Origin of the sequence: Chryseobacterium sp. NFX27, assembly GCF_049887855.1 — a bacterium.
Taxonomy (GTDB): domain Bacteria; phylum Bacteroidota; class Bacteroidia; order Flavobacteriales; family Weeksellaceae; genus Chryseobacterium.
Genome location: NZ_JAGEKK010000003.1, coordinates 115,343 through 230,685 on the forward strand (window position 1 = coordinate 115,343; position 115,343 = coordinate 230,685).

103 protein-coding genes, 1 tRNA gene and 1 pseudogene (2 of these 105 running past the window's edge) are annotated in these 115,343 nt (G+C 37.6%); 42 read left to right on the forward strand and 63 right to left on the reverse strand.

The genetic code is table 11. The features are described 5' to 3' along the window. From J4Q03_RS04725 to J4Q03_RS04745, 5 genes are all read right to left on the reverse strand, one after another. Window positions 1-1,241, reverse strand: the 5' portion of a protein-coding gene (locus J4Q03_RS04725) for a RagB/SusD family nutrient uptake outer membrane protein (RefSeq protein WP_426047056.1). 709 nt of this gene lie to the left of the window's left edge; only the first 1,241 of its 1,950 coding nucleotides appear in the window; its start codon is at window positions 1,239-1,241; its stop codon lies off the left edge, out of view. A 10-nt stretch (window positions 1,242-1,251) separates the two neighbouring features. Then, on the reverse strand, window positions 1,252-4,110 hold the full coding sequence (locus tag J4Q03_RS04730; RefSeq protein ID WP_426047057.1) for a SusC/RagA family TonB-linked outer membrane protein: 2,859 nt from the start codon (window positions 4,108-4,110) through the stop codon (window positions 1,252-1,254). Between the two features lie 76 nt (window positions 4,111-4,186). After that, entirely contained in the window at window positions 4,187-5,515 is a 1,329-nt protein-coding gene (gene xylA, locus J4Q03_RS04735; RefSeq protein WP_426047058.1) for a xylose isomerase, read from the reverse strand. Between the two features lie 109 nt (window positions 5,516-5,624). Then, entirely contained in the window at window positions 5,625-7,109 is a 1,485-nt protein-coding gene (locus J4Q03_RS04740) for a xylulokinase (RefSeq protein ID WP_426047059.1), read from the reverse strand. A gap of 16 nt (window positions 7,110-7,125) precedes the next feature. Next, window positions 7,126-7,851 (reverse strand): NUDIX hydrolase, encoded by a 726-nt coding sequence (locus tag J4Q03_RS04745; RefSeq protein ID WP_426047060.1) that lies wholly within the window; start codon window positions 7,849-7,851, stop codon window positions 7,126-7,128. A 632-nt stretch (window positions 7,852-8,483) separates the two neighbouring features. Between J4Q03_RS04745 and J4Q03_RS04750 the strand changes: the two genes are divergently transcribed. Further along, window positions 8,484-10,082 carry a sigma-54 interaction domain-containing protein gene (locus J4Q03_RS04750; RefSeq protein WP_426047061.1) on the forward strand — a complete coding sequence of 533 codons (1,599 nt, stop codon included), beginning with the start codon at window positions 8,484-8,486 and terminating at the stop codon, window positions 10,080-10,082. Window positions 10,083-10,089: 7 nt separating this feature from the next. Here the strand turns inward: J4Q03_RS04750 and J4Q03_RS04755 are convergent, their stop codons facing one another. The 13 genes from J4Q03_RS04755 to J4Q03_RS04815 form a co-directional block, all read right to left on the reverse strand. After that, complete coding sequence (locus tag J4Q03_RS04755; RefSeq protein WP_426047062.1) at window positions 10,090-10,713, reverse strand: TMEM175 family protein; 624 nt, start codon at window positions 10,711-10,713, stop codon at window positions 10,090-10,092. Window positions 10,714-10,826: 113 nt separating this feature from the next. Continuing rightward, entirely contained in the window at window positions 10,827-12,179 is a 1,353-nt protein-coding gene (locus J4Q03_RS04760; RefSeq protein ID WP_426047063.1) for a sigma-54-dependent transcriptional regulator, read from the reverse strand. Window positions 12,180-12,201: 22 nt separating this feature from the next. Beyond that, window positions 12,202-14,472 (reverse strand): tetratricopeptide repeat-containing sensor histidine kinase, encoded by a 2,271-nt coding sequence (locus J4Q03_RS04765; RefSeq protein ID WP_426047064.1) that lies wholly within the window; start codon window positions 14,470-14,472, stop codon window positions 12,202-12,204. 46 nt (window positions 14,473-14,518) lie between these two features. After that, entirely contained in the window at window positions 14,519-15,184 is a 666-nt protein-coding gene (locus J4Q03_RS04770) for a YoaK family protein (RefSeq protein WP_426047065.1), read from the reverse strand. A gap of 5 nt (window positions 15,185-15,189) precedes the next feature. Next, window positions 15,190-15,663 carry a Dps family protein gene (locus J4Q03_RS04775; protein ID WP_426047066.1) on the reverse strand — a complete coding sequence of 158 codons (474 nt, stop codon included), beginning with the start codon at window positions 15,661-15,663 and terminating at the stop codon, window positions 15,190-15,192. Window position 15,664: 1 nt separating this feature from the next. Further along, window positions 15,665-16,090, reverse strand: coding sequence for a DoxX family protein (locus tag J4Q03_RS04780; RefSeq protein ID WP_426047067.1), 426 nt, complete (start codon window positions 16,088-16,090; stop codon window positions 15,665-15,667). 12 nt (window positions 16,091-16,102) lie between these two features. Next, entirely contained in the window at window positions 16,103-17,992 is a 1,890-nt protein-coding gene (locus J4Q03_RS04785) for an amidohydrolase (RefSeq protein ID WP_426047068.1), read from the reverse strand. A 4-nt stretch (window positions 17,993-17,996) separates the two neighbouring features. Next, window positions 17,997-18,743, reverse strand: a complete 747-nt coding sequence (locus J4Q03_RS04790; RefSeq protein ID WP_426047069.1) for a M17 family peptidase N-terminal domain-containing protein — start codon at window positions 18,741-18,743, stop codon at window positions 17,997-17,999. A 21-nt stretch (window positions 18,744-18,764) separates the two neighbouring features. Beyond that, window positions 18,765-20,108, reverse strand: a complete 1,344-nt coding sequence (locus J4Q03_RS04795) for an alginate export family protein (protein WP_426047070.1) — start codon at window positions 20,106-20,108, stop codon at window positions 18,765-18,767. 64 nt (window positions 20,109-20,172) lie between these two features. Continuing rightward, a complete protein-coding gene (locus J4Q03_RS04800) occupies window positions 20,173-20,805 on the reverse strand; it encodes a hydrolase (protein ID WP_426047071.1) in 633 nt (210 codons plus the stop codon). 65 nt (window positions 20,806-20,870) lie between these two features. Next, window positions 20,871-21,797, reverse strand: coding sequence for an alpha/beta fold hydrolase (locus tag J4Q03_RS04805; RefSeq protein ID WP_426047072.1), 927 nt, complete (start codon window positions 21,795-21,797; stop codon window positions 20,871-20,873). Between the two features lie 136 nt (window positions 21,798-21,933). Then, window positions 21,934-22,422 (reverse strand): MaoC family dehydratase, encoded by a 489-nt coding sequence (locus tag J4Q03_RS04810; RefSeq protein WP_426047073.1) that lies wholly within the window; start codon window positions 22,420-22,422, stop codon window positions 21,934-21,936. 37 nt (window positions 22,423-22,459) lie between these two features. After that, on the reverse strand, window positions 22,460-23,281 hold the full coding sequence (locus J4Q03_RS04815) for an alpha/beta fold hydrolase (protein WP_426047074.1): 822 nt from the start codon (window positions 23,279-23,281) through the stop codon (window positions 22,460-22,462). A gap of 638 nt (window positions 23,282-23,919) precedes the next feature. Between J4Q03_RS04815 and J4Q03_RS04820 the strand changes: the two genes are divergently transcribed. The 5 genes from J4Q03_RS04820 (at window position 23,920) to J4Q03_RS04840 (ending at window position 27,949) form a co-directional block, all read left to right on the forward strand. Beyond that, on the forward strand, window positions 23,920-24,543 hold the full coding sequence (locus J4Q03_RS04820; RefSeq protein ID WP_426047075.1) for a Crp/Fnr family transcriptional regulator: 624 nt from the start codon (window positions 23,920-23,922) through the stop codon (window positions 24,541-24,543). A gap of 85 nt (window positions 24,544-24,628) precedes the next feature. Next, window positions 24,629-25,423 (forward strand): sulfite exporter TauE/SafE family protein, encoded by a 795-nt coding sequence (locus tag J4Q03_RS04825; RefSeq protein WP_426047076.1) that lies wholly within the window; start codon window positions 24,629-24,631, stop codon window positions 25,421-25,423. Window positions 25,424-25,475: 52 nt separating this feature from the next. Continuing rightward, complete coding sequence (locus J4Q03_RS04830) at window positions 25,476-26,888, forward strand: MBL fold metallo-hydrolase (RefSeq protein ID WP_426047077.1); 1,413 nt, start codon at window positions 25,476-25,478, stop codon at window positions 26,886-26,888. After that, window positions 26,851-27,459: a YeeE/YedE family protein gene (locus tag J4Q03_RS04835; protein ID WP_426047222.1), complete on the forward strand. Its 609-nt coding sequence runs from the start codon at window positions 26,851-26,853 to the stop codon at window positions 27,457-27,459. The genes J4Q03_RS04830 and J4Q03_RS04835 overlap by 38 nt, the downstream gene beginning before the upstream one ends. A gap of 10 nt (window positions 27,460-27,469) precedes the next feature. Further along, window positions 27,470-27,949: a DUF6691 family protein gene (locus J4Q03_RS04840; RefSeq protein ID WP_426047078.1), complete on the forward strand. Its 480-nt coding sequence runs from the start codon at window positions 27,470-27,472 to the stop codon at window positions 27,947-27,949. A gap of 56 nt (window positions 27,950-28,005) precedes the next feature. Here the strand turns inward: J4Q03_RS04840 and J4Q03_RS04845 are convergent, their stop codons facing one another. The 4 genes from J4Q03_RS04845 to J4Q03_RS04860 all read right to left on the reverse strand — a co-directional run bounded on the left by J4Q03_RS04845 (window position 28,006) and on the right by J4Q03_RS04860 (window position 33,181). Further along, window positions 28,006-29,610 carry a hypothetical protein gene (locus tag J4Q03_RS04845; RefSeq protein WP_426047079.1) on the reverse strand — a complete coding sequence of 535 codons (1,605 nt, stop codon included), beginning with the start codon at window positions 29,608-29,610 and terminating at the stop codon, window positions 28,006-28,008. 482 nt (window positions 29,611-30,092) lie between these two features. Then, the gene (locus J4Q03_RS04850) at window positions 30,093-30,830 is read right to left on the reverse strand and encodes an SDR family NAD(P)-dependent oxidoreductase (RefSeq protein ID WP_426047080.1); all 738 of its coding nucleotides are present in this window, start codon (window positions 30,828-30,830) and stop codon (window positions 30,093-30,095) included. 76 nt (window positions 30,831-30,906) lie between these two features. Further along, window positions 30,907-31,476: a Crp/Fnr family transcriptional regulator gene (locus J4Q03_RS04855; protein WP_426047081.1), complete on the reverse strand. Its 570-nt coding sequence runs from the start codon at window positions 31,474-31,476 to the stop codon at window positions 30,907-30,909. Between the two features lie 238 nt (window positions 31,477-31,714). Next, a complete protein-coding gene (locus J4Q03_RS04860; protein ID WP_426047082.1) occupies window positions 31,715-33,181 on the reverse strand; it encodes a hypothetical protein in 1,467 nt (488 codons plus the stop codon). Window positions 33,182-33,584: 403 nt separating this feature from the next. Between J4Q03_RS04860 and J4Q03_RS04865 the strand changes: the two genes are divergently transcribed. Next, entirely contained in the window at window positions 33,585-33,746 is a 162-nt protein-coding gene (locus J4Q03_RS04865; RefSeq protein ID WP_307265008.1) for a hypothetical protein, read from the forward strand. Window positions 33,747-34,198: 452 nt separating this feature from the next. Here the strand turns inward: J4Q03_RS04865 and J4Q03_RS04870 are convergent, their stop codons facing one another. Next, window positions 34,199-34,609, reverse strand: a complete 411-nt coding sequence (locus J4Q03_RS04870) for a hypothetical protein (protein ID WP_426047083.1) — start codon at window positions 34,607-34,609, stop codon at window positions 34,199-34,201. Between the two features lie 272 nt (window positions 34,610-34,881). After that, window positions 34,882-35,130, reverse strand: coding sequence for an FUSC family protein (locus J4Q03_RS04875; RefSeq protein WP_426047084.1), 249 nt, complete (start codon window positions 35,128-35,130; stop codon window positions 34,882-34,884). 642 nt (window positions 35,131-35,772) lie between these two features. On the opposite strand from J4Q03_RS04875, the gene J4Q03_RS04880 reads away from it, so the two are divergent. From J4Q03_RS04880 to J4Q03_RS04895, 4 genes are all read left to right on the forward strand, one after another. Beyond that, window positions 35,773-36,369 (forward strand): Crp/Fnr family transcriptional regulator, encoded by a 597-nt coding sequence (locus J4Q03_RS04880; RefSeq protein ID WP_426047085.1) that lies wholly within the window; start codon window positions 35,773-35,775, stop codon window positions 36,367-36,369. Window positions 36,370-36,448: 79 nt separating this feature from the next. Beyond that, entirely contained in the window at window positions 36,449-37,501 is a 1,053-nt protein-coding gene (locus tag J4Q03_RS04885; RefSeq protein WP_426047086.1) for an NAD-dependent epimerase/dehydratase family protein, read from the forward strand. A 266-nt stretch (window positions 37,502-37,767) separates the two neighbouring features. Continuing rightward, complete coding sequence (locus J4Q03_RS04890; RefSeq protein WP_426047087.1) at window positions 37,768-38,172, forward strand: hypothetical protein; 405 nt, start codon at window positions 37,768-37,770, stop codon at window positions 38,170-38,172. Between the two features lie 32 nt (window positions 38,173-38,204). Beyond that, on the forward strand, window positions 38,205-38,801 hold the full coding sequence (locus tag J4Q03_RS04895) for a Crp/Fnr family transcriptional regulator (RefSeq protein WP_426047088.1): 597 nt from the start codon (window positions 38,205-38,207) through the stop codon (window positions 38,799-38,801). A gap of 107 nt (window positions 38,802-38,908) precedes the next feature. On the opposite strand, the gene J4Q03_RS04900 is transcribed toward J4Q03_RS04895, so the two are convergent. Beyond that, window positions 38,909-39,505: a Crp/Fnr family transcriptional regulator gene (locus J4Q03_RS04900; RefSeq protein ID WP_426047089.1), complete on the reverse strand. Its 597-nt coding sequence runs from the start codon at window positions 39,503-39,505 to the stop codon at window positions 38,909-38,911. Window positions 39,506-40,160: 655 nt separating this feature from the next. On the opposite strand from J4Q03_RS04900, the gene J4Q03_RS04905 reads away from it, so the two are divergent. From J4Q03_RS04905 to J4Q03_RS04925, 5 genes are all read left to right on the forward strand, one after another. Continuing rightward, window positions 40,161-40,754, forward strand: a complete 594-nt coding sequence (locus J4Q03_RS04905) for a Crp/Fnr family transcriptional regulator (protein ID WP_426047090.1) — start codon at window positions 40,161-40,163, stop codon at window positions 40,752-40,754. Between the two features lie 350 nt (window positions 40,755-41,104). Further along, a complete protein-coding gene (locus J4Q03_RS04910; RefSeq protein WP_426047091.1) occupies window positions 41,105-41,305 on the forward strand; it encodes a hypothetical protein in 201 nt (66 codons plus the stop codon). 6 nt (window positions 41,306-41,311) lie between these two features. Then, window positions 41,312-42,142, forward strand: coding sequence for a hypothetical protein (locus J4Q03_RS04915; protein ID WP_426047092.1), 831 nt, complete (start codon window positions 41,312-41,314; stop codon window positions 42,140-42,142). Between the two features lie 23 nt (window positions 42,143-42,165). Further along, a complete protein-coding gene (locus J4Q03_RS04920; RefSeq protein ID WP_426047093.1) occupies window positions 42,166-43,029 on the forward strand; it encodes a cyanophycinase in 864 nt (287 codons plus the stop codon). Between the two features lie 133 nt (window positions 43,030-43,162). After that, entirely contained in the window at window positions 43,163-43,936 is a 774-nt protein-coding gene (locus J4Q03_RS04925) for a succinate dehydrogenase/fumarate reductase iron-sulfur subunit (protein WP_426047094.1), read from the forward strand. Window positions 43,937-44,091: 155 nt separating this feature from the next. Here J4Q03_RS04925 and J4Q03_RS04930 read toward each other — a convergent pair whose 3' ends face one another. Beyond that, a complete protein-coding gene (locus J4Q03_RS04930; protein WP_426047095.1) occupies window positions 44,092-44,832 on the reverse strand; it encodes a hypothetical protein in 741 nt (246 codons plus the stop codon). Between the two features lie 751 nt (window positions 44,833-45,583). On the opposite strand from J4Q03_RS04930, the gene J4Q03_RS04935 reads away from it, so the two are divergent. Continuing rightward, complete coding sequence (locus J4Q03_RS04935; RefSeq protein ID WP_426047096.1) at window positions 45,584-46,948, forward strand: hypothetical protein; 1,365 nt, start codon at window positions 45,584-45,586, stop codon at window positions 46,946-46,948. 316 nt (window positions 46,949-47,264) lie between these two features. Here J4Q03_RS04935 and J4Q03_RS04940 read toward each other — a convergent pair. The 4 genes from J4Q03_RS04940 to holA all read right to left on the reverse strand — a co-directional run bounded on the left by J4Q03_RS04940 (window position 47,265) and on the right by holA (window position 50,237). Further along, window positions 47,265-47,349: transfer RNA gene (locus tag J4Q03_RS04940), tRNA-Ser, on the reverse strand. Between the two features lie 127 nt (window positions 47,350-47,476). Next, window positions 47,477-47,704: a glyceraldehyde-3-phosphate dehydrogenase gene (locus J4Q03_RS04945; protein WP_426047097.1), complete on the reverse strand. Its 228-nt coding sequence runs from the start codon at window positions 47,702-47,704 to the stop codon at window positions 47,477-47,479. Between the two features lie 309 nt (window positions 47,705-48,013). Then, on the reverse strand, window positions 48,014-48,955 hold the full coding sequence (gene trxB, locus J4Q03_RS04950) for a thioredoxin-disulfide reductase (protein ID WP_426047098.1): 942 nt from the start codon (window positions 48,953-48,955) through the stop codon (window positions 48,014-48,016). A 244-nt stretch (window positions 48,956-49,199) separates the two neighbouring features. Continuing rightward, window positions 49,200-50,237: a DNA polymerase III subunit delta gene (gene holA / locus J4Q03_RS04955; protein WP_426047099.1), complete on the reverse strand. Its 1,038-nt coding sequence runs from the start codon at window positions 50,235-50,237 to the stop codon at window positions 49,200-49,202. 7 nt (window positions 50,238-50,244) lie between these two features. Between holA and J4Q03_RS04960 the strand changes: the two genes are divergently transcribed. The 3 genes from J4Q03_RS04960 (at window position 50,245) to J4Q03_RS04970 (ending at window position 52,733) form a co-directional block, all read left to right on the forward strand. Then, window positions 50,245-50,676 carry a type I restriction enzyme HsdR N-terminal domain-containing protein gene (locus J4Q03_RS04960; protein WP_426047100.1) on the forward strand — a complete coding sequence of 144 codons (432 nt, stop codon included), beginning with the start codon at window positions 50,245-50,247 and terminating at the stop codon, window positions 50,674-50,676. 337 nt (window positions 50,677-51,013) lie between these two features. Next, entirely contained in the window at window positions 51,014-51,625 is a 612-nt protein-coding gene (locus tag J4Q03_RS04965) for an HAD family hydrolase (protein ID WP_426047101.1), read from the forward strand. A gap of 364 nt (window positions 51,626-51,989) precedes the next feature. Continuing rightward, window positions 51,990-52,733, forward strand: coding sequence for a dienelactone hydrolase family protein (locus tag J4Q03_RS04970; protein ID WP_426047102.1), 744 nt, complete (start codon window positions 51,990-51,992; stop codon window positions 52,731-52,733). A 90-nt stretch (window positions 52,734-52,823) separates the two neighbouring features. Here J4Q03_RS04970 and J4Q03_RS04975 read toward each other — a convergent pair whose 3' ends face one another. The 3 genes from J4Q03_RS04975 to J4Q03_RS04985 are packed head-to-tail and all read right to left on the reverse strand — an operon-like array spanning window position 52,824 to window position 54,316. Next, window positions 52,824-53,183 carry a cupin domain-containing protein gene (locus J4Q03_RS04975; RefSeq protein ID WP_426047103.1) on the reverse strand — a complete coding sequence of 120 codons (360 nt, stop codon included), beginning with the start codon at window positions 53,181-53,183 and terminating at the stop codon, window positions 52,824-52,826. Further along, window positions 53,180-53,707 carry a GNAT family N-acetyltransferase gene (locus J4Q03_RS04980; protein ID WP_426047104.1) on the reverse strand — a complete coding sequence of 176 codons (528 nt, stop codon included), beginning with the start codon at window positions 53,705-53,707 and terminating at the stop codon, window positions 53,180-53,182. The genes J4Q03_RS04975 and J4Q03_RS04980 overlap by 4 nt, the downstream gene beginning before the upstream one ends. A 3-nt stretch (window positions 53,708-53,710) precedes the next feature. Next, window positions 53,711-54,316, reverse strand: coding sequence for a DUF2911 domain-containing protein (locus J4Q03_RS04985; RefSeq protein ID WP_426047105.1), 606 nt, complete (start codon window positions 54,314-54,316; stop codon window positions 53,711-53,713). 298 nt (window positions 54,317-54,614) lie between these two features. Between J4Q03_RS04985 and J4Q03_RS04990 the strand changes: the two genes are divergently transcribed. Further along, entirely contained in the window at window positions 54,615-55,469 is an 855-nt protein-coding gene (locus J4Q03_RS04990) for a hypothetical protein (RefSeq protein ID WP_426047106.1), read from the forward strand. 9 nt (window positions 55,470-55,478) lie between these two features. On the opposite strand, the gene J4Q03_RS04995 is transcribed toward J4Q03_RS04990, so the two are convergent. The 7 genes from J4Q03_RS04995 to J4Q03_RS05025 form a co-directional block, all read right to left on the reverse strand. After that, window positions 55,479-56,525, reverse strand: a complete 1,047-nt coding sequence (locus J4Q03_RS04995; RefSeq protein ID WP_426047107.1) for a bifunctional transcriptional activator/DNA repair enzyme AdaA — start codon at window positions 56,523-56,525, stop codon at window positions 55,479-55,481. Further along, window positions 56,522-57,298: an isocitrate lyase/PEP mutase family protein gene (locus J4Q03_RS05000; RefSeq protein WP_426047108.1), complete on the reverse strand. Its 777-nt coding sequence runs from the start codon at window positions 57,296-57,298 to the stop codon at window positions 56,522-56,524. The genes J4Q03_RS04995 and J4Q03_RS05000 overlap by 4 nt, the downstream gene beginning before the upstream one ends. Before the next feature lie 124 nt (window positions 57,299-57,422). After that, window positions 57,423-58,592 carry a serine hydrolase domain-containing protein gene (locus tag J4Q03_RS05005; RefSeq protein ID WP_426047109.1) on the reverse strand — a complete coding sequence of 390 codons (1,170 nt, stop codon included), beginning with the start codon at window positions 58,590-58,592 and terminating at the stop codon, window positions 57,423-57,425. 200 nt (window positions 58,593-58,792) lie between these two features. Then, a complete protein-coding gene (gene carB / locus J4Q03_RS05010) occupies window positions 58,793-61,975 on the reverse strand; it encodes a carbamoyl-phosphate synthase large subunit (RefSeq protein WP_426047110.1) in 3,183 nt (1,060 codons plus the stop codon). Window positions 61,976-62,030: 55 nt separating this feature from the next. Then, entirely contained in the window at window positions 62,031-62,381 is a 351-nt protein-coding gene (locus tag J4Q03_RS05015; RefSeq protein WP_426047111.1) for a four helix bundle protein, read from the reverse strand. A gap of 57 nt (window positions 62,382-62,438) precedes the next feature. Further along, window positions 62,439-63,512 carry a carbamoyl phosphate synthase small subunit gene (locus J4Q03_RS05020; RefSeq protein WP_426047112.1) on the reverse strand — a complete coding sequence of 358 codons (1,074 nt, stop codon included), beginning with the start codon at window positions 63,510-63,512 and terminating at the stop codon, window positions 62,439-62,441. 166 nt (window positions 63,513-63,678) lie between these two features. Then, on the reverse strand, window positions 63,679-64,569 hold the full coding sequence (locus J4Q03_RS05025; protein ID WP_426047113.1) for an aspartate carbamoyltransferase catalytic subunit: 891 nt from the start codon (window positions 64,567-64,569) through the stop codon (window positions 63,679-63,681). 239 nt (window positions 64,570-64,808) lie between these two features. Here J4Q03_RS05025 and J4Q03_RS05030 point away from each other — a divergent pair, with 239 nt between their 5' ends. After that, a complete protein-coding gene (locus J4Q03_RS05030; RefSeq protein ID WP_169235940.1) occupies window positions 64,809-65,270 on the forward strand; it encodes an Lrp/AsnC family transcriptional regulator in 462 nt (153 codons plus the stop codon). Between the two features lie 732 nt (window positions 65,271-66,002). On the opposite strand, the gene argH is transcribed toward J4Q03_RS05030, so the two are convergent. From argH to J4Q03_RS05070, 8 genes are all read right to left on the reverse strand, one after another. Beyond that, window positions 66,003-67,307 carry an argininosuccinate lyase gene (gene argH, locus J4Q03_RS05035; RefSeq protein WP_426047114.1) on the reverse strand — a complete coding sequence of 435 codons (1,305 nt, stop codon included), beginning with the start codon at window positions 67,305-67,307 and terminating at the stop codon, window positions 66,003-66,005. Window positions 67,308-67,564: 257 nt separating this feature from the next. Next, window positions 67,565-68,647: a M20 family metallo-hydrolase gene (locus J4Q03_RS05040; protein ID WP_426047115.1), complete on the reverse strand. Its 1,083-nt coding sequence runs from the start codon at window positions 68,645-68,647 to the stop codon at window positions 67,565-67,567. Further along, window positions 68,622-69,416, reverse strand: coding sequence for an acetylglutamate kinase (gene argB / locus J4Q03_RS05045; protein WP_426047116.1), 795 nt, complete (start codon window positions 69,414-69,416; stop codon window positions 68,622-68,624). The genes J4Q03_RS05040 and argB overlap by 26 nt, the downstream gene beginning before the upstream one ends. A gap of 54 nt (window positions 69,417-69,470) precedes the next feature. Beyond that, window positions 69,471-70,430, reverse strand: coding sequence for an acetylornithine carbamoyltransferase (locus J4Q03_RS05050; RefSeq protein ID WP_426047117.1), 960 nt, complete (start codon window positions 70,428-70,430; stop codon window positions 69,471-69,473). Between the two features lie 225 nt (window positions 70,431-70,655). After that, window positions 70,656-71,795, reverse strand: a complete 1,140-nt coding sequence (locus J4Q03_RS05055; RefSeq protein ID WP_426047118.1) for an aspartate aminotransferase family protein — start codon at window positions 71,793-71,795, stop codon at window positions 70,656-70,658. A 318-nt stretch (window positions 71,796-72,113) separates the two neighbouring features. Continuing rightward, window positions 72,114-73,076, reverse strand: coding sequence for an N-acetyl-gamma-glutamyl-phosphate reductase (gene argC, locus J4Q03_RS05060; protein WP_426047119.1), 963 nt, complete (start codon window positions 73,074-73,076; stop codon window positions 72,114-72,116). 25 nt (window positions 73,077-73,101) lie between these two features. Next, the gene (locus tag J4Q03_RS05065) at window positions 73,102-74,295 is read right to left on the reverse strand and encodes an argininosuccinate synthase (RefSeq protein WP_426047120.1); all 1,194 of its coding nucleotides are present in this window, start codon (window positions 74,293-74,295) and stop codon (window positions 73,102-73,104) included. After that, a complete protein-coding gene (locus J4Q03_RS05070) occupies window positions 74,264-74,869 on the reverse strand; it encodes a GNAT family N-acetyltransferase (protein WP_426047121.1) in 606 nt (201 codons plus the stop codon). Before J4Q03_RS05070 ends, J4Q03_RS05065 begins: the two co-directional genes overlap by 32 nt. 160 nt (window positions 74,870-75,029) lie before the next feature. Between J4Q03_RS05070 and J4Q03_RS05075 the strand changes: the two genes are divergently transcribed. The 13 genes and pseudogenes from J4Q03_RS05075 to nhaA all read left to right on the forward strand — a co-directional run bounded on the left by J4Q03_RS05075 (window position 75,030) and on the right by nhaA (window position 91,173). Then, complete coding sequence (locus J4Q03_RS05075) at window positions 75,030-75,446, forward strand: transposase (RefSeq protein WP_426047122.1); 417 nt, start codon at window positions 75,030-75,032, stop codon at window positions 75,444-75,446. 320 nt (window positions 75,447-75,766) lie between these two features. After that, the gene (locus J4Q03_RS05080; RefSeq protein WP_426047123.1) at window positions 75,767-77,146 is read left to right on the forward strand and encodes a porin; all 1,380 of its coding nucleotides are present in this window, start codon (window positions 75,767-75,769) and stop codon (window positions 77,144-77,146) included. A gap of 50 nt (window positions 77,147-77,196) precedes the next feature. Then, the gene (locus J4Q03_RS05085) at window positions 77,197-78,777 is read left to right on the forward strand and encodes an MFS transporter (RefSeq protein ID WP_426047124.1); all 1,581 of its coding nucleotides are present in this window, start codon (window positions 77,197-77,199) and stop codon (window positions 78,775-78,777) included. A 44-nt stretch (window positions 78,778-78,821) separates the two neighbouring features. Next, window positions 78,822-79,049 (forward strand): DUF6814 family protein, encoded by a 228-nt coding sequence (locus J4Q03_RS05090; RefSeq protein ID WP_426047125.1) that lies wholly within the window; start codon window positions 78,822-78,824, stop codon window positions 79,047-79,049. Between the two features lie 141 nt (window positions 79,050-79,190). Further along, window positions 79,191-79,655 carry a GNAT family N-acetyltransferase gene (locus J4Q03_RS05095; protein WP_426047126.1) on the forward strand — a complete coding sequence of 155 codons (465 nt, stop codon included), beginning with the start codon at window positions 79,191-79,193 and terminating at the stop codon, window positions 79,653-79,655. Continuing rightward, the gene (locus J4Q03_RS05100; RefSeq protein WP_426047127.1) at window positions 79,652-79,846 is read left to right on the forward strand and encodes a hypothetical protein; all 195 of its coding nucleotides are present in this window, start codon (window positions 79,652-79,654) and stop codon (window positions 79,844-79,846) included. The genes J4Q03_RS05095 and J4Q03_RS05100 overlap by 4 nt, the downstream gene beginning before the upstream one ends. Further along, complete coding sequence (locus tag J4Q03_RS05105) at window positions 79,839-82,535, forward strand: ATP-binding protein (RefSeq protein ID WP_426047223.1); 2,697 nt, start codon at window positions 79,839-79,841, stop codon at window positions 82,533-82,535. The genes J4Q03_RS05100 and J4Q03_RS05105 overlap by 8 nt, the downstream gene beginning before the upstream one ends. A 6-nt stretch (window positions 82,536-82,541) precedes the next feature. Further along, window positions 82,542-82,904: a response regulator transcription factor gene (locus J4Q03_RS05110; protein WP_426047128.1), complete on the forward strand. Its 363-nt coding sequence runs from the start codon at window positions 82,542-82,544 to the stop codon at window positions 82,902-82,904. Between the two features lie 267 nt (window positions 82,905-83,171). Further along, a complete protein-coding gene (locus J4Q03_RS05115) occupies window positions 83,172-85,058 on the forward strand; it encodes an AMP-binding protein (RefSeq protein WP_426047129.1) in 1,887 nt (628 codons plus the stop codon). A gap of 57 nt (window positions 85,059-85,115) precedes the next feature. Then, window positions 85,116-87,026: pseudogene (gene acs, locus J4Q03_RS05120) on the forward strand (acetate--CoA ligase); the annotation flags it as partial. A 277-nt stretch (window positions 87,027-87,303) separates the two neighbouring features. After that, window positions 87,304-87,669: a hypothetical protein gene (locus J4Q03_RS05125; RefSeq protein WP_426047130.1), complete on the forward strand. Its 366-nt coding sequence runs from the start codon at window positions 87,304-87,306 to the stop codon at window positions 87,667-87,669. Between the two features lie 112 nt (window positions 87,670-87,781). Further along, window positions 87,782-89,992 (forward strand): RelA/SpoT family protein, encoded by a 2,211-nt coding sequence (locus J4Q03_RS05130; RefSeq protein WP_426047131.1) that lies wholly within the window; start codon window positions 87,782-87,784, stop codon window positions 89,990-89,992. Between the two features lie 2 nt (window positions 89,993-89,994). Continuing rightward, window positions 89,995-91,173 (forward strand): Na+/H+ antiporter NhaA, encoded by a 1,179-nt coding sequence (nhaA, locus tag J4Q03_RS05135; protein WP_426047132.1) that lies wholly within the window; start codon window positions 89,995-89,997, stop codon window positions 91,171-91,173. Here the strand turns inward: nhaA and J4Q03_RS05140 are convergent. Both J4Q03_RS05140 and J4Q03_RS05145 read right to left on the reverse strand, forming a co-directional pair. Next, on the reverse strand, window positions 91,170-92,180 hold the full coding sequence (locus tag J4Q03_RS05140; protein WP_426047133.1) for a YihY/virulence factor BrkB family protein: 1,011 nt from the start codon (window positions 92,178-92,180) through the stop codon (window positions 91,170-91,172). The genes nhaA and J4Q03_RS05140 overlap by 4 nt on opposite strands. 250 nt (window positions 92,181-92,430) lie before the next feature. Beyond that, the gene (locus J4Q03_RS05145) at window positions 92,431-92,880 is read right to left on the reverse strand and encodes a DUF1569 domain-containing protein (protein WP_426047134.1); all 450 of its coding nucleotides are present in this window, start codon (window positions 92,878-92,880) and stop codon (window positions 92,431-92,433) included. Between the two features lie 120 nt (window positions 92,881-93,000). Between J4Q03_RS05145 and J4Q03_RS05150 the strand changes: the two genes are divergently transcribed. Further along, window positions 93,001-93,990, forward strand: a complete 990-nt coding sequence (locus tag J4Q03_RS05150) for a GlxA family transcriptional regulator (protein WP_426047135.1) — start codon at window positions 93,001-93,003, stop codon at window positions 93,988-93,990. 101 nt (window positions 93,991-94,091) lie between these two features. Then, window positions 94,092-94,565: a 23S rRNA (pseudouridine(1915)-N(3))-methyltransferase RlmH gene (locus J4Q03_RS05155; protein WP_426047136.1), complete on the forward strand. Its 474-nt coding sequence runs from the start codon at window positions 94,092-94,094 to the stop codon at window positions 94,563-94,565. Between the two features lie 30 nt (window positions 94,566-94,595). On the opposite strand, the gene J4Q03_RS05160 is transcribed toward J4Q03_RS05155, so the two are convergent. The 6 genes from J4Q03_RS05160 to secD form a co-directional block, all read right to left on the reverse strand. Next, complete coding sequence (locus J4Q03_RS05160) at window positions 94,596-95,054, reverse strand: tRNA (cytidine(34)-2'-O)-methyltransferase (protein WP_426047137.1); 459 nt, start codon at window positions 95,052-95,054, stop codon at window positions 94,596-94,598. Window positions 95,055-95,147: 93 nt separating this feature from the next. Next, window positions 95,148-95,960 carry a tetratricopeptide repeat protein gene (locus J4Q03_RS05165; protein ID WP_426047138.1) on the reverse strand — a complete coding sequence of 271 codons (813 nt, stop codon included), beginning with the start codon at window positions 95,958-95,960 and terminating at the stop codon, window positions 95,148-95,150. Continuing rightward, complete coding sequence (locus J4Q03_RS05170) at window positions 95,957-96,523, reverse strand: phosphatase PAP2 family protein (protein ID WP_426047139.1); 567 nt, start codon at window positions 96,521-96,523, stop codon at window positions 95,957-95,959. Before J4Q03_RS05170 ends, J4Q03_RS05165 begins: the two co-directional genes overlap by 4 nt. Before the next feature lie 3 nt (window positions 96,524-96,526). Next, window positions 96,527-96,862, reverse strand: coding sequence for a Sec-independent protein translocase subunit TatA/TatB (locus J4Q03_RS05175; protein ID WP_426047140.1), 336 nt, complete (start codon window positions 96,860-96,862; stop codon window positions 96,527-96,529). A 328-nt stretch (window positions 96,863-97,190) separates the two neighbouring features. Next, on the reverse strand, window positions 97,191-98,426 hold the full coding sequence (locus tag J4Q03_RS05180; RefSeq protein WP_426047141.1) for a TCR/Tet family MFS transporter: 1,236 nt from the start codon (window positions 98,424-98,426) through the stop codon (window positions 97,191-97,193). Between the two features lie 263 nt (window positions 98,427-98,689). Beyond that, window positions 98,690-101,602 (reverse strand): protein translocase subunit SecD, encoded by a 2,913-nt coding sequence (gene secD, locus J4Q03_RS05185; RefSeq protein WP_426047142.1) that lies wholly within the window; start codon window positions 101,600-101,602, stop codon window positions 98,690-98,692. A gap of 218 nt (window positions 101,603-101,820) precedes the next feature. Between secD and J4Q03_RS05190 the strand changes: the two genes are divergently transcribed. Continuing rightward, entirely contained in the window at window positions 101,821-103,191 is a 1,371-nt protein-coding gene (locus J4Q03_RS05190) for a PQQ-dependent sugar dehydrogenase (protein WP_426047143.1), read from the forward strand. Window positions 103,192-103,347: 156 nt separating this feature from the next. Here the strand turns inward: J4Q03_RS05190 and J4Q03_RS05195 are convergent, their stop codons facing one another. The 7 genes from J4Q03_RS05195 to J4Q03_RS05225 form a co-directional block, all read right to left on the reverse strand. Beyond that, complete coding sequence (locus tag J4Q03_RS05195; RefSeq protein WP_426047144.1) at window positions 103,348-104,250, reverse strand: thiopeptide-type bacteriocin biosynthesis protein; 903 nt, start codon at window positions 104,248-104,250, stop codon at window positions 103,348-103,350. Continuing rightward, a complete protein-coding gene (locus tag J4Q03_RS05200) occupies window positions 104,247-106,436 on the reverse strand; it encodes a lantibiotic dehydratase family protein (protein ID WP_426047145.1) in 2,190 nt (729 codons plus the stop codon). Before J4Q03_RS05200 ends, J4Q03_RS05195 begins: the two co-directional genes overlap by 4 nt. Then, window positions 106,412-107,557, reverse strand: coding sequence for a lanthionine synthetase LanC family protein (locus J4Q03_RS05205; protein ID WP_426047146.1), 1,146 nt, complete (start codon window positions 107,555-107,557; stop codon window positions 106,412-106,414). Before J4Q03_RS05205 ends, J4Q03_RS05200 begins: the two co-directional genes overlap by 25 nt. Before the next feature lie 80 nt (window positions 107,558-107,637). Then, complete coding sequence (locus J4Q03_RS05210) at window positions 107,638-107,871, reverse strand: hypothetical protein (protein WP_426047147.1); 234 nt, start codon at window positions 107,869-107,871, stop codon at window positions 107,638-107,640. 133 nt (window positions 107,872-108,004) lie between these two features. Beyond that, the gene (gene hemN / locus J4Q03_RS05215; RefSeq protein ID WP_426047148.1) at window positions 108,005-109,363 is read right to left on the reverse strand and encodes an oxygen-independent coproporphyrinogen III oxidase; all 1,359 of its coding nucleotides are present in this window, start codon (window positions 109,361-109,363) and stop codon (window positions 108,005-108,007) included. Between the two features lie 175 nt (window positions 109,364-109,538). Further along, window positions 109,539-110,552, reverse strand: a complete 1,014-nt coding sequence (locus tag J4Q03_RS05220) for a WD40/YVTN/BNR-like repeat-containing protein (RefSeq protein WP_426047149.1) — start codon at window positions 110,550-110,552, stop codon at window positions 109,539-109,541. Between the two features lie 55 nt (window positions 110,553-110,607). Further along, window positions 110,608-112,149, reverse strand: coding sequence for an APC family permease (locus tag J4Q03_RS05225; RefSeq protein WP_426047150.1), 1,542 nt, complete (start codon window positions 112,147-112,149; stop codon window positions 110,608-110,610). A 166-nt stretch (window positions 112,150-112,315) separates the two neighbouring features. Between J4Q03_RS05225 and pnuC the strand changes: the two genes are divergently transcribed. The 4 genes from pnuC to mltG form a co-directional block, all read left to right on the forward strand. Then, complete coding sequence (pnuC, locus tag J4Q03_RS05230; RefSeq protein WP_426047151.1) at window positions 112,316-112,993, forward strand: nicotinamide riboside transporter PnuC; 678 nt, start codon at window positions 112,316-112,318, stop codon at window positions 112,991-112,993. Next, window positions 112,990-113,694, forward strand: a complete 705-nt coding sequence (locus J4Q03_RS05235; protein ID WP_426047152.1) for a hypothetical protein — start codon at window positions 112,990-112,992, stop codon at window positions 113,692-113,694. Before pnuC ends, J4Q03_RS05235 begins: the two co-directional genes overlap by 4 nt. A 90-nt stretch (window positions 113,695-113,784) precedes the next feature. Further along, window positions 113,785-114,552 carry a diaminopimelate epimerase gene (gene dapF / locus J4Q03_RS05240; RefSeq protein ID WP_426047153.1) on the forward strand — a complete coding sequence of 256 codons (768 nt, stop codon included), beginning with the start codon at window positions 113,785-113,787 and terminating at the stop codon, window positions 114,550-114,552. 29 nt (window positions 114,553-114,581) lie between these two features. Continuing rightward, window positions 114,582-115,343, forward strand: the 5' portion of a protein-coding gene (gene mltG, locus J4Q03_RS05245) for an endolytic transglycosylase MltG (RefSeq protein ID WP_426047154.1). 264 nt of this gene lie beyond the right edge of the window; the window shows 762 of its 1,026 coding nt (coding positions 1-762); its start codon is at window positions 114,582-114,584; its stop codon lies beyond the right edge, outside the window.

The following is a 115,343-nucleotide window of genomic DNA, read 5'->3' on the forward strand; positions in this document are numbered from 1 at the left end:
AGATTATTGGCGTTGTACAGGGTAGGCTGGGTCATTCCAGCTTTATCCCAGTTTCCACGGTAAGTAGTAACGAATGTCCCGTCATATCTGGAGTCATTTGTTTTGTCTGCAAATGTATTTTTAATCACTTCAATGGTGGGAGCCATACGGGTCCACGGGCGTCCCAGATCCTGAACTGCTGCTCTTTGTACAGAGCTTACAGGAGACCAGGATGTACTGGAAGTACTGCTTCTGATATTAGGATAATTCCAGGTCATCATCCAGGCGGCAAAATTATTTGGAGACCAGCCATCGCCGTAGCTTGCCTGAATGACACCTTCATTATAATAAGCACTGGTTTCTGTATGGTCAGCATAAAGCATACACTCCTTATTACGGTCATTGGACCCTACATTCAGATTATAATAGGTGGGCTGTAAAGCATAAGGCCCTGGGTTATTGATCCCGTCTAATGCAATATCGTAAGCTTTTTGGAAATACCACTGTGCGTTGTGACCATCAGGATCTGTTCTTGCGGTTTCGGGATAAGTCGGAATACTGTTTGGGTTTTGAAGCCACCAGGCATACGTTAAATATGCTTTTGAAAGATATAATCTCGCAACATTTTTGGTAACACCGCCGGTCACTCTTGGACTTGCAGGCAGGTTATCAATAGCTTTAATTAAATCGGGGAAAATAGCTTTTGTATAAACTTCTGAAACGGTATTTCTTACTGAAGTTGTTTTCGGGGAAATATTGAATGCCAGCTCTCCTGAACCCAAATCAAGCGGGGCCCCACCGTAGGTTTGAACCAGTAAAAAATAATAGAAGGACCTGAAGAATCGTGCTTCTGAAATCAGTGATTCGGGCACATTAATTAAAGGACCGTTTTGTATAACTCCATTTGCAGAATTGATGGCGGGAAAAACAGATCCCCACACCATACTTGTCGGAAAGGTTGAGCTGTCAATATTCCCATTATTCGACATATCCATTGCTTTAAAATTACCATCTGCATCTTTACCCCAGGTTGCTTCATCAGTACCTGTCATCGTGGAGTTCAAGAAGTATCCGTTCCCATAAAGCATTCTCATCTGTCTGTACAGTGCTGTAACCCCCTGTGTAATTCCTCTTTCTGTTGTAAAATCTTCCGGCGTATATATGCCTCTTGGCTGTTCATCCAATATCTCACTACATCCTGTACTGAATGTTAATGATGCTAAAAATAGAGCAGCGATAAATTTTTTATTTAAATTGATCATGATTTTTCTTTTAAAAGGTTAGGTTCAGCCCCATCATATAGTTTCTTGTAGAAGGATTATTTGTCCCGATTATGAGCTGATTGCTTTTGTATGAATTGACAGCCTGATTTTCATTTCCCCTTGAATTAGGTTCCGGATCCATGCCTGATTCTCTATAATAGGGAGAGCCGAAAACGAAAGGATTCTGCACTGTAACATACAGTCTCAGACTGTTTACTCCTAAATTTTCCAACGTATTTTTATTGAAATTATAACCCAATGTAATAGTTCTGATCTTTACATAAGAACCGTCAAATAAGCCTAAAGTTGAGCCATATTTCGGGTTATCTCCGCTCATCATTCCACCTGGTTTCGGATAGCGTACGTTTGGATTTTCTTCAGTCCAGTAATCAACATCCACATTATTTCCTCTTCCTGACAGTCTGTTAAGATATCCTGATGAACCATACAGGGTGCTGATTAATACTCCCCCTTTCTGAAATGCTCCAACCACACTAAGATCAATGTTTTTATATGCCAATCTTGTATTGAAACCTCCCATAAAATCCGGATTGGTATCGATAATCTGTCTGTCTGCCGGTCCGATAGCTCTAACGGGAGTTCCGTCTGCATTATATCCGCCAGTGTATAAAACTTTGATCATTCCCACATTTCCTCCAGGCTCCAATACACTCAGATAAGGGTCTCCATGCTGCCATAGGCCAACATACTGGTAATCATATAATGCATTGATATTATGACCCACAAACCATAAATTTCCTTCATTACGGTCTGTCCCGGAAGCTAATGCTGTGATTTTATTCTTATTGGTATATAAATTACCTCCGACTTCCCAGCTAAACCCGTCTGGATTATCGAAAATGACCCCATTAAGTGATATTTCGAGACCTTTATTCTCTGATGCTCCTACGTTTTCGGTCACGGACCCTAAACCGCTGGATGCAGGCAGTCCTTTGCTTAACAATAGTTGCTCTGTCTTCGTGATATAATATTCTACGGTACCGTTAATTCTTCTGTTAAGTAAAGTAAAATCCAGCCCATAATTCCAGGTTTTTGAAAACTCCCAACCCAACCTTGCATTTGACGCTGTGTTTACATAATTCCCGATAACAAATTCATCACCGAAATTATAAGGAACGGTACTTAAGCTTCCAAAAGTGGTATATGGTCCTACAGACTGATTGGAAGTCTGCCCGAAACCAGCTCTCAGTTTAAGCAGGTTGATATATTTTGAATCTTTAAGGAAATTTTCATTGGCAATATTCCAACCCACAGAAACTGCGGGATAAGTATGCCACTGATGTCCTTTAGCCAGAACTGAAGCTCCGTCTGAACGTACAGTAGCTGTCAGCATATAACGGTTGTCATATTGGTATAAGGCTCTTCCCATGAAAGACATAAGACCTCTTTTATAATATCCCTGATTATTTGGGTCTATTGTGACCTCACCCTGTGCGTGGCCTAAATTAAAGTATTGAAAAGCATCAATCGGAACATCCCTTGCTGATATGTATGAGCTGTTGTACTTGGTCTGTTCTGCAGAATACAATGCCGTTGCACTAATTTTATGCTTACCGAATGTTCTGTCATAAGACAGGATATTTTCCAACACCCACTGTGTCGTCAGCGAGTTTCCTATTCCTGCCGAAGATTCTGTGTCAGGATTTATATTGAGGATTCCTGTTCCCGTGTAGCTTCCGCTGTTTGAATTTCTGTAGGTAAGACCAACATTAAGCCTGTATTTAAGACCTTCAACACCGGGTATTTTTAATTCTCCATAGAGATTATTGTAGGAACTGAAAGCATTGGTCCGGTCAGCATAGGCATCACCTAAATTTTCGAGAATACCTCTGGTCTGGAGAGCAGTCTGATCAATGGCACTGTACATGACGGTCTTAGGACTTCCATCGGCATTATAGGGACTGACTAACGGTGAATATCCTAACATGGGGGCGCCGCTGACACCGTTAAAGTCATTGATAGAAAAGTTGGAGTTTGTGGAGAAACCTACTTTTATAAACTTACTGACTTCCTGATCCAAGGAACCTCTGATAGAAAGTCGTTTATAGCTTTGCAAAGGGACTACTCCATTCTGCTGAAAATAGGCTACCCCGAAGTTGTAATTTCCTTTTTCGCTTCCTCCTGTCACTCCCACATCATGGTTCATCATCAATCCTACACCGTAATATTTATCCTGCCAGTCTGTATTTATATCATTAAATTCATCCTGTGCATTGGTAAACATTTTGGCATCCGCACGTAATCTGGCAAACTTAGGCCCGTCCATTACCGGATATTTAGAGAAGATCGTCTGAAATCCGGTATATCCGTTATAAGTAAATCTTGCTTTCTGTCCTTTTGATCCTCTGTTTGTTGTTATTAAGATGACTCCATTTGCACCCCGTGATCCATAAATCGCCGTGGCAGAAGCATCTTTAAGAATATCTAAACTTTTAATATCTGATGGGCTGATATCTCCCAAAGAGCCTACAAAAGGAATTCCATCCAATACAATCAGGGGATCATTAGAGCCCGTTAATGAGCGTTCTCCTCTGATACGAATCTGTTGTACAGCGCCCGGTTTTGTAGAGGTTCTGCCAATATCAACTCCTGGAAGACGGCCTTGTATTGCATCTGTTATATTTGCTGAAGGAACTTCTTTAAGGGCGGTTCCGCCAAGGGATGATACGGATCCGGTAACGGCTTCTTTTTTCTGTGTCCCGTATCCGATTACAATAACTTCCTCTATCTTATTTTCTTTGGCAACAGTATCTTTTTTACTCTGAGAATAAGCTAAGCTTGACGGTAACAGAGCCATGGCAAAAAATATCGCCGCCCTGTTGGTTTTAGCAAAATGAAATCTGTTCATAATTATTATTTTTATATTACATTAATAGAAAGGCTATTGATAAATCCTTAGTGTTACGAAAGCCTTCTATAATTATTTAGATATACATGTTCACGATCGCTTCAAACAATTCCTGTTTTCCGCTTTTAGCCTGAGGTTCACCTACCTCATGAGCAATTCTCTGAAGGTCTTCCAGTGTAAGATTCCCCTCTTCAAAAGCTTTTCCGTTACCGCTGTCGAAAGAAGCGTAGCGCTCTGTACGTAATTTTTTATAATCGGAGTTTTCCAGTATATCTGCAGCAACTAATAATCCTTTGGCAAAAACATCCATTCCGGAAATGTGGGAGATAAATAAATCTTCAGGATCGGTGGAATTTCTTCTGATTTTCGCATCAAAATTAACACCGCCATTTCCTAATCCTCCTGCCGGAAGAAGTACCAGCCAGGCCTGCGCGAGGTCACGGTAATCAACAGGGAACTGATCTGTATCCCATCCGTTTTGGTAATCTCCTCTGTTGGCATCAATACTTCCTAATAATCCTGCATCAACTGCTGCCTGAAGCTCATGCTCGAATGTATGACCTGCCAGGGTAGCATGATTCACTTCGATATTAAGTTTAAAATCTTTGTCTAAGCCGTAATGTCTCAGGAAGCCAATCACTGTTTCAGAATCATAGTCGTACTGATGTTTGGTTGGTTCCATCGGCTTCGGTTCAATAAGGAAAGTTCCCTTGAATCCCTGATTGCGGGCATAATCACGGGACATAGAAAGGAAGCGGGCCAGGTGGTCTTTTTCTCTTTTCATTTCGGTATTCAGCAGGCTCATATACCCTTCTCTGCCACCCCAGAACACATAGTTTTCGCCACCAAGAGCGATGGTTGCATCAATGGAATTTTTCACCTGCGTTCCTGCACAGGCTACTACATCAAAATTTGGATTGGTAGAAGCCCCGTTCATATATCTTTCATGGGTAAAAACATTGGCTGTTCCCCACAAAAGCTTGATCCCTGATTCTTTCTGTTTTTCTTTGGCATATTCTACAACAGCCTGAAGATTTTTTTCATAGTCTTTCCAGTTATCCGCCGGAGCCACCAGGTCTACATCATGAAAACAGTAATATTGGAATCCTATTTTGGACATAAATTCAAAACCGGCATCCATTTTATGCTTGGCTCTGGAAACTGCATCATTGCCAATATCCCAAGGATGGTGAATTGTTGCTCCACCGAAGGGATCGCTTCCGTCTGCACACAGGGTATGCCACCATGCCATTGCAAAACGCATCCATTCTTTCATTGGTTTTCCCATCACAATCCTGCCGGCATCATAATAACGGAATGCCATAGGGTTTTTACTTTCTTTACCTTCGAATCTGATGTTTTCAATACCTGGAAAAAATGCTTTTGTTTCTGTTAAAATGTTCATATTATTTGATTTTATTTTTAGTTTGTTCTTTACAATTTGATATAAGAATCCCCTGCCTGCTGATGTAATAAGGTCCGCAGGTACAATGAATAGCTTCGTTGCAGGATGATTAAATGATTTCGTTAAGATGCTGTTTCCACCTTGAGTATGCTTCTAAATAAGGTTCTCTTTTTTCTGTTTCAGGTTCTATAACTGCTATTTTTTCGAGGGAAGAAAATGCCTCTTTAGAATCGGCATAAAAACCTATTCCCATTCCGGCGGCTCTGGCAGCCCCTACTGCTCCGTCTGTATCGTAAAGCTCAATTACCGCATTGCTGACACTGGCAAGCGACTGCCGGAAAATTGAACTTAAAAACATATTGGCATTTCCTGCCCGGATTACCTGGATGTTCATCCCCATATTCCTCATGATATCCATTCCATATTCATATGAAAAGACAATTCCTTCCTGTGCCGCTCGCAGAATATCTCCTTTTGTATGGATGTTGAAATTAATCCCGTGCATAGAACAGCTGGTATCTTTGTTTTCCAGGACTCTTTCTGCTCCGTTTCCAAAAGGGATAATACTCAGTCCTTTTGATCCTATCGGGGAAAGCGATGCCAGGTCATTCATATCACCATAGGAAGACAGTGAGGTTGCAAAATTGTGCTTTAACCAGGAATTTAAAATTCCTGTTCCGTTAATACATAATAAAACTCCCAATCTGGTTTGCTCAGGGCTGTAATTGACATGAGCAAATGTATTTACACGCGACCGGGTATCATATTCCAGTTTATCCAGCACTCCATATACAACTCCTGATGTACCGGCTGTTGAGGCGATTTCTCCGGGGTTGAAAACATTCAGAGAGAGTGCATTATTGGGCTGGTCTCCTGCCCTGTATGAAATAGGGGTTCCTTCTTTTAATCCTAATTCCTGAGCAGCTGAGGCCGAAACTGTTGACTGGATACCGAAAGTTGGAATAATTTCAGGAAAAAAACTCTTGGGAATTCCATAATAATTAATGACATCTTCAGAAATACAGTTGTTCTTAAAATCCCAAAATATTCCTTCAGAAAGTCCTTCAACTGTTATTCCTATTTCTCCGGAAAGCCTCATGGCAATATAATCCCCCGGCAGCATTATTTTATCAATCTTTTCAAAAATTTCAGGTTCGTTCTCCTTTACCCAGGCTAATTTTGATGCTGTAAAATTTCCGGGTGAATTAAGAAGATGGGATAAACATCTCTCAGTTCCGATTTCCTGAAAAGCCTTTTCGCCATAGGGTACAGCACGGCTGTCGCACCAGATAATGGAAGGACGCAGCAGATTCTGATCTTTATCCACCAGGATCAGTCCATGCATCTGCCAGGTAATGCCAATCCCTTTAATGTCTTCGGGGTTTATTCCGGATTCGTGCATCACAGATTCATGCGCCAGTTTTAGGTTCAGCCACCATTCTGCAGGGTTTTGCTCTGCCCAGCCCGGGTTGATTGCGGTGATTTTCATTTCCTTTTTCGGAGAAAAGTCTGATGCAATAATTTTTCCACTGGATGCCTCAATGAGACAAACTTTAACAGAAGAACTGCCTATGTCATATCCTAGCAAATACATAATTTGAAAAGGGGATTTATTTAATTAGTTTAGTGTTATTTTTCTTATAGATCTTGGCATCGAACCGATAGTATCTTGCTGCACGATGCGATACGTTTTGCTCTATCTCTTCTAAAGGAATGATATAATTAAATGATGAAATTTTTTTATGAAAATTCTTGATATCGATCTGTTTTTCACTTAATGCACTGTAAAGCTGATACAGCTGTCTTATGGTAAATTTTTTCGGCAGCAATTCGAAAATAATAGAAAAATCTGTCTCAATCCATCTTCTTATTTCTGTTAAAGATTCATTGATGATCTTGTTATGATCAAAGGGCAATGCAGGGACCTGATCTATGGGATACCAGTCGACTGTTTCATATTTAGTGCTGTTAATCTTATGATCAATTTTACATAAAGAAAGGTAGGCCACCGTAATAATCCTGTCGATATTATGCATATACTCCATTCCCATCCACTTGATATCAGTCTGATTGCTTGCGCGAAATGGGTCAGCAAAACATTTGAACTGCTTGAGAACCATTTTTTTTATTCCTGTCAGTTCATGAAGAACTCTATGAGCTGCATCATCTACATCTTCATTACTGAAAATTAAGCTGCCCGGCAATTTTCTTTGCCTATCTACAGGCACATCGTCTACATGACGTTGCACAAGTAAGATATTGAGTCTGTTGTCGTGGTCAAATCCAAACACCACACAATCAACAGAAACATAGGTATGAATAAAATCCTGGTTCATCTTTTATTAACATTAGCGTAACATCACAAATATAAAAATTCAATTGAGAAAAAAAAATAAAATCTACATTACAGACTATATATCAATAGTTTATATATCGCTTTTATATGATAAGAATGATGTAAAAAATATGATAAGGTTATCATTAATTTCATGATTATTATTTCAGAATACCTTAATATATAGCTCTTTAAATGTTAAATTGACACTTAAAAAATTAATATTTATTTTTATTTAATTTATGATAAGAAAATTTTAAAGTTTATTGATATTTTTTTAAGAAGTTATAAGAAAAACGTTCATTTTCTGCTTAAACCTATATATTTAAGACGTGTGATTTTTACAATTATTTAACCTAAAAGGTAAAAAGTTAGCATATCATATGATTTTTCTGTACACAGTTAGAAATTTTCAAACTTTCCAGCAGGTTTCAAAAAAGGTTTTCATTAAAGAATCAATAAAAGGTAAGAACTGACATGACTTATTTACTTTAAAAAAATTTAAAGCATATAACCTTTTCATATAAAAACAGTTCTGTACCTCCAGTAATTTAAAAATTGTTATTAATTATTTATACTCTTCCGGAATAATCCTGTTTTCCCTACCTTTATCCTTTCAATCAATAGATCTCTATGAATAAACAATCTGATCAAAACATTGATTTAATGAGGGCCCGGCTTCAGGAAATGCAGAAAGATTATATGATAATTTCATCTATAACTTCTGCTTTTGCCGAAATCACAGACAAAAAACATTTCAGTATTGTTTTAAATCAATCCTTTAAAAATGAATTTCAATTTAATGAGGTGCTGATCCTTACGGCAAGGGATAATAAGCAGGAGATTTTCTACAGCTCTTTAATCACTGATAAGCCTGATAATAACCATTACAATTCACCGGATATTTATTTCGAACAGTGTCTGCAATCTTCAGAGCCTGTTATTTTTTATCTTAAGGATTTCTCTGAAAAGAAAACATCAGTTCCGCCTTATTTTATCGATGCAAAAAAAACGGGAATGCATATGGCAATAGGATTTTGCTTACCACCTGTCGGAGACCATAAAAATGTGATTTTCCTTTTTTATAAAAGCATCACCGAATTTAATGACCGGTTGGAAAGGATATTGAGGGGCATATCTACCCAGTTATCAATCACAATCAGAAACACTTTTTTCTCTGAAAAGCTTGATGATTTTAAGATTCCGGCAGCCTCTTCTCACGAAGACAGTGAAAAAAGCCCAAAAAGCAAGCAGGTAGATAAAAAAGGCTTTCATGGAATCATTGGGGACAGCGAAGCCATGCAGCGGATTTATCAGCAGATTTCCCAGGTAGCTTCTTCCCCGTCCAGTGTAATCATTTATGGCGAAACCGGAACCGGAAAAGAACTGATAGCCCAGGCCATCCATGAACTCTCTTCTTCATCTCATCACTCAATGGTCAGAATTAACTGTGCATCCATTCCTGCCCATCTTATAGAAAGTGAGCTTTTCGGACACGAGAAAGGAAGTTTTACAGGAGCAACAGAACAGCGTAAAGGAAAATTTGAACAGGCTTATGACAGTACTATTTTTCTGGATGAGATTGGTGAACTTCCATTAGCTCTTCAAGGAAAATTACTGAGGGTTTTGCAGGAGAAAGAAATTGAAAGAATCGGAGGGAATAAAATCATTAAAGTTAATGCACGGATTATTGCAGCGACCAACCGGAGATTAGAGGAAGAAGTCACCAAGGGAAATTTCAGGAGTGATCTGTTCTATCGTCTCAATGTTTTTCCTATTTACTTACCCGCCTTGCGCGACAGGCGAGAAGACATCCCGTTACTGGCCCATTACTTTCTGGAAAAACTTAATCTTAAAACAGGGAAGAAAATCAAAGGTTTCGCTCAAAAAGCAATGCATGCAATGGTTGAAAACACCTGGCCAGGAAACATCCGTGAGCTCGAGAATATGATCGAAAGAAGTATTCTTACAGCAAAAGACGGCATGATCAGAAAAATGGATTTACCAAAACTTTTTGAACAGATAACGGCTGATCAGGATTTTCAGATTAAAACATTATGTGAGGTGGAGAGGGAACATATTCTAAAAACTGTTGAAAAATGTAACGGACGGATTTTCGGACCACAGGGAGCTGCTTTATTATTAGGATTGCCTCCTACCACTCTTATTTCCAAAATGCAAAAACTCGGAATACAGAAGGAACATTATTTCAATAAGGGTGATAATAGATAAATTTATATCATTCCTTATTAATACTCATTTCAATTTTCCCTGAAGACAGAGCCCAGAAAATCCATAAACCTAAGAGTATCATTAAAGAAACCGCAGGAATCCAAAAGGAGAAGATCAGCGCAATGAGATACACCGGAAAGCCATACAGGTAATTGTTACGGATTTTTTTTATGGCAGCATCCATAATTCCCGGACGCAAAAGTTTCTTATTGCGACTGGCTAAAAACCAAAGCAGATTATAGGCAAAATTGATAAGAACAAAAATTCCTGTATATATCGCTACAACTACAGAAGACGCTTCTCCATTGAAATATCTGGCCAGTAAAGCAGTAGGATAAGAAACGGCAGAAACTAAAAAGAGAATCAGCCCGTTGGCAAACATAATGGCCGAATTACGGCTGTAGATCTGTTTGAAAATTTTGTGGTGATTTACCCACATTATAAAAATGCTGAAAAAAGAAAGGATAAATGCTAAAAATACAGGCCATTGATTCTTCATAAAAATGACAAGATCATTTCCGTTTTTTATCAAATTCTCTTCCGGCAAATGAAGATCTAAAACTAAAAGTGTTACCGCAATCGCAAAAACAGCATCACTAAATCCCTCTATTCTGACTGTTTCTTTTTCCATCTTATTGGTTATTTTTTTTACAAATATTGGTTGAAAAATTGCATAAAAAATGCTTCACTTATAGATAAGTGACTTCCAAAAACATTAAAGTTTAAATTATTTTTTACTCAGGTTTATTTATACCCTTTATCAATTCCTAATTTTTTCATCTTGGAATAAAGGGTTTGTGGCTGTATTTTCAATAATTCTGCAGCTCCTCCTATTCCTGAAACTTTTCCGTTCGAGTTTTGCAGGGCATACAAAATATGGTCTCTTTCCATCTCCTCCATCGATTTTAACTGTCCCTGGGGTTTATCAGAAGATTCCTCTGGGATATTTGGAAGGTCAAAGTTTTCAATTTCTGTTGTCTTTGCCAGGAGAACACTTCTTTCTATAAGATGTTCCAATTCTCTTATATTTCCCGGCCAGCTGTAGTTTTGCAGCTGCTCTAAGGCTGCTGAACCTATCGAAGTAATATTCCGTCTTGAAGCAGATGCATATCTGGTCAGGAAAAAATCAGCCAGAAGTGCAATATCCTCTTTTCTTTGTCTTAACGGAGGCAGTTCAATTGGGAAAACATTTAACCGGTAATACAAATCCAGCCTGAATCTTCCTTCAGCTACTTCTTTTTCTAAAGAGCGGTTGGTTGCTGCAACAATTCTAACATTGACCTTAATTGTTTTATTCCCGCCCAGCCTTTCAATTTCCTTTTCCTGCAGGACCCGTAAGAGTTTCACTTGTGAGTCTAGTGGCAATTCACCAATCTCATCCAGAAAAACGGTTCCTCCGTCTGCCTGTTCAAATTTCCCTATTCTCATGGTATTGGCTCCTGTAAAACTTCCTTTCTCGTGCCCGAAAAGTTCAGATTCAATGAGGGAATGGGGCAATGCAGCACAGTTCACGACAACAATAGGCTGGGTTTTCCGTTCAGAAAGTCCATGTACAGAATGAGCCACTTTTTCTTTTCCGGTCCCGCTTTCACCAACGATAAGCACGGAAGTATCGGTAGGGGCAACCACTCTTATTTTTTCGACAACATCCTGAAGGGCACTGCTGTTTCCAATGATTCCTTCGATAGTGTTATAACCGCTCTTTTTCACCAAATCATTTCCTTTCTCAATGCCGAAACGGTATTTGGCAATATCAAGCATTACGATCAGATCGCGTTCACGGAAAGGTTTAACCATAAATCCATAAGGCTGGGTTTCTTTTACCGCTTCTAAGGTTGACTGGTTGGTGTTGGCTGAAATATAAAGAAAAGGCAGGCTGGTTTCACGCAGCTCCCAGGCAAGATCTATTCCTGTAAGATCGCCTTTGAGTATAATATCAAGAAGAACCCAATCGGGTTTATTTTCTGCAATTAATTTTCTGGCCTGAACTACTGAAGAGGCAATTCCAGTGATCTGGTAACCTGCTTTTATCAGCATGATCTTAAGATCATTGGCTACAATGAATTCGTCTTCTACAATTAAGATTTTTTCTTTCATTTTGATTTAAAATTTCAACCTCTTATTTCGAACTATCAATTTCCGTTTTTTTTCTAAATGTAATCATGATCTTGAGGCCATTTTTATTTTCCAGAAGAAAAGTTCCGTCGAGCTGATCTGTTAATCCTCTCATCAGATTCATTCCGAGAGATTCTGTTTCATCAATATTAAAGTTTTCAGGGAGTCCTACTCCATTATCAAAAACCACCAGCTCAAAATGATCTTTTCCGATATTTTTAAAAGAAACGACAACCTCACCTTTTCTGTTTTCGGGAAATGCATATTTCACGGTATTGTTGATAGCCTCGTTAACAATAAGCCCCATGGGTACAGCCTGAGAAACATCCAGAAAGATTTTGTCAATATCCATTGTAAATCTGACATTTTTTTCTGCTGAATAACACTCCCTGATATACCCGATCAGTTCATAAATATACCATGACATATCTATCGTTGAGAGATTATCCGACTGGTACAATTTCTGATGAATCAGGGACATGGCGTGCATTCTGTGCTGACTGTTCTGAATGGCCATTAAAGCATCTTCATTATCCAGATAAGCAGACTGGGTATTCAGAAGGCTGATCACGATCTGCAGATTGTTCTTTACCCTGTGATGAATTTCTTTTAGCAGCCATTCTTTTTCGGAAAGCAGTTTTTTCAGTTGTTCATTCTGTTCATCGATCTGCTTACGTTTTAGTTCAAGGTTTTTATTGGCATTCGTTTTCAATCTTGAACGGTTGTAAAGCAAAGCGGCAAAAATAATCAATACCAGAATGCTTCCTATAAAAATATACTTTATAAAGGCATCATTGGTGATTTGAACTTCCTGAACTTTCCCTTTCTGGGTAAGCAATTGTATGTTTTTATCTTTTTGTTCGGTATCAAACTGGATTTTCAGGCTGTTGATCTGTTTGCTTTTTTCTCCGTTAAAAACAGAATCCGAAAGTTTTTTATACATCTGATAATGCTCAATCGCATCGAGATATTTTCCCCTGGCAGAATCTGCTTTAAACCAGATCAAATGATTTTCAGAACGAAGCATATCATTTCCATTGCTCCTGGCTATTGAATCGAAAAGCCGTGCTTCGCGATACATGGCATTGTAATTTTTGGTCTGGTAATGATAAAAAACAAAGCTCCTCAGCAATGAAATCTGTTTGTTATTCTTTTCTGCATTTTCGCCGTAATAATCTACCAGTTTCTTATAATAGATTTCGGCATTGCTGAATTTTTTAAGGATGGTATATGTACTGAAAAGAATATAATTCTCAGTCATTTCAAATTCCTGGTCTGTAATGGGATAGCGGGCTTTATATTCTTTAATCATAGCAATAGCTTCCTCAAACTTTCTCTGTCTGATCAACATGGTGGATATATTATTGGCCACTGTGCGTACATATGAATTATCACTGCTTTTTTTTGCCACAGCTAATGCTTTTTTCCAATATTTCATGGCATCGTCGTTTTGACGCAGATAGTAATAAACCAATCCTATATGATTGTAGATGGAACTTATCTGCAAAGAATTATCATGAAGGCTTTCGGCTGTTTTTTCAGCTAAAAGTCCGTAGCGTAAAGCCTCCTCATAATCCGCCTTCTGAACCTCAGCCTCAGAAAGGAAATTATAAACACCCTGCAATTCTTTAAATTTAACCGACTGATAGACCGACAGGGCTTTTTTCAGCAATGGTATGGACTTATCCGGACTTTCCAGCATATTATAAAGTTCACCTAAATCTTTTAAAACTGAACCTTGTTTCAATTTCATCCCTGATCTTTTATAAAGCGCAAGAGCTTTCTCCTTAAGCTTTATTTTAGTATCCAGATTTTTGGGATCATTATCATATATAAAGGAAAGTTCTTCATATCCTTCACCAGCCTGTCCGGTCATTTTATTACGCTCGAAATAATGGACGGCTTGTTTCATTTTTGAAAAAGCCGCCGCTTTATTTCCTCTCTCTTTACTAATTTTGGCATCCAAAAACAATGACCTGCCTTTATTCAAATGATCTCCGGCCTTCGTACTCAATAAATAGGCTTCTCTGTTAAGGATGGCTGCACTGTCGAGATCATTTTTCACTTCTCCCTGCTTGGTTATATAATAATCACTCAATCTCAGCAATAAGATTGTTTTCTGTGTACGGTCTTTTGAGGAAGCAATCTGCTTTCTCAGCAGTACAGAATTTTCCTTGATCTGAGCTTTTAATGCACTATTTAAGAACAGCAAAATCCATGAAAAACAAAATATCTTTAGTCGGTTATTTTTGGTAAAATAAAGAGTAAAATTCATTTTTTAAAGATAATTCATTATCCAATTATTTCCCAGCTTTTAAAGACTAGATTTTACGATGGTACAGATAACACATAATCATCGCCAGGCCTGGCAGAACCAGTGTTACAAGACCAAACTGCTTTCCTGCAAAAGCCCCTAAAAAGCATCCGCTCAGAAAGCCTAGAATGGTAATGAGCTGCTTTTTTAAACTGGCCAGTGCTTCGGCATCATTAAAGCCGCTTTTCAACAGATTTCCAACGTCCAGAGATGCCTGGGTAACATTTCCGGTCATCATTGTAGTGGGTCCGTGTGTTTCTTTAGCATACAGCTTCCCGAAAGCATTCTGAAGTCCCATGGCGAAAACAGCAACCATCGCAACGGCATACATCATCCATTCTGTAAAAGTGCCGGTATGACTCAATAAGGCTACGGTAATTCCACTTAATAACAGCAGGACTCCTTCACAAAATAAGATGGTATAATGGTTTGTTACCTTATAAGCAATTCGTCCTCCTGTAATTACTGCCAGAATAAAAACAGGAAATGTAAGCAGCTTGACCCATGCATGGACATCGGAACCATTCACAAACTGATAGGCAAATACAATAAAGTTTCCCGTAACATGCGCTGAAAATACAGCATCTGCCGATACAAAAGTTACCGTATCACAATATCCTGCAATCATGGTTAAAAGTAATGTGACAAAGCCTATATTATTCCTTAGCTCCATAGTTTCTATTTTAAATGTGAACGCAGCATCCAAGCCATTTTTTCGTGAGTTTCCAATAATCCCGTGATATAATCGCTGGTTCCTGCATCATGAAATTCAACCGCAAAGTTTTCAATATTTTCACGGAGGTGGATGAGAATACTTTCGTGGTCAGAAAGAAGCGCTTTCATATAGGTGAGACTGTCATTTGATTCTAAGTGAGTCTCGGACAGATGAGTCAGGGCAAGATATTCTCTTAATGTAGCCGGAGCATAATGGCCCAGCATTCTGATTCTTTCTGCAAGGGTATCAATGATGTCATCCAACTGCTCATATTGAGCTTCAAAAAACAGATGTTTGTTGTAAAAATCAGCACCTTCCACATTCCAGTGGGCTTTTTTTGTTTTGGTGTAGAGAACGAATTCATCTGCTAATGTCTGAACCAATACCCCAGCGACTTTCGCCAAGTTTTCATTTTTTATTCCTATTGAAGTTTTCATTTTAAAGTATATTTAATAAATAATAATCGAGTGAATATTTTCCTGCCCCAAAAGCAAGAATTAACAGTAAAGACAAGGTGTACATATAGGGGACATCCCGTACTTCGGGAGAATCTTTTCTGTGAACGATGAAATAGCCGATCGCCGTCACCCCTATTGCAGGCAGTACCGCGAGTCTTGTTCCCAAACCTAAGATGATAAAAAAAGGAACCACCAAATCGGCCAACGAAGCCACCAAAGCATTGATATTTTCCGGAAGGCCGAGAGGATTCGGAATAATTTCTTTCTGCCCGTTTTCCAGTCTGAACTTTTTCAGTCCGTGAACTCTGAATAGCTGCAAGGCAAAGAGTACGCGAAAAATCAGAAAAGCAATATCGTTAAAAGACGAGCCTAAATCTGAATCAAAAATCTGTTTTAAAATTTCCATAATTTTTAATGTTTAAAAAGCAAAACAGGAACATCCCAGTGCGCCCCAGAATGACTGATAGTTATTAACGGGAACAGAACTCATTCTCGCTGCATCGTGGCTGTGATGGTGTATATCGCAACTTCCGGCACAACTGTGCACTTGTGCTGTGAGGGGTGCTTTTAAGTCTGCTTTTACATTTTTTTCAATTTCTTTCTGCAAATGTCCGCCGGCAGGATAATAGCCATTGTACAGATTAGTGGGCGACCAGTCCGGAAGAACAGGAATGGAAGGTGGTGCAAATGAAGAAAACGCTCCTTTTGCATAGACAATCTTACCGTTAACTATCGTCATTTCAGATTCTATATTCTTGATTTCTTCTTCCTCAACTGTGAAATAATCTTTATCAAGAACCGCCAGGTCGGCCAACATACCTACCTGAATATCGCCTTTTTTTTGCTGTTCCTGAGAAAACCAAGCACTTCCTCTGGTATAGAGTTCCAGGGCGGTTTCTCTGTCCAGCCTCGATTCGTGATACAACTGAAGTCCGCCAACCGTTTTCCCGACGGTAAGCCAGTACAAAGAAACCCAGGGATTATAACTGCTGACTCTTGTAGCATCTGAGCCACCACCAACAGGAACTTCCATTTCGAGCATCTTTTTTATTGGAGGTGTATTTTCAGCTGCTGCAGAACCATAACGGTCTGTAAAATACTCACCCTGGTAAGCCATTCTGCTTTGGATGGCAATTCCACCACCCAGCATTTTTACTCTTTCTATATTTCTTTCATCAATGGTTTCAGCGTGATCAAAAATCCATGGAAGGCCGTTGAAAGGAATATCCCGGTTTACCTTTTCAAATACATTTAAGAATCTTGTGATGCTTTCATTATACGTTGCGTGAAGCCTAAAAGGCCATCTGTTTTCCACTAATAAGCGGACTACTTTTTCAAGGTCAGCCTCCATATTTTCGGGAAGATCCGGTCTTGGCTGCAAGAAATCCTCAAAATCTGCCGCTGAGAAAACCAACATTTCTCCGGCACCGTTATGACGGTACATATCATCACCCTGATAAAGCTTCACGGTATCAATCCATTCGCTGAAATCTTCAAACTCGTTCTTTGGCTTTTGGGTAAATAAATTATAGGCAATCCGTACTGTCAACTGGTTATTTTCATTCAGTTCATTCACGACCTTATAATCATCGGGGAAATTTTGAAAGCCGCCACCCGCATCAATGACACTTGTAATTCCAAACCGGTTCAGCTCTTTCATAAAATGTCTGGTAGAGTTTACCTGATGTTCGTAGGACAGTTTTGGCCCTTTTGCTAAAGTTGAATATAAAATCATTGCATTCGGTGTTGCAATGATAAGTCCTGTCGGTTCACCGTTTGCGTCTCTTTCAATCTGCCCGCCGGGAGGCGCCGGAGTATTTTTGGTATACCCCACTGCTTTCAATGCAGCTCTGTTCATCAGCGCTCTGTCATATAAATGCAGGATAAAAACAGGCGTTTCCGGAGCAATAGCATTGATTTCTGCCAAAGTAGGCATTCTTCTCTCTGCAAACTGAAATTCCGACCATCCGCCAACAACGCGTACCCATTGGGGAGAAGGTGTCCGGTCAACCTGTTCTTTAAGCATTCGAAGGGCGTCGGCCAGTGAAGGGACGCCATCCCATCTTAACTCGAGATTATAATTTAATCCGCCCCGGATCAAGTGAATATGAGAATCATTAATTCCGGGAACTACTCTTCTTTTTTTAAGATCGATAATCTGTGTCGCCGCATCTGCAAACTGGTCTACCAATCCGTCATTTCCTGCAGCGATAATCTTACCATCACTTATTGCAACAGCCGAAATATCTGAAATTTCTTTACTGAAACTGTGGATTTTTCCGTTATATAAAATAAGATCTGCTTTCATTGAATTATTGGGTGTTAAGTGTTGAAACAGCTTCTTTAATTCCTCCGCCCGCAACACTGAAAAATGACGGACCTGCAAGCAATATCAGTTTCTGAAGCCTGGATTTCTGAGATAAATCCCTGGCATTCAGATACGATTGGGTACGGTAAGCATCAAATGCTCCTAAAACCACATTTTCCGCAACCAGTGCTGTAGGAGAATCTATTCCTGCATCTTTAATATCGCTGGCAAAAGAAACCGTCTTTACCTGCAGTTTTAAAGCTTCCCTCATCGCAACGCTTCCTACTTTTTTCATTAACCCGGCATCGAAGGAATTCCTGTCACCCAATCCTATCAGCAACAGTTTTTTAGAGGCTAAAGCACCCTTCGGCGGTGTTATCAGTAATGTTTCCAAAGCATATCCTTTAAACTGTCCTTTTTTTCTGACTTCTGTGATGATCCCTTTTAATGCTTCATCCAGGTGAACCATTCCGTTCAGTTCGTCTGGAAGCGCGGGCGGATTAAAGATATCTCCTTCCGTATATTCAAAAACACAGGCAATCTGAAGATCTGCTGCTGCGGCCGAAGGGCCCTGTACAAGACCTACCACAGAAATCCCATCTACTTTTCCCCACGTTGTGGCCGTCCCTACTGCTGCTTTTGCTTCAGCTACTGTTTGTGCTGACGCGAAAGAGGTTAATGAACCTGTCAGAATCAAAGCGACAAGAATCGCTTTAGACCAATTAAAATATTTTGAAACTGAATTTTGCATAATAAATGATTTTTGTAATAATTAAAATTTGAATCCCAACCGGATATTATAGAAGACTCCGCTTTTGGCATTGGGAATAATATCTTCAATAAAAACTCCTTTTCTGAAGTACTGAATTCCGCTCACCAACGAAATAAACCGATTGAAACTATACGTAAAATTGGTGAGATAAGCAGTTCCGATATACCTTTTGCCAGAGCTGCTTCCGGAGCGGTTCAATACTCCGCTGGGCCGGTAAACACCATCATTCAGTGAATATCTCCAGTTGAAAACAACGTCCATCTGCATTTTGAGCTTAGGAGTTACATCCAATGTTGCGTAAGGATGAACATCAATAAGATTGACAGGTCCTATCTGCGGACTGAAGCCGAAATAGCCGCCTTTCGGATAGAGAGGATTAAATGTCTGAAGCTTTCCATCTTCTTTGGAGCGATCACCGGAAATGTAGTCGTTTCTAAGGTTGATACTTGGTCTGAATTTTACATTTTCAAACATATAGCCTATATCAACAGAACCTGTCCAGGCACTGATATTCTGATCTCCAAAACATCCAAACTGATAAGCTGCCTCCAGATTATAGATAAATCCACCTCCGTATTTCCAGAATCTCCCTCCGATTGTGTGGCGCTTTTCTTTTGCCGTCCCAGCTTCAAAAACAGATTCGTCTCTGCGTATTCCTATGTAATACAGATCGAGGTTTCCTGCTTTCGGAAAGATTACTTTGGAATAGGCTCCCCAGAGATTGAGCTGCTTTGAAATCTTATTATCAAAAATTCCTACATTGATGCTATCTGCCATCATGGCAAACGCATCTATAGAAACGTTTTTATTGGAGTACATCATTTTAGCTCCGGTAAAAGAAAGTCTGGCATTAGGCCCTTCCCTTACAGAAATTAATCTTCCTGAACCGTAATCGAGTTCCTGTCTTCCAAGCCTGAAACTAAGTTTCTGATCTGTTTTATTAATCAGACTAGCATCAAGAAAAAGATTCTGAACACTCAGCTGATCCTCATCAATACCTCTGGAACCGTTTTTTCTTCCGTTCTGGAAAGCACTTCTGAGCTGTGAAAATACCCGGATATTTTCTCCTAAATGCAGATCTGCATGGAGATCATAGCGCTGCAGAAAAAAATTGTTGTGTCCGATATTCATCCGCCCCCAATCTTCATTGTTGAAATCTACATACTCGTACCGCGCCTCACCTCCAAAAGACAGATAGATCTCTTTTTTTTCATTAAGGGGGAGAAATTTAATTCTGTTATAAAAAGTGTCTGAAGAATCTTTTAAATATTTATAATTCTCATCATAACGCAGGAGCCTAAAACTCTGGGCAGATAAATTTTCAGAAATTAAAACGAGCAGCAAGACAGCAATTTTAACAGACGATATATAATGTGTAGATCTCAACATTGAAATTCTTATATAAATATTAATGGTTCAGCATATGGTGGGCATAGTGAATTCCCAGGCCGTAAGAACTGCCGTATTTTTTCATCAGATCGGTCACCGCTACATAGGTTTCCTGACGTGCCCAGTCTCTCTGAAGTTCCAAAATGTACTGAATAGAAGTCATAGGTTTTACTCCCGCATGTATCATTCGCTGAACTGCTCTTTCGTGTGCCTCATCGCTTACATCACCGCAGGCATCGGTAATTACATAGACATCATAATTTTCTTCAAGAGCTGATAATGCAGGGCCTACAATGCAGACACCGGTCCATAATCCCGCGAAAACCAACTTCTGCTTCTGGGTGGCCACAATGGCTTTGTACGCCGCTTCATCTTCCCAGGTATTCATTGTTGTTCTGTCGATGTAGCCAGAAGTTGCAACAGGATATGCTGCTTCAATTTCAGGGAAAACCGGTCCTGAAAAACTTTCTTCGGCAACCGTTGTTACTATTGTAGGCACATTGAATATTTTGGAAGCCCCACAGATTACGCCGACATTATTACGGAGTTCGTTCATTGAGATACTTTTGGTTGCAAATGCCATTTGACCTTCAAAATCGATCAGTACAAGTGCATGATTATCTGGAGAAAGTAATTTTGTTGATGGTTTCATAAAATTTATTTTATTGTTATTATGTACGTATTTTAACCTCAACGCTTATGATAGAGCATTGATCGTTATTGTTTTAAAAACTTGATAAACTCTGCATTGAACTTATCTTTTTCTTCCAGGAATGAAGCGTGCCCGCTCTTGTCAAAAGGAATCAGTTGAGATCCTGAAATAGCTTTATGCATTTGTTCCGCTAATGCAAAAGACACGATTTGGTCTTCCTTCGCGTGCAGAATTAAGGTTGGAATTTTAATTTTTGGAAGATCCGCTCGTAAGTCTTCATCTCTTAAAGCAATTAATGCCTGCTCCATTGCGTAAGGTGACGACTGCATCTCAATACTGCCAAGCCAGGCTCCAATTGCCGGGGAAACAGAAGTTGGAGAATACACGAATTTTTCACCTATGGCAGCTAACAGCGCCGGTCTGTCGTTATTATTCAATTCCACCCACTTCGAGATGTCTTCTTTGGTGAAAAAAGGATAAGGATAATCATCTTTTTTAGTATGACAAGGCGCCGCAGCTGAAAACAGGGCCAGTTTACTTAGGTGTGCACCGTTATATTTAGCAGCGTAATGCAGGGCAATGGCGCCCCCCATAGAATGTCCACCCAATGTAGCGTCTTTAATATTCAACTGGTCTAAAACAGCTTTGATATCGGAAGCAAATTGATCGTAATTGTATTTCCCATAAGGTTTATCAGACTGTCCGAAACCTCTTAAAGTAATTCCGATAACACGATAGCCTTCTTTTACTAAAGCATGATACTGATATTCCCATGACGCATCACTTAAAGGATATCCGTGGATCAGAATAACAGGTTTTCCTTCACCGAGGTCCGTTACATGCAGCCTGACATTGGGTTCAACTTCAATATATTCCGCTCTTGCCTTTGCCGGTTTTCCGGTGGTCTTTTCTTCCGGTTTATTGTCCCCGGTACAGGAAACAAATAGTGCTGTTAATACGATTACAGCACTGATCACTGATTTAATTCTCATGGTAAAATGTATTTAGAAATTTATTTTATAAATGTTGGATGCAGCTGAAACTGAGTATTGCTGACTTTTCTGAATCAATTGCCCCATAGTTATGATTTGCCGGCTGAATATGAGGCAGAGGATTCAAAAAATGAATTTATCTTTTCAATAAGTATTTATGCTGACCTTCCAGTACCAGCTCGGATTTTTGGTTATATACCGTTACTTTTGTAGTCACAATACCTTTATCTCCCTGAGGAGTAAGATCCGTAATCGTGAGTGAAGAATACAGCGTATCTCCTGAATGAACTTCTCCCAGAAAATGGCATGAAAGCTCTAAAAAGCTGATAAAAACCTTTCCAAAATAATGGGGCAGCAGAGTTGCTCCCGGTGCGGTAAATGCCAAAACCTGCAATCCATGGACAACGGGTGCCTCATGGCCGTATCTTTTGGCATATTCTGCATCATAATGTATAGGATGATTATCGCATGATACAGTTTGAAAAGCTGAAGCATGAGCCTCTGTCAATGTTCTGCTTGGAGCTCTGAATACCTCTCCAACCGTCAGTTCATTGAAACTGCGGGCCGGTACGACAGAAAAATCTTCAGGATTAAATGCGGATTCTTTTGTATTTGAATTTTCCATACTTTCTGGATTAGAATATAGTAGCTGTAAAAGGCTTCTACTGCGTTATAAAGGCCAATATATCGTTGTTTATGGTTTCCGCTTCCGTTGTTGGCATTCCGTGTGGAAATCCAGGATAAGTGATTAGCTTACCGTTTTTAAGCAGTTTATCAGATTTTACTCCTGCATTTTGGTAGGGCACTATCTGATCGTCTTCTCCATGTAATACTAAGACCGGAATATCTACAGCTTTTAGATCTTCTGTAAAATCGGTTTCTGAAAATGCTTTTATACATTCATAGTGGGCTAAAATACTTCCCATCATTCCCTGTCTCCACCAGTTTCTCTGAACTCCTTCTTTTACAGCAGCTCCTTCTCTGTTGTACCCGTAAAAAGGAAATGTTAAATCAATATAAAACTGCTGTCTGTTGGTAAGGGTTTGTTTTCTGATATCATCAAAAACTTCCATAGGAACACCATCAGGATTATTTTCACTTTTTACCATTACCGGCGGAACAGCACTAATCAAAACTGCTTTAGACACTCTGTCTTTACCATATTTATTCACGTAACGGATTACCTCTCCTCCACCGGTTGAGTGTCCAACATGGATGGCATCTTTTAAATCCAGAAAGGTTGTGAGCTCTGCTACGTCTGCAGCATACGTCTCCATCTCGTGCCCTGTCGTTGTCTGACCTGAACGGCCATGCCCTCTTCTGTCAAAAGCAATTACGCGGTATCCCTTCTGCAGGAAGAACATCATCTGTGCATCCCAGTCATCTGAAGATAAAGGCCATCCATGGTGAAACATGACAGGTTGTCCCGTTCCAAAATCTTTGTAGAAAATTTCTGTACCGTCTTTTAGTTTTAATGTACTCATTGTTTTAAACTTTTTGATTGATAATTAAATTCAAAGTATTAATTTCAATAAGCACGCTACAAACACAATACACTACAAATCAATACATTAAATATTTGAATAGATATAAAAAGCTACGATATATCGTAATTTTATGAACGCATTATTTAAATATCAGAAAAGACGGATTCACAAAACCTGAATTTGATTCTGTTAAAGATGGGTCAGCCGACAGATTTCCTGCAACAAGCCTGTTATTAAAGTAAAAAAATTGTTATTGGAAAATAAAAACAGTCCTGAAAAGCGTTTTCATTCAGAACCGGAGCCGGCTATCAGGCAAGTGAAGATCTGTTTTTAATATAAAAAGTTAATGACAAAGAAAAATCTTTCAAACTAAATTCAGGCCCTACATCAAAAGTTGGACGTTGTATGCGAAAGCATCAAAAGAAAGTTAAGTATCCGTTTTAAAGAATTATAATGAAGTTTTAAAAGCCGAAATCCAGAAACTAAGATCCATAGATATAATATTTCTGAATAAAAGGCAATTTTGTATTGCTGAAAATAGCATTAAAGAAATATCAGTTCATACAAACCGGAATTTATACATTTTTTCTTTTCCAATATAGCTGTACATTAGCTTTAAATTTTATTGTTACAGTATGGAAAATTCGGTCTTATCTTCGGAATTTATCACTTCGCCGGAATTGGTGGAAAAAATTTATAGCAGCGGAGTTTCCAAAAAATATAAAACAGGAGATATCATTTTGGATGAAAATTCCTCTATCCGTGCCATCCCTATCGTGATGAAAGGAATGATTAAAGTAATACGGACTGAAGAAGACGGTAAAGAAATACTGCTGTATTATATAAAATCCGGAGAAAGCTGTATAATGTCCTTTCTGGGCGGAATGCACAATGAAAAGAGTATCGTAAAGGCAGAAGTAGAAGAAGATGCCGAAATACTATTTTTACCTGTGGATAAAGTTTCTATTTTTATCAAGCAATATCCTGAATGGCTTGACTATATTTTCAGGCTCTATCACAAACGTTTTGAAGAATTATTAGATATTGTCAACGCAATTGCTTTTAAAAAAGTCGACGAAAGGCTATTGCTTTTACTGCATAAAAAAGCAGAGCTTTTAAATTCCAAAACAATAACTGTTACGCATGAACAGCTTGCCAACGAGCTTGGTACAGCAAGAGTGGTTGTTTCCCGGCTCCTAAAACAATTGGAAGATGCGGGAACCGTAAAGCTTGGCCGTAACAAAATATTACTTGAATAAGCTATAAAATTACCTTATGTAACAAAAGTAGCTGTAGAATATCCGGAATATCTCCATTTTTGCTATCAGAAATTGGAAAATAAAGATGGAAATTTTTGGCTATATAGCATCGGTTTTAATTGGCATATCGCTTGGGCTGATAGGTGGCGGAGGCAGTATACTTACTGTTCCTGTACTGGTATATCTTTTCGGCTTAGAGGCCATAACGGCAACAGAATATTCACTTTTTATTGTTGGGATCAGTAGTACTGCAGGGGCTTTATCCTATCTCAAAAGAGACCTGATCAATTTTAAGGTTGTTTTGATCTTTGGTATCCCTTCTGTTATTTCAATTTTTCTGACAAGAAGCTACATAATCCCGCTTATTCCTGAAGTATTATTTAATACCGGCCATTTCTCTTTTAGCAGAAATCTATTCTTAATGTTGATTTTCGCCGCACTAATGATTTTTGCTTCCTACAGCATGATCCGAAAAAATACCGATACCGAGCCCATAAAGTACCCATCAAAGAACAACAATATTCTTTTAATGGCTGGTCAGGGTTCCATAGTGGGAATTTTAACAGGCCTGGTAGGGGCCGGAGGTGGTTTTATGATTATTCCTGCATTGACAGGCCTCTTCAGAACATCTATGAAAGTGGCAATCGGGACCTCTTTGGTTATTATATCCCTGAATTCTCTGATTGGTTTCTTATCATCTATGAACCACACGAAAACTGACTGGACCTTACTGCTCACAATATCCCTTATAGCGGTTGCCGGAATTATAATAGGTTCACAGATATCCAAAAAGATAGATGGTAAAAAACTTAAACCAGCGTTCGGATGGTTTATTCTTGTCATGGGCATTTATATCATTGTAAAAGAAATTACCCTCTGATGTAATTGCCGGTTTGGAACTGCATACAACAAAAAATTTAAAAATTATACATATGAAAATAGAACAGATTTATACCGGATGCCTTGCTCAGGGAGCCTATTATATCGTTTCAAATGGTGAAGCAGCAATTATAGATCCGCTAAGAGAGGTAAAACCATACCTGGACCGCCTGGAAAAAGACAATGTCAAATTAAAATTTATTTTTGAGACCCATTTTCACGCCGACTTTGTGAGTGGTCATGTTGATTTAAGCAAAAAAACCGATGCGGCTATCGTTTACGGTCCTACTGCAGCACCTGAGTTTAGCGCTGTAATTGCAGAAGACCGTCAGGTTTTTGAAATTGGGGATATAAAAATAAAAGTTCTTCACACACCGGGGCATACGCTTGAAAGCTCCTGTTTTCTACTGATTGATGAAACCGGTGGGGAAAAGGCTCTTTTCAGCGGTGACACTTTATTTTTAGGAGATGTTGGCCGTCCGGATCTTGCTCAGAAAGGAACAATGAGCCAGGAGGAACTCGCCGGGCTTCTTTATGAAAGCTTATATAAAAAGATTCTTCCATTACCGGATGACATTGTTATCTATCCGGCTCATGGCGCAGGTTCCGCCTGTGGAAAAAATATGCAAAAAGAGACCGTTGACAGTCTTGGGAATCAAAGAAAGACAAATTATGCTTTAAATCAGGAAGATAAAGATGGCTTTATTAAGGCTGTTACAGACGGGTTACTGCCACCTCCGGGCTATTTCGGGATGAATGTTGCCTTAAACAGAAAGGGATCTCAAAGTTTTGATGATGTTATAGCCAAAGGCATGCAAGCACTTTCCTCTGAAGAATTTGAAGAGGCGGCAGAAATTTCAAATGCGCTGCTTATTGATGTGCGGCCACACCAGGAATTTGCCGCAGGATTTATTCCAAAATCTATCAACATAGGTCTTGCAGGTGATTTCGCGCCATGGGTAGGAACCCTGGTTGCTGATGTGGAACAGCCTATTCTCCTGATAACCAACGAAAATGAGCAGGAAGAAACACTGACAAGACTGAGCCGTGTCGGCTTCGACCATGTGTTGGGCTATCTCAAAGGCGGTTTTACTGCATGGAAAGACAGCAATAAAGAAATTGATACAGTGAACCGTATTTCTGCAGAACAGTTTGAAAGCCGGATCAAGAACAATCCTGCTCCTATTTTTGATGTCAGAAAAGAAAGTGAATATCATACGGAGCATGTTCACGAAGCATTTAACAAGCCCCTGGCTTACATTAACGAATGGGCTGGCAGCCTTACGGGAACAGAACATTTCTATCTTCACTGTGCGGGAGGTTACAGAAGCATGATGACGGCAAGTATTCTTCAAGCCAGAGGTTTCAGGAATTTTACCGAAATTGACGGGGGTTACACTGCTATTGCTAAAACAGGCGTTCCAACGACTGACTTTATATGCCAAAGCAAAATTTTCAATAAATAAAATGAGTATGATAGAAATAATAAAACAGCCATGGCCCTGGTATATTGCCGGTCCGCTTATTGGTCTTACAGTTCCTGCGCTGCTTATTGCAGGAAACAAATCTTTTGGGATAAGCTCATCTCTGAGGCATATCTGTGCTGCCTGTATTCCGGCTAATATCAGTTTTTTCAACTACAACTGGAAAAATGAAATTTGGAATCTAATGTTTGTACTGGGTATATTCCTTGGTGGCATTATTGCTGCCCATTTGATGATGGATACTAAAGAAATAATGATGAACCCCACTCTTAAAACGGAGTTAACAGGTTATGGAATAACTGATTACTCCAATCTTGTCCCCAAAGAACTCATGAGCTTTGAAAGCCTTCTTACCTTAAGAGGCTTTATTATAATGGTTGGAGGCGGTATCCTGGTAGGTTTTGGAACAAGATATGCAGGAGGCTGTACGAGTGGACATGCCATAATGGGACTTTCAAACCTTCAGTGGCCTTCGCTGATAGCAACAGTTTCATTTATGATCGGCGGCTTACTGATGGCCAATATTGTACTGCCATTTATTCTTTCACTATAAAATTATAAACATGAAAAAAGAAAAAAATACCACTGCTCAAAACGGCTGCTCAAATGAAAACACTCTTCCGCATAAATGGCAGTATAATTTAAAATATCTTATTATTGGCGTGCTATTCGGTATAGTTTTCGTGAAAGCCGAAGTAATAAGCTGGTTCAGGATTCAGGAAATGTTCCGGTTTCAGTCATTTCATATGTATGGAATCATCGGAAGTGCCGTTGCCGTCGGAATAATTTCTGTCTGGCTTATTAAAAAATTAAAAATCAGAACCATTGAAGGACACCCTATTTCCATTCCTGACAAGAAATTCAATAAAGGGCAAATATATGGCGGGCTGATATTCGGTTTTGGATGGGCTATTACAGGCGCCTGTCCGGGTCCCCTGTTCGCCCAGATAGGAAGCGGTGCTTTAGCTGTTACAGTTACTCTTTTAAGTGCAGTTCTGGGTACCTGGCTGTATGGTTATTTCAGAGAAAAATTACCACATTAATTATTCAGCCAATCTGCAGACGCCGTACTCAATCCGAATTTTAATATATTACCTCATCAGTTTCCAAAATTTACAAAATGCGGAATTTCTGTCGCAAGGTCGCTCATCGGCAAAATATTGTTCCGGTTGCTGTTAAAATCAAAAACGGAATGATTGTCGAAAGGTACACGGGGATAATAAGTAAAAGAAATCTGAATTCTGTTGAAAACCAGATATGGATTATTGATCAAAACACCAATTCCTATTTTGGTGTTACTTTTTGTTTTCAGTAATTTATCGTCAGGCATACCTAGCCAGCCGACTGCCGCAGTCAGATAAGGACTGAAATGAAAATTCTTCCAGGTTTTATTAATGAAAAGCTGAAGCTGATATCTCAGAACCAGTTTTTTAGTTCCTATATAATCTGAATTGTAAACAGGAAATTCATCTGCAGAAGAAAGATTAATCCTGTCTTTATAAGAATAATTATGCTGCGGATTTCCTAATGCTAATGTCGGAGAAAAGAAATGCCTTGCTCTGGCAAATTTCCAATCCGTAAGATTAGTAAAATAAGTTCCATCCAAACGGAAAGATTCGCGGTTTTGGCTGTCTTCATTAAAAAATCTTCCAAACTGAGCTTTCAGATTGAAATACCCTATCTTTATAAAATTACCATACGATGCGGAAACTCCCACATAGGGCTTCACATCATTACTTCTTGATAATACTCCAGCAGTAAAATTGACTGAATTACCATAAGCAATATCCTCCGGTAAATCATATTGAAAAATATTTTTCTGAACTGAGAAATTTCTGTGAATAAACCCGGCAGACATCAGAAAACTGCTGTAAGAACTAAAATATTGATACTGATTGATGCCCGGACTGTCTTTATATTGATAATTCTGAAATCTTCCTATCAATGCAATATTACTGTTCACTTTTTCATTTGAATCAGATGAAACTGGAATTTGATACCCACCCCATAAATCCTGACTGTACACCTTGATTTGAACTTCCGGAAAGGTGGTGCCCGTTTCTACCGGAAGTGAGACATTCCGCATAAAATATTCGAAAGTAAAACCACCTGCCCATTTCGTGAGGGGTGAGAAAAAATCTCTTCTGACATTGAAATTGATTCTTTCATTTTTTAAAAAATCCCGTTCTCCCAAAACCTGAGCGTTGATATATGAACCCAAAAGGTTGTATGCAGTGTAGCTTCCTAAAAGATAATCCTGCTTTTCTTTGGAATCATTTCTATACAGTAAATTCAATTCGTGTCCTAATCCCAATACATTTTCTTCGGTAACCCCCAGGCCAATTCTGCTTCCTGAATAACTTACTCTCGGCTTCAGACTCCAGGAATCGAGAACTTTTACTACCACGTCAATAGAATCTTTGCCGGAAGTACTGTCGGAAACACTGATATTCACTCTGTTTATAAAAGGCATTGTTCTTAGTAAACGTTCAGATTCATAGAGCTTCTGGGCATTATATTCTTCCCCTTCCTGAAAAAGTAAATAATTATGAACAGTAGAAGTTCTTGTATTGGCATGAAGATGATTGGTGAACCAATCATACCATCTGGATTTTTCTTTTTTCTCCTTCGAACCATATCCAAACGGGTCAATTGTTTCTATCCGGATATTTCTGATGTATTTTCCATTATGAGTCTCTTGCAAAAGTTTCTCAGTTCGTGTTTTAACAGATGTTGAATCTGCTTCCCTACGGAATATGAAACGATGAATGAATTTGGTCACTTTTCTTTTATCCGAAAAATTTTCTATTTTATAATAAAGTGAGTCCTTTCTTTCCTGTGCATTTAAAAAGAAAAAACAATTTAAAGTGAAAATGAAAATTACGATCGATTTGTTCATCAGAAATTAAAAATTGGATAAAATTTAATATCAATTAATAAGCCAATATAGGAGTAATACAGGCTTTTAATTACATTTGTGTTCCCGGGAATTATCAATACAATCAGGATATTTCTCTTTCCTATATATTATGAAAATAATTCATGAGCTGTTGCCCGGAAGAATTTACAGGATGCATTGTGAAACTTCTCATCAGATAAGATTACATAATAGTCTGTTTCATAATAAAATAAAAAAAGAGAAACCTCTGGTTTCTCTTAATTATACCTAATTCTTTACATGCTATACTACCATGGGCTTATTTCTGTACCATCTTCTATATCTTTACTGAAAAATTGTCCCGTCGGTGCATTTTCACCTGTCAGTGTGTGCTTAATGATAAAGGCTGCTGCACTTTCTACAGATCCGGAGCCGCTGTGGTGGTTAAAATCTGTTGCGGTATAACCGGGATCAATGGCATTCACTTTAAAAGGTGAATCTTTCAATTCATAAGCCAATACAATGGTGTATGCATTTAAAGCTGACTTTGAAGGACCATAAGCTGCGCCTTTTACTCCATAATACTTCCATGTAGAATCACTGTGCAATGTTAATGATCCAAGTCCGGAAGTTATGTTACTGATTCTGGGACTATCCGATTTTTTGAGCAATTCTAAAAATGTCTGTGTAACACTGATTACCCCAAAGAAATTGGTGTCAAACACCTCCTGAATATGGTCAATGGAAGTATCTGATGCCGTTTGAGGATTAACGCCAAGGATTCCTGCGTTATTAATAAGAACATCAAGCTTTCCCTGTTCTTTTGCGATGATATCCCTTGCTGCCGAAACTGAATGGGGCTGGGTAACATCTATTTCAATCGCTTTAATATTATTAAATCCTTTCTCTGATAATTCTTTTACGGTCTCTTCACCTTTTGCAAGATCACGGCTTCCCAAATAAACGAAAAATCCTTTTTCTGAAAGTTGTTTTGCTGTTTCCAAACCAATACTTCTGTTGGCTCCTGTAATTAATGCTGAATTCATTTTCTTTGTTTTAATTTATAGTGTAAAATTCCAGCAATTAAAAATAAGATCGTTTGCCATTTGGCAAAAAGCAACTTTAGCGGATATTTTTTCTAATTCTGCTCAGTGAGGATTGGGTAACACCCAGGTAAGAAGCAATATACGAGAGCGGAATACGGTTAACCACACTGGGATAGATCTCCAAAAATTTAAGATAACGGGTTGTGGCATCTTCTGAAACCAGGGGACTTCTTCTTTCGACTTTCTGTATTAAGGCTCTTGAAATAATTTTATGGACAATTGCATCCCATCCAACAATGGTCTGTAAAAGTTCCTGCCAGTCTTTTCTCGAGAAAACGATCATTTTGGCATCGGTTATCGCCTGAACATAAGTACTTGAACAGATCTGATTATCAAAACTTTCCAGATCTACCACCAGATTATTTTCTTCTATAAAGTATTTGGTAATTTCCTGGCCTTCATTATTATAATAGCAAACTCTTAAGATTCCATCGACGATAAATCCTACCTGACGGGCAATTTTACCTGCCTCTGAAAAATATTCATCTTTTGGAAGATCAATCTCCAGAGCCTTACTTGCAATAAAATCGATCTGTTGCTGATTAAGATTTCCAAACCTTAAAATAAAGTCAAATAGTTCTTTCATACCTGCAAGTTAGCTAAAGTAACCTGTATGGTATTTGTCATTTGGTAAAAATCATCTTAATATCTCTTGTAAAGAATCTTACTGCAAAACCATGTTTTGATCGTTGACTTTAAAGCCATAATGGATGAATTGAAACTGTTATGCAAGATATTAATAGAACCCATAGAAAAGTCCGTTTTCACTAGCTGTGAAACGGACTCAAATCTTTCATTACATGTATTTTTAAGAATAGATATTGTTATAAAGGTTTTTTAAACATCTGGACGGTCATAGTTCCTTGTCCCCAGTTGAAATTAGGTTGGCCGCCTCCGTTCCACATATTATAAACAACCATACATGTTCCAGCTCCGCCACCTTCTACATACCCTGATAATTTATAGGTGATAGTCATATTGGATGAGGTATTGTTGGTGATGTCCTCAGAAAAATTACCATTGATGGTCGACATTCTTGATCCTGCGTCTAAACCCCTGACTGTCACTTTCCTGGAGCCTTCCTGCTGTTCTACACCATTTTTGTAAAAAGTAATTCCCAGGTAAGATACTCTATCCGGATTCGCACAGCCACTCGTATGAGTACCTGCGGGAATAGAATAGTTCAATATTATTCTTCCAATAGTAAAAGGAGGAATGGTAACAGCTCTCGTAAAAGTACCCAGATCAATAGCAGAATTAGCTGTAATAGGATAATCAAAATTATAATGTATGGGACCACCTGCCTTATTAACCAATACGTCATCTAAACTAAACTTGTCAGCAGGATACATCGCTTCTACCGGAACCTTTTTTGCTGTTCCATCACTTTTCAATACTACTATTCTTTCCGTAGAATCCACACTGGCTGCATCCGGCACACCTCTAAATCTCACATTCCCATCTACATCCAGTTTTTCTGAAGGAGACATTGCATAAGTAGCATTCGAACGTCCTATTCCCATATTTCCATACTCATTAATTACCATAGCCGGGCTATCACTCGTAGAAAATGTAAGAGCAGAAGAATTAGTTGATCCAGTTCCCCAGTAATTTGCTTTTATTCCTGCTAACGGAAAATCAGCACCAGAAATCCTTCCGTTAAAAGATATTTTTCCCAGCTCTGTGCCTGCAGACAAATTGTTAACACCCGATCTTTCCAAAGCTAGAAGTGGAGAACTGTTTACAGATTCTACTTTTAGCTGATTACTTCCTGTTGTAGAGCTTTCTTTTAAATGTAATCCGCTGTCAGGGGATGAAATGCCGATTCCCACCTTACCATCATCTTTAATAACAAAATCAGTATTGACCGTTCTTGCAGCACCGGTAGAACTCTTGCCCAGCTTTACCATTGTATCGATGGGGTCATCAATAAAGGCATCCGGAGTTGGATCTGCAATGGCCGCATTTCCCGTATTTAGCTTTTGCCATTTGTTTAAGCTCCCGTCAAAATAAAAATAACCGGAACTTGTGATCTCAGCAGTCTGCCCTGCCGGAGCTGTGTCAGCGGCTGTTACATAAACCATTGCACCCGTCTGACTGGTAGTATAGGTTTTCGCTCTAAGCTGTGCTCCTGTGATTCTCGGAGCAATTATACCATCCAATACATTGGTTACAGAAGCTTTTCCTTCTATGTCTAATGTGGCTTTAGGACTTGAAGTGTTAATCCCCACTTGGGAAATTGCTTGTAAGGAAGCCAGAATGGCTCCAATTAATAGAACTTTTTTTTTCATCTTTAGTATATTGAATTTGCAAAAGTATCGTTCCAGCAGAAAAAAAATAAACATATATATACATCATATATACATTAAGCATACATCATATATACATCAAATGTATATTCCATCCATGTTTCTTTCATTTGGAACATGAATTTGATTAATATTTATTCATTCAAATTTTATATCCCCCACTCCCGTGGAGATAAAAATAAGAGGCTGTCTCAAAAATCCCCCCTTTCTCGGAATCCTGTTTCATAACTTTTGTTGTTTAGAAGATTCTCAGAGCATCAGTCTAGCTTTTGAAACAGCCTCTTTGCTATACTGGGGTATTCTGTTGGGAGGGATTATAATTCTGATAAGAATACATGCAATGTTAAATATTTGCTTTTGTCAATAAATTTCACTATATTGACATATGAAAAAAAGTGAAAATCAAGGCATAACACATGCAAGTAAAGTTAACGAACGAACAAGAGCTATGGAAGTTCTTGAAAAAGCAAAGCAAACACAAGGGAAAATTACATTCCTAAGACAAGGGGCTGGTAGAAACTTTAAGCCAAAAAATGAAGAGTCCTAAATTGATTTAGCTTATATCAGAAGAATAATATCTTTGCCCATGGCAGAAGAGCTAGAAAAAACTGGTACTCGAAATAATAAAAGCTAAACACATCCGCACCGGAGGTCACAACGGTAATCTATTCAGCGATTTTAATGAAGTTTTTCCCTGGTTGATGGCAAAAAAAGTTTGAATTTTAAAAAAAATGGCAGATGAAAATAATCCTGTCCAGTATTTCTGAATTGTTCATCATAAAAAGGTAATTGCTATTTACTGCTATAAAAGAATTAAATGACCGTGGGGCTAGTCTTCTGATGTACTGTTGCACCAGTCTAGGCCGTACTGAGCACACCGATACAATGGTAGCACGGGGTCTGTTTTTTAAAATGGTCTTTCTGAATTCAGAAAGACCATAGAATAAAAAAGCTTTCTGCTGTAAAGCTAATGTTCCATTGTTTGCGTACTTACGCTCACTATTTTATTTTGTCATAAATAAGTTTCGTCACCACTGCGCCAAAAAGATAATAGGCAACAGTCATGATCTTCTTCTGGTTGGTTTCGGCAACAGGCGAATCATCGAGTCCCATTTTCTGGGGCAGCATCACTGCTCCTAAACCGGCAGCAACGCCTGAAACAATATTAAAGCCTGTGGTGGCTGTAGTAGCATAATACAAACCGTTACTGATAACATCTCCCGCCAGCGTAGCGGCATAAAGCTGGTCTTTATCAGTTATTTTCATATCTGCCTTACCCAGAGCTTTATTTAGCGCCTCCTCGCCTACTTTATTTACCTGCGGAACATTATCAAAGTTCTTTCTAATGGTTTCATGTAAAAGGTTTAGAGCAATAGCACCTCCTAAACCTGCAAGAATTTTCTTATACATATCGTGTGAATTTGGTGTAATAAATTTACTACACAAATTGCGCCATTCTGTCAATGTCTGTATACCCTGTTGTCTTTAGAAATTCAACTTCATAATTGACAGTAACCATTTATAATAATATTGAGTAATCCCTATACTTTGCTTAAACTTATAAAATCCTGCTTAAAGATTCTATAATTTATATGGCATGAAACAGGTGGATTAGCCGGCTGAAATACAATACCTTAAACTGCTTTCTGTAAGCAGCTTAATACGATGTACTCTGGCATTTTTTACTTTAGATTTCTGGAATTCAATTCTTCTTCCAATGCTTTTTTGCTTTTATTCCATTTGTTGACTGCATACAATACAAAAAGTACCGGGAGGAATGTAAAAAGTCCAGGACCATATTTTATGGTGCTATAAATTGCAATACCAATCAGTACTCCCAGGATTACAGCATTTATTATGTCGTTAGACTTATTCTTTTTTCTTTTCTCTAATAATTCCTGATCGGTTAATTCAGTTAATTCTTTTTCCATATTATTTGGTTGTTGGTTTTAGTTTTTTGCAAATTTATTAACTCATAAACTCATGCAAATTATCCGTTTACTATTCGCTTATCATTTATTTTGCTGACAGCTAAAGTACAAAAAAGCCAATATAAATAGCATTGATTTTATTATTATGCCTCTTATACTTCCGGAACTTACTTTTAATAATTAAAACATCAAAATTTTTCAATTATGGCTATATAATTAATTACAGAGCTGTGTGCATAAATAACCTCTACGGATAAGGGGAAACACCATTGATTTATTATAACTCATTTTCACAAACCATTTAATCTATTGATATCTTGACAAATACAAATATGATCTATGTCATATTTTAATAATTAGTGATATATCTATATTTGATGTACACCCTAAATTAAAATTATGAATATGTTAAATCCAATTGTATACAGCCACAAAATTTAGAGATATGATATTTGGTAACAGCATTTACCAACTCATCAATAGATCAGGTTTGTACAAATAATTCTCCAAAGTAAAAAGGTGAACTTTTTCTGTACTATACAACACATGTAAACCCGCTACCGCCTCTGACAGAGGATAATTTGCTAAACTCCAGGATATTTGGCGTTTAGCAGGAAATAGACCAATCATAAAAATTACATTATGTCTATTAAAAAAAGACTTCTGCACTCCTTAGGAGCTGTAGAAGAACATTATTATGCCGGAGACTATATTTTCCGTGAAGACGGCACCCCACAATTCTACTACCAGATTGTTGACGGAGAGGTAAAGCTCAATAATTACAGTAAGGAAGGTAAAGAATTTATTCAGAATATCTTATCAAAACATGCCTGCTTTGGAGAGGCAATGCTTTTTTTGGAAAAACCCTACCCTGTAAATGCAGTTGCTCTTACCAATTGTACAGTCCTTAAAATCTGCAGAGCTAAATTTATGGACCTTATAGATATGTATCCACAAATTACACTCGATATCTGTGCTGCATTATCTGAAAAAACATACAACAAATTTGTCCTGATGCGTAAGATCGCCCATAAAAATGCCATAGAACGTCTTACCGAAATAATGGATATACTGAAAGAACCGCAGGAAAACAGGGATAAATTTTCCTATGAGATTCCGCACACCAGACAGCAGCTGGCTTCCCTTACTGGACTTTGTGTAGAGACAGCGATCCGGGCTATTAAAAAGATGGAAGAAAATAAAGTAGTTATAATAAAAAACAGAAAAATTTTCTACTAGCATCTCTCCACAGTATTTAATATTGTTTTGGTAGATAAGAAGATACAACAGAAATATAATTAAGCTTAAAAACATTCCGATGGTTTTAGTTACAGGAGCAACAGGAATTTTAGGAAGGGTAATTACCTTAGAGCTCATAAAAAAAGGAAGGCTGGTGAGAGCCTGTAAAAGACCCGGCAGTGATTTGTCTGATGTCAGGAATTCGTATCGGTTTTATACATCAGAATCTAACTTTTTCTTTGATAAAATTGAGTGGATAAACCTGGATTTTAACAATTATCAATCTCTTTGCGTCTTATTAAAGGATGTGGAAGAAGTTTATCATTGTGCCGCAAAAGTGAGCTTTGATCCCAGGGACCGTGAAGAAGTGCTCGAAACCGGCATTGTAAGCACAAGAAATCTTTTGCGGGCATGCAGGGAGATGTGTGTGAAAAAATTCCTGTTTGTAAGTTCTGCTGCGGTTCTCAGCATCAATAAAAAAAATATGGAATTACAGATTAATAACAATTATAATATTGATAAAACATATTCTCCGTATATAATATCCAAATATATTTCGGAAAAAATGGTTTGGCATGCCTGTCAGAAAGGCTTGAATACGGTTATCATTAATCCCGGTATGATCATCGGCAGCGGAAACTGGAAAAAAGGAAACAGCCAGATGATCGATGTATTTGTAAGAAGCAGATTTACGTTCTCAGGTGGAACTTCTTGTGTTGACGTTCGGGATGTGGCACGTATCGCGGTAAGCCTGATGGAAAAAAATATTTTTGGAGAACGGTTTTGTATTGCATCAGAAAATGTTCTCTACAAAGATCTTTCTGCCAAAATCAGAAGAATGATCGGCTTAAAAAAACCTATCGTATGCCCCAAAACATTACTCAAAACTTTGAAACCTCTGCGTATGATCCTGGGAATGATAGATCACAAGGCAAAATTTCTTACGGATGAAAATATTGAATTTGTTTCCGAGAGACAATTTTATGACAGCAAAAAACTTAAAAACAGAATACCTTGTAGCTTTTATTCCGTGGCAGAAAGTATCCGGTTTCATTATGGAAATTACCTGACGTACAAAGCAAACGAAACAAAGAATGAAGACTCTAGGGAAGTTTTGTATGAGGCAGATTAAAACAGAAAGTCTTCATTCTTTACTGCCCATATAAAACAATTATTTTTTTAGCATTTGTGTTTTAGCCTTCTCATTGAGAAGGCTTTTAATATCTGATAAGTTCAGAAAGCCTGGAAACTTCAATATTCACTCATCAATAATCAGATAAAACGGAATTCTTGTTAAATAATTTTCTTTTTTCGTTATATAATAGCCTTTCTCATAGCCATAATGACTAAAGTCATAATATATAAAAGCCATTTTCAATATCTTTAATAAACATTAAGATGACAACACCAAATCAGAATGTTATGGAAATCGCAGAATTAAAAATACAGAATCTTGTAAGGTACAAAAACCGGGTATATTCACTCACAGAAGTGTTTCAGCATGAAAATGAAGAGTACTATGTGAAAATAAAGAATTCCAAAAATGCCTTATGTGTTCCTGCAAAATTAATCAAGCCTGTAAAAATAGATGAATCCTGGCTTTTAAAATTCGGCTTCACTAAAACTTATGATTCCCAGCATATTATCAGATTTGAAAAGCAAGAATTTTTAAAATATGACATTGATCTCCGTGATTCACATTCTATGACCGGTCTGAAGCTGTATGGAAATAATATAAACTGCATGTATGTACATCAGTTCCAAAACCTTTTTTGCTTCTTATTCGGGAAAGAGCCTGTGTGAATGTAATTATAAAACAACTAAAATATCAAATAATGCTTGTTGATATTGATTTATTAACCTCGTACGGCGGATTTATTGAATCTCACAGTCCGTCTGACATCATTTTTGAAGAAGGTGATGAGCCACAGTTTTATTATCAGGTAATTACCGGATCTGTAAAGCTTAACCATATAAACGAAGACGGTAAAGAGCTTATCCAAAGTATTTTAAGTGACGGACAAAGTGTCTGTGAACTATTATCGTTTATTAAAGAAACATTTCCGGTGAATGCCGTAGCCATTTCGGAATGTACCATCATAAAAGTACCTATAAAGAAGTTCCTGAAGCTTCTCGACGACCATCGGCAGGCCGCAAGAGATGTCCAGCAGTTTGTTGCAGAACGGCTGTATCATAAATTTATCATGATGCAGAATAATGCATCCAAATATTCTCATGTACGGATAGAAGGTATTCTTAAGTATTTCAAGAGTTTTAGCGATGAACAAAGCCAATATTCTTACGAACTTCCCCTTACAAGAAAGCAGTTAGCGGCCATCACCGGACTGCGTATCGAAACAGTCATAAGAACCGTAAAAAAAATGGAAACCGAGAAAGTGCTGAAAATTAAAAACCGAAAGATCTATTTTTAATCAGCTCCCTATAAAATTATCCTGGAGAAAAAACATTTAAGAGTATTTGATAACATACCTTGTAATAAGGTTTTACATTCAGAAGGTATACAAACGGAACAAATTATTTAATAGAATATTTTTCCGTTCTTTATAATCAGAATTTCGTTTTTCTCCATTCTTTTTATTACCCTGATGGTTGTTTCAAGAGACAGGCCTGTAAGTGAAGCCAGCTGCTGTCTGGTATGTGGAACTTCAAATGAAAATCTGTCTTTATTTTCTTTTGCCTCTTTCATTTGGTTCATCAGTTCTATAAGCCGTTCCTCCGCATTTTTGCTCGAAATTTTCTCCATTAATACAATTTTTTCAGAAGTCTTTTCCGACATAGTTTTATACATATCCATAAAAATCCCGGGATTTTCCTGCAGTAACTGAAAGAACTGGTCCCTGCCTACTTTAAGAATGACACATTTCGTAAGAGCAACCGCATTTACAGGATATGGTTTTCCAAGAATAAGCATAGATTCTCCAAAACATGAACGCTCCGAAAGAATATTTTGGATAAATTCTTTACCATCTTCCTTATAACTGTTAAGTTTTACTTCGCCTGTAACTATTTGATAATAAAACTGCGGAGTGGCTTCTTCACGAAATATATAATCACCAGCATTGTACTGCTCTTCAATTGCTTCTACCGAATGCAAAAGGCTTTCCTGGATAGACATGATGTAATTTTTAAGGTTTGCTTTATTCTATGCTACTGAGAGAGAAAATTAAAAGCATTTCCGAATGTTCTGAATTATTTTGTCAAATGAAATTTAACTGACAGCGTACCATCGTATTTTATGCACAATACTCAATTACGGTTCAAAACAGAAATTCTTGCTATTATTTTCCACTGTAAGTGGTTAAGGATATATTGAAATGTTTGTTTTATAAGGAAATATCATATTCAAAAATGCTGATTTCACGACTTGACCTTGTATTGTATTCATATTCTTTCTTAAATGGTATATTTTCAAAGGTAGCCTATCAGCAAGGCATTAAATATGACATAGGTCATATTTCAAAATCTTTTAAAAAGAAAGAATGTCAAGTGTTTAAATGCAGGTTTTTTATTTGATTTTCAATAGTTTAAAGTTAGTCATAAAAAAACTATTACCATTAATTACTTTACTCCTAAAGAAATTATCTGCAATTATTGCGCTGATGATATTCTGTAATCCTGTTTCCGTATTCCGGAATATGCAAAAAAACTTGATAAAATGAAGGACAATAGAAGTCACTTTTGATTTAAATCACATTCAAAGAATTATTAAATTAATATATTTGTAGTATGTATATTCACAGTCAGGTTATGTGAATTGTTAATTAGGAGTTATGGTCATACAGGAAGACTTGCTCATTACTTTTGGGGCAGACATTATTCAACTACAAAAATCCGAAATGCTCTTTGCAGAGAATAATGCACCTGCTTATTATTTTCAAATCAGGACGGGTAAAATAAAACTCACCAATTTTCAGGTTGAAAACAGAGAGTTTATTCAGAGTATTCATGAAAACGGCGATTCCGTTGGCGAAATATTTTTATTTTCCAAATACAAATATCCTGTCAATGCTGTTTTGATGGAGGACTGTACTGTTCTGAGATTAGAACGCTCCAGACTTTTGAAATTACTGGAGTCTGATTTTGAAATCCAAATGAAATTTCTTCATTATATAGCAGAAAGGTCGTACCATAGCTGCATTTTTTTAAACAGCCTGACTTCAGAAGATGCAACCCATCAGCTGCTTACTTTACTCAATCATCTGAAAGACGGACAGACTACAGAGCGCTATTCCTATAAAATCCCCTACACAAGAAAAGAACTTGCTTTTTTAACAGGCTTAAGGATTGAAACCGTCATAAGGACCTTTAAGAAAATGGAAAGTGAAAACCTGATTAAAATAATTAAAGGAAGAGTTTACTACTAGTAGATTCTCGGAATATATTCACACACTTGTTACGGACAGTTCGTTCTGCAGCTGCTCTTCCCTACCGTCAAAACCGTAGTATTTTCTATATAATCAACTGATATTCAATTGAATAATTAAAATTCCTTAACCATTAAAATAGTTTTCACTTTTTTTGGCAGGTTTATGACGTGCGTCATAAATGCATACTGCACATCCTTTCTATCTTTGAAAAACATCCTATTCAATTTTTGCACTTATTCTCAGTAGACTCCTCTTTCTTGAGGAGTTTTTTTATATAAAAATTGTGATTCCCATCATAAATTTTTCATTTTCTGATGAGTAAGTTTGAATAACCAAATTCAATTATCATGAAATATTTAACACTATGTGTACTTTTATTACACACTCTATCGGCCTGCACAAAATCCGAGACTCAATACATTAACAGGGAAAATAAAAGAGAAACTGTAAATGACAAAGCCTCGGATACCATACCAACGCTGAATGAAATATCCGATACCATAAAGCAGAAAGAAGACAGCACTCATGTGAAAACTGACAACGAATAATTATTTATGAATCCAAAAGGCAGATTAATTATCATTCGTGGCCATGATACAGATCCTACTGGCGATACAGAATATGAATTAACATCATATCAGCTGTTAACCAAAGCTTTCAGGCTGCTCTCCGAACGAAAAAGTATCCGTATAGAAATCATCACTACATCCAACCTGATAGCCAGCAGTAAAGAGCAATATGCTGCCGTGCTGGAAAAGGAAGGTTACAGTAATACCGGTTTTATCCATCTTCGGAAAAAGCAGGATCTGGATCATTATTATTCGAGGATACTGGAAGCTCAGTTTGTTGTTCTTGCTGATCATACAGCGCAGATCTGTGAAGTCTTAAAAGGATCGGCAATGCTGGAACTTTTAAACAGAAAATATCTTCACGAAGAAGATTTTACCATTGCAGGAATCAATGCAGGCGCCATGGGTCTTCCGGGACTGGTACTAAACGATACAGAAGCGACCGATTCAGGTCTTGGCTTTATCAGCAATTGCATCATTGATACAAAATTTATGCATGGTGAAAGATGTAAAATTTTGATAAAGGCAGTTATCTGCCATCAGGAATGTTTAGGCTTAGGATTAAACAGCGGAATGGCATTAATCATTGAAAAAGGCTATAAGGCATCATGCCTGGGGAATAGCTCTGTAATGGTGGTGAATGCCAGAGATGTTAAAAACAAACGTTTAGGAAGAGGAGCATCGGTGTATAAAAAAAATCTGAAAGGACATATTCTTACCGAAGGATCTGTTCTCAATGTATGCACTGGAGATCTGATAAAAAATCATTTGCTTCCGTATAACTTAAACTTTGTCAACAGAAATATGATTCAATAGTTCTAACTAATAAAATATTATATATGATACCCAAAGGACAATTATTAATTATAGGCGGTAAAGAAGACAGGGATGGTAACAATCCTGAAATGAAGGATAAGAATAATGATTTTTCGCCCAATGAAATTCTTAAACTTTTAGCAAGATCCAAAGATGACCGTATTGAGGTAATTACTGCTGCAACTTCTGAGCCAGAAAGTATGCATGCAACCTACACAAAAACATTTGAAGAAATAGGATATACCAATTTCGGTTTTCTGGATATCTGTGATGATCAGATTCATACAGATTATCATCTCAAAAGAGTCAAGGCCGCCAACACTGTGTTTTTTACAGGCGGTGACCAGGACCGGATCTGTAAAATTTTTCAGCAATCCGTCCTGACAGATCTTCTAAAGGAAAAATATTATAACGAGGAGAATTTTATGATTGCAGGAACCAGTGCAGGAGCCATGTGTATGCCTGATATTGTCATACTGGAAGCCATCAACGGGGAAGCCATTCTGGAACATGATATTGAGCTGGACTGCGGGCTGGGCTTAATCGGGAACTGTATTATCGACACTCATTTTGTACACCGCGCAAGATTTGGAAGACTTGCGCACGCTGTGATCCTGCATCAGAATTCCTGGGGAATCGGCCTAGGAGAAGACACTGCTCTTCTTATAGAACAGGGCTCTAAATCAACCTGCCACGGCTCGGGAATGGTGTGGATTCTTAATGCAAAAGAAATCGGCCAAACGAATATAGAAACAGTAAAAAAAGGATCTCCGGTTTATGCAGAAAATCTTAAAGTTCATATTTTAACAGAAGGCTGTAAAATTGATTTTAATAATAATGTTTTTGCAGGAACATCATCCGAGAAGAGTAAAAATAACAAAGAGTAAAATTATAAAAGGGAGCCAAATTCGGTTCCTTTTGTGTTATAAATAAATGTTCATTTAGAGACCTGATATGAGATGGCTCATAAAATAATGGTCTCATATACCTGTATTTTTATTAATCAAAACAAAATAGGTTATGAGGAAAAGTTTAAATCTCACTTTGAAAATCTGGCGGCAAAAAAACAGAACAGCAAAAGGAAAATTTGAAATTTATAAAATTTCCGATATTTCTACTGATTCATCTTTTCTGGAAATGCTGGATATCCTTAACGAGCAATTAATTAATGAAAATAAAGAACCCGTTGCCTTCGACCATGACTGCCGTGAAGGAATATGTGGAATGTGTTCTTTATACATCAACGGAAGAGCACACGGCCCGGATACTGGAATCACAACCTGCCAGCTGCATATGAGAATGTTCCGTGATGGCGACACCATTGTTATTGAGCCATGGAGAAGCGTTGCATTTCCCGTTATCAAAGATTTAATTACAGACAGAAGTGCTTTTGACAGGATCATGGCAGCAGGCGGATTCATTTCTGTGAATACTTCAGGAAATACATTAGATGCCAATGCTATTGCTGTTCCCAAAGCTGATGCCGATAAAGCGATGGACGCTGCTGCATGCATCAGCTGCGGAGCCTGTGTAGCCTGTTGTCCCAATGGTGCTGCCATGCTTTTTGTAGGGGCCAAAGTTTCCCATTTTGCACTGCTTCCGCAAGGGAGGGTTGAAAGCAAAAGAAGGGTTTTGAATATGGTAAAAGCAATGGACGAAGAGGGATTTGGAAACTGTTCGGTAATCGGAGCCTGCGAAGTAGAATGCCCTAAAAATATTTCTTTGGATAATATTGCAAGAATGAACAGAGAATATATAAAGGCATATAGTTCTTTTTCAAAAGACGAGCAGTAATCATTACTGAACAGTAGCTTTTTAACAAATTTCTTGCAGTAAGCAAATCAATAAAAACAGAAAATGAGCTACCTGGAATAGCTCATTTATTTGTGTTTCTCTTTCAAAAATTAAGAGCAGATTTAAAATTAAATTATAATTTGTGTTTTAGTTTTTTATTTTAATCGTCTTACAGAAACTTGCGTGATCGGACCCGAACCCGTTGAGCCTGAGCTTGAATATTTTAGTGTATACTCTTGCGTATTTATAGCTCTAAACGAATAGGTATTTGCTGCCTGCATCGGAATCGAAGTAATTAAAGTATAGGTTTGTAATCCGCCAGTCGGTGCCGCATAGGTATCATTTACTCTCGCTACCCACAATCCCGTATTATTATTCCATATACCAATAACCGGTGAAGTTCCGTTGGCAGTGGAAATCTGTACATTCATATTCACCTGATAAACCCCGTCAGCAGAAACTTTAAAGGAATTGGTTGCAGCCGTTCCTGTATAAAGATTTTCGTTATCAATAATTTCATTATTGAGATTGCCAATAGGATTAGCTACCGTAGCACCCGGAGAGCCAGCAGCAGTCATATCAGCAGTCATTTGAACCGTAATTTCCTGTGCAACTAAAAACTGTCCATTAACAGCTATTACTGTCCCTGTTGATGTAGGAACACCTGCCAAAGTCTGCCATGAAGGGGCAGCACCTGGTCCGTTTGATTTCAGTACCTGGCCAATCAGACCTGCTGAACCAGCAGTAGTACTATTACCTCCGACATTAAGTTCATTTGTCACTTGTAACGAGCCATTTACATGAAGAGTTTTCTGAGGAGTTGATGTTCCTATACCCACTTGAGCATAAGTTGCCGCATATATTGAGAGGGTCAATAAGAAAAGTGTTTTTTTCATTTTAGTGTAATTTAAGTTAAAAGCAGCCTCCTTTTCTTGCAATCCAGGGAGAATGGAGAAGAGGCTGAGTATAGTGTTCATTTATGTTTTTAGAATCCGAAAAATCCTTTGGGCTACATTATAGTATTCTATTTTGGTATCAACAATCCTGAAACGGCTTACCATCTTTGTTGGCATTGACATTTGATGACCATCCTTAGTTTTATTTAGCAGCAAATAATTTTTAAATAATTATTTAGGTACAAATTACCGACATTTGGATATAAATTATTGAGAATTAGCATCGAAATATATCGATATACCTATAGATATTTATCACTGGGAATCTATTAAAAAGAGGGTTGAAATTCTGTAATTATTGAATCACAGGATTTAATTTTTGTGCTTTGTAAAGAATTTCTTGTTTGCATCTCGTGGAGAGAGGAATTCTCACCACTTTTTCATATACGATAGACATTGGCTTTTTATTTTAAGAATGAAAATTGCCGCGATATTGCCACATCCTTTGTGTTTATTTTTTTAATCAATTTCAGTTTTTTACTCAGCATCGGCTGTAGAAAAAATAACTATGGAAACCAAAATCGAGTTGTTCCATTCTCTGGTATCTATCAGAACCCTATCATTTATTTTAAGAATATGAATTTGCTAGGTGCATTGTATAAAAAATGCACATATGATGTATTTATGATGTAACTGATATTTCTTTGTTTTCCATCTGTATCTCTACATTTGTGCGTAAATAAATCAAACGATGATGAATAAAAAACTTTTATTTTTAGCTGGAATATTATGTTACCTGTCAGCTCACTCCCAAACAGGAATTAATACTCCAAATCCCCAAGCCACCTTGGATGTAGTAGGTAAACCCGATTTAATCAATATCATGGATGGAATTATCGCTCCGAGAATTACAGGGGCACAGCTTAGAGCGAAAACCTATACTACCAGCCAGACGGGTGCTATGGTTTATGTAACAGCTGCTGACACAGCTCCCGCAGGACAAACTGCTGAGGTTACAAGTTCCGGTTATTTTTATTTTGACGGTAGCTTAAACAAATGGCAAAAGCTAAATACAGGGAATACAACCGCTGGAGATCCAACTCCGGATGCCTTTATTGATGATCCTGCCAATACAATGGTAAAGCTGGGCAAGAGTTCTACAGGTGCTGCAAGAATTACCAATACCGATTTTGTTATTAAAGATGATGGCAAGGTAGGAATCGGGATTTCATCCCCTGACAGCGGATTACATTTAAAAGAAGGCTCTGCAGCAGGAAGTAATCAGCTAAAAGTGGAATCTGTAAACACTTCCCCATTATTAGCTTTGGAAAGATCGGGGGCTAACAATCTGTCTGCAGGCACAGAGCTGGGAAAAATATCTTTTAACGGCAGAATTGCAGGAGCAGATCATCCGTTGGCAGGAATAAAAGCAAATTACTGGGGAAGCGGAACAACCAATTCTTCTGCCCTTACATTTTCTACGAGTGATAGCCCGGCTATGGTAATTAATGAATATGGAAATGTGGGAATAGGACATTCGAATACAGATTATGCGATGTCTCCTTCGGAAAAACTGGATGTAGATGGGAATGTGAGATTCAGAAAGGTACCTTCATCACCTCTCAATGCCACTGATATGTTGGTCGCATTAGATAAAAATGGAGTGGCTAAAAAAGTAGCTGTAAAAATACCTACAAGTGTTTTGATTGCTACAAGAACAGGATCATCATTAAAAACAGCTGACGGTTCAAGCAGTGTACTGTGGTTTGAAAATACAAACCAGATTGACAATGATTATGTAACCAGAATTAACAATGGAGTTTTTCAAGTAAAAAAAAGCGGATTATATACAATAACAATTAACGCTGGATTCGAGGGTGTTCCGGAAGGAACACCTCTAGAAAGCCATTATAGAGGTGTTACTCTGGGAATTAGGGCCGGAAGTAAAAACACTCAGCAGTATGGTTCTAATTATATGGGACACGGCTTTACTAATTTAACAGTTGCTTTTATCCTGAATGCCGGAGAACAGTTTTATTCCTTTACCCAATGCAATAAAGGGGGAACCTACAAACAAGCGGGAGCAACCATGTCAATTGTTTATACACCACTTTAGAGGAATATTTACTCGCAAGGCTATCCTTATCCTTAGAGACCCTAATGAACTCCATATTAAATAAAAACACTGAAATATCATTTTATTGACACAAAACTTATTCAAATACAATATGAACATCTATTTTCTAAATAATATATTTTAGATATGATATCAGTGATGTATAATGTATCTCTATGTATCTCCTGTTCTTTTAAACCCAAATATGCCGCAAGTGTGAAAGTTCATCAATTCATATAAACAAAAAATCCTGCAATTCAATGAATTGCAGGATTTAATTTTTGTGCTTTGTAAAGAATTTCTTCTTTTCACTTTGCGGAGAGAGAGGGATTCGAACCCCCGGACCTGTTACAGTCAATAGTTTTCAAGACTATCGCAATCGACCACTCTGCCATCTCTCCTGAATAACGGCTATACCGTTGTTTTCAGTGGTGCAAATATAAAACGATTTTACAGTTCTGCAAAACTTTTCCGTGAGAAATTTCAACGAAACTTAATAATAGACTTAAAATCAGGCGAATTATTTTTCTAGGACACCCTAACCTCTTCCCTGTCTACTATGGCAATGAAACTGTTTTTTATAAGATCCGATGGATACACAAACTGATCTCCATTTTCTCCTTTTACTACAATAGCCGCCTGTTCATCATTCAGGCATTTATCCAGCTGGCTTTGCATTTCATTCAGTCTTCCATCCTGGATTTCAATGGTGTAGGTTCCTGTTACGTGTTTTATTTTTATGATTTTACTGTGCATATTATTTTTTTGATTTGGGATTTAAATTTAGGAATTTTTCGGTTAGTACAATTATATTTTTCACAAGGTGCGACCCACAACCTATCTTTGGCTAAAGCCAACGGAATCTCCACTATGTAAACGGGCCAAAGCCCGTTCCTGTTGAATATAATATATATCATCTTTCAATAAAATCTTGATTTCTATAAAACTTAAGTGTACTTAATCTGCACTATATCCAACTTAAAAATAAGTAGAGCATTTAATAAGCTTTTGTGGTAATAAAAAGCGCACCCGCCGGGTACGCTTTGTATGATAATAAACTGAATATTAATGTAATTCAGCCAGGTATTTTTCTGCATCCATCGCAGCCATACATCCGCTTCCTGCAGCGGTGATCGCCTGTCTGTAGATATGATCCTGAACATCACCAGCAGCAAAGACTCCCGGAAGATTTGTTCTTGTAGATCCTTTTTCAGTAAGGATATATCCGTTTTCGTCAAGGTCTATCTGTCCTACGAAGATATCCGTATTCGGTTTGTGTCCGATAGCGATAAAGATCCCTTCTACGTCAACCGTAGAGGTTTCCTGCGTTTGATTGTTGATGATCAGGGCTCTTTCTACAAGGCTGTTTTCACCTTCAATACCAATCAGTTCATGATTGAATTTCACTTCAATATTCGGAGTATTTTCCACTCTGTGGATCATTGCTTTAGAAGCTCTGAAAACGTCTTTTCTTACCAGCATGGTTACCTTTCTGGTCAGTTTCGCAAGATAGGTAGCTTCTTCGGCTGCCGTATCTCCCGCTCCCACTACCACCACATCTTTTCCTCTGTAGAAGAAACCGTCGCATGTAGCACATGCCGAAACACCGCCTCCTGCATATTTCTTCTCATCGTCAAGACCAAGATATTTTGCTGTAGCTCCTGTAGAGATAATCACTGTTTTAGCCAGGATCTCTTTGTTTCCTGCATATAATTTGTGAACACCGCCGTTTTCTTTAGAGAATTCGGCTTTGGTGATCATTTCATAATGAACTTTAGTGTCGAATCTTTCCGCCTGCTTCTGCAGGTCCATCATCATTTCAGGCCCTGTAATTCCTGCCGGATACCCTGGAAAGTTATCAACCTCCGTAGTTGTTGTTAATTGTCCACCCGGCTCCAAACCTGTATAAAGTTCAGGTTTTAAGTCTGCTCTTGCTGCATATATTGCCGCTGTGAAACCAGAAGGTCCAGATCCAACGATCACACAATCTAAAATGTTTTGCTCCATAAATTTACTTTGTTCAAAAAGATTTTAATTCAGTCCGCTAATTTCGTAATTTTTAATGTTTTATTAAAGTATTTTTAATGATACTTGTCAATATCAACTATGTGAACTGTCGATAAATGATTGACGTATCGGAATGGGATTCTGGATTCCGGGCCCGGGTTATCACCTACAGGTTATAAAGTCTAATTATAGGCCATTTACATTCTCAGTCCAAAACTCTCAAACTCTCAAACCCATCAACTCATTACACCTTCATCTTAATCTTATCCACATTGATAATCTTATACACCAGTTCCTTGATCAGTTCTGCCTCTCCCATATTCACCGCACCAAGGCCCTTCCCTTTCATATCAAACTCCCTTAAAATAGAAATGACTCTTGTCGCATGTTTTAAAGGATATAATCTTGCACTTTCTGCATAATCTTTGATAAAATAAGGGTTAACACCCATCTGTGAAGCAATAACCTGTGGCGGCTGCCCGGCCATTGTCTGGTAAATGATCACATTGGAAAAGTAGCTGTAAAGGTTTGCCAGCATCATGACAAAAGGATTGTTCTTTGGATTTTTACCCATAAAATGAGCAATCTTAAAGGCTGCATCAGCATTTTTGGTTCCTAAAGCCTTCTGAAGCTCAAAAACATTATATTCCTTACTGATCCCAATATGGCTTTCCACGATCGTCCCGTCCAGTATTTCACCTTCTTTAAGGATGATCTTCAATTTATTCAGCTCGTTGGCAATTCTTGAAAGGTCGTTTCCCAGGTATTCTGCAAGCAGATGAGAAATATTCGGAGCGGTTTTAATTGTAAGGCGCGTGCATTCGTCAGCGATCCATTTCGGAAGATTGGTGTCTCTCACCGATTCGCTTAAGAAAAGAGCTTTTGCTTTGTCCAAAGCTTTTGTCGCTTTTTTCCTGCTGTCCAGTTTCTTATGCTTATGGGCAAAAACCAGCACCGTAGACGGTACAGGATTTTCAACATAGGCTTCCAAAACCCTGTTTTCTTCTTCATTAAATTTGAGATCCTGAGCTTCCTTTACAATAATTAACTGTTTATCCCCCATCATCGGGAACTGTCTTGCCAGGGAAAGGATCTCCTGATAGGAAGTATCTTTTCCGTATACAACGGTCTGGTTAAAAGCTTTTTCATCTTCCTCCAGAAAGTCGTGTTCCAGCACTTTTACGGCGGCATCAATAAAGTAAGGTTCTTCTCCGTGGAAAAAATAAATAGGTAAAACTTCTTTATTTTTAATATTTTTGAGGATTAAATCTAATTCTTTCATCTTATTAATGGAACTTCCAAAACTGAATTTTCAGGAAACTTTTGATTTTAAATTCAAGAAAGACAAAGATAAGTTTTTTATTTATGACTTGGTCCGCAAAACTTATCTTCTCCTCACCCCTGAGGAATGGGTAAGGCAGCACTGGGTACACTATTATCTTACTGTAAAGGCCTATTCCCGGTCGGCAATTATCACCGAAAAAAAGATCCTTCTGAACGGCCTTACCAAAAGAATCGACCTTCTGGTTACCGAGAAAACAGAACCTATTATCCTGATTGAATGCAAGGCACCACAAATTAAGCTGACCGAGAAAACATTTGAACAGACAGCCCGGTACAATTCCATTATAGGCGCAAAAGAAATTATCCTGACCAATGGCCTGCATCACATCAATGCATACTATGAGAACGGACAGTATCAATTCTATAAACCGGAGTAAACTTTCTAACCACAAATTTTTAATTACCGGGGATCACATTCCCCTTCACTGGAGGGGTGGCGAAAATTCAAAGAATTTTTGACGGGGTGGTTTAAAAAAATACATATCAACCTCAAAAGTCACAAAAGCTTTTGAAACACTTAAGTGTATTTAAGTTGAATACATTGCGCAAAGAAGTACACTTAAGTTTTCATGAAAATCTCTGATTCTCCTTGTGTGATCTTATTATTTTCAGCCTGGTAAAACTTTTAAAACTAAAGTACTCTAAAGTGTTTAAAATTAAAAACTTTTGCGACTTTTGTGGTTAAATAATAATTTAAAAAAGTTTAAAACATATATGGAAATTAAGAATATCATATTTGATTTTGGAGGTGTACTAATGGATTGGAATCCAAGATATTTTTTCAAAGACTATTTTAATGATGATGAAAAAATGGAATACTTTCTTGAAAACATTGCCCAGTCGGAATGGAATGAAGAACAGGACCGCGGAAGAAGCCTGGCGGAAGGTACCGATATCCAGGTGAAAAAATTCCCTGAATGGGAAAAAGAGCTCAGAGCTTATTATGACAACTGGACCGTGATGCTGAAAAGTGATATTCCACAGAATGTAGAAATTTTACGTCGTTTAGGAAATACTAATTATCAATTGTTCGGGTTAACCAACTGGTCTGAGGAAACTTTTCCTTATGCACTGGAAAATTATGATTTTTTCCAACTTTTTAACGGAAAGATCGTGGTTTCAGGAACGGAAAAACTGATCAAGCCGGATCCGAAAATCTGGCATATTCTTCTGGAAAGATATGATCTTAAGGCCAGTGAATCTGTTTTCATTGATGATAATCCTAAAAATATCGACATGGCCGATTCACTAGGATTTATGACCATTAAAATAGATCCGGATACTGATCTGGAAAAAGAGCTGGCAGATCTGGGAATCCAGCTCTGATCATCTTTGGTTTTACCATATTTTCATCCTCAATATAAGTTATTTTCTGTAATTTAGTTGAGGATTTTTTTATAAATGCCGGAATTTAGGATAAGTAAATGCCGGAAAACATGTTTTGTATGCCTTTTCGATAAGAATACAATTGTTTTCAGGCATGTATAGTGAGTCAAACAAGGACATTTCATTCAGCAGGTAATACAATACTTTTTTGTATTGCTTATCAATAAGTGAAACGGCTTTGTTTATCTTAAAATCAACTGAATACTTTGTAAAAGCCTTTTTTATCATTGTGTTTAAATCTTATCCCGAAGCTCAGTTAAGTTATAATTAAAGTCTTTTTAACACTTACTAAATTATACAGAATATGATACGCAACCTCTTATTAACAGCATGCATGATCAGTGCAGGAACCGTTTTTAGTCAAAAATTAAAAACCGTTTCCTATCAGGATGGTTCTCAGAAACTCAACGGGCTGGTCACTTCCAATGCCGGAAAAAAACTTCCGGGTGTCCTGATCCTGCCAGCCTGGAAAGGGATCGACGACGAAGCTAAAACTGCTGCAGCCGATCTTGAAAAACAAGGTTATATTGCTTTAATTGCTGATATTTACGGTGAAGGAAATATTCCCGCAGATAATGCTTCTGCCAGCAAAACGTCCGGATATTACAAACAGAATTATGATGCTTACCAAAAACGGATTTCCCTGGCTTTAGAACAGTTGAAAAAAAATGGGGCAATTGCTGATAAAATTGCTGTGATCGGATACTGTTTCGGCGGCACGGGAGCTTTGGAATCAGCAAGAGGAAGCCTTCCTGTTGTGGGAGTTGTTTCCATCCACGGAAGTATAGGAAAAGATCAGTCCAGAAAAAACGGCCCGATTTCCGCAAAAATATTAGTCGAAAATCCTGCAGATGATCAGGGAGTTACCCCGGAAGATTATAATAATTTAATCAAAGAAATGAACGAAGGCAATGCAGACTGGCAGATCATCACTTATGCCCATTCGAAACATACATTTACCGATCCGAAATCGCCAGATTATAATGAAGTAATGGCCAAAAGAGCCTGGAACCATACGTTGCTGTTTCTGAAGGAAATACTGAAATAAATGAATTTATTTTTAATGTAACAGTGTAACAATACTTTTACCGACGAATCGAATTGGTATCTTGTTACACTGTTACATTGGTAATTTTTTTTATTCTTCCCTGTTGACCAAATCCATCGAAAATGCAGGAAGACAGATGGCTATATATTCACAGGATTCTGAGAACGGATTGCTGTAACGTACTCTTGCGCCTTTTTCTATCAAAATACTCTGTCCTTTTTCAAGAATGATAATTTCTCCGTCTATCTCAAACTGCTTCTTTCCTGAAATAATAAGGGTAAACTCGTCGAAATCCGGAGTCTGATGCGGCTCGCTCCAGTCTGGTGGCGCTACCATGTGGGCAATGGAAATATCTGAGTTTCCTGTAGAATTTCCCCAGTGCTCTTCAATCAGTTTTCCATCTGTAGTAGGCACTACAAATGGTGATTTTTGAATCCTATATTTTTTCATGACAGATTTTCTTTCTTTATTTCATACACAAAATTGGTTCTTGTAGGCTCTGCAAAATAAGCCACTTCCTCTTCTGCGATTTTCTTACCACCGATTCTTTCCAGTGCGGTCTGGGACCGGAAATTTTCTTTCCCGATATGAAAATGTACTTTGTCTACATACTGAAAGATATAATCAAGCATCATTTTTTTCACTTTGGGATTGATCCCTTTTCCCCACGACTTTGTTCCATAGAAGGTATAACCAATGAAAATACGATTTTCATTTTCATCAAAATCATAAAAACGGGTACTGCCTAAAACATCACCGGAAGATTTTTCTACAATTTTAAAAGCACCTCCGCTTTCCATAGCACCTTTGAAGAAGCTTTCAAAAACCTCTCTCTTATATCGTTCTTTATTGGGATGCTGCTCCCAGACTCTGGGATCGGAAGCTACTTCATATAAAGACTCAAAATCCCCTTGTTCTAAGGGGATTAATTTATATTCCTGATTTTCTAAAACAGGCTGAATTGAAAATTTCATTGCTTAGCTTTTTGTTTTTGCAGCGTCAGATTCTATTTTCTTAATTTCTTTCAGCTTATCTGCAATCTTGATAACAGCATCCGGTTTTGCAGGTTTTAAAGCAACTTCTGCCTGAGCCATGTCCCATTTAATCACAAGATTTCCTGAGTTTTCATCAGTTGGGTTCAACGTGATTTCAAACCACTCCTGTTTATCAGCCAGTTTGTTTACCGGTACGGTTACATCTACCACATCCTGTTTTGGATCATAGGTATAAGCGCCCCACTGCTGGAAATCTTTATTTAATATTACTTTCCATTCTTTTTCTGTAGGAACGATAAAAAGCCCGTACGTTCCTGCAGGAACTGTTTTTCCACCGAAGTTAACAGACTGTCCGAATGTGATTTTTGTAGATGAGTTCGCGCCTGCTCTCCAAACCTGTCCGTAAGGAACCAGTTCTCCGAAGATCTTACGTCCTTTCACTCCCGGTCTACCATAATCAATGCTGATTTTGGACATAGAAAACTGCTGTTCTACCTTCTGACGCGGGCTTGCTGCCGGTACTGAGTAATCCTGAGCAAAACTTAAAGCCGAAGCTGATATGCAAAGTGCAAATAGTAACTTTTTCACGTGTAAATTTTTGCCTAAATTTACAAAAATCAAAATAAAATAGCCTTCTCTAATTCCAATAATTTTTGCTTTCTCCAGATTCCGCCTGTCTAGCCCGCCAGTTCTCCATCTGATTCCCTTAGACTGTGAAAGGATATCAGAATGGCAATTTCTTAGCTGTTTGCTGTTCCCATTGCAGGTGATATTTTTTCAATGAAGCCCGCTATTAAGCAGTTTTTCAATCATTTAATTTTAGTTTTGTTCTTTCAAAGATAATGGGTAATTTTAAAATCCCGAATTTAACCATAATCACATCAGAATGTTCAGAAAACCAAGCATTATCTTACTGCTTTCTGCAGGCCTTTTCAGCATCAGTGCTCAGCAGACGATCCCGTTCAGAATTACAGAACATAATAATATCATCATCAAAACACTGGTGAATAAAAAGGATTCTCTGGACCTGATGTTCCAGATCGCTATGGAAGATGCGTCGATTTCTCCGGAAAGACATCATAAAGCGGATCATATTAGTTTTGATAAAGATGATGTCAGCCATGATAATACGGTACAGATCGGGAAAATGAATTTACATAATGTCCGTTTTTTCAATAATGAACTGACGGGCCATGAAGCGGATGGAAAGATCGGAACAGGAATGTTCTCCGGAAAATCCTTTAAAATAGATTATGATAACAACCGGATTGAAATTTATGACAAACAACCGGATTTAAATGGCTATCAAGGCGTTATGTTATTCCATGAGAATGGCCAGTTTTTTATTAATGCAGATAATGTCATTGACGGTAAGCAACAACAGGAAGCCTATTTTCTGCTGCAGTCCGGATATTCCGGAGCTATTCTTTACAGCAATGCTTTTGCGGAAGAAAAAAAGCTTGATGAGCTTTTAAAGGTGACTTCGGAAAAAACTATGAAGAATTCTTCCGGAGAAAATATCGTAACCAAACAGGGAATCCTTCCATTTTTCAAGCTGAATAATTCTGTTCTGAAAGATGTACCTGCAGGCTTTTTTGCAGGTAAACATACAACACAAACAGTAAGTTATTTGGGTGCAGATATGCTTAAAAGGTTCAACTGGATCTTTGATGCTGATAGAAAAACAGTGTACATTAAGCCGAGCAAATATTTTTCGGACACTTATTATAAAATGAACTAACGGCACTATTTAAAATAAGATAGCCCCTTCCAGTTCCAGAAGTTTTTGCTTTCTCCAGATTCCTCCGGCATACCCTACCAGTTCACCATCTGAACCTATTACCCGGTGGCAGGGAATTATGATCGCTATTTTATTAATCCCATTGGCCGTTCCTACAGCGCGTACGGCTTTAGGATTGCCCAAAAATTCGGATTGCTGCTTATACGTCCGGGTTTCTCCTAGGGGTATTTCTGTCAGAAGCTGCCAGACTCTTTTCTGGAAATCTGTTCCTGTGGTAAAAAGCGGCACATTAAATTTCTTCCTTTTTCCCTCGAAATATTCGTTGAGCTCATCCTCCAGCTGCTTAAAGTGTTTATTCTCCCCCTGGACGATTTCTGCATTCATCGTTTTAGACAGCTGGCTGAACTGACGGTCAATATTTTTACGGTCCGTAAATTCAAGCAGACAGATTCCTTCTTCGCACGAACAGGCAAACATGGGACCTAATGGGGTTTCCAGTCTTTTCAGATCAATAATTTTCCGGCGGACTGTATTTTTGGGTGTCGTACCAATCACATCTTTAAAGCGTTCATTAAAGCCGCTTAAACTTTCGTAACCTGATTCCAGTGCTGCTTCCATAATGCTTCCGCCATTTTTTATTTTCTTAAATGCTTTATTCATTCTGAATTCTCTCTGAAAGGCCTGAAAAGTCATTCCGTGGTTTTTCAGAAACCAGCGTCTTATGGTTACCGGTTCAATATTTCTTTTCAGAAGGTCTGTGTCTTTGATTTTTAATGATTCGTTCTGCTGAAGTTCGTCCATCAGATCCTGAATATACCGGGGCGTTTCATTCAGCTTTTCAAGCGGCCTGCAAATTTTACACGGTCTGTAGCCGTTTTGTATTGCTTTTTCTGTATTAATAAAGAATTCTACATTTTCTCTTTTTGGCTTTCTGGCTGTACAGGTTGGACGGCAGAATATACCCGTAGTTTTTACAGCCATCCAGTAGATGCCTTCAAATGAGGAATCTTTCTCTAAAGATGCCTGATACATTCTTTCTTCTGTAAGCTTTATCATATCTGAAAAATTGGGGAAAAGCTCCCGGTCTCACCAATGTTTTTTAATGCCGTTTCCAATTGATCATAAATATAACCATTTAAAAAATTTCCGGATGAAATTCTTTTAACGCCCAGCCTTTTAAGGGTATTAAAATCCGGAAGTCCAGGCATAGCCATAACACTGAACGGAAGTTTCGCGGCATCAGTAAGGCGTTCAATATCCTGTACTTCGGTGATACAGGGAACAAAAATCCCGTCCGCTCCCACTTGTTCTATAATTTTCATCCGCTGTAAACTTTCTTCTGCTGCATTGTCTACGCCAAGCAGAAACGGATCTATCCTGACATTGACGAAAATCTCTATATGCTGTTCTTTCAGCTTCTGAATAACTTCATTTAATTTATTAAAAAAATCGTCTGTACTTAATAATTTTCTGCTGCCGTCAATGATGGCACTATCCTCAATATTGATCCCGACAACACCTGCCTTCGCCAGTCGGGAGATGTTTAAAACAATCTCGTCAGTGGTTTTTCCGTAACCTCCTTCCATATCTACAGATAACGGAATTGATATGGATTTTAAAATTCTTTCAATGATATAAAAGTATTCATCAAAGCTTATGTTTTCGCCGTCTTCATATCCCAGGCTAAATGCTACGGCCGAGCTTGAAGTCGCTACTGCTTTATAGCCCAATTTTTCATAAGCCTTAGCGCTCTGAACATTCCAAACGTTTCCTATCAATAAGGGATCATGCTGCTGATGGAGTTCTCTGAATCTCTGAATTGCTGTCATTTTAATTTTTTATCAAAAGTAGTATGGATCCTGCTTTTATGCAACCGAAAAACGGACAAGTATTTTTATAGGGTAAAACTCTGTAAGAAAATTACAGGACTTAAGTTTACTTATATCAAATCATTTATTTTCCGAGTTCTTTTAAAACTGATTCTGCCCAAGCAGCATACATTGGATTTCTCATATCATCTTTCCAGTTAGAGCCATTGCAGAGGATAACCAAACCGCTTTTGGTAGGCATGTGCAAAAACATAGAAGCACACCAACCGTCGTTTTCACCTGTATGACCAACAGTCTGAAGATTTTCAAAGTTAAAGAACCGGTAGCCGAGACCGCTTTCTCCTTCACTGGAACCTGGCTGGACACGCTGTTCCATCAATCGTATCGTTTCGGATTTCAAAACTTTATTTAGTTCTTTTGGATCGGCTGTGATGGATAATTCAGCAAAACGGGCAAAATCTACAATTGTTGTCTGCAATCCTGCAGCAGCCTGTTCGGTAAATATTCTGTTTTTTATAGGTTTTCCCAATGTATCATAAGCTGTGGCAGAATTTGCTTTCATTTCTTCTGTCCATTCATAATTAGTGTGATGTAATCCCAAAGGCTTAAAAACATTTTTTCTCATGTATTCAGCAAAGTTTTCTTTGGTTCTTTCTTCAAGTAAAAGCTGTGCAAGAGTGTAACCTCCTCCGGAATATTTCCACTTTGTTCCCGGTTCCATAATAAGGCTTACACTTTCCCTGTTTCTTTTTGTTTTTCCTGATAGGGATTCTTCTAATGATAAGAGTTTAGCTCCCTGTTCAGAACCTCCATATCCATGTACGGAAAGCCCAGCCGTATGGCTTAGAATCCGTCTAAGGGTAACTTTTGAAACATCAAATGAGGATTGTGGTAGTTTCCAACGGGTTAAATACTGATTAACAGGGTCATCCAAATCAACCAGCTTTTTTTCTGTCAATCGCATAAATCCCCACGCAGCAACTACCTTTGAAATTGAACCAACGTTAAAAATTGTCTGGTTTGTAACCGGCCTTTTACTAGCCACATCAGCATATCCAATGCACTGTATCCATGCTACTTTTCCATTTTCAATCACTGCAACAGCCACTCCGGGAACATTACTTTTTTGGGTATACTCTAAACCAAGCCTCTGGATTTTTTTATAGAGCGAGTCTGTTTTTTCGGGCATACCACCAGTATTGGGCTCTGCCGCAATACGTTTTGCAGCAGTACAGGAAAAAAGAATTCCAATACATGAAACGGTACAGAAGAAATTGGATTTGATGTTTATCATTTGACAATGTATTTTATTAATATCAATTTTCAATATCATTAAATCTTCGCTGTTATTCAGATATACGCAATGTACACATTTCACCTATAACCTTCTTTCTAATTCATACAAATTTCTATAATCAGCTGATATTTAATTTTTTCAAACAAAAACCCCGCAAGAAAACTCGCAGGGTTTGAATATATTCTTTGGTTCCGAAATTACATCGTCTCCATTTTGAAACTCATGCTTTCAATGACTTTCAGGATGGCTTCTACCGTGTCCATGGATGTTAAACAAGGTACGCCGTTTTCCACACTCATTCTTCTGATCTGGAATCCGTCCCTTTCTACCTGTTTACCTTTGGTCATGGTATTTACTACATACTGAACTTTTCCTTTCTGGATCAGGTCGATAAGGTTTACATCATCTTCTCCTATTTTGTATCCTATTTTACAAGGAATCCCTTTTTCTTCAAAGAATTTAGCGGTTCCTTCCGTTGCCCAGATTCTGAAACCTACTTCATGGAATCTTGACGCCAGATCTGCAGCTTCCTGCTTGTGTTTATCTGCAACAGTGAACAAAATGGAACCGTGCATCGGAACTTTTCTTCCTGCTGCGATCAATCCTTTGTAAAGGGCTTTTTCCAGAGTAGTATCTTTACCCATTACCTCTCCTGTAGACTTCATTTCAGGTCCCAGAGAGATATCTACCTTGGTCAGCTTTGAGAAAGAGAATACAGGAACTTTTACATACACGCCTTCTTTTGCAGGAACAAGACCATTTTTGTATCCTAAATCTTTCAGTTTCTGCCCTAATATTGCTTTTGTGGCAAGATTAGCCATCGGAACTTCTGTAATTTTAGAAAGGAATGGAACTGTTCTTGAAGAACGTGGATTCACTTCGATCACATATACATTTCCTTCGAAAAGAACGTACTGGATATTCATTAAACCAATCACATTCAAACCTTTAGCCAGTCGCTGGGTGTAATCTACCAGAGTATCAATCTCTGACTGTGAAACATTCTGTGTAGGATATACTGCAATTGAGTCTCCTGAGTGCACTCCGGCTCTTTCGATGTGCTCCATGATTCCCGGAATCACTACGGTTTCGCCGTCACAGATGGCATCGATCTCTATTTCTTTTCCTACCATGTATTTGTCGACCAAAACAGGGTGCTTAGGACTTGCATCTACCGCATGCTCCATATAGTATGCCAGCTCAGCTTCTGCATAAACGATTTCCATAGCACGTCCTCCCAATACGTAGCTTGGACGTACCAAAACCGGATAACCGATCTCGTTGGCAATTTTTATTGCTTCTTCTTTTGAAGTAGACGTTTTTCCTAAAGGCTGGGGAATTCCCATTTCCTGAAGTGCTTTTTCAAATTTATCTCTGTTTTCAGCTCTGTCAAGGTCTTCCAGTGAAGTTCCCAGAATCTGTACTCCGTGTGAAGCCAGTTTATCTGCAAGGTTGATTGCCGTCTGCCCTCCGAACTGAACGACAACTCCTTTTGGTTTTTCAAGCTCGATGATGTTCATTACATCTTCTTCCGTCAACGGCTCGAAGTATAATTTATCTGAGATGGAGAAGTCTGTAGAAACGGTTTCAGGATTGTTGTTGATAATGATGGCTTCGTAGCCCATTTCTTTGATTGCCCAAACCGAGTGAACCGTCGCATAGTCGAATTCTACTCCCTGTCCTATTCTGATTGGTCCGGAACCTAAAACGATGATTTTTTCCTTATCTGAAACTACACTTTCATTTTCTTCTTCGTAAGTTCCGTAGAAATATGGGGTTTCGCTTTCAAATTCAGCGGCGCAGGTATCTACCATTTTGTAAACCGGCATTACTCCGTTTTCTTTTCTGAAATTGAAAACTTCACGCTGCTTCACTTCCCAAAGATGGGCAATGTTCATATCTGCAAACCCTAATTTCTTCGCCTGAATTAAAGTTTCTTTATCAAATTTATTGGCAGTGATCACTTTTTCGAAATCAACCAGCTTTTTTAATTTCCAGATGAAGAATTTATCGATTTTGCTCCATTCTACAATCTGTTCCCAGTCGTATCCTTTTCTTAAAGCATCTCCGATGATGAACAATCTTTCATCGTCGCAGACTCTGATTCTTCTTTCGATTTCTTCAGCCGTTAATGCTTCAGCCTGCTTTGTTTTTAACCCTAAGTGTCTGATTCCGGTTTCAAGAGAACGGATGGCTTTCTGTAAAGATTCTTCGAAGTTTCTTCCGATGGCCATTACTTCTCCGGTGGCTTTCATCTGTGTAGACAATCTTCTGTCTGCTGTTTCGAATTTATCGAACGGAAATCTTGGGAATTTTGTCACCACATAGTCAAGGGCTGGCTCAAAACATGCGTATGTTTTTCCTGTTACCGGGTTCATGATCTCGTCAAGCGTTAAGCCTACCGCAATTTTTGCTGCAATTTTCGCAATCGGATACCCTGTCGCTTTACTTGCCAATGCTGATGAACGGGAAACCCTAGGATTCACCTCGATGATATAGTAGTCGAATGAATTCGGGTCTAAAGCCAGCTGTACATTACACCCTCCTTCAATTCCTAAGGCTCTGATGATCTTTAAGGAAGCGTTTCTCAATAACTGATACTCTCTGTCAGAAAGCGTCTGAGAAGGCGCTACGACAATAGAATCTCCGGTGTGAACACCTACCGGATCTATATTTTCCATGTTACAAACCACAATCGCATTGTCGTTGGCATCACGCATTACTTCGTATTCAATTTCTTTGAAACCGGCGATTGATTTTTCGATAAGACATTGGGTAACAGGACTATATTTCAGTCCCAGTTCTGCAATTTCTTTCAACTCAGCCTCTGTGGAAGCAATACCGCCTCCGGTTCCTCCCATCGTAAAGGCGGGACGAACAATCACAGGATAACCGATCTCATCAGCAAAACGGATCGCTCCTTCTACTGTAGTCACAATGTCTGATTCCGGAACCGGCTCATTCAGCTCTCTCATCAGTTCACGGAAAAGATCTCTGTCTTCCGCTCTGTTGATCGCAGAAAGTGTAGTTCCTAAAACTTCCACTTTACATTCTTCAAGAATTCCTGATTTTTCAAGTTCTACCGCCATGTTCAGACCTGTCTGACCTCCCAGTGTCGGTAACAAAGCGTCCGGACGTTCTTTTCTGATGATGTGGCTTACAAACTGAAGTGAAATCGGCTCGATATATACTTTATCTGCGATTTCTACATCCGTCATAATGGTTGCAGGGTTTGAATTGATCAAAATCACCTTGTAGCCTTCTTCTCTCAAAGACAGGCAAGCCTGTGTTCCTGCGTAATCAAATTCAGCTGCCTGACCGATGATGATGGGTCCTGAACCGATTACTAAAATTGTTTTTATATCTGTACGTTTTGCCATTTTCTTTTTATTGTAGAGTCAAGATTCTAGAGCCAAGAGCCAAGATCCCAGACTTTTATTTTAAATTATTTTTAAACGAATAAATCATTCTCTGAATTTCAGAAACTTCACTTAGTAAAGCATTTATTTTTTCTTCCGGTAAAAGATTTAATTCTCTAACCAAAATCAGCTGTGTCTGCAGTTCAAAAGCTGAACCTAGAGCAATTGCCAAAAAATGATTGAATTCTTTACTTCCATTTCTACCAGAACCTTCCGCAATATTCGAAGGAATAGAAACTGCAGATCTTTTAATTTGAGAAATCAAACCGTACTTTTCATCGTTACTGATCTCCTGACAAATAATATAAACATTTTTTGCCAGTACAATAGATTTTTGCCAGAAAAGTAGTTTCTCAAAGTTGTACATCTGTAGTTTATTAATCTTGTTGTTGCGTCTTGATTCTTGTATCTTGATTCTTGGTTCTTATTTTTTGAAGCCCTCCATTAAATCAATGAACTCATCAAACAAATAATTTGCATCTTCCGGACCAGGGCTTGCTTCCGGGTGGTACTGAACGGAGAAGCATGGGTGGATCTTGTGTTTCAGACCTTCATTGGTTCTGTCATTCAAAGCAATATGGGTTTCCACCAAGTCCGTTCCTTTAAGACTTTCCTGATCTACAGCATATCCATGGTTTTGAGAGGTGATGGAAACTTTGTTTTTCTGCAGATCCAGTACAGGGTGGTTTCCTCCTCTGTGTCCGAACTTCAGTTTGAAAGTTTTTGCTCCACAAGCTAAACCGATCAATTGATGTCCTAAACAGATTCCGAAGATGGGAACTTTTCCTAATAATCCACGGATCATTTCTAATGCCTGCGGGTTGTCTTCAGGGTCACCGGGACCATTTGAAAGCATAATTCCATCCGGATCCATTAACATAATCTCTTCTGCCGAGGTGTCGTGAGAAACTACAGTGATGTCACAGTTTCTTTGAGAAAGCTCTCTGATAATCCCTAACTTGGAACCGAAATCCACCAATACTACCTTAAATCCTCTTCCCGGATTAGCGTAAGCTGTTTTTGTAGAAACAGTTTCCACCTGATTGGTTGGGAAAGTTGTAGATTTTAATTCTGCAACAACTTCGTTTTCATCAGCTTCAACGTTTACAATTTTACCTTTCACAACGCCTGAATTACGAAGAATTCTGGTGAGTCTTCTGGTGTCAATTCCAGAAATTCCCGAAAGGTTTTTCTTTTTAAATAATTCATCTAAAGTGATCTGAGTACGGAAATTGGAAGGAAGATCGCAAAGTTCTTTTACGATAAGTCCTTTAATAGCCGGCTCGATACTTTCATAATCATCACGGTTAATACCATAATTTCCGATAAGCGGATAGGTCATGCAAACAATCTGACCGCAGTATGACGGATCGGAGATCAGCTCCTGATAACCTGTCATTCCGGTATTGAAAACTACTTCTCCGGCAGTTTCCAATTCTGCTCCGAAACCTTCTCCATGAAACACTTCACCGGACTCCAGTATTAATTTTTTCTTCATTTTAAAATTAGATATTAGATTTTAGAAGTTAGAAGTTAGACTTCCTCGTTCTGTTTTATTTTTTTCTTTTAACCACCCCGTCAAAAAACATTCTATTTTTTGACACTCCTCCAAGGGAGGGGAATTTTTGTATGTTCAAGATCCGGAACCCGAATCTCAAAACTCGTTATTTAAAGGTATACCCTTCTTTTTCCAGGGTTTCTTTCAAAATTGCCATTCTTGCGAAAACGCCGTTCTGCATCTGTTTAAAAATTCTTGAACGTTCACATTCTACAAGGTCTGTATCAATCTCTACGCCTCTGTTGATGGGTGCAGGATGCATGATAATTGCGCCTTCTTTCATTGCTTTTTCTCTTTCTTTCGTAAGACCATATTTCCTATGGTATTCGGAAGCAGAGTAGCTCATTTTTGCATCGTGTCTTTCATGCTGGATTCTTAGCAGCATCAGGACATCCACTTCAGAAATTAGCTGATCCACCGGTAAATAAGTTCCATTAATTAAAGCCCCTTCATCAAACCAGTGTTCAGGTCCGGAGAAGTATACTTTAGCACCCAATCTTCTTAAGGCTTCTGCATTGGAATTGGCAACACGGCTGTGTTTTACATCTCCAACAATTCCTATTTTCAGTCCTTCGAATTTTCCGAATTCCTGAAAGATCGTCATCAGATCCAGCATGCACTGGGACGGATGATTTCCGGTTCCGTCTCCTCCGTTGATTACCGGAATATTAATGTTGTTTAATTCTTCAAAATATCTGTCTTTTTTATCTCTGATCACCACCAGATTTATGCCTAAGCTTTCAATGGTTTTTACGGTATCATAAAGACTCTCCCCTTTATTTACGGAACTGTGTGAAGCATCAAAAGGTACTACCTGCAGGCCCAGTTTCCTTTCTGCGATATCAAAGCTTGTCTTTGTTCTTGTACTGTCTTCAAAGAAAAGATTTGAGCAGAAAATTTCTCCTTCAATTTTTGCAGTTTTTCCGTTGGCAAAAGCCAGTGCTTCGGTCAGTATACTGTTGATTCTCTCGGTGCTTAGTTCTGTAATCGTAAACATAATTCTTTAATTTTTGAGCATAAAAAAAGCGAAGACAACATCTTCGCTAATAATAAATATCGTAAAGGGCGCTTTCGCCCGGTAAATCTAATGATATAAACACTCTTTTATTCATTAGGTGCAAAGATATAGAAATTTCACGAATCTACAAAACCAAATTTTAAAATAAATTAAAACCTCTTAATCATTCCTTATTTTCATTTATAATTGATATTTTTGTTAAAATTCAAACCTATTCTATGGATTTAAAAGACAAAATGATTCTCAGTATTATTCAGGAAGACTCTACTCTATCTGTGAAAGAAATTTCAGAAAGGATAGGTCTTACATTTACTCCAACTTACGAACGTATCAAACAATTGGAGAAACATGGCATTATTGAGAAATACGTTGGTCTTTTGAACCGTGAAAAACTGGGCCTGAATATTGTTGTTTACTGTAATGTCCGTCTTAAAGAGCAATCCCAGAAAGTACTGGAAACCTTTGAGAAAAACATTATGAAACATGATGAGGTCCAGGAAATCATCAGTCTGTCCGGTGAGTACGACTATATGCTTAAGATCATCGCTAAGGATATTAATTCTTATAATGATTTTGCCGTTAATGTGATCTCAAATATTCCTAATATTGGCCAATATCACAGTTCTATTGTGCTTCACGAGGTGAAAAAATCCACTAAGTTTAAAATTGATTTAGATTAATTTTTTTTTCAATTTATCGCAAGGTTAAACAAAGAATAAGTAAAATGCTTTATTTTTTTAAGATAAACAAAGACGCTTCGCTTAATTTTGAAATACAATATTGATTACGTTTTTGGTTTCTCTTAAAATCACAGCTATTAAACTGATATTCTATTTTTTCCAGACAAAGAAATCCACTACATTTAAAATTGATTAATTTTTTTGCAATTTATCGCAAGGCTAAACAAAGAATAAATAAAATGCTTTATCTTTTTTAAGATAAACAAAGACGCTTCGCTTAATTTTGAAATACAATATTGATTACGTTTTTGTTTCTCTTAAAATCACAGCTATTAAACTGATATTCTATTTTTTCCAGACAAAGAAATCCACTACATTTAAAATTGATTAATTTTTTTGCAATTTATCGCAAGGCTAAACAAAGAATAAGTAAATGCTTTATTTTTTTAAGATAAACAAAGACGCTTCGCTTAATTTTGAAATACAATATTGATTACGTTTTTGTTTTTCTCTTAAAATCAATCCAATAATTTATTCTTCGGCTATTAAACTGATATTCTATTTTTTCCAGACAAAGATTTCCACTACATTTAAAATTGATTAATTTTTTCTCAGTTATCGCAAGGCTAAACAAAGAATAAATAAAATGCTTTATCTTTTTTAAGATAAACGAAGACGCTTCGCTTAATTTTGAAATACAATATTGATTACGTTTTTGTTTTTCTCTTAAAATCAACCCAATAATTTATTTTTCAGCTTATTAAACTGATATTCTATTTTATCCAGACAAAGATTTCCTATGCTTCCCTGATGACTATGGCTGAGATTTCCAACTTCAAACTCAAATTCATTATTTTCAATTTCCTGCCCTACTTTTACATAGGCATCACGGAATGAACTTCCTTTTTTTACCTCTTCATTAATCTTTTCTACACTGAACAGATATTTATACTTTTCATCTTCCAGAATTCCATCTTTTACCTGAATATTCGGAAGGGTGTAACTTAATATCTCCAGACATTCTTTCAATGAATCGATGGCCGGGAAAAGAATTTCCTTTGTCAGCTGCACATCTCTGTGATACCCTGACGGCAGATTGTTTGTTAATAAGATCAATTCATTCGGCAAAGACTGAATTCTGTTGCACCGTGCGCGAACCAGTTCGAAAATATCCGGATTCTTTTTATGCGGCATAATGCTGCTTCCTGTGGTGAACTCTTTTGGAAAACTGATAAAATTGAAGTTCTGGCTTAAATATAAACAGACGTCGTAGGCAAATTTCCCAAGCGTTCCGGCCAAAGTGGCCATGGCCATCGACAGCATTTTTTCTGATTTTCCGCGGGTCATCTGTGCATATACAGAATTGTAGTTCATTGACTGAAAACCTAGGTTATAAGTCGTACTTTCTCTGTCAATGGGGAAAGAGGAGCCGTATCCTGCTGCTGAACCCAGTGGATTTTTATTGATGATATTTTTTACCGAAAACAACAGTTCAACATCATCCAGTAATGCTTCCGCATAGGCACCAAACCACAATCCAAATGAAGACGGCATCGCAATCTGAAGATGGGTATAGCCCGGAAGCAGTATATTTTTATGCTGATCAGCCAGCTTAATTAAAATCTGGAAAAATTCATCGGTCAACGCTGTGATTTCACGTATTTCATCCAGTAAATAAAGTTTGATATCCAATAAAACCTGATCATTCCGTGATCTTGCCGTGTGGATCTTCTTTCCGGTATCGCCTAATTTTTCAATTAAAATCGCTTCAACCTGAGAATGAATATCTTCTGCTTCTTTATCGATCTCAAAGCTTCCGTTTTCGATATCTTTTAAAATATCTGCTAAAACAGAAAGCATCTGTTCTGATTCTTCGCCGGAGATAATTCCGGTTTCTGCCAACATCTGGCAATGGGCCATGGAACCTTTAACATCATATTTCGCTAAACGTTCGTCAAAGTCAAGATCTTTCCCGACTGTAAATTTGTTGACTAATATATTGGTGGCCAGGTCATCCTTCTGCCATATTTTTTTCATATTCTATTTTTTACAATATTCAATTTGTTTCAACCTGCCCAGCAGAGCATTCTTATTATTAAACTATAAAAAAACATCTCCACATTCAAAAGCTTCGTCTTTAATTTTCTTTTTTGCATAAATCTTATTAAAAACTAGGCTTTATTGCCTGCTGAGCCTGGTCAAAACATTTATTTTTTAGATATTAGATGTTAGTACTAAGGTGTATGTATAATTTTCCGGCATCTAACTTCTAATTTCTAACATCTAACTTCTCTTTATAAAACTTTTTCTAAGATCCTGATATAGATCTCGATTCCTTCTTCAATCTCTTTTATATAGATGTATTCATCTGCTGTATGAGAGCGCCTGCTGTCACCGGGACCTATTTTTACGGATGTGCACGGAATAATCGCCTGGTCGGACGATGTTGGTGAACCGTAAGTTGTCCTTCCGATTTCAAGACCTGCCTGTACAAAAGGATGATCCATTTCTATTTTTGAGGAGTTTAATCTGAGAGACCTGGCCGACAATGAAGATTTCATCTGTGACTGAATGATCTCAAACGCTTCCTTATTGGAATATTCATCGGTAACCCTTACATCCAAAGTGAAAGTACAGGCTTCCGGAACCACGTTGTGCTGAACACCTGCGTGAATTCCTGAAAGGGTAACTTTAACTTCGCCTAAATAATCGGAAACCTTCGGAAATTTGAAGTTCAGGATATTCTGAAGATCTTCTATACATTTCACTATGGAGTTATCATCATTCGGATGAGCGGCGTGAGAAGGAGTTCCTTTCATTTCCCCGTCTATCACCAAAAGTCCTTTTTCCGCGATCGCCAGATTCATCTGCGTAGGCTCTCCTACAATGGCGAGTTCGATGTCCGGAAGCTGTGGAAATAAGGCTTCAATTCCATCAAATCCTGAAATCTCCTCCTCAGCCGTCAAAGCAATAACTAAATTATATCTTAAATCTTCTTTCTCATAAAAATGTAAAAAAACCTGAGCCATGGAAACCAGAGAAGCACCTGCATCATTGCTTCCCAAACCGTACAGTTTTCCATCCTGCTCAACGGGAAGGAACGGATCCAATGTGTAAGCTTTATTAGGTTTTACCGTATCATGGTGGGTATTCAGCAAGACAGACGGCTTAGATGCATCAAAGTTTTTATTGACTGCCCAGATATTATTTTTAAAACGTTTTGCAGGAATATGATGTTTTTTAAAAAAGTTCTCAATCTCTACGGACGTATTGTATTCATCTTTGCTGAATGACGGAATTGCAATCAGTTTTTTAAGCAATTCAACCGCCTGAGTCAGCAGCTCCTCTTTACTATAAACAGATTTCAGTTCCTCCATGATTATCTTCTATATGATTTTTTAATTGGGTTTCTTTGATTAAGAATACCTTGTTTACCTTATTTTTTACAGCCCCGAGCGCATTTTCAAGCTTAGGCAGAATTCCTTTATGGAGCTTTCCCGCTTCTTTCAACACAAAGAATTCTTCTTCAGAAATATTTCCAATAACAGATTCAGGATCTTCAACATCTTCCAAAACACCTTCTTTATCAAAACAATAGAGTAATTCCACATTATATTTTGAAGATAAAGCCTGGGCAATGACCGAAGCAATTGTGTCTGCGTTGGTATTGAAGAGATTGCCTTTTTTGTCATGGGTAATCGCCGAAAACACAGGAACAAGCTTAAGTTTAATCAATTTTGAGATCAATTTCCTGTTCACGCTTTTCTTCTCAATATCTCCTACAAATCCGAAATCTATTTCTGCATGTTCTCTTTTTTTGGCTTTAATCAAATTTGCATCAGCACCGGAAAAACCTATCGCCTTGCATTTTTTCTGCTGAAGTTTTGCCACTATATTTTTATTGATACCTCCTGCATACACCATCGCCACAATATCCAGCGTATCTTTATCCGTGATTCTCCGCCCGTTGATCATTTTTTGTTCAACACCTAATTTATCCGCCAAAGTAGTTGCTAATTTTCCGCCTCCGTGAACCAGAATTTTCTTTTCTTTAATTTCAGAAAACTGCTCTAAAAATTCGTTCAATAATCCCTCATCATCAATTAAATTACCGCCGATTTTTATAATATATAGCTTTTCTTTCATTATAACCTTTTTTTGAAATTCTTCCTACTAATCCTTGGCAAGGATTAAATTCCGTTATTTAGAATTCAATTCATCCAAAATTTCTGAAAACACTGCCTGGGCAGAGAAAATTCTGTTTTTTGCCTGCTCATAGATGATGGAGTTTTCGCCATCCATTACTTGATCACTCAACTCCACATTACGACGGACCGGAAGACAGTGCATTACTTTTGCATGGTTGGTGTTCTCCAGTTTTTCTCCGGTCAGCATCCAGTTTTCTTTTACTTCCGGCATGGCTGCATATTCATCAAAAGAAGACCAGTTTTTCACATAGATAAAATCTGCATCTTTTAAGGCTTCATCCTGATTATGAATTACTTTGATATTTTTTGTAAAATTTTTATCCAGATCATACCCTTCGGGATTCGCGATCACAAAATCAACGTCCATTTCCTGCATCCATTCCGCAAAAGAATTTCCAACGGCCTGAGCAATGGGTTTGATGTGTGGTGCCCAGGTAAGAACCACTTTCGGTTTGTGCTCTTCTTTCCAGTTTTCTGTAATGGTAATACAGTCTGCCAGACTTTGCAGCGGGTGCCGTGTTGCAGATTCCAGAGAAACTACAGGCACTTTGGCGTGCTGTTCGAACTGGCTCAGAATACTTTCATTAACATCATCTTCTTTGGACTTCATTCCTGCAAAACAACGTACTGCAATAATATCACAGTATTGATTCAGAACTTCAATGGCATCTTTGATATGTTCAACAGTATCGCCATTCATTACGGCGCCGTCAGCAAATTCCAGATTCCAGGCTTCCTGGGCAGCATTTAAAGTCAGGACATTTAATCCTAAATTCTGAGCTGCAATCTGGCTGCTTAAACGGGTTCTTAAACTTGAATTTAAAAACACAAGGCCTATTGTTTTTCCTTTTCCTTTTTCCGGTTCGGAATTGGGATTTTCTTTAATCTGTAAAGCTTTTTTTATAATTTCCTGTAAGTTTTTTATGTCGCTTACAGAGGTGAATTTTTTCATTTGATGAATTTTTTAATTAATGGTGGTAATCTTAACCACAAAGGCACAAAGTTTTTTTATTTAACACTTTAGAACACTTCAATTTTAAAGGTTTATTATTTTGAAAACAGTAAGTTCACACAAGATGAAAATCAAAGATTTTCAAAAAACTAAAGTGTTCTTCCTAAACGTTTAGTAGTTTCTTAAAACTACTAAAGTGCTCAAACCTTTTGTGACTTTTGTGGTTTAAACCTTATCTAAAACTACTTTTAAAGCACCGACAAAAAGATCTGTCTCTTCTTTGCCGATATTGAGAGCGGGAAGGATCCTCAAAACACTTTTTTCATTGGAGTTACCGGTAAAAATGTGATGATCGTACAATAGACTTTTCCTCACTTCGGAACAGTCCTGATCCAGCTCGACTCCAATCATTAATCCTTTCCTTCGGATGGATTTGATATGTGGAAAATCTTTAATTTCGTTTTCAATATAATCACCCATTTTCTGTGCATTTGCCATAAGATCTTCTTCTTTCATAACATCCAGAACAGCAATGGCCGCTGCACAAGCCAGGTGATTTCCTCCAAATGTTGTTCCCAGCAACCCATGGCTTGCCTGAAATTTTGGATGAATCAAAACCCCTCCAATTGGAAAACCATTTCCCATTCCTTTTGCCGTAGTGATCATATCCGGTTCAATTCCGAATTCCTGATGAGCAAAGAAATATCCGCTTCTTCCATATCCTGACTGAACTTCATCAAGAATCAATGCTGCATCATATTTTTCGCATAGTTCTTTAATTTTGGATAAAAATTCTGATGTCGGAATCATAATTCCCCCCACACCCTGAATGCCTTCAATAATGACGGATGAAATTTCACTTCCCTGTGTTTCAAAGATCTCTTCAAGCTGTTTGATATCATTCCAACCGGATTTAATAAACCTTTCAGAGAAATTAACCGGAGCAACAATCTTTGGATTATCTGTTACAGAAACCGCCGCAGAAGTTCTGCCATGAAATGCCCCTGAAAAATAGGCCACTTTACTTTTCCCGTTATGGAAAGAAGCCAGCTTCAATGCATTTTCATTAGCCTCAGCTCCTGAATTACAAAGGAAAAGGCTGTAATCTTCATAGCCTGAAAGTTTTCCCAATTTCTCAGCCAGCTCAGACTGTAATTCATTCTGAACTGAATTTGAATAGAAAGAAATTTTCTCCAGCTGTTCTTTTAATTGAGCTTGATAATGCGGATGATTGTGTCCGATGGAAATCACTGCGTGACCGCCATAAAAGTCAAGATACTTTTCACCTTTGTCATCCCAAAGGAAAGAGCCCTGAGCTTTTACCGGATTTATGTTGAATAATGGATATACGTTGAATAAATTCATGTCTATTTATAAATGATAATTGATGTTTGATGAATGATTTACAGTGTCATCTTTTTTCTTATAATTTTTCTTTTGTCCTGAAACAAAAGAAACAAAAGTTCAAGACCTGGAAACTTCCGCTAAAAATTATTTCTATTCTCTAAAAATTCTAAAACTTGCGCGAATTCAGCATTTGTTTTTCGGTTCAACATTTTTGTCGCGCTTCAAACAGTAGAATTTTCTTGACGTTCATAGAATTAATTTTCTTAACGCTCCATTTTCCTAAGTCGAATATTTCGGTTTTTCAACTCACAATTGACTTACTGCCCATTCACTTTTTCAAAATGCTACCGGTTTTAAGTTCAGTCCCAGATTTTCTTCCCAGCCCATCGCTATATTCATGTTTTGTACAGCCTGCCCGGAGGCCCCTTTTAACAAATTGTCAATCGCTGAATGAATAACTGCTACATTTCCACTCTTTTCTATATGAATCACACAGCGATTGGTATTGACAACCTGCTTTAAATCAATTGCATTTTCACTTACCTTTACAAAAGGTTCCTTTTCATAAAAATCCTGATACAACTGAACGATATCTGAAAGTACTAAATCCGTTTTCACCGTAGAACTTGTAAAAATTCCTCTTGCAAAATCTCCTCTCCATGGAACAAAATTCAGACTGATATCGCTATGATTACACGAAACTAACTGCTGTAAAATCTCATCCACATGCTGATGTGTCAGCGTTTTGTATGCTGAAATATTATCATTCCTCCAGGTAAAATGTGTTGTCGCCTGTAAGGACTGTCCTGCACCTGTTGAGCCGGTAATTCCGGTGGTGTACACTTCATTCAACAATTCTTTTTCTGCTAACGGAAGAAGTGCCAGCTGAATGGCCGTTGCAAAACATCCGGGATTGGCAATACTTTTTGCTCCTGCCAGATTTTTTTTATTAATTTCAGGAAGCCCGTAGATAAAATTTCTGTTTCCAAAACTTCCATCCAGACGGAAATCATTCCCTAAATCAATGACTAAAGTTTCGTCTTTTACAGGGTTTGCAGTAAGCCAGTTCTGACTTTCCTTATGAGGAAGACACAGAAATAAAATGTCTGCCTCTTCGGGCTTATCCGTTAAAAACTGCTCACAAACTGCCGTTAAATCCGGGTACAAATCTGAAATTTTTGTTCCCGAATTGGAACGGCTATATAAAAAACTCAATGTCACATTGGGATGAAAAGCCAGCACACGGACCAATTCGCTTCCTGTGTAGCCGTTGGCGCCTACAATTCCTACTTTTTTCATTTTAACTTTATTGGCTGATAGAATTCTATTTTGAATTGATCTGGTGGTATATGTTTAGAGAATTGCTTACAATTTTTGTATATCCCTTTACATCTTCTCCCGTCCAGGCCCTGTTGGCTTCACCATAACTTCCGAATTTATCGGACATCAGATCATGTTTGGATTCAATTCCGTTTAAAATAAACCTGTACGGATGCAGGGTTATAAATACTTTCCCACTGACCGTTTCCTGAGAATCTGTTAAGAAAGATTCAATATTTCTCATCACAGGATCCAGGAATAATGCTTCATGAAGCCAGTTTCCATACCAGTCGGAAAGCTGAGACTTCATCATCTGCTGATATTTTGAAAGCGTATGTTTTTCCAGTAAATGATGCGCCTTGATAATCACTGATGCTGCCGCTGCTTCAAATCCCACTCTTCCTTTAATTCCAACAATAGTATCTCCAACATGGATGTCACGGCCAATTCCGTAAGCAGAAGCCAGTTCTTCAATCTTTTGAATAGCATACACGGAATGTTCAAAATTTTCTCCGTTCACAGCTATAACCTCACCATTTTTAAATTCAATTTCTAATTCTGAAGACTGAGTTTCTTTAATTTGTGATGGAAAAGCTTCTTCCGGAAGGTAATTCCGTGATGTCAGAGTTTCCTTTCCTCCAACAGATGTTCCCCACAAACCTTTGTTCACAGAATACTGTGCTTTGTGAAATTCCATTTCATAGCCGTGACTTTTCAGGAATTCAATTTCTTCTTCACGGGACAGGCTCATATCGCGGATTGGCGTAATGATCTCTACTTCGGGGCACATGACCTGGAAAATCAAATCGAAACGAACCTGATCATTTCCGGCTCCAGTGCTTCCGTGAGCAATAGCACCGGCACCGGTTTCAATCGCATATTTTGCAATTTCCTGCGCCTGAACTGTACGTTCAGCACTCACAGATAAGGGATAGGTATTGTTTTTCAGTACATTTCCGAAGATCAGATACTTTACACAAGAATTATAATAGTCTTCCTGAGCATCAACGCACCTGTATTCTTTCACCCCAAGATCGAAGGCTTTTTTCTCCAGTTCTTTTTCTTCTTCTTTAGAAAAACCACCGGTATTTACAGTGACTGCATACACTTCATACCCTAGTGTCTCACTAAGATATTTAGCACAGTAAGAGGTATCCAAACCTCCGCTAAACGCTAAGACGACTTTCTTTTTCTCCATTGTACTCATCAATTTCGGACTGCTGAATTTCAGTCCCGTTTACTTTATTATTATTTTCAGGAACGAAAAGCATCGCTGTACACAGACAGTTTTTACGCTCCTTTTTCATTAAAATTTCATAATTCACACAGTTCTTGCACCCGTTCCAAAATTCTTCATCCTGAGTCAGCTCAGAATAGATGACCGGTTTATAACCCAGATCACTGTTAATTTTCATGACGGCAAGTCCTGTGGTTAACCCAAATACTTTTGCATTGGGATATTTTTCTCTAGATAACTGGAAAACTTTATTCTTGATCAAAGTGGCTACTCCTCTATTCCTGTAATTCGGAGATACAATAAGCCCGGAGTTGGCTACAAACTGACCGTGCGACCAGGTCTCAATGTAACAAAACCCCACCCATCGACCATTTTCAGTAGCAACCACAGCATTACCATCTGAAATCTTTTTCGTTAAATATTCGATGGAACGCTTTGCGATCCCCGTTCCTCTGCGCTGTGCTGAATCATACATTTCCTGCTGTATTTCATTCACATATATGAGATGTTCGCATGAGGAAATTTCTATTTCCATTTATTTATCTGATTTTTTTGGCAAATTTAAAGCATAATACCTTTAAAAACCAAATAAAAAAGATATTTTTTTTGTTTAAATGAAATAAACAGGTAATTTTATCTTTGATGATAATTACTAATTTGCTAAATTATTATACATTTGCTAAAAATCTATAGCTATGGAAAATAAGTGTCCGAAATGCAGCGGCAGTAAGATTGTTAAAAGCGGAATTATTAACGAAAAACAGCGTTTTCTCTGCAAAGACTGCAAGTACTATTTTACCGTTAAGAAAATGGGAAAACAGATTGATGACTATTATGTTACCAAAGCTCTCCAGCTTTATCTTGAAGGCTTAAGTTTCCGTGAAATAGAGCGAATTATAGGCGTTTCTCATGTAACTATAAGTTCCTGGATCAAGAAATACAATATCACTAGACCTCCTCATTCGGAGTTCCATCCTGTCTATAAAATTCTAAAACAGAATGAACTGATTGAATATATTGCCCAAGAAGACAATATCAAAAACTCCGGTCTTATCATTACTCAGTTTGCAGATAAATACATGCTGATTAAATGGGAACGGTTTAAGAAGTAGTGAAAGAATCAAGAATCAAGAACCAAGATGCAAGACATCAGATTTCAACATTAGCGAAGTGGCTTCGAGGACCTCAGCCACCAGACACTCCTTTTATCAGTTATAATTCATCTAAAAATCATTTCAGACTGATCGACTCTCAAGCCCTAAGACTCTCTAACCCCCATACCTACCCACCACGAAGCTTGAAATTTACATCTAAAAATCAATCGGTTACAATAAAACTATACTATTACCAATAATATATATTAAATTTTTGTAAATAAATTATTAATTACAATTTGGCTTTCACAAAAAACAACGCCAAAAATTGATAATTTATGAAGAAATTACTTTCATTTATTGGATTAGCCCTAATAAGCAGTTCTTTATATTCACAGGGTTCTCCTGATTACGGAGGCGGATTAAAATTAAACCTCAATCCGGAAGGAGATAAGTACATCAGATTCATATTGTGGGACCAGTTCTGGCTGAGAAGCACCCAAATGAACCCGGGAAGCATGGTAGCCAATGAAGCTACTGACAATTCCTGGAGTCTCGGAAACAGAAGATTGCGTGCTTTAGTATATGCACAGATCTCTAAAAGATATATGATCCTGGCTCATTTCGGAATCAATAACCAGACTTTCATCAATGGCGGAGCTACAGGCACCACAGGGACAGGAGGTTACGGAAACGGAAAGAAACCTCAGTTATTTTTTCATGATGCATGGAATGAGTACGCAGTTATTTTACCTGGAGAAGCGGGAAAATTCAGTTTATCTTTAGGGGCCGGACTTCATTACTACATGGGACTTTCCCGTATGACGATGGCTTCAACACTGAATTTCCTTACTGTAGACTCTCCTATCTTTTCATGGCCGTTAATTGACAATTCAGATCAATTTGCACGACAGCTGGGGATGTTTGCTAAAGGAAAATATGGTAAACTGGAATACCGTTTCAGCTTAAACAAGCCTTTTGCGACAGACCTGGTTCCGGTAAACGTTACAGACCCTTCAAGAGCTGCAGCCGTAGACAACAATGGAAATCCAAGCTTTTCAAAAGCAGGATATGTGGAATACCAGTTTCTGGATGAGGAATCCAACACACTCCCTTTTAAAGTGGGCTCGTATCTAGGTACAAAAAAAGTATTCAATGTAGGGGCAGGTTTTTACCATCAGGCAGACGGGACAAGAACTTCGGTAAATTCCAATATTGAAAAACACGATATTACACTTCTGGCAGTGGATGCTTTTGCAGATATTCCTTTGGGAAATTCAAAACACAAAATGGCCGTCTCTGCGTATGCCGGATATTATAACTACAATTTCGGGCCTAACTATATAAGAAACCTGGGAACAATGAATATTGCGGCCAACGACCCCAATTTCGCAGGAAACAGAGCCATTGCAGGGCCTGGAAATCTACAACCGATGATAGGAACAGGAAATGTGGTTTATGCCCAGGCAGGCTTGCTTCTTCCTAACCAGGCAGAAAAACCAAAAATCAGAATACAGCCTTTCGCGGCATACACTCATAAAAACTTTGAAGCATTCGATAAGTCGTCTTCACAGTTCGACGTGGGTGCCAACTGGTTTATAGATGGACACCACGCAAAAATCACCACACAATACTCTACAAGACCGGTTTACACAAACCCTACGGAAAGCCCATCTTCAAAAGGCGAATTCATTGTACAGTTTCAAATTTATCTTTAAACACCGGATGAACTTAATATCTTAATCCATTAACATCAAAATCAATCAACATGAGCGAAAATCACCACGAAAACTACGAGAATATGACTGACCGGCAGAAAAACCGCACCATCTGGAGCGTGATCACAGCCTCATCACTCGGTACTCTGATAGAATGGTATGACTTTTATATTTTTGGGAGTTTAGCAATCGTTTTAGCGACTAAATTTTTCCCTGCAGACAATCCTACCGCAGCATTTTTATCTACACTGGCTACTTTTGCAGCAGGGTTTGTAGTACGTCCTTTCGGAGCTTTGTTCTTTGGAAGATTAGGCGATATTATCGGAAGAAAATACACTTTTCTTGTTACACTTCTTATCATGGGATTCTCCACTTTCCTGATCGGGTGTATTCCCGGATATGAAACCATCGGATTTATGGCGCCGGTTTTAGTTTTAATTTTAAGGCTTTTACAAGGTTTGGCATTGGGAGGAGAATACGGAGGTGCCGCAACGTATGTTGCAGAATATGCACAGCCACACAGAAGAGGTTACTGGACTTCGTGGATTCAGACCACAGCAACCGCCGGACTTTTCATCTCATTAATTGTCATCTTAATTACCAAAAACTCGCTATCTGCAGCAGAATTCGATTCCTGGGGGTGGAGAGTTCCTTTCTGGATTTCAATTTTAATGGTGGGAGTATCTTATTTTATCAGAAAAAACATGAAAGAATCTCCGCTTTTTGCAAAGGCTAAAAGTGAAGGGAAAACATCTAAAAATCCATTAAAAGAGAGTTTTGGAAATAAATTCAATTTCAAATTTGTTTTACTGGCATTGTTTGGTGCAGCCATGGGACAGGGAGTTATCTGGTACACCGGGCAGTTCTACGCGATGAGTTTCCTGCAGAAAGTAATGAATATAGATTCTATGCAGGTGGATTATTTAATGGCTACCGCCCTGTTAATGGGAACACCGTTCTTTGTGTTTTTCGGCTGGCTCTCCGATAAAATCGGAAGAAAAGCAATCATGATGACAGGTATGCTGGTTGCTATTTTAGCCTACAGACCTATTTACGACAGTATGTATAAAAGTGTAAATATAGAAGCTAAAACCATTGCCGCCGGGGGAATTAAAGAAGCAAGAAGCGCTGCAATACACAAAGATATTGCATCGGACAGCTTAATTACATTTCACAAAGAGACTTCGTTTACAGACGGAACTTTCATGAAAAAGGACAGCATTGTACACTGGTCTGCAGCCGGTCCTGTCATGAAAGACGGAAAAGCGGAAGAGCCAAAGGTCACCAAATCGATTACATTAAACAATGATACAAGATGGTACCTGGTATTTCTGGTTTTCATTCAGGTGATTTTTGTCACTATGGTTTACGGTCCTATTGCAGCATTCCTGGTTGAAATGTTCCCGGTAAGAATCCGATACACCTCGATGTCTTTACCGTATCACATTGGTAACGGGGTATTTGGAGGTTTACTTCCGGCTGTGGCAACTTATCTGGTAACTCAGGGAAAAGATGCCGGACACCCAACGTGGTATCTGGAAGGACTTTGGTATCCTATTGGAGTCGCTGGAGTCTGTTTAGTCATCGGATTGATTTATCTTAAAAATAAGAACAACAATATCCATGATTAATAGAGATAATCACTCAGAAATTTATTAATTTTAAATCTACTAAAATGAACGGAATAAAAAAAATATTAGGCATTGTATGGATTCTGGTGGCACTGGTTGTTGCGTACTTCGGAATTACCGTCATGGGAATCCCTAAAATAACCTCAGGAAAACAGGAAGACCTGGTTTTCGGTATCATTATACTTTTTATACTGGTGCCGATTGTGTCCGGTGGAATGGCTATTTTCGGGTACTATTCGCTGATAGGAGAATATTCAGACGATAAAATCTGAAGCTAGATCAAATGATAATTGATGAGTGCCCTGTAAAGCATTCATCAATTATTTTTCTAATTTAAGATTGAATCCAAATTTTACAATATAGGTTTTCTCATAGATGTGCACTGTTTTTAATACTACCTTAATAAAACAAAAATGAATATCACAATTGAAAGAGTAACACATCCCAATGAAGATAAACGGGTAATTAATCTGATCAGCAAATTAAATGATTCTCTGGTTAGTATTTCCGGCAGTAGTGGAACTAAAAGGGCTAATCTTGATGATTTCACTCAAGAAAACGCCTTATTCATTATTGCTTTAAGAGGTAAAGATGCCGTTGCTTGCGGTGGCTTTCGCCCTCTCCTGCCACAGATATGTGAAGTTAAACGTATGTATTCCCTGGAAAAAGGTAAGGGATTTGGACGGAAAATCCTGTCAGCACTGGAAACTGCTGCAAAAGAATTTAATTACCAGTACATCTACCTTGAAACCCGCAGAAACAACGATAATGCTGTAACATTTTACTTAAAAAACGGATATAGAATAATTGAAAACTATGGGATATATAGAGAGCGCAAAGAAGCTGTCTGCTTTAGTAAAGAATTATCATACCTATGAAAAAAAGACACGAACAAAAACTGATTATCCTGAGCATCGGACTGATGATGGCCTTCAGCATTCCTATTTCACTGCTTTTCAACAGTGAAAAAAATGTTTTTGGCTACCCGATGATTCTGATCTACCTGTTCGTTGTCTGGATGATCTCCATCATTATTTCTTTTATAATCGTAAAAAGGTATGATGAGTAGTTTTGCGTTATTTGCTGTTGTTTTAGTCTACCTCGCCCTTTTGTTCTTCGTTGCCCATCTGGCAGAGAAGAGGAAGAGCAAACGGTGGATCAACAATCCCTACATTTACGCACTGTCTCTGGCAGTGTACTGTACAGCATGGACCTACTACGGAAGCATAGGCGTTGCAGCTACAAGCGGACTGAATTATCTGCCGATCTACATAGGACCGATCATGATTATTCCCGCATGGATTTACATTAATACCAGAATTGTAAGAATTTCCAGAGTCAACAAAATCAGCAGCCTTGCCGATTTTATTTCTTTACGATACGGGAACAGCAGAAGTTTCAGTGCCATCATCACCATTGTCTGCCTGTTGGCCATCGTTCCTTATATAGGACTTCAGATCAAGGCGATCTCCGAAACCTTCCATTTGGTTACCGAAACTTCGATGTCAAATAATATACTAACCGACAATGCGACGTTTGTGGTTGTTTTAATTGCTTTATTTTCATCCTATTACGGAACGAGATATGTAGATGCATCAGAAAAACGTCTGGGAATTATTTCGGCCATTGCCCTGGAAAGTTTTTTAAAGCTTTTCTTTATCATTATCCTGGGTATCTTTGTCATTTATTTCGTCTTCGATGGCTTTTCAGACATTTATGAGAAAGCCAGCAAGTTTAAAGATTTTAAAGAAAAAAATACATTCAACGGGATTGAAGGTGCTATGAACTGGATGGTTTTATGTATGATTTCTGCCACAGCCATCTGTATTCTCCCGAGGCAGTTTCACACGGCAATTATCGAGAACCGGCAGGAAAAGCACATCAGAACAGCGATCTGGTTTTTCCCTTTATACTTATTGATTTTCACCATATTCATCTTCCCGATTTCCTGGGGAGGAAGGCTTATTTTTGATGGACAAAAAGTAAATCCTGAGTTTTACTCTATTCTGATTCCCCAGCATTTTGAAAATACTCTAATTACGGTTTTTGTATTTCTTGGAGGATTGAGTTCATGCATTTCCATGATCATCATTTCAGCTATTACTTTATCCATCATGCTTTCAAATAACCTCATCATTCCTTATGGTTTGCTGGGGAAATTCAAGTCCGACAACGAGGTTCAGAATACAAGAAATATTACGAATATCAGGAAATTCAGCATCTTCGCTCTTATTATTATGGCCTTTGTTTTCTATAAATATTTTATTCTGAAAACATCGCTGGATTCTGTAGGGCTTATCTCATTTGTTGTCATTGCACAGCTTGCCCCTTCATTTTTTGGAGCCATATTCTGGAGAAGAGGAAGCTATAAAGGGGCTGTATCAGGACTACTTGCAGGGCTGGCAATCTGTTATTTCGGACTGATTATTCCGCAGTATTACTTCTCCTACAACCAGGAATTTAAAGGCGTCATCCGGGAAATGTATGATGCATTTACGTTTTTTAATATTCCTTTTCTAAGCAGAATCCCACAGATTTTCTTCTGGTCTATTTTCACCAACACAGCTTTGTTCACCATTATTTCTGTAAGCGTTAAAGGGAATTACCGGGAAAGAAATTTCGCAGAATTATACGTAGACATCGATAAGTATATCCAAAACCATGAGAATGCTTTTATCTGGCGCGGAACTGCTTATATTTCAGATATTAAAAATATTCTGGAAAGATTTTTAGGCAAGAATAAAACAGAACAGGCTTTAAGGATTTTTAATTTAAAATATAACATCGATTCCAGCACTGAAACAGCAGATTCAAGATTCATCAAGTTCTCAGAAAACCTTCTGGCAGGAAGAATTGGTACGGCATCGGCAAAAATTTTAATTGAAGGGGTAACCAAAGAAGATAAAATATCTTTAAAGGAAGTTTTAAACATTTTAGAAGAATCAAAGGAAAATATTATCCTTAATAAAAGACTCACTGAACAGTCAGAAGAATTACAGAAGCTCTCCAATGACCTGAGAATGGCTAACGAAAGCCTGATCATTAAAGACCGTCAGAAAGATGATTTCCTGGATTCTGTAGCCCATGAACTAAGAACTCCGATTACCGCTATCCGTTCTGCAGGAGAAATTTTAGCAGACGATGATGATATTCCGACAGATATCAAGCAGGAGTTTTTAAGCAATATCATCACGGAATCTGACAGATTAAGCGAAATCATCAACGATATTCTCTATCTCGACAAACTGGAACACGACGAAATAGCCTTGAACATTAAAGAAAACAATATCCTTGAAACCTACAAAAAAGCGTTAAACCCTCTACTCCATCTGATACAGCAGAAAAACATTCATTTAAGTGAAGTCAATCTCCTGAATCAAACCGTATTTGAATATGATGAATCAAGAATGATCCAGCTTTTTCAGAATATTCTCGGAAACGCCTTAAAATTCACCGATGACCAGGGAACTATTCAGACCAAACTGGCTGAAAAAGCAGATCAACTGATCATTACCATTTTCAATACAGGACAGCATATTCCTGAAGAGGATCTTGAAATGATCTTCGATAAATTTTATCAGTCAAAGAACCAGAATATTTTAAAACCTACAGGAAGCGGACTCGGACTGGCTATTTCAAAAAAAATTGTCCAGGCACACAGCGGTGTCATAAAAGCAGAAAACAGCGGTCTGGGCGTAACTTTTACGATCAGCATTCCTTACAGCATAACAAAAAATGAAGTTGAACAAAACCAATAACCATCTATGAGAAAGATCATTATTGCCGATGACGAACACAAAATATTAATGTCGCTGGAATACAGCTTTAAGAAAAACGGCTACGACGTTTACATTGCAAGAGACGGAACGGAAGTCCTGGATTTCCTGAAAACAATGGTTCCTGACGTTATTCTTCTGGATATCATGATGCCCAACCTGGACGGATACAGCACTTTGGAAGCCATCAAAGAAGATGAAAGAATGAAAGATACAAAAGTCATTTTTCTGAGTGCAAAAAACAATCCTAAAGATATTGAAAAAGGCTTAAAAATGGGCGCTGATGCTTACGTAACGAAACCTTATTCCATTAAGAAACTGATGCAGCAGATTGAGGAGATGTTTGGGTAGACAGATTCAAGATTCAAGATTCAAGATTCAAGATATCAGACACGAGACTTGAGACTTGAGACCAAAGTAAACAAATAATAATACACAGTCATTGCGAGCAAAGCGAAGCAATCTCTTAATTCTTAAATGATCCTTAATGGTTCAAAACTATAAACCATTAAGATTTTTGTTAAGTTTTTAAGAACATTAAGTTTTAACATTCCTTTTAGGGATTGCTTCGTCGCTTCGCTCCTCGCCATGGCAAAAACACAAAACACAAAAATTAATATGAACACAGATCAGCTGCTTAAACAAAGCATAGAAGACAAAGAAAACTTCTGGAAAGAACAGGCTAAAGAAATTCAGTGGTTTGAATTTCCGGAACAGATTCTTTCCCGAGATAAAAATGAGTATCCACAATGGTATGCTGACGGAAAACTCAATATATGCTACCTGTGCATTGATAAACACATTGAAGACGGTTTTGGAAATCAGACCGCCATTATTTATGATTCTCCTGTTACAGATCAGAAAATCACTTACACTTTCGATCAGGCTAAAGAAGAAATATCAAAATTCGCAGGGGGTCTCATTTCATTAGGTTTAAAAAAAGGCGATACAGCCGTTATTTACATGCCGATGATCCCACAGACTCTCTTTGCGATGCTCGCCTGCGCAAGGATTGGGGTCATCCATAATGTAGTTTTCGGAGGTTTTGCCCCGCATGAGCTGGTGGTAAGAATAGATGACTGTAAACCCAAAGCCTTAATAACCGCTACTGCAGGTATAGAAATAGCAAGAAGAATTCCTTATTTACCGCTCGTGGAAAAAGCCATTGAACTGGCACAGGATAAAGTAGACAACATCATTGTGTACAACAGAAAACTGGTGGACAACCAGCATGAAATGTTCGAAGGACTTATTGATTACGAAGAATTGGTTCAAAAATCAGAGTCCGTAGATTGTATTTCAGTGGAATCTACCCATCCCCTCTACTTGCTTTACACATCAGGCACTACGGGAAAACCAAAAGGAATTGTAAGAGATACCGGAGGCTATGCAACAGCGTTGAAATTTTCCATGACGTACGTGTATGGTGTTGAGCCCGGAGAAACCTTTTGGGCAGCCTCTGATTTCGGGTGGGCAGTTGGGCACAGCTTTAGTGTGTACGGTCCCCTTATCAACCGGAATACAACGATTATCTTTGAAGGGAAACCCATTATGACTCCTGACGCAGGCACCTTCTGGAGAATTATTTCAGAATATAAGGTTTCTGCAATGTTTACAGCTCCTACAGCTATCAGAGCTATCAAAAAAGAAGATCCCCACGGAGAACTCGTCAAAAAATACGATCTGTCTCATTTTAAAAAACAGTTTCTGGCCGGCGAAAGATGTGATGTAGCTACCTTGGACTGGTTTGCAGAACACATCGGAGTTCCCGCTATTGATCACTGGTGGCAGACAGAATCCGGATGGCCGATGCTGGGCTTAATGACCGTTGATGATCAGTATAAAATCAAAAGAGCTGCAGCCGGAAAGCCTATTCCCGGATATGACATTAAGATATTTGATGAGAATGGATATGAACTCGACGCTCACCAGGAAGGTTACTTAATCATCAAGCTTCCTCTTCCACCGGGTGCTTTACTGGGAATATGGAATGACAATGAGCGCTTTCAAAACAGCTATTTATCTCAGTATAACGGCTATTATTTCTCCGGAGACGGTACTATTCAGGACGAGGACGGTTATATTTTCATTACCGGAAGAGTGGATGACGTCATTAATGTGGCCGGGCACAGACTTTCCACCTCAGAAATGGAAGAAATTGTTTCTTCACACCCCGATGTTGCCGAATGTGCTGTAGTAGGAATCGATGATGAGCTGAAAGGACAGGTTCCGTTCGCTACTGTTGTTTTGAAAAACGGTTCAGAAATTACAGAAGAAGAAATTGAAAAAGACATTATCCGAATGGTTCGTGAGAAAATCGGGGCTGTAGCTTTTTTAAAGAATGCAATGGTTGTTAAACGTTTACCAAAAACCCGCTCCGGGAAGATTTTAAGGAAACTGATACGGACCTTACTGGATGGAAAAGATTTTCAGGTTCCATCCACGATAGATGATGAGAAAATCATTGAGGAAATCCAGGAAAAAATCAATGAATATAGGGCTTAAGCCATAAATTAAACATATATTTAATATTAATAAAATTCAAATTTCAAAAAACGAAGGGATATGAGAAATTACTTAATTGAAGATCTGCCACATTATTTTGAAGAGTATAAAAAATCTATTAAAAATCCAAAGAAATTCTGGGATAAGATAGCCGACCAAAATTTTGTGTGGTACCAGAGATGGAGCAAGGTGGTTAAGTATGATATGAATGAAGCCAAAATTACATGGTTCAAGAATGCCAAATTAAATATCACTAAAAACTGTATTGACAGGCATCTTGCCGTAAGAGGTGATAAAACCGCTATTATCTGGGAGCCCAACGACCCGAAAGAGGAAGCACAGCATATTTCCTATACTGAACTGTATAACCGTGTTAATAAAACAGCCAATGTTCTACGTGAAATGGGCATTGAAAAAGGAGACCGGGTATGCATCTACCTTCCGATGATTCCCGAACTCGCTGTTACCATGCTTGCCTGTGCCAAATTAGGCGCCGTACATTCCGTTATTTTTGCAGGATTTTCCGCTTCTGCCGTAGCTTCAAGAGTTAATGACTGTAACGCCAAAATGATCATTACTTCAGATGGCAGCTACAGGGGAAACAAAGTTCTGGATCTGAAAAGCATTGTAGACGAGGCATTGGAAAAAACACCAAGTGTAGAGTCTGTTCTGGTCGTGAAAAGAACAAACAACGAAATCAAAATGAAAGAAGGCAGAGATCACTGGATGGCCGATCTGTACGAAAAAGCTTCCGCTGATTTCGTGACCGTCATCATGGATGCCGAAGATCCTCTTTTCATCCTGTATACCTCAGGTTCTACCGGAAAACCGAAAGGAATGCTTCATACTTCCGCCGGGTATATGGTGTATACCGCCTATACGTTTAAAAATGTATTTAATTATAAAGAGAATGATATCTATTGGTGTACAGCAGATATCGGGTGGATTACTGGGCATTCCTATATTTTATACGGACCGCTTCTTAACGGAGCAACCACAGTAATTTTTGAGGGTGTACCTACTTACCCTCAGCCGGACCGTTTCTGGGAAGTCATTGAAAAGCATAAGGTGACCCAATTCTACACTGCTCCTACCGCCATCCGCTCATTAGCCAAAGAAAGTTCAGAATGGGTTGATAAGCATGATTTGAGCACTCTGAAAGTCATCGGTTCCGTAGGTGAACCTATCAATGAAGAAGCATGGCACTGGTTCAATGATCATGTCGGGAAGAAAAAATGTCCGGTTGTTGACACCTGGTGGCAGACGGAAACAGGAGGAATCATGATTTCCCCACTCCCATTCGTCACTCCAACGAAGCCTACCTATGCTACTCTTCCACTTCCGGGAATCCAGCCTGTCCTGATGGATGATAAGCGTAATGAAATCACAGGAAACCAGGTGACAGGAAACCTCTGTATCCGCTTTCCGTGGCCGGGAATCGCAAGAACGATCTGGGGCGATCACCAACGATACAAGGAAACCTATTTCAGCGCTTTTCCCGGAAAATATTTTACGGGGGACGGTGCTTTAAGAGATGAAGTCGGATATTACAGAATTACAGGCCGTGTAGACGATGTGATCATTGTTTCCGGGCACAATTTAGGAACCGCTCCTATTGAAGACAGCATCAATGAACACCCTGCCGTTGCAGAATCTGCAATTGTTGGTTATCCTCATGATATCAAAGGAAATGCTTTATATGGCTTTGTAATCTTAAAAGAAACCGGAGAAGGCCGTGATAAGGAAAACCTTAAAAAGGAGATCAATCAGCTGATTTCGGACCAGATAGGACCTATTGCCAAACTTGATAAAATACAGTTTGTTTCAGGACTGCCTAAAACACGTTCCGGAAAAATTATGCGCAGAATCCTGAGAAAAATAGCGGAAGGAGACTTCAGTAATTTCGGAGATATTTCTACCCTGTTGAATCCTGAAATTGTAGAGGAAATTAAAAATGAAAGGATATAAAACCTTAAAATGATACTTAATGAAACGGACTTCGGTCCGTTTTTTTTACGATCACAGAGATTTAATAACCCTGAAAGAACATTCAAAATTCCAGCCTTCTTCCATCCAAACTTCAGTTTATGTTATTATTAAAATCAAACAGCTGTTCAATAGATGTTTTCAAACATTTTAACATTACATTATAGATAAAACAATAAATAGTAAACTTTAATAAATTAATATTAACAATATTGAAAAATATTTATTATCTTTAAGTACAATTTAAAAACTATTGCTTATGTCAAATATATTAGCTGGATTATTTGCACATCACAGCGATTACAAAAAGCTTGAAGCCGATCTGGAAAATTCAGGATTTGAAAATTCAGATTACATAGTATATCTCCATACCGGCTCTGATACCTCTCAGTATCTGGCGAGTGTTGCGGTAAAAGATAATAACCAAACTGATGGCGCACGAAATATTTTCAGCCAAAATTCAGTACTGAAGACCTATTTATTCGAGAATATGGGTATTGGAGAGGCACATTATGATCACCTTAAACGATTTATTGATGCCAGAAACAGAGCCGAGATCCATAACAGCCCCGATGTGAGAATAAAGGCATCAAGCAGCGGCATGGATTCAGAAGTTAAATTCTGACAGAAAACACAAAACCTAATAACCGGAAATCCGCAGAGCGTTCTGCGGATTTTTTATGGTGGAAAAGTTTAAAAAATTTCGTATTTTCGTTTAATTATAGGCGTTAGCACAAATGAGTTACGATTTAGAACAGGAAAACAAAGAGATCCTTGCCCGGTATAAGGATCTGATTTCGAATACATACAGGACTCTGGATGAGGAAAATAACAAGCTCATCCGGAAGGCATTTGATATTGCATTGGATGCCCATAAAGATCAAAGGAGGAAATCCGGCGAACCCTACATTTATCATCCCATTGCTGTGGCTAAAATTGTAGCCACAGAGATTGGTTTGGGGGCCACTTCTATTGCCTGCGCCCTGCTGCATGACGTGATAGAGGATTCAGACTATACCTATGAAGATCTTAAAAAGATTTTTGGAGAGAAAATCGCCAATATTGTGAACGGGCTCACAAAGATCTCTATAATGAATCACCAGAATATTTCTGTACAGTCTGAAAATTACAGAAAACTGTTATTGACGCTGTCTGAAGATTTCAGGGTTATTCTCATCAAGATTGCTGACCGCCTTCACAATATGCGGACACTGGAAAGCATGGCTCCGGATAAGCAGAAAAAAATCGCTTCGGAAACCGTTTATATCTATGCCCCTATGGCACACCGTCTGGGTCTGTATAATATCAAATCGGAGCTGGAAGATCTTTCCTTGAAATACAACAATCCTGAAGTCTATAACGAGATCACAGAAAAACTTGAACTGGCGAAAGAAAGCCGTGAAAGATATATTGAGGAATTTAAAAAAGAAGCTTCAGAAAGATTAAAAGAAGAAGGTTTGAATTTCACGATCAAAGGCCGTGCGAAAGCTATCTCTTCTATTTACAGGAAAATGCTTAAACAGGGAGTTTCCTTTGAAGAAGTATTCGATAACTATGCAATCAGGATCATTTATAAGTCGGATGCAAAGAACGAAAAGTTTCTGGCCTGGAAGATCTACTCTATTGTAACGGATGTTTACCACAGCAACCCTTCAAGAATGAGGGACTGGATCACACAGCCGCGTTCTACAGGGTACGAAAGTCTCCATTTAACAGTTCTGGGACCGGACAGAAAGTGGATAGAAGTACAGATCCGTTCGGAAAGAATGGACGAGATTGCCGAAAAAGGCGTTGCCGCTCATTACAAATATAAAGAAGGCTACAAACAGAGCTCAGATGACAGGAATTTTGAAAGATGGGTTACTGAAATCCGTGATATTCTTGAGCAGCAGCAAAACCTGTCCACATCCGAACTTTTAGATAATATTAAACTGAATTTATATTCTAAGGAAGTATTTGTTTTTACTCCCAAAGGGGAAATCAAGATCCTTCCAACGAATGCTACAGCTCTGGATTTTGCTTTTGCCGTTCACTCCGACCTCGGAATGAAATGTCTTGGAGCAAAGATCAACGGGAAACTGGTTCCTATTTCTTATGTTCTTCAGAATGGTGACCAGATAGATATTTTATCTTCGCAGAACCAGAAGCCTAAGTCGGACTGGCTGGAGTTTGTCGTGACATCCAAAGCCAAGTCCAAGATCAAAAGCTACCTGAATTCCCAGAAAAACCAGCTGGTGGAAGATGGAAAAGAGATTCTTCAAAGAAAACTCCGCCACGCTAAGATCAACTTTAATGATGAGGAAGTGAACAAACTTCAGAAGTTTTTCAATTTAAAGTCTTCTCAGGAACTGTTCCTTAAATTCCAAAGCAATGAACTGGATGTCAGCAGCCTGAGAAAATATATTGAAAGTAAAAACGTATTTAATAATTTACTTTCAAGATTCAGAAAATCTCCGGCCAAGAATACCCATTTTGAAGAGCCGAAAGAACAGAATCTTGATATGATCGTTTTCGGGAAAGATGAAGAAAAACTGAATTATACCTATGCAAAATGCTGTACCGTAATTCCCGGTGATAAAATTTTTGGATTTATAACCATTTCTGACGGTATCAAGGTTCACAGCGACAACTGCCCGAATGCCATCAACCTGAGGGCACAGTACGATTACCGTGTTATCCCGGCCAAATGGGTGAATGCGGAAAGCTTTAAAAACAGGGTTAAGATCGAAATCGAAGGTCTTGACAGAATGGGAATGATCAACGATATTACAACCGTGATCAGCGGAAGTATGGGAATGGATATGAAGAGTATGTCCATAGAATCCAATAACGGCGTTTTTACAGGCAGCATTAACCTTGAAGTTAAAAACAAAAGTCAGCTTGAAGAAACATTTAAAAAACTTAAAAACATTGACGGAGTTTCAAGAGTGAGACGATTACAATCATAGACATGAATTTATCTTTATATTTTAAAAAATTTTTTAGCAGCAATCAGTCATCCGGAATTATCCTTATTTTCTGTGTGCTGGCCTCGTTATTAATCGCTAATTCGTCTGCAGGTGAAGGTTTTCAGAACTTTCTGGATAAAGAAGTAGGCACTCACCTTTTCCACCTTACCTATCCGGTGAGCATATGGATTAATGACGGACTGATGGCCGTTTTCTTTTTGCTCGTAGGACTCGAGATCAAACGGGAAATGGTGGAAGGCGAACTTTCTTCCTTTAAAAATGCCTCATTGCCTATTTTTGCGGCAGTAGGTGGAATGCTGGTTCCTGCAGCGATCTATACCTTTTTCAATTCCGGAACAGAGTATGGCAGCGGCTGGGGAATTCCTATGGCTACGGATATTGCTTTTTCACTGGCTATTATTTCAATGCTGGGAAAAAAGATTCCCAACTCGATTAAAATATTCCTTGCAGCACTGGCTATTGTGGACGATCTGGGCGCTATCCTGGTAATCGCTATTTTTTATACTGAACAGATTCACTGGACCTATCTCCTGCTTTCATTTGGAACGGCTGCACTATTGTTTCTTTTAAACTTTCTGAAAGTTACCCGTATTATTTTTTATATTATCCCGGGACTATTTTTATGGTATTTCCTGCATCATTCCGGGATCCATGCGACGATAGCCGGAGTTCTGCTTGCTTTTTCCATTCCTACGAATGTATCTGATGTAGAAATTTCTCCTCTTGAAAGGCTGGAACATCAGCTTCATTTCCCGGTGAGCTTTTTGATCATGCCTATATTTGCTTTAACGAATACCAATATTGCTTTTACCAGCGAAATGGTAACGGGAGTAACAAGTACATTAGGTTTGGGAATTATCTGTGGGCTGATATTGGGAAAACTGATCGGAATCAATGTGTTTTCTTTTATCGCTATTAAATTAAAGCTCAGCGAGCTTCCTCAAAACAGTACATGGTTACAAATGGCTGGCGTTGGATTGCTGGCTGGAATAGGCTTTACTATGTCTATATTTATTGCACTACTGTCCTTTAAGGATAATATTCCGATTCAGGATGAAGCTAAATTTGCCATCCTGATCGCTTCTTTCTTAGCGGCAGTTTTAGGATTTGTAATATTAAGTATGAGTTCTAAAAAAGACATGAACGCTGTAGAAAATTAATCTTTTTTCCCTTCCAGCTTTCTTTTGTGGTCTTCATCGCTTTCCAGATTAGGCTCTGTCACCTGTGCGTGATAGTGAGCTGCTTCTCTTTTGATCTCATCAGACAGCAGTTTTTCGATCCTGAGCTTTCTGAGGGCCATATTAAGCTCGTTTCCGAACAGCAGAAGATATACGTTCACATTTACCCAAACCATCAGCAGGATCATACTTCCGATGGACCCGTAAAGCACGTTGTATCTGGCAATATCTTTTACATAGATCGCAAAAATAAAGGTGGTAAGAACAAACAGGACCGTTGTTAAAATAGCTCCCGGCACTGCCTGTCTGAACCTGGCAATCTTTACTGTTCCCAGCCAGTAGAAAAGTGTCAAAAGAATAAAATAAAAGAGCGGAAAAGATACAAATCCGATGATCTTGGAAAGGTTATTCACAAGCCAGGAAATATCGTAAGCAGGAGTAAAAAGTTTCATTACAACCTCTACATAATATACTCCAAAAAGTGACAGGAAGACAATAGTAATAAAGCCTATTGTGATAAAAAAAGAAAGGATAAACTCTTTAACATCAGTAAGCTTTTCATCTGAATTTTCGTTGAATCCGTTGATAAGCGAAAAGGTTCCGTTGGTGGCAAAAACCAATGCCAAAACAATGGTAAGATTACTGATGCCTTTCATATTCGGAATGATGTTGGTTTCAATGTATCCTCTGACATCACCTTCCATATTCGAAGGAAAAACGTTATGCATCAGAACTTCAAAAATATAAAACTGCAGCTTGTCATAATGCGGCATATACGGCAAAACAGAAAGCAGGAAAAGCAGGAAAGGAAATAAACTGATGGTGAAGCTCCAGGAAATGGCTGCCGCCTTTCTTCCGATATTCCCTTTGAAAATTCCGGAAATATAGATCTGGAACATCTGCCAGAGCGATATCCCCAAAACAGGAATATGTATACCGTCAAAAAACTCTTGAATCTTCAAGATAAATCTAGGAACCTTTATACTCATCTATTTGGTGCATTTCCCTTAATAAAAACAGCTGTTTATCTCTTAAGAAGGAAAAAAATTCACTGTTTCAAATAAGTCTTATCTACAAATATAAACATTTTCTTTATCCTGTTATCAACCTAAAATTGATTGGTTTGCATCAATTGTACAGAATAGCTATTCTCCTCTCAACTCAGGAAAGAAATTAGCATTTGAAAAGTAATAGATTGAAAGCTGTCAATCTTTTTAATATAAATTTCAGTACAGGTTTTCAGGCATTAAACTGCCGCAAATGATGATCCATATGTTTGTAAACAAAAACTCCGATCTCTTCTCTTTTCATTTTTCCAAAAAAGTCATGAATAAAATCAGGATTCGAATAGTTTTCATAGGCTGTGATCTGCTCCATCCAGATCTTTTTCTCATTTTCTGTATTGCCTAGGGTTTCTTTTATAACAAAGCTTCCTGCTGGCATGTTTCTTTTGATCGGAGTTTCATCTTTTACAAGACCTTTCAGTGCCATCTTTCCAAACAGCCATCCTAAAAACTCCTGTCTGTAGATCTGGTTATTTTTCCCCAGGATCCAGTCGTTCCATACCGTACAGTGTCTCATCATCTGGAAGAGATTCATTTTTCCCCATTGTGCTGTATTTCTTGGACCAAGGGAACCAATCCTTGTGATCAGCTCTTCTCTTACGTTGGGATCAAAAATTGTTTTCATAATATATCTTTTTGTAAAATTATGATGGTTTATATCAAGTCGTGATACGTAAAAATGACATTCAACAGTGCATTTTGTGCCAGAATTTGCATAATTTTATCATTATATACATTGATACCGATGAAACATATCTCGATTATAATATATGAAGGCGTACTGTCTACAGCCGTATCCAATACCGTTTCTCTTCTGATAAGTGCCAATGAAGCTGCTGTGAGAAAAGGCCTTGCCGTGCCCTTCCTGATAGAACTGATCGGTGTTCAGAACAAAACAGTACAATCTAACCTGCCTCTACAGTTCTGCTGCAGTAGAATGATTTCTGAAAGATTTGACACCGATGTCGTTATTATTCCGCCGATGAGCACTGATCTCGCCCATATTGATTCTCTTTTAGCTGAAAACGTATCCCTCATCCACTGGATCAAAAGAAAATATAATGAGAGAACACAACTGATCAGTCTTTGTACAGGAGCCTATTTCCTGGCAGAATCAGGTTTACTGGATCATATGCCAGCCACTTCACACTGGGGTGCTATGGAGGATCTGCAGAAAAGGTATCCACGCATTGATTTCAAGCCTGATCATGTGGTGACGCACTCGAAAGCAATTATCACCGGTGGTGGCGGTTTTTCCTCTTTAAATGCCATGCTGTATTTTATCGAACAGAACCTAAACAAGAAGATATCCATTGAGTTGAGCAAATTGTATGCACTGGATTACGGACGGACCTCACAAAACATTTTTGCTGTTTTTTCGGGGCAGCGTCTTCATGACGATGATGAAATTCATAAGGCACAGAGCTATATCGAGAAAACATTCAAAACGGATATCTCCGTAGAGCAGATCGCCGGCCAGGTAAATATGAGCAGACGGAATTTTATCCGGAGGTTCAAAAATGCGACCCGGTTAAATCCCATTGAATATATACAGCGTGTGAAAGTGGAAGCTGCCAAAAAAGCACTTGAAACCGGAGAAGCCAATATTGCAGATGTCACCTACAGTATGGGGTACAATGATTTAAAAACATTCAGAACAGTCTTCAAAAAGATCACCGGATTCACACCTGCTGATTACAGGAATAAGTTTAAAGGGCAGGAAGTAAGCAATTAATTGAACGATTTAAAATTAAAGCTGCACCTTAATACTAAGGTTAGCCTTTTCTTTTTTTAGCATTAAAAAATGGTATCTTTGCTCTTTGAAATCCTCTATACATGCGAATCAGCTTACTTTGTATCGGTAAAACAGATGACAAGGAGATCACTTCCCTCATCAGTTATTATCTTACCCGTCTTCCCAAGCACTGGAATTTTGAAATCACTGAAATTCAGGATGTTAAAAATGCAAAAAACCTCTCGCCTGAACTTTTAAAGAAGGAAGAATCTAAGCTTTTTTTAAATTATATTGATAAAAATGATCTTGTTGTACTTCTTGATGAGAAAGGCAGGCAGTTCACCAGCCGTGAATTCTCGCAGAAAATTGATACCTGGATGAATTCTTCGGTAAAAAAGGTTCATATCCTTATCGGAGGTGCCTATGGTTTTGCTGAGGAGATCTACAGCCGGGCCAATGAAAAGATGTCTTTATCAAAAATGACCTTTACCCACCAGATGATCCGTCTTTTTATTGTGGAACAACTTTACCGTGCTGATCAGATCTTACAGGGAAAGCCGTATCATAATGATTAAAATATTCTGTATTTAAGAAAGAATTCTGCTTTATTTAACTTGTAAATTGATCTGCCTTTTGGCTTCACCAATTACAAAAGCAACGGAATTGGCAATATTGAAACTTCGGATCAGTTTTGACATGGGAATTGTCAGATGATTTTCGAACTGCTCTAATACTTCCTTACTCAAACCCACACTTTCCTTACCGAAAACCAGCCAGTCACCATCCTGGAAACTATTTTCCAGGTAAGATTTTTCAGCATGTGAGCTCATTAAAAAAACACGGGACGGATCTGGAATATTTTTTATCCATTCTCCAACATTTTCATATTCAGTAACATCAAGATGCACCCAATAATCTAAACCGGATCTTTTCAGATTCTTATCATTGATTACAAATCCAAACGGATGAACCAGGTGCAGTTTACTTTCCGTACCCACACATAGCCGTCCGATGTTACCCGTATTATTGGGTATTTCAGGTTCTATAAGAACAATGTTTAACATCTATTTTTTTTATTTATGACTTATTTTGTCTGGTACATTTCTTATGGGCGCGGCATTTCATGCCGCGCCCATAAGAAATGTTTTATATAAGATTTATTTTTTCACACATTTAGCATAATAATCTGTTAAAATAGCTTTTTCATAACCCAGGTTTACTGCTTTATCCAGATTTTCACAGGCTTCTTTAGGTTTTGCCGTATCAAATAAAACCAATGCTTTGGTTACATAGGAATGGGAAAATTTCGGATCTATAGAAATGGCTTTATTAACGTCTGCAAGAGCTTCTTTAGGCTTTTTCATTTTGAAATAGACATCTGCCCTGCCGTTATACAACAGCGATTCCGGTTTTTCAGAGATCAGCTGATTATAATCTTTTAAAGCACCGTCCAGGTCACCGTTATTTTTCTTCAGATTGGCCAGTCCAGTTTTGGCAAAAATATTATCCGGAGCAAAAGTGAGGATCTGGTTAAGATCATTCAGGGCAAGATCTTTTTTTCCCTGGCTGTCATAGATCTTGGAACGGGTAAGATAAAATTCAGGATTTTCTGCATCGATTTTAAGACCAGTAGAAATGTACTCCAGTGCTTTGGTCTTATTTCCTTTCTGGCTGTTCAGTGATGCAAGATTGGCATATACAGGAGCCGATAAAGGATTGGCTTTTAAAGCGGATTCATAAGATTTCAAAGCTAATGCAGACTTCCCCAGCCGTCTTTGGGCTGTCCCAAGATTATTGTAATATTCGGACTGAAATTTTTGGATCTGCTCTTTTTCTGCTAATTTGCTGTACTGTTCTTCTGCACATTTGTAATCGGCTTTTTTAAAGCAGTCTTCGGCTTTATTTTTGTCCTGCGCATAGAGACTGAATGAGGAGCATATGAATGCTGTCAGTAATAAAGATTTTTTCATGAAGCTATATTTTGTTTGTTGATGACTTTTTTGGCGAGCACTCCAAATATCACTCCCAATAAAGATCCAACAAACGCCCCCACCAAAATATCTATCGGGAAATGCACTCCTAAATATATCCGGCTGTAAGAAACTACCACAGCCCATACAAATATAGCATATGGAAACCAATTGAGTTTCTTTTTCAATAAAATACTTAAATAAGCTGCCAGGAAGAAGGTATTAGAGGCATGGGCAGAATAAAACCCGTACTGTCCACCACACTTCACGATCCTCATATAATGTTCTAAGCTGGGATCATGACAGGGCCGGAGTCTGGCCACTCCGTATTTGAAAACACTTGCAAGCTGATCAGAAACCGTAGCTCCGAGTGCAATGAATAAAAGGATAAAAATTAAGGATTTCAGCTTATAATTCTTGTATAAAAAGTAAAGAAATATAATGTAAAGCGGTATCCAGATCCATGTACTGGAAATGAGCATCCAAAACTGGTCGAAGGAAGTATCGCCCAAATTATTAAGGTATAGAAAAACCTTTTTATCTTCCTGAATGATTTCTTCCATGAATTATCTGCTTACAGGCCCTTCGTAGGTTTCGTCGTCGGCAGGCTTTAGTTTTGGCGGTTCATTAGTAGCAGAAGGTTCTGCCACGATATCTTTTTCGATGTTCTTCATAGGATTGAAATCTTTTGCAGCATCCTTCACTTTCTCAATTTCGCGTTTGATCTCAGAAACAGGATTATCTGTTTCCTTCATGATCTCAGTTTTAATATCTTCCACTGCACCACGCATTTTTCTAACGCCTGCCCCGAGGTCACGCGCTATCTGAGGAAGTTTATCCGGACCGAATAATACAACGATCGCCACCGCGATCAGTGCCATTTCTCCAATGCTTAATTCCATGTGGTAAAATTACGAAAGTTTATACATTTATTTACAGGAAACTAAAATTTTAAACAAATTTTAAGATTCTACAATAGTAAAGCTATGAAAATCAATAACCTGAATATAAAAACACGTTTCGATCAGCTGTTGATTTTTGTTGCTGGCTGTAATTTATTTTTTTGCAGATAATAGTTTTTAATCCAAAGCTAAACCCAGTATTTTGACCTTGCCTTTGGTTCATATTTCAAGCTCTTGTACTTTATAAAACTCCTGCTTATCACTGCATTATTTAAACACTTATCCTTAATTCGGATTTAAATAATTAATCTTTCAGACTTTATCCTAATTACAATTTTTTAATCAGCCTTTTATCTTTTTTCTGAAAAGCATAATAGGTCATTACCACGCTTATTGCCATTAAAATAAATGCCAGAAAGAACGGTGCCCCCGAGAACTCAAATGGTGCTTCGTCGTGGGTAAAGAAGTAAAACAGGTTGGTCATCAACGGTGGCCCTATAATGGAAGTGGCGCTCATTAAACTGGTCAATGCTCCCTGAAGCTCTCCCTGCTCGTTGGAAGGAACACTTTTCGTAATTACCGATTGTAATGCAGGTCCGCAGATCCCTCCCAAACAGTAAGGAACCAAAAATGCAAACATCATCCATCCTTCTGTAGCAAAGGCAAACAACAGCATCCCTAATGCATACAGTGCCAATCCGTAATAAATACTTTTTTCCTCGCCCAGCCTGGGAGTTGTCCAGCGTATCAGGACACCCTGAACTAAACCGACTAATAATCCTACAACCCCTAATGAAATTCCAACCATCCTTTCCGTCCAGCTAAATTTATACATGGTGAAAAAGCTCCAGTTGCTCTGCACGGCATGACCCGCGATATAGATTAAAATAAGGGCAAAGATTAATCCTGAAATTTCCGGATGCTTACCTAAAAATTTAAATGAACCGATGGGATTCGCACGCTTCCAGTCGAATTCTCTTCTTTTATCTTTATCTAAACTCTCAGGAAGAACGAAATAACCGTAAAGGAAATTCAACAGACATAAAACTGCCGCAGCATAGAAAGGCACCCTGGCACCATAATGCCCAAGAACTCCTCCCAATACGGGCCCAATAATAAATCCGAGACCAAATGCAGCCCCGATAAGACCAAAGTTCTTTGCTCTGTCCTCATCTGTAGAAATATCAGCAATATAGGCACTCGCGGTTGTTACGCTGGCTCCTGTGATCCCTGCAATAACCCGGCCCAGGAAGAGCCACCAGATCGTGGGTGCAAGGGCAAGAAAAATATAATCCACTGCAAATCCAAAAAGGGAAATCAGAATAATAGGCCTTCTTCCGTATTTGTCACTCAGGTTTCCCACCACAGGAGAAAAGATAAACTGGGTAAATGCATAGGCAAAACCAAGCCAGCCACCATATTTTGCTGCTTCACTGATATCGGCGTGGATAAGTTCCTCAATTAATTTGGGAACTACCGGAATAATGATTCCCCATCCTGTAATATCAATCAATAAAGTAATAAATATAAAGCCGATGGCTGCTTTTTTCCTTGAGTTTTCCATAATGCTGCAAAAATAATGAAATCTGAAATATAATGGTACTAAATTGTGAATTTTGGAGGAAGAGACAAGATTTTAAGATGAAAATTTCAGACATCAGATTTCAGATGTGGGCTACGCAAATATAAATTTAAACCCTGAACTTTACCTATTAAATTTATGAAACCCTAAATTACAGGAACATCTTAATCGGCATTACATAATTTAATGGCAAAAAAAAGACCGCTTCTTTCGAAACGGTCTTTACTTATTTATTGTAGTTGATATTACTTTGAAGCAAGCACTTCTTTGCTGGAACTGGTTCTACCATGTACCTCTTCTTCTTTCCCTTTTTTAAGGAAATCGTAAGCGATGGCCGATGCAATAAAGATTGATGAATAGGTACCAAACCCGATACCGATCAACATGGCAAACATAAATCCTCTAAGGTTGTCACCACCGAAAATAAAGATGGCTAAAATTACAAGGATAGTGGTAAATGAAGTGTTGAATGTTCTACCCAATGTACTTGAGATAGAGTCATCAAATAATCCAGCCAATGTTAAAGCTTTCTTCTCTCTTAAATACTCTCTGATTCTATCGAAGATAATAACGGTATCATTAATTGAGTATCCTAGTACTGTAAGGATGGCTGCAACAAAATCCTGGTTGATCTCCATATTAAACGGCATAAATTTATGAAGCAATGAATACGCTCCTAAAATAATTACCGCATCATGGAATAACGCTACAACAGCACCTAATGAGAATTGCCATTTTCTAAATCTAAATAAGATATAGATGAAGATACCCGCCAAAGCTGCTGCTACAGCAAGCATACCGTGAGTCTGAATATCATCTGCTACCGTAGGCCCTACTTTTTCAGAAGAGATAATTCCTGCATGTTCTTTATCTGCAGATTTGAAATCACTCAATGTAGTCTTGGCAGGTAAGTTGGCCTTTAATCCTTCGTATAATTTCTGTTCTACAGTCTGGTCAGCTTTTAAAGATTCATCTTCAATAAGATAATCTGTAGAGATTTTCAGCTGTCTGTCATTTCCGAAAGTTTTAGCCTCAACAGAAGAGTTTTTTCCATCTTCAGTTTTGAAAACTTTTACCAGGTTCTGTTCAATATCTTCAGCATTAACCGCTTTATCAAATCTTACCACATAATTTCTACCTCCTGTAAAGTCGATTCCGTATTTGAATCCGTTCATTGCGATAGACGCAACACAAATCACTGTTAAAATACCAGAAATGATATAGGCATATTTTCTTTTTCCGATAAAATCGATCCACGTATTTCTGAATAGGTTCTTCGTTGGAGGAGTCCAGACAGAAAGATGTTTTCCTTTATTCAGTCTTGTGAAGATCATTACTCTGGAAAGCAATACGGAAGTAAAGAATGTCATTAATATACCGATTCCTAAAGTCAGAGCAAATCCTTTAATAGGTCCTGTTCCGAATAAGAAAAGGACACCAGCCGTCAGTAATGTCGTTAAGTGACCGTCAACAATCGCGCTTAATGCATGCTTGAAACCGTCTTTATAAGCTTCCAGGATGCTTTTCCCTGCAAATAATTCTTCTTTGGTTCTTTCGTAGATGATTACGTTCGTATCGACCGCCATGGCCATCGTAAGAACGATACCTGCGATACCAGGAAGCGTTAGTGTAAAGTCTCCGGAATCCATAATTCCGAAAATATAGAATAAGTTGATGATCATCGCAATTACAGCGTACACACCTGCACCACCATAATAGAAAATGATATAAACGATAATAATCAAGAATGCAATAGCAAATGAAATAACCCCTGCATCAATAGACTCTTGTCCTAATGATGGTCCTACAACAGTAGCCTGAACCACTTTTGCACCTGCAGGTAATTTACCCGCTCCTAGAACGTCAACCAACTCTTTAGCTTCTTCCTGAGAGAAGTTACCCGAGATTTGAGTTCTACCGTTCGGAATGGCACCTACAACGTTTGGCGCAGTATAAACTCTGCCATCCAATGTTACAGCAACCGGTTTACCAACGTTTTTCTCAGTTAAAGTTTTCCATTCTTTAGCACCTTTAGAATCCATCTGCATGTCTACTACTACTCTGCTTAGCTCATCATAGCTAATGCTTGCAGTTTCAACAGCACCGTCTACAGGAGCTTTTTGGCTAATGTTACCTCTGATTGCATACAATACTAAACTTTCAGTATCTGTAGCTTCGGGCTTGTACCCCCAAAGGAACTGTGTATATTTAATGTTTGAAGGACGTAAAGACTGACCAACTTTGCTATTCAAGATTTTGTTTACAGTAGCAGTATCAGATAATTTCACACTTCCAACAGCGCTTTGACTCATAGACTTACCTCCCTGCATGATGTTCATGAAGTTGACATTCTTAGCAACTCCCATAGAATCACCTTTTACAGCGATCATCGTAGCTAATGTTTGGAAATAAGGATACACTTCAGGAGCTTGTTGTACTTCCCAGAACTGAAGTTTTGCAGAAGTCTGAAGCATTTTTTTCACTTTGTCGATATCTTTCATACCAGGCATTTCTACAGAAATTCTTGCCGTACCCGGTACTCTCTGCACGTTTGGCTGCACCGCACCCATTTTATCGATTCTGGTTCTGATTACTTCAAAAGCAGTACCTACAGAAAGATCAATTCTTCTTTTGATGATACTTTTTACCTGATCATCAGTCGTATTATACTTGATCTCCGATAAATTGGTATTTCCGAAAAGTTCAGGATCTGCAAGCTTAAGGTTCGTCCCTTTTGCTCTGTTGATCGCTTCAAACTGATCGAAGAAATTATCGATGTAAGATTTTGTAGAATTCTTTTGCGCTTCATCAGTTTTATTTAAAGCCTCGATAAGAACAGGATTTGTAGAGTAATTTGTAAGATCGTTTACCAAATCTCTTTGGTTGATCTCCAAAAGAACGTTAATCCCACCTTTCAAGTCAAGACCAAGTTTCATTTCCTTGTCTTTGGCTTTAGTGTAATAAAGTTTTGTGAATCCCAGGTTCAGCGTATCTTTAGAAAGTCTTGCAATTTCTTTCTGATACTTTTCCGGATTGTCTCCTGCAACAGCAGTCGCCTGCTTTTCAATTTTGCTGGCGTACCAAGTTGGTAATAGCTCATTTAAGCAAATTAACCCTAGTACAATAGCAACAATTGTAATAAGTCCTTTTCCTTGCATTTTGTTATAACTACGTTAAATTAAGTCGGCAAATATAATGATTTTATTATTATTTTATGAATTTTTTAACAGCAGAAACGGTTTATTTTCAGATATATCGGGGTTTTAACTTCTATTTAAGATTTAATAATTTTTCTTCCTTATCGTAATGAAATTTTCAAATTCCGATTGGTATAAAATTTTCATTCATTTATCAATACACTAAATATCAAAATATTATGAAAAAACTATTTTTTACTCTAGGCATTCTTTCTTCTTTAATCGTTAATTCTCAAAGCATTAATTTAGTAGAATTTGCATCCGGGTTCACCAGCCCCGTTGAAATTACGAACGCCAATGATACCCGTCTTTTCGTGGTCCAGCAGAACGGGATCATCAAAATCATTCAACCTAACGGAACGATCAACAGTGCTGATTTTTTGAATATCAGCTCTAAAGTTCTCTATGGAGGGGAAAGAGGTCTTCTTGGTCTTGCCTTTCATCCCCAGTACTCAGCCAACGGATATTTCTTTGTGTATTACAACAATACCGCCGGAAATATCATTGTAGCCAGATATTCTGTAAACGCTGCCAATCCGGACATTGCAGATCCTGCTTCTGAAAAGATCCTTTTGAATATTCCAAAACCGTTTGACAATCATAACGGCGGAAGTATTCATTTTGCTCCCGACGGGAATCTCTGGATCGTTACCGGAGATGGCGGAAGCGGTGGAGATCCCAATAACAATTCCCAAAATATAAATTCACTGCTGGGAAAAATGTTAAGGATAGATGTGAATGCTACAGGACCGTATAATATTCCACCCGGAAATCCTTTTGCGGGAACTTTAGTAACTGGAGCTGATGAGATCTGGGCCTATGGACTCAGAAATGCATGGAAATTCTCATTTGACACCAATATTGGAAATGTAATGATCGCTGATGTAGGCCAGGGAGCCATTGAAGAAATCAACAGGATACCTGTTACCCAAGCCGGAATCAATTACGGATGGCGCTGTTATGAAGGCAATAATGCTTACAATACAGCAGGGTGCGCTCCCATGTCCACGATGACATTCCCGGTTGCAGTTTATGATCATTCCGGAGGAAAATGCTCCATAACCGGAGGATATGTCTACAGGGGAAGCCAGTATCCTGCCCTTCAGGGGAAATATTTCTTTGCAGATTACTGTTCCGAACAGATCGGAATTATGAATCCGGATAATTCTATTATGTGGAATTCTCCAAGTACAGGCAATAATTTCTCCACTTTCGGACAGAATTCTCAGAAAGAATTGTTTGTGGCTGCGGTAAACAGCGGGAAGATATTTAAAATTACAACAGGAGCGCTGGCAACAGACGAGACAGACCGCTCAACTTCTATATATATTCATCCCAATCCTGCTTCCGAAAAGGTATTTATTGAAGGGCTGACAGATCTGAACAGCACTGCAGATCTTATCAGTACAGAAGGAAAAATAGTTCTGGAAAAAGCAAAAATTGAAAATGACGGCAGCGTTGATATTACAGGAATTCCTGCCGGAGCTTATTACCTGATCATCAAATCGGGAGATGTGAAATCTTACAGCCAGAAGTTGATTGTTAAATAATAGTGATACAACCTCCCTTAATGTGTTCATTTAAATAAAATTTTGTTTTGAAAGACCCTAATAACTACATTCTAGGGAGGTTTATAAATTCAAGATCAATAACTGAAATTATTTTTGAGCCCTAACTGTCGGGAATTAAACCTGACCATTAGAACTTTACACTTTATCTGATGACAATATCATGTATTTATTTTTAGCAATTTTACTTTCATAAAAACGCCTAACATAATCATATAATAGTAGTTCATGTGCTCTATTATTTGTAGGAATCATTCTATTAATATTCATATGTATATAACTAAAAATATACTTTTCAAAATTAATTTCTTCTTTTAAACAAATATTTTTTAAAATCTCAATAGTTTTTTTTAGCTCTGAATCTCTTTTTTTTAATAGAATTATTAATTTCTTCATTATTGGATCATCATTCAATAATCGCTTTGATTCATCAATAATATCCTCTACAAATTTCCTTTTATCCCTATACAATTCATTAAGTATTTTTGAATTGTTTATATTGTAGCCAAACTCATATCTAAAAGACTCGCTCATGCTACTTATAATTTTCAGCTTATCCTCAGGACTTTTACAAAAAAAACTAAGATAAGAATCCACGCTTATCAACGAAATTTTCCATTTATAGTCTTCTATTTCACTTTTATTGATAATCTTTAACATCTTAATGCAATATTCACTATCAACACAGAAGAGTGATTCTGTAATATCCATTAATTTTTCGTTATAGCGTTCAAGCTCTTGTTCATATGTATCCATTTGAATTTTCCAAATAATATCATTTTCAATATACTTTTTTAATCTATTCTGAAATAAATTCAAAATTAAATTTATTGAATTAACATTTTTAAGCTTAATTCTTAATCTAATATGATAATATGGATCAGAATATCTAATAAAAAAGAACTTTTCTATATAGTTCTCTTTTTCAATATATTTAATAATTTTAAATATATCATCCGTTAAAATTTTATCTGAAAACGATCTACTCACATAAAACTTTAAATATACCCATTCTGAACCAGGCATGTATTTTCCTTTCATAATTCATTTTTAAAAAAAGAAACTATAAATTCATTTGTATAAACATTATTCTCCAAATCTCTTACTATAGAACAGTTTGAATCAAATAAGAATTCTTTTAAAGTTATAAAATTATTTTTTTTAATTATTTCAAATAATGACATTACACTAATTTTATCTGAAAGATCTATAAACAGTTCATTATCTGATTGACAAAAGATAACAAATTGTGGCATCTTATATTTTTCTCTCCAAATATTAATGCTCTCTAAATTGTCCTTAGAAATATTATTCTCAATTTCTTTTTTTTCAAAAAACCAAGTTGCAGGACTTAGGATGACATTTTTGTATTTAACTCTAGGGATATACTTTAAACTCTTATTAGGAGTAAGTGATACTCCTAATAAATTTTCATTGTCATTTTGTATATCACATAATAGCCCAAAAGCTGGAATATTGGACATTGAATGATTTAATGCATTGGTATGCGCAATCTTCACTTCACTATTAAGCGTTTTAGATTTTAAAATAATTTTTCCTTTAACAATTGATATAGTTAAATCAGAAACAGGTATACTTTTACACGATGAAGAAGAATTAGTAAGAATTGTTAATTCATAATCTCTCATTTGAGGTCTGATAATCACATTTCCTATTCTTGGATTAGGAATATGTACAATTTCTAAGATGGGCAAAGCCACTAATTCCTGTTCCTTTTTAGTAATTTCTTTAATAAAATCATCTATGTCGAAACTCATATGAGAAAACCTTGCCAACAAGTTAGCACCTGAATTTCCTCCTGCAGAATTTAACTTTAAAATATGTTGATTTTCTTCACTACCAACTATTTCAAAACTACAGTAAAATGTTGGATACAAATCATGTAAGCTTTTATTTTCAACATCCTTATCAGTTAGTATTATTTCATTTTCACCTAATCGTACCGTTTCTATTATTTTCTCAAATAACAATTTTTGTTTATTATTCAGATTTAGGTTATCGTCATCTTGTGTATTTTTTAATGGCAACCTTAATCCCTTAGTCAAATCATTCACATATGGTTCTCCATTATAACTTACTGGATATCCAATACCAACATCTGCATCACAAGCAAAAAGAAAATCAACTTCCCTATCCTCAAATTTTTCAGTAAAAGCTTTTTTAAATAATTCTAAATTTTCATTTTTATTACTATTGTGATTCAATTTAGTTAAGAATAAAATTGCAGATAATATCTCATCACATATTTCTTTATTCAAATTTGAAACACTTGCTTCTTTATGTAAATCAATTTGGAAAATATTTTTCTTACTATAACTTATCTTTATTTTATCAAGTATACATATCACTAAATTATGGCTAATTTCTGGATTTAAAGGATCGTAATTTTCAATTATACTTTTTATATTAATTAATAAAGAGACAATATCAGGTTGTACATCTCGTTGAATTAAGATATCAATTAAATAATTTAATGGATCTCCATTTGTAATGGATGGCGTAATTTCACTTATAAGAATCTTAGAATCTATCAATTCTAAAATAAAATCTTCTGCTTCTTGATTTGATATTTCATTCTCAATTTCCGTTACAAATGAAATCATATTCTCAATTTTAGTTCCCTTTTGTGCATACTTTATAATTTTTTTTAGTATAGAAGTCTTGTATACTGATGAGATTGAATATTTAAAATGTTTATTTTCACTAAACTTTGTTTCATAGTACCTTACCTCATTATGCACATTATATAGAGTATCATTCGGAAAGTAAAAAATATTATACTTTACAATCTTTTCTAACTTTTCTATAATGGAACAAATAATTTCCATATCCAGTCTAATAAATCTTTTGATTTCATTATTAAAGATAACTTCAGATTTTTCTGATGTAATGAAACCAGAAGTAACACCAGAAAATAAGCCGTATGGAGTTGTTCTTGTTCTTATTCTTCTCCAGTATTTGAATAAAGAACTAAATATTTTTTCTTTGTCCTTTTCATTAGTAATAAGATTCTCAATGAATTTTTCCATCTCATGATATAATTCAATTGAACTATTAAATATGGCTTCTTTGAAAAGTAAATTATTTTCAAATTCCACTTTACTTATCTTATCTATATTAAATCCTAAAGCGGGTGTTCTTAATAGAAATTTATTGAAATTTTTATATTTTTTGTTCATATTTAAATCAGTAAAAATTTTTGCCATTCAGATTGTACATTAAAATGAATAGTTAAAATTGCTAATGCTATTCCTATTTTCCCTTCTAATAAGCTTAGCCTTTCATGATCATATCGATTTTCGTTTACTAAATAAAACACCTTCTTTTCTCGGTATAATTCTATTGTTTTATCTAGCCAATATTTTGCAGTGTTTAGATAATGATCATCTTTCATTTTAAGAAATAAACTATAAAAAAACATTGCTATCCCCGAAGTACCATGACAAAGACTAGCATCCACAATAAAATTTTCTTCTAAATCTCTTCTGTTAGATGCATAATTGATTATTTGCAATGCTTTTTTTTTAATGAGATCATCATTTAATACTTCCGAAGCATTCAACAAACATAAAGCAATGCCAAGATCGCCATAGCACCACGCTAACCGACTTTTCCCAATTTCATAAGAATTTGATTTGTTCGGAAAAAAAGAACCATACTGAGAATAATCTATTTCTTGTGATAAAATATAATTCACAACCTCTTTTAAAATATGTGAGATATCTGTATTAAAATTAATATCCTGCCGAATTAGGTTACATAATAGAATAACGATACTTGCCATTCCATGGGATAGTGAAATATTTGTACTTTCTTTCCACCTTAACATATTATCATTCCAAATACCTGTTTCCTTCAAATGGGATAACAATATCTCAATATTATTTTTATATTTTTCTTGATCCTTATCTTCATTTAGTCTTTCTAAGTAATAAAAAGCTACTCCTACTGATCCATGTAAAAAATCGATATTATCATCTTTTATATAGTTTACGTAACTTAAGTCTATAAATTCTTCAACTTCATCCGAAATAAAATCGAAAGTTCCATCTCCTTCAAAATTACTTTTATTCAAATAACCAATACCAAGACACGCTCCAGATATTCCAGCACAATAAGTAGAAATAGAATCATAGTTTTCAATGGAATTAAAAACATCCTCTATATAAGTTTCAATTTCTATTTTACTTTCAGGATAAAGCTTTTTATATTCATTTATTAATATTGCTTTTCCTGTTAACCCAGACAAAAGCCCATAGTCGTTTTGTAGTAAATCTCGTTTATTTTCTAAAAGATCAACTATTTCAGTCAATATATCTTTGTACATTCTTTAAATTATTAAAATATTGCAATGAAAAAGTCGGAATAAATTATTCCGACTCAAGTTATTTTGGATTTACAATTATATTAATAACATTTAGCTGTACTAGTATTTTTTGTAGTAACTCCATTAGTACAATCAGCAGTACAATCAGCATGAGTACACATAAGAACGCTTTGCATTCCTCCACAGCCATCCGTACATCCTCCTGTCCAAATTCCATTGTCTATACCCAACTCTCCACCTTTAATTTTTGATGCTAAAGTTTGATCAAGACTTGAGATAGTTTTCTTTTTTAGTTTTAAAGTTTTTTTTTGCATTTTTTAGCTTTTTGATTCTTCGTAAAATTATATAATTACACAAGCTTGATATTATATAATTTAAATTGAAATTTATACAATTTCAATGTTTATAACTCAGAACTAGCTTAACTTTTAGACGGCCTCTTTTGTTTTATATCGTCATAGAGAAAATTCTCGTTTCCGGTTTATTCCTCATCATCCTGAGATCGAAAACCATGGCAACATTTCTCGTAAATGCTCTTCCTTTTTCTGTGATCCTGATTTGATTGTCGTAAATCTCCACCAATTCATCTTTTTCCATTTCTTCCAGCATTGCAAATGCATTTTCCAGTTCCGGGAAGGAATTTTTATCAGTAAAAGTTGTTTCAAGCTGACACATCAGATTCAGAATATGTCTTCTTACAGTAAGATCTTCTTCGTCCAGAATATGGCCTTTTACCACAGGAATCCTGCCTTCTTCAATAATCTTCTGATATTCTTCCACTGTCTTTACATTCTGGGCAAAAGCATACCAGGAATCTGAAATCGCAGACATTCCAAGACCTACCATCAGTTGGGTATTGCTTGAAGTATAGCCCATAAAATTCCTGTGAAGTTTTTTATGAATCAGAGATTGGTACAGGTCATCATGTTCAAGAGAAAAATGATCCATTCCCACTTCTATATATCCCAAGTCTTCAAGCAGCTTTTTTCCGTCTTCATATAAACGTCGTTTTTCTTCACCACTAGGTAGATCATTTTCATCGAAACCTCTCTGTCCTACCCCTTTTACCCATGGAACATGGGCATAGGAATAAAAAGCAAGCCTGTCTGGCTTCAGTTCCATTGTTTTTCTGATTGTATGCTCCATAGCATCCCAACTCTGGTGCGGAAGTCCGAAAACCAAATCATGACTGATTCCTCTGTAACCGATTTCCTTAGCCCATTCTGTTACATTCTTTACATTTTCAAAGGATTGTATTCTGTTGATCGCCTTTTGAACTTTAGGATCATAGTCCTGAACTCCAAAACTTACTCTTCTGAAGCCAAGATCGTATAAAGTCTGAAGGTGATCCCTTGTTGTATTATTCGGATGTCCTTCAAAAGAAAACTCAGGATGTTCTGCTATTTCTACGGTTTCAAAGATCCCTTCGAGCAGGGTTTTTAAATTTTTGGGCGAAAAAAATGTAGGAGTACCCCCTCCAAGGTGAAGCTCTTTAAGCTTTGGTCTTTCTTCAAAAAGTTCCAGATAAAGCTTCCATTCCTTTAAGACACTTTCCAGGTAAGGAATTTCAACGCTATGCTGTTTCGTAATACGTTTGTGGCAGGCACAGAACGTGCACAATGCCTCGCAAAAAGGCAGGTGAATATAAATAGAAATCCCCTCCCCTGCATTACTCTCATGAAACGACCTGATCACGCTCTCCTTCCATTTTTCAGTAGAAAATGTAGATTCGTCCCAGTAAGGAACAGTGGGATAAGAAGTGTATCGCGGCCCGGGAATATTATACTTATCTATTAAAGAATTCATTTCAAAATTTAAAATATTATCGAATCATGAAACTTAACATAAAATTTCATCCTGCAAAATTAACCATTACGAATGAATTTTAAACCATGAAATATATTAGGCTTTATTTTATAATGAGTCTAAATATGATCATTGCTGAGATCCTTCAGATTATGATAAATTCTATTTCTAAGATTTAAAATTTTAATTTCATGACTGAGATCCTGTCTTTTCCTGCAAAAACAACGGTATTACCATCAATCCAACGGCAAACAAAAAAACCTTTCTCATCAGAAATCTTTTCCCATGTTTTTCCAAAATCAGAAGAATAACTGATGTGCTTATCACCTACAGCAATGATCTCTTTACCTTTTGAACCTGGCTTAATCTTCACACAGGTCGCATAGCCTGCATTCTTTCCGGAAGCCTGAATCTGCCATGTTGCCCCACCGTCATTGGTGGTTGCCATATTATTGATATTTGCATCCTGCTGGGTATAATCTCCGCCTACTGCAATCCCAAATTTATCGTCATAAAAATCTATTGAATACATTCCCTGAGAAGATTCCCCCTGAATAAAAGGAGTTTCAAAAACCTGGATATTTTCTTTTTTCAGATCCATTCTCAGAATTCGTGATGCTTTTCCACCGGTTGCTATCCACAGGTACTTTTTTGTTGAAGCAATATTGGTATTGCTTGCCGCAAAAGCCGCCTCACCACTGTTCAATTGTACATTACTTTTAAACATCTTCCATTGCCCTTTACGGTAAACAGCCAGTTTCAGCAGATTATCCTTATCGGCATCACTGAAGGTGTAAGCCAACTGATCATTCACAAAATGCAGAGCATCGTAAAAAGCGGTTTTCACAGTATCAGTAAAGATGATTTGTGATTTCAGATCTTTTTTATCCATCTTAAAAAAATAGGCAGGACTTTCAATATTAATGGTATAAAAAGAATTCTTATCCTTCGCCAGTGTCCTAAACTGGAGCTTTTTATCGGAAAGATTAATCTGCTTCCGGTTCTCTTTATTTTTAAGATCAACAAATCCGAATTTTGAATCTGTTCCACTGTACCAGACTTTCCCACCATCCACTTCCAGAGCCCGGATGCTTATTTTATCATTAAGAATGGTCTCAAAACTTTCGATCTGCTGAGAAAATGTAAAAATCCCTAAAAAGGAAAATAAAAACGGTATAAGCTTTTTCATATAGACAAAAATAAAAAATCCACAGAATTCTGTGGATTTTAAGTTGATATTTTTATTAATCTAGATCAGGTTTTTCCAAAGGCTCCTGTTCTGCTTTAAAAGTTTCTCCAAAACCTCCGTTCTGAAGTTTTGAATGCTTTTTACTGTACAGGAAGTACACAAAAAATCCGATGATCAGCCATGCAAAAGAATACATCTGTGCTTCCTTGCTCAGGTTGAAGATCAGATAAACATTGATCGCGATACCTAAACAGGCAATAAGCGGTAAAGCAGGAACTTTAAAGTTTCTTTGTAAATGAGGTTCTTTCACTCTTAATACCCAAACCGCCACACATACCATTGTAAAGGCAAACAATGTCCCAAAACTGGTCATGTGTGCAAGATCATTGATTGGGGTAAGGGAAGCCACAATAGCAATCACTACTCCTAAAATAAGAAGGTTCTTCGTAGGCACTCCAGTTTTAGGGTTTACTTTTGAAAAAGTAGCAGGAATCAATCCGTCTTTAGACATTCCAAGGAAGATTCTTGACTGTCCCATGATCATGACCATCAATACAGAGATTAATCCTACTGTAGCAGCAATGGTAATAATATATCCAGCCCAGGCATATCCTGCAATATCAAATGCATACGCCACAGGAGCTTTGATCGCATCAGGATATTTACCCAGCGGATTAAAGTCTGTATAATGCATCATTCCTGTTAATACCAAAGAGACAAGGATATATAAAAGGGTACAGATAATCAGCGAAGCGATGATCGCAAACGGTACGTCTTTTTTAGGGTTAATGGCTTCTCCTGCCTGTGTAGAAACGGCATCGAAACCTACATAAGCAAAGAAAATAGCCGATGCTCCTGCCACAACTCCTGCCACGCCGTAGGCGGAATGCGAGACTCCATTTTCGGTAATAGTGGTTGGATCAGGAATGAAAGGAACCCAGTTTTTAAAAGGATCAGCTAAATTTAAAATAATAAATGCTCCTGCAACGATTACGAAAATAATAGCAGAAACCTTAAGTATCACAATAAAGTTATTGGCTTTAGCAGCACCTTTTGTTCCTCTTACCAGAATAGAAATCACAAAGAAAACAATTAAAAATGCGGGTAAGTTCATGGAAAACCCGGAGTTTCCTGCTGCAATATAAGTCTGTGGATCTGTGGTGAGATAAGCCGGAAGATGCAGTCCGAACATTTTGAGGAGTTTGGCAAAGTATCCCGACCAGGATACGGCGACCGTCATAGATCCCATAGCGTATTCAAGTATCAGCCCCCAGCCTATGATCCATGCAAAAATTTCTCCCACCGTTCCATAAGCATAAGCGTAAGCTGAACCTTCTACGGGAAGTATGGAAGCAAATTCTGCATAACAAAGTGCTGCAAATACACAGGCAATACCTGCAATTACGAATGAAAGTGCCAGTGCAGGCCCTGCATTATAATAAGCACCTGTTCCTGTAAGTACAAAAATTCCCCCTCCAATGATTGCTCCGATTCCGATAGCAGTAAGGCTCCATTTTCCCAGAACGCGTTTCAGCTGGCTCTTTTTGATATCAGCTTCATAAGCGCTCATTGGCTTCTTAACCCAAATTTTAGACATGTTTTTTTATTTAATTAAAGATTTACGAAAATATAAAAATTTTACAAACCTTAACGTTTATTAATAAACTTTCGTGATTTATTTTAAATAAAAATATTTAAAAAACTGATTTACACATTATTTAATTTATTTTCAAAAGTGCTAATTTTTGCTTATTTTTGATCACATGAATTTATATGATCTTTTTGTAAAGCCGTATGAAAACTACAGTGGTCTACAAATTCTACTGGAAGCCACGGGTACATTTTTCGGAATTTTAAGCGTCTATTTTTCAATAAAAAAGAATATCTGGGTATACCCTACAGGTATCATTTCTACGCTGATCTACGTTTACATTCTTTTTAACTTCGGTCTTCTCGGCGACTGCATGATCAATGTGTATTATACTGCAATGAGCATTTACGGCTGGGTCCTTTGGTCTAAAAATTCTGAAGACCATATTCATGTGGAGGTGAGCTGGGCAACAAGGAAGGAAAGAATATTCGCTGGAATTCTTTTTGTATTGAGCATGGCACTGGTTACCCTTATTTATTATTACAAGCCTTATATCGACAATAAATTTTCTATGGAAGGTGCTAATTTAGGATTATATCATCTGGATTGGGCAAATTGGCTTGATGTTATTACCACTTCTATATTTTTAGTGGGAATGTGGTTTATGGCCAAACAGCGCATTGAGAACTGGATTTTCTGGATCATCGGGGATTTTATTTGTATCCCTATGATGATTTTTAAGGAACTCGGTATCACTTCGGTTCAATATTTGGTATTTACTATAATGGCTATCTTAGGATACCTCAATTGGAAAAAAAGTTTAAAAGAAAAAAGTACGATAAAGTCATGAAAAATTTATTTAAAATAGCATTCAGTATTGTAGCTATCAGCAGTTTAACATCATGTTTAGCTTACAGTGACGGGTATGCAAACAATGGTGGCTACGGAGATCCATATTATAACAACGGGTATTATTATGCTCCTTCAGGATATTACGGAAACGGCGGTTATTACGGAAATGACGGCTATTATTACAGAAACGATGTCAATTATTATTATGATAACGGCATTCCTTATTATTACTATAATTTAGGCGACAGCCGAAGAAAAGTATATGTTGAAAGAAAAACTACGGTAACTTCACAGAGACCTAATAACGGATTCCGGAATACGCCTAATAACAACAACGGAGGTAACTATAATAACAGCGGATTTAACAATAACAGAACCGGCACAAGAAACAGCAGCAGTAATAACGGATTCAGAAATTCGAGCAATACCAATTCTAATAATAACAACCAGAGACCACAGAGCAGCCAGAACAACGGAGGCTTTAGAAATTCTGGCGGAAAAAATTCCCAGAACAATCAGGGAAACCGGAATAATCAGAATAGCGGAGGTTTTAGAAATACACAGCAGTATAATCAAAACCAGAACAGCAACAGAACAGAATCTTCCGGCGGATTCAGGGGAAGTACAAGTACCCAGAGTAACACTCAGCAAAACAGCGGTTCTACAAGACAGCAGTCCAGCGGAGGCGGATTTAGATAAAACGATTATAAATAAGAAAACGGACAGCTAACACTGTTCGTTTTTCATTTTAAATATATTAATTTTGTTCGTTAATTTTAGACTAAAAATATGGAATTTTATAAATATCAAGGGACGGGAAATGACTTTGTAATGATTGACAACCGTGATCTGCAGTTCCCTAAAGAAAAAGATCTTATTGGAAAATTATGTGACAGACGCTTCGGAATTGGCGGCGACGGGCTTATCCTTCTGGAAAATGATGACGCCTATGATTTTAAGATGGTCTACTATAATTCTGATGGCGGCGAGAGCACCATGTGCGGAAATGGCGGAAGATGTCTGGTAGCTTTTGCTTTCTTTCTGGATATTTTTGAAGATAAGTGCAAATTCATTGCTATAGACGGTGAACATGAAGCAGAGATCCATAACGGTATTATCAAATTAAAAATGATTGATGTGGATACCATCTCTGAAGATGGACAAGACACTGTAATGGATACGGGATCTCCTCATTATGTAAAATATGTAGAAGATCTGGTGAATTACAATGTTTTTGCAGCAGGTCACGGCATAAGAAACTCAGAAAATTATAAGGAAAATGGCATCAATGTGAATTTTGTTGAAAAAATTACTGATGACGAAATTTTCGTAAGAACCTATGAACGAGGCGTTGAGGATGAAACTTACAGCTGTGGAACAGGAGTTACAGCTTCTGCTTTAACTTTTCTGCAAAAAAACAATCTAATCTCTGTAAAAGTTAAAACTTTAGGTGGAAATCTTAAGGTTCATGCTGAAAAAAACGGAAATTCTTTCCAAAACATCTGGCTTGAAGGTCCCGCAAAGCAAGTTTTTAGAGGTAAAATTGATCTTATTTAAAAACTAAACTTTTAATCAAATTTTTAATAATGAAAAAAACTGTTCTCATTATCGCTCTCATTATTGTAGGAGCGGCAGGATTTTTTGGTTTGAGATTTTATAATAAATACTATGGAAACAACGTAGAGAAAGACGGATATGTCCTGATTCCCCACAAAGCGGATTTCAAACAGATTCTGGATTCAGTGGGTCCTTATATAAAAGACAAGGACGCTTTTGAAGCGGTTGCCAGAGATAAGGATCTTGATAAGTTTTTTAAGCCGGGCCGCTATCATTTCCAGTCAGGAGCAGGAAATACAAATCTTGTGAATATGATCAAGGCCGGAAACCAGACGGAAAACAGCTTCAGAATCGGCGATTTTGGAGATATGTACCAGATGATAGGAAAAGTAACCAAAAAAACGGAGATTGATTCTTTACATTTTGTAAACGACCTGGATAAAGTAGCAGCAGAAAAAGGATACAAAAATGCAGAGGATTTAAAAAAATATTTTTTCATTGATACCTATAATTTTTTCTGGACGGTAAGCCCAAGAGAATTCTTCAAAAAATTTGATGAACAGTACAATGAATTCTGGACCAGTGAAAGAAAAAACAAGGAACAGCAATCGGGCCTGACGAGAGATCAGATCTATGCCCTGGCTTCTATCGTTTATAAAGAATCAGGCGGAAAGAAAGATGAAATGAAAACAATCGCAGGATTATATCTGAACCGTTACAGAAAAGGAATGAAGCTACAGTCTGATCCTACGGTGATCTATGCGATTAACAAGCAGACCAATTTTAAGGAA

Bases quoted from the DNA above. Each gene is read 5' to 3' on its own strand.
- J4Q03_RS04775 (WP_426047066.1), bottom strand. From the start codon at position 15,663: ATGAAAACTTCAATAGGAATAAAAAATGAAAACTTGGCGAAAGTCGCT.
- J4Q03_RS04810 (WP_426047073.1), bottom strand. From the start codon at position 22,422: ATGGAAAATTCAAATACAAAAGAATCCGCATTTAATCCTGAAGATTTT.
- J4Q03_RS05195 (WP_426047144.1), bottom strand. From the start codon at position 104,250: ATGAAAGGAAAATACATGCCTGGTTCAGAATGGGTATATTTAAAGTTT.
- J4Q03_RS04965 (WP_426047101.1), top strand. From the start codon at position 51,014: ATGGAAATTAAGAATATCATATTTGATTTTGGAGGTGTACTAATGGAT.
- trxB (WP_426047098.1), bottom strand. From the start codon at position 48,955: ATGGAGCAAAACATTTTAGATTGTGTGATCGTTGGATCTGGACCTTCT.
- J4Q03_RS05130 (WP_426047131.1), top strand. From the start codon at position 87,782: ATGAGTTACGATTTAGAACAGGAAAACAAAGAGATCCTTGCCCGGTAT.
- J4Q03_RS05000 (WP_426047108.1), bottom strand. From the start codon at position 57,298: ATGACAGCAATTCAGAGATTCAGAGAACTCCATCAGCAGCATGATCCC.
- J4Q03_RS04785 (WP_426047068.1), bottom strand. From the start codon at position 17,992: ATGAAAGCAGATCTTATTTTATATAACGGAAAAATCCACAGTTTCAGT.
- J4Q03_RS04865 (WP_307265008.1), top strand. From the start codon at position 33,585: ATGAAAAAAAGTGAAAATCAAGGCATAACACATGCAAGTAAAGTTAAC.
- J4Q03_RS04880 (WP_426047085.1), top strand. From the start codon at position 35,773: ATGTCTATTAAAAAAAGACTTCTGCACTCCTTAGGAGCTGTAGAAGAA.
- J4Q03_RS04915 (WP_426047092.1), top strand. From the start codon at position 41,312: ATGAATCCAAAAGGCAGATTAATTATCATTCGTGGCCATGATACAGAT.
- J4Q03_RS05030 (WP_169235940.1), top strand. From the start codon at position 64,809: ATGGATTTAAAAGACAAAATGATTCTCAGTATTATTCAGGAAGACTCT.
- J4Q03_RS04800 (WP_426047071.1), bottom strand. From the start codon at position 20,805: ATGAAACCATCAACAAAATTACTTTCTCCAGATAATCATGCACTTGTA.
- J4Q03_RS04970 (WP_426047102.1), top strand. From the start codon at position 51,990: ATGATACGCAACCTCTTATTAACAGCATGCATGATCAGTGCAGGAACC.
- J4Q03_RS04975 (WP_426047103.1), bottom strand. From the start codon at position 53,183: ATGAAAAAATATAGGATTCAAAAATCACCATTTGTAGTGCCTACTACA.
- J4Q03_RS04910 (WP_426047091.1), top strand. From the start codon at position 41,105: ATGAAATATTTAACACTATGTGTACTTTTATTACACACTCTATCGGCC.
- J4Q03_RS04860 (WP_426047082.1), bottom strand. From the start codon at position 33,181: ATGAAAAAAAAAGTTCTATTAATTGGAGCCATTCTGGCTTCCTTACAA.
- J4Q03_RS04780 (WP_426047067.1), bottom strand. From the start codon at position 16,090: ATGGAAATTTTAAAACAGATTTTTGATTCAGATTTAGGCTCGTCTTTT.
- J4Q03_RS04885 (WP_426047086.1), top strand. From the start codon at position 36,449: ATGGTTTTAGTTACAGGAGCAACAGGAATTTTAGGAAGGGTAATTACC.
- J4Q03_RS05005 (WP_426047109.1), bottom strand. From the start codon at position 58,592: ATGATAAACATCAAATCCAATTTCTTCTGTACCGTTTCATGTATTGGA.
- J4Q03_RS05140 (WP_426047133.1), bottom strand. From the start codon at position 92,180: ATGAGTATAAAGGTTCCTAGATTTATCTTGAAGATTCAAGAGTTTTTT.
- J4Q03_RS05065 (WP_426047120.1), bottom strand. From the start codon at position 74,295: ATGGAGAAAAAGAAAGTCGTCTTAGCGTTTAGCGGAGGTTTGGATACC.
- J4Q03_RS04815 (WP_426047074.1), bottom strand. From the start codon at position 23,281: ATGAGTACATTAAAACTAAAAGACGGTACAGAAATTTTCTACAAAGAT.
- hemN (WP_426047148.1), bottom strand. From the start codon at position 109,363: ATGAATTCTTTAATAGATAAGTATAATATTCCCGGGCCGCGATACACT.
- J4Q03_RS05205 (WP_426047146.1), bottom strand. From the start codon at position 107,557: ATGTACAAAGATATATTGACTGAAATAGTTGATCTTTTAGAAAATAAA.
- J4Q03_RS05015 (WP_426047111.1), bottom strand. From the start codon at position 62,381: ATGTACAACTTTGAGAAACTACTTTTCTGGCAAAAATCTATTGTACTG.
- J4Q03_RS05085 (WP_426047124.1), top strand. From the start codon at position 77,197: ATGAGCGAAAATCACCACGAAAACTACGAGAATATGACTGACCGGCAG.
- J4Q03_RS05180 (WP_426047141.1), bottom strand. From the start codon at position 98,426: ATGGAAAACTCAAGGAAAAAAGCAGCCATCGGCTTTATATTTATTACT.
- J4Q03_RS05150 (WP_426047135.1), top strand. From the start codon at position 93,001: ATGAAACATATCTCGATTATAATATATGAAGGCGTACTGTCTACAGCC.
- J4Q03_RS04730 (WP_426047057.1), bottom strand. From the start codon at position 4,110: ATGAACAGATTTCATTTTGCTAAAACCAACAGGGCGGCGATATTTTTT.
- carB (WP_426047110.1), bottom strand. From the start codon at position 61,975: ATGGCAAAACGTACAGATATAAAAACAATTTTAGTAATCGGTTCAGGA.
- secD (WP_426047142.1), bottom strand. From the start codon at position 101,602: ATGCAAGGAAAAGGACTTATTACAATTGTTGCTATTGTACTAGGGTTA.
- J4Q03_RS05020 (WP_426047112.1), bottom strand. From the start codon at position 63,512: ATGAAGAAAAAATTAATACTGGAGTCCGGTGAAGTGTTTCATGGAGAA.
- J4Q03_RS05145 (WP_426047134.1), bottom strand. From the start codon at position 92,880: ATGAAAACAATTTTTGATCCCAACGTAAGAGAAGAGCTGATCACAAGG.
- nhaA (WP_426047132.1), top strand. From the start codon at position 89,995: ATGAATTTATCTTTATATTTTAAAAAATTTTTTAGCAGCAATCAGTCA.
- J4Q03_RS04875 (WP_426047084.1), bottom strand. From the start codon at position 35,130: ATGGAAAAAGAATTAACTGAATTAACCGATCAGGAATTATTAGAGAAA.
- J4Q03_RS05055 (WP_426047118.1), bottom strand. From the start codon at position 71,795: ATGAATTTATTCAACGTATATCCATTATTCAACATAAATCCGGTAAAA.
- J4Q03_RS04980 (WP_426047104.1), bottom strand. From the start codon at position 53,707: ATGAAATTTTCAATTCAGCCTGTTTTAGAAAATCAGGAATATAAATTA.
- J4Q03_RS05190 (WP_426047143.1), top strand. From the start codon at position 101,821: ATGAAAAAACTATTTTTTACTCTAGGCATTCTTTCTTCTTTAATCGTT.
- J4Q03_RS05165 (WP_426047138.1), bottom strand. From the start codon at position 95,960: ATGAAAAAATCTTTATTACTGACAGCATTCATATGCTCCTCATTCAGT.
- J4Q03_RS04945 (WP_426047097.1), bottom strand. From the start codon at position 47,704: ATGCACAGTAAAATCATAAAAATAAAACACGTAACAGGAACCTACACC.
- J4Q03_RS05090 (WP_426047125.1), top strand. From the start codon at position 78,822: ATGAACGGAATAAAAAAAATATTAGGCATTGTATGGATTCTGGTGGCA.
- holA (WP_426047099.1), bottom strand. From the start codon at position 50,237: ATGAAAGAATTAGATTTAATCCTCAAAAATATTAAAAATAAAGAAGTT.
- J4Q03_RS05210 (WP_426047147.1), bottom strand. From the start codon at position 107,871: ATGCAAAAAAAAACTTTAAAACTAAAAAAGAAAACTATCTCAAGTCTT.
- J4Q03_RS05025 (WP_426047113.1), bottom strand. From the start codon at position 64,569: ATGTTTACGATTACAGAACTAAGCACCGAGAGAATCAACAGTATACTG.
- J4Q03_RS05100 (WP_426047127.1), top strand. From the start codon at position 79,652: ATGAAAAAAAGACACGAACAAAAACTGATTATCCTGAGCATCGGACTG.
- J4Q03_RS05125 (WP_426047130.1), top strand. From the start codon at position 87,304: ATGTCAAATATATTAGCTGGATTATTTGCACATCACAGCGATTACAAA.
- J4Q03_RS04930 (WP_426047095.1), bottom strand. From the start codon at position 44,832: ATGAAAAAAACACTTTTCTTATTGACCCTCTCAATATATGCGGCAACT.
- J4Q03_RS04820 (WP_426047075.1), top strand. From the start codon at position 23,920: ATGGAAAATTCGGTCTTATCTTCGGAATTTATCACTTCGCCGGAATTG.
- J4Q03_RS05095 (WP_426047126.1), top strand. From the start codon at position 79,191: ATGAATATCACAATTGAAAGAGTAACACATCCCAATGAAGATAAACGG.
- J4Q03_RS04900 (WP_426047089.1), bottom strand. From the start codon at position 39,505: ATGTCTATCCAGGAAAGCCTTTTGCATTCGGTAGAAGCAATTGAAGAG.
- J4Q03_RS04935 (WP_426047096.1), top strand. From the start codon at position 45,584: ATGATGAATAAAAAACTTTTATTTTTAGCTGGAATATTATGTTACCTG.
- J4Q03_RS04830 (WP_426047077.1), top strand. From the start codon at position 25,476: ATGAAAATAGAACAGATTTATACCGGATGCCTTGCTCAGGGAGCCTAT.
- J4Q03_RS05235 (WP_426047152.1), top strand. From the start codon at position 112,990: ATGAAAAATTTATTTAAAATAGCATTCAGTATTGTAGCTATCAGCAGT.
- J4Q03_RS04960 (WP_426047100.1), top strand. From the start codon at position 50,245: ATGGAACTTCCAAAACTGAATTTTCAGGAAACTTTTGATTTTAAATTC.
- J4Q03_RS04870 (WP_426047083.1), bottom strand. From the start codon at position 34,609: ATGTATAAGAAAATTCTTGCAGGTTTAGGAGGTGCTATTGCTCTAAAC.
- J4Q03_RS04840 (WP_426047078.1), top strand. From the start codon at position 27,470: ATGAAAAAAGAAAAAAATACCACTGCTCAAAACGGCTGCTCAAATGAA.
- xylA (WP_426047058.1), bottom strand. From the start codon at position 5,515: ATGAACATTTTAACAGAAACAAAAGCATTTTTTCCAGGTATTGAAAAC.
- J4Q03_RS04755 (WP_426047062.1), bottom strand. From the start codon at position 10,713: ATGGAAAAAGAAACAGTCAGAATAGAGGGATTTAGTGATGCTGTTTTT.
- J4Q03_RS04895 (WP_426047088.1), top strand. From the start codon at position 38,205: ATGCTTGTTGATATTGATTTATTAACCTCGTACGGCGGATTTATTGAA.
- J4Q03_RS04855 (WP_426047081.1), bottom strand. From the start codon at position 31,476: ATGAAAGAACTATTTGACTTTATTTTAAGGTTTGGAAATCTTAATCAG.
- J4Q03_RS04805 (WP_426047072.1), bottom strand. From the start codon at position 21,797: ATGAGAATTAAATCAGTGATCAGTGCTGTAATCGTATTAACAGCACTA.
- J4Q03_RS05170 (WP_426047139.1), bottom strand. From the start codon at position 96,523: ATGGAAGAAATCATTCAGGAAGATAAAAAGGTTTTTCTATACCTTAAT.
- J4Q03_RS05200 (WP_426047145.1), bottom strand. From the start codon at position 106,436: ATGGCAAAAATTTTTACTGATTTAAATATGAACAAAAAATATAAAAAT.
- J4Q03_RS05220 (WP_426047149.1), bottom strand. From the start codon at position 110,552: ATGAAAAAGCTTATACCGTTTTTATTTTCCTTTTTAGGGATTTTTACA.
- J4Q03_RS05155 (WP_426047136.1), top strand. From the start codon at position 94,092: ATGCGAATCAGCTTACTTTGTATCGGTAAAACAGATGACAAGGAGATC.
- J4Q03_RS04770 (WP_426047065.1), bottom strand. From the start codon at position 15,184: ATGGAGCTAAGGAATAATATAGGCTTTGTCACATTACTTTTAACCATG.
- J4Q03_RS05160 (WP_426047137.1), bottom strand. From the start codon at position 95,054: ATGTTAAACATTGTTCTTATAGAACCTGAAATACCCAATAATACGGGT.
- pnuC (WP_426047151.1), top strand. From the start codon at position 112,316: ATGAATTTATATGATCTTTTTGTAAAGCCGTATGAAAACTACAGTGGT.
- J4Q03_RS05110 (WP_426047128.1), top strand. From the start codon at position 82,542: ATGAGAAAGATCATTATTGCCGATGACGAACACAAAATATTAATGTCG.
- J4Q03_RS04920 (WP_426047093.1), top strand. From the start codon at position 42,166: ATGATACCCAAAGGACAATTATTAATTATAGGCGGTAAAGAAGACAGG.
- J4Q03_RS04790 (WP_426047069.1), bottom strand. From the start codon at position 18,743: ATGCAAAATTCAGTTTCAAAATATTTTAATTGGTCTAAAGCGATTCTT.
- J4Q03_RS04740 (WP_426047059.1), bottom strand. From the start codon at position 7,109: ATGTATTTGCTAGGATATGACATAGGCAGTTCTTCTGTTAAAGTTTGT.
- J4Q03_RS04905 (WP_426047090.1), top strand. From the start codon at position 40,161: ATGGTCATACAGGAAGACTTGCTCATTACTTTTGGGGCAGACATTATT.
- J4Q03_RS04825 (WP_426047076.1), top strand. From the start codon at position 24,629: ATGGAAATTTTTGGCTATATAGCATCGGTTTTAATTGGCATATCGCTT.
- J4Q03_RS05075 (WP_426047122.1), top strand. From the start codon at position 75,030: ATGGAAAATAAGTGTCCGAAATGCAGCGGCAGTAAGATTGTTAAAAGC.
- argB (WP_426047116.1), bottom strand. From the start codon at position 69,416: ATGAAAGAAAAGCTATATATTATAAAAATCGGCGGTAATTTAATTGAT.
- J4Q03_RS04995 (WP_426047107.1), bottom strand. From the start codon at position 56,525: ATGATAAAGCTTACAGAAGAAAGAATGTATCAGGCATCTTTAGAGAAA.
- J4Q03_RS05175 (WP_426047140.1), bottom strand. From the start codon at position 96,862: ATGGAATTAAGCATTGGAGAAATGGCACTGATCGCGGTGGCGATCGTT.
- J4Q03_RS05070 (WP_426047121.1), bottom strand. From the start codon at position 74,869: ATGGAAATAGAAATTTCCTCATGCGAACATCTCATATATGTGAATGAA.
- J4Q03_RS04750 (WP_426047061.1), top strand. From the start codon at position 8,484: ATGAATAAACAATCTGATCAAAACATTGATTTAATGAGGGCCCGGCTT.
- J4Q03_RS05040 (WP_426047115.1), bottom strand. From the start codon at position 68,647: ATGGAGGAACTGAAATCTGTTTATAGTAAAGAGGAGCTGCTGACTCAG.
- J4Q03_RS05050 (WP_426047117.1), bottom strand. From the start codon at position 70,430: ATGAAAAAATTCACCTCTGTAAGCGACATAAAAAACTTACAGGAAATT.
- J4Q03_RS05105 (WP_426047223.1), top strand. From the start codon at position 79,839: ATGAGTAGTTTTGCGTTATTTGCTGTTGTTTTAGTCTACCTCGCCCTT.
- J4Q03_RS05225 (WP_426047150.1), bottom strand. From the start codon at position 112,149: ATGTCTAAAATTTGGGTTAAGAAGCCAATGAGCGCTTATGAAGCTGAT.
- J4Q03_RS05080 (WP_426047123.1), top strand. From the start codon at position 75,767: ATGAAGAAATTACTTTCATTTATTGGATTAGCCCTAATAAGCAGTTCT.
- argC (WP_426047119.1), bottom strand. From the start codon at position 73,076: ATGAAAAAAGTAGGAATTGTAGGCGCCAACGGCTACACAGGAAGCGAA.
- dapF (WP_426047153.1), top strand. From the start codon at position 113,785: ATGGAATTTTATAAATATCAAGGGACGGGAAATGACTTTGTAATGATT.
- J4Q03_RS04760 (WP_426047063.1), bottom strand. From the start codon at position 12,179: ATGAAAGAAAAAATCTTAATTGTAGAAGACGAATTCATTGTAGCCAAT.
- J4Q03_RS04890 (WP_426047087.1), top strand. From the start codon at position 37,768: ATGACAACACCAAATCAGAATGTTATGGAAATCGCAGAATTAAAAATA.
- J4Q03_RS04990 (WP_426047106.1), top strand. From the start codon at position 54,615: ATGTTCAGAAAACCAAGCATTATCTTACTGCTTTCTGCAGGCCTTTTC.
- argH (WP_426047114.1), bottom strand. From the start codon at position 67,307: ATGAAAAAAATATGGCAGAAGGATGACCTGGCCACCAATATATTAGTC.
- J4Q03_RS05115 (WP_426047129.1), top strand. From the start codon at position 83,172: ATGAACACAGATCAGCTGCTTAAACAAAGCATAGAAGACAAAGAAAAC.
- J4Q03_RS04925 (WP_426047094.1), top strand. From the start codon at position 43,163: ATGAGGAAAAGTTTAAATCTCACTTTGAAAATCTGGCGGCAAAAAAAC.
- J4Q03_RS04850 (WP_426047080.1), bottom strand. From the start codon at position 30,830: ATGAATTCAGCATTAATTACAGGAGCCAACAGAAGTATTGGTTTGGAA.
- J4Q03_RS04765 (WP_426047064.1), bottom strand. From the start codon at position 14,472: ATGAATTTTACTCTTTATTTTACCAAAAATAACCGACTAAAGATATTT.
- J4Q03_RS04745 (WP_426047060.1), bottom strand. From the start codon at position 7,851: ATGAACCAGGATTTTATTCATACCTATGTTTCTGTTGATTGTGTGGTG.